The sequence below is a fragment of the Pseudomonas sp. W5-01 genome (genome assembly GCF_046540435.1).
Classification (GTDB): Bacteria; Pseudomonadota; Gammaproteobacteria; order Pseudomonadales; family Pseudomonadaceae; genus Aquipseudomonas; species Aquipseudomonas graminis_B.
Map to the genome: position 1 here is coordinate 286,126 of NZ_JAXCIP010000006.1, position 104,299 is coordinate 390,424.

The 104,299-nt window shown below is 59.0% G+C and carries 90 protein-coding genes, 1 tRNA gene, 1 rRNA gene and 3 pseudogenes (1 of these 95 cut by a window edge); 62 read left to right on the top strand and 33 right to left on the bottom strand.

What is annotated here, in order from left to right; translation table 11 throughout:
* The 3 genes from SLW75_RS20540 to SLW75_RS20550 all read left to right on the top strand — a co-directional run.
* Positions 1-417, top strand: the 3' portion of a protein-coding gene (locus tag SLW75_RS20540; RefSeq protein ID WP_410935309.1) for a DUF2868 domain-containing protein. It extends 963 nt beyond the left edge of the window; the window shows 417 of its 1,380 coding nt (coding positions 964-1,380); its start codon lies off the left edge, out of view; its stop codon occupies positions 415-417.
* On the top strand, positions 410-1,795 hold the full coding sequence (locus tag SLW75_RS20545) for a GTPase/DUF3482 domain-containing protein (RefSeq protein WP_065991061.1): 1,386 nt from the start codon (positions 410-412) through the stop codon (positions 1,793-1,795). The genes SLW75_RS20540 and SLW75_RS20545 overlap by 8 nt, the downstream gene beginning before the upstream one ends.
* A gap of 121 nt (positions 1,796-1,916) precedes the next feature.
* A complete protein-coding gene (locus SLW75_RS20550) occupies positions 1,917-2,372 on the top strand; it encodes a YkgJ family cysteine cluster protein (protein ID WP_065991059.1) in 456 nt (151 codons plus the stop codon).
* A 207-nt stretch (positions 2,373-2,579) separates the two neighbouring features.
* Here SLW75_RS20550 and typA read toward each other — a convergent pair whose 3' ends face one another.
* Positions 2,580-4,400, bottom strand: a complete 1,821-nt coding sequence (gene typA, locus SLW75_RS20555) for a translational GTPase TypA (protein ID WP_065991054.1) — start codon at positions 4,398-4,400, stop codon at positions 2,580-2,582.
* Between the two features lie 140 nt (positions 4,401-4,540).
* On the bottom strand, positions 4,541-5,995 hold the full coding sequence (gene thiI / locus SLW75_RS20560; protein WP_410935310.1) for a tRNA uracil 4-sulfurtransferase ThiI: 1,455 nt from the start codon (positions 5,993-5,995) through the stop codon (positions 4,541-4,543).
* 332 nt (positions 5,996-6,327) lie between these two features.
* Between thiI and glnA the strand changes: the two genes are divergently transcribed.
* The 8 genes from glnA to SLW75_RS20600 all read left to right on the top strand — a co-directional run bounded on the left by glnA (position 6,328) and on the right by SLW75_RS20600 (position 14,876).
* On the top strand, positions 6,328-7,734 hold the full coding sequence (glnA, locus tag SLW75_RS20565) for a glutamate--ammonia ligase (protein ID WP_037018763.1): 1,407 nt from the start codon (positions 6,328-6,330) through the stop codon (positions 7,732-7,734).
* A 167-nt stretch (positions 7,735-7,901) separates the two neighbouring features.
* Positions 7,902-8,351: a cupin domain-containing protein gene (locus SLW75_RS20570; RefSeq protein ID WP_065991050.1), complete on the top strand. Its 450-nt coding sequence runs from the start codon at positions 7,902-7,904 to the stop codon at positions 8,349-8,351.
* 28 nt (positions 8,352-8,379) lie between these two features.
* Positions 8,380-8,946 carry a chorismate mutase gene (locus SLW75_RS20575; RefSeq protein ID WP_167355816.1) on the top strand — a complete coding sequence of 189 codons (567 nt, stop codon included), beginning with the start codon at positions 8,380-8,382 and terminating at the stop codon, positions 8,944-8,946.
* A gap of 127 nt (positions 8,947-9,073) precedes the next feature.
* Positions 9,074-9,598 (top strand): DUF4124 domain-containing protein, encoded by a 525-nt coding sequence (locus SLW75_RS20580; protein WP_410935311.1) that lies wholly within the window; start codon positions 9,074-9,076, stop codon positions 9,596-9,598.
* Positions 9,582-10,226, top strand: coding sequence for a DUF4124 domain-containing protein (locus SLW75_RS20585; RefSeq protein ID WP_410935312.1), 645 nt, complete (start codon positions 9,582-9,584; stop codon positions 10,224-10,226). The genes SLW75_RS20580 and SLW75_RS20585 overlap by 17 nt, the downstream gene beginning before the upstream one ends.
* A gap of 303 nt (positions 10,227-10,529) precedes the next feature.
* Complete coding sequence (gene glnL / locus SLW75_RS20590; protein WP_065991042.1) at positions 10,530-11,615, top strand: nitrogen regulation protein NR(II); 1,086 nt, start codon at positions 10,530-10,532, stop codon at positions 11,613-11,615.
* Positions 11,612-13,048 carry a nitrogen regulation protein NR(I) gene (gene ntrC, locus SLW75_RS20595; protein WP_065991040.1) on the top strand — a complete coding sequence of 479 codons (1,437 nt, stop codon included), beginning with the start codon at positions 11,612-11,614 and terminating at the stop codon, positions 13,046-13,048. Before glnL ends, ntrC begins: the two co-directional genes overlap by 4 nt.
* A gap of 88 nt (positions 13,049-13,136) precedes the next feature.
* Positions 13,137-14,876 carry an amidase gene (locus tag SLW75_RS20600; RefSeq protein WP_410935313.1) on the top strand — a complete coding sequence of 580 codons (1,740 nt, stop codon included), beginning with the start codon at positions 13,137-13,139 and terminating at the stop codon, positions 14,874-14,876.
* A 162-nt stretch (positions 14,877-15,038) separates the two neighbouring features.
* Here the strand turns inward: SLW75_RS20600 and mgrA are convergent, their stop codons facing one another.
* Positions 15,039-16,076: an L-glyceraldehyde 3-phosphate reductase gene (gene mgrA / locus SLW75_RS20605; RefSeq protein WP_065991034.1), complete on the bottom strand. Its 1,038-nt coding sequence runs from the start codon at positions 16,074-16,076 to the stop codon at positions 15,039-15,041.
* Positions 16,077-16,228: 152 nt separating this feature from the next.
* Here mgrA and SLW75_RS20610 point away from each other — a divergent pair.
* A pseudogene (locus SLW75_RS20610) lies at positions 16,229-16,372 on the top strand (SDR family oxidoreductase); the annotation flags it as partial.
* Between the two features lie 110 nt (positions 16,373-16,482).
* Here the strand turns inward: SLW75_RS20610 and betT are convergent.
* A complete protein-coding gene (gene betT / locus SLW75_RS20615; RefSeq protein ID WP_065991032.1) occupies positions 16,483-18,477 on the bottom strand; it encodes a choline transporter BetT in 1,995 nt (664 codons plus the stop codon).
* Positions 18,478-18,846: 369 nt separating this feature from the next.
* Positions 18,847-19,791, bottom strand: coding sequence for a serine O-acetyltransferase EpsC (gene epsC, locus SLW75_RS20620; RefSeq protein ID WP_410935361.1), 945 nt, complete (start codon positions 19,789-19,791; stop codon positions 18,847-18,849).
* A gap of 215 nt (positions 19,792-20,006) precedes the next feature.
* On the opposite strand from epsC, the gene SLW75_RS20625 reads away from it, so the two are divergent.
* The 13 genes from SLW75_RS20625 to SLW75_RS20685 all read left to right on the top strand — a co-directional run bounded on the left by SLW75_RS20625 (position 20,007) and on the right by SLW75_RS20685 (position 33,846).
* Positions 20,007-21,008: a D-cysteine desulfhydrase gene (locus SLW75_RS20625; RefSeq protein WP_410935314.1), complete on the top strand. Its 1,002-nt coding sequence runs from the start codon at positions 20,007-20,009 to the stop codon at positions 21,006-21,008.
* A 230-nt stretch (positions 21,009-21,238) separates the two neighbouring features.
* The gene (gene tcyJ, locus SLW75_RS20630) at positions 21,239-22,036 is read left to right on the top strand and encodes a cystine ABC transporter substrate-binding protein (protein ID WP_065991028.1); all 798 of its coding nucleotides are present in this window, start codon (positions 21,239-21,241) and stop codon (positions 22,034-22,036) included.
* A complete protein-coding gene (tcyL, locus tag SLW75_RS20635) occupies positions 22,033-22,701 on the top strand; it encodes a cystine ABC transporter permease (protein WP_410935315.1) in 669 nt (222 codons plus the stop codon). The genes tcyJ and tcyL overlap by 4 nt, the downstream gene beginning before the upstream one ends.
* 3 nt (positions 22,702-22,704) lie before the next feature.
* Entirely contained in the window at positions 22,705-23,448 is a 744-nt protein-coding gene (tcyN, locus tag SLW75_RS20640) for an L-cystine ABC transporter ATP-binding protein TcyN (protein WP_065991020.1), read from the top strand.
* 571 nt (positions 23,449-24,019) lie between these two features.
* Positions 24,020-24,754 carry a hypothetical protein gene (locus SLW75_RS20645; protein WP_410935316.1) on the top strand — a complete coding sequence of 245 codons (735 nt, stop codon included), beginning with the start codon at positions 24,020-24,022 and terminating at the stop codon, positions 24,752-24,754.
* 506 nt (positions 24,755-25,260) lie between these two features.
* Entirely contained in the window at positions 25,261-26,502 is a 1,242-nt protein-coding gene (locus SLW75_RS20650; RefSeq protein WP_410935317.1) for an SfnB family sulfur acquisition oxidoreductase, read from the top strand.
* Positions 26,503-26,539: 37 nt separating this feature from the next.
* Positions 26,540-27,745 carry an SfnB family sulfur acquisition oxidoreductase gene (locus SLW75_RS20655; protein ID WP_192135618.1) on the top strand — a complete coding sequence of 402 codons (1,206 nt, stop codon included), beginning with the start codon at positions 26,540-26,542 and terminating at the stop codon, positions 27,743-27,745.
* Positions 27,745-29,109 (top strand): LLM class flavin-dependent oxidoreductase, encoded by a 1,365-nt coding sequence (locus tag SLW75_RS20660; protein ID WP_410935318.1) that lies wholly within the window; start codon positions 27,745-27,747, stop codon positions 29,107-29,109. Before SLW75_RS20655 ends, SLW75_RS20660 begins: the two co-directional genes overlap by 1 nt.
* A 90-nt stretch (positions 29,110-29,199) precedes the next feature.
* The gene (locus SLW75_RS20665; protein WP_192135586.1) at positions 29,200-29,994 is read left to right on the top strand and encodes a MetQ/NlpA family ABC transporter substrate-binding protein; all 795 of its coding nucleotides are present in this window, start codon (positions 29,200-29,202) and stop codon (positions 29,992-29,994) included.
* 2 nt (positions 29,995-29,996) lie between these two features.
* Positions 29,997-31,127 carry a methionine ABC transporter ATP-binding protein gene (locus SLW75_RS20670; protein ID WP_410935319.1) on the top strand — a complete coding sequence of 377 codons (1,131 nt, stop codon included), beginning with the start codon at positions 29,997-29,999 and terminating at the stop codon, positions 31,125-31,127.
* Positions 31,117-31,761 carry a methionine ABC transporter permease gene (locus SLW75_RS20675; RefSeq protein WP_192135597.1) on the top strand — a complete coding sequence of 215 codons (645 nt, stop codon included), beginning with the start codon at positions 31,117-31,119 and terminating at the stop codon, positions 31,759-31,761. Before SLW75_RS20670 ends, SLW75_RS20675 begins: the two co-directional genes overlap by 11 nt.
* A gap of 845 nt (positions 31,762-32,606) precedes the next feature.
* On the top strand, positions 32,607-33,233 hold the full coding sequence (locus SLW75_RS20680; RefSeq protein ID WP_410935320.1) for a class I SAM-dependent methyltransferase: 627 nt from the start codon (positions 32,607-32,609) through the stop codon (positions 33,231-33,233).
* A 166-nt stretch (positions 33,234-33,399) separates the two neighbouring features.
* Positions 33,400-33,846, top strand: a complete 447-nt coding sequence (locus tag SLW75_RS20685; RefSeq protein WP_065991007.1) for a hypothetical protein — start codon at positions 33,400-33,402, stop codon at positions 33,844-33,846.
* Between the two features lie 142 nt (positions 33,847-33,988).
* Here SLW75_RS20685 and SLW75_RS20690 read toward each other — a convergent pair whose 3' ends face one another.
* From SLW75_RS20690 to SLW75_RS20740, 11 genes and pseudogenes are all read right to left on the bottom strand, one after another.
* The gene (locus SLW75_RS20690) at positions 33,989-37,129 is read right to left on the bottom strand and encodes an efflux RND transporter permease subunit (RefSeq protein WP_065991004.1); all 3,141 of its coding nucleotides are present in this window, start codon (positions 37,127-37,129) and stop codon (positions 33,989-33,991) included.
* Positions 37,126-38,196, bottom strand: a complete 1,071-nt coding sequence (locus SLW75_RS20695; RefSeq protein WP_192135884.1) for an efflux RND transporter periplasmic adaptor subunit — start codon at positions 38,194-38,196, stop codon at positions 37,126-37,128. Before SLW75_RS20695 ends, SLW75_RS20690 begins: the two co-directional genes overlap by 4 nt.
* Positions 38,193-39,332 carry an efflux RND transporter periplasmic adaptor subunit gene (locus tag SLW75_RS20700; RefSeq protein ID WP_296310561.1) on the bottom strand — a complete coding sequence of 380 codons (1,140 nt, stop codon included), beginning with the start codon at positions 39,330-39,332 and terminating at the stop codon, positions 38,193-38,195. Before SLW75_RS20700 ends, SLW75_RS20695 begins: the two co-directional genes overlap by 4 nt.
* A gap of 714 nt (positions 39,333-40,046) precedes the next feature.
* Positions 40,047-41,081 (bottom strand): ABC transporter substrate-binding protein, encoded by a 1,035-nt coding sequence (locus SLW75_RS20705; RefSeq protein ID WP_410935321.1) that lies wholly within the window; start codon positions 41,079-41,081, stop codon positions 40,047-40,049.
* 87 nt (positions 41,082-41,168) lie between these two features.
* Positions 41,169-42,035 carry an ABC transporter permease gene (locus tag SLW75_RS20710; protein WP_122536747.1) on the bottom strand — a complete coding sequence of 289 codons (867 nt, stop codon included), beginning with the start codon at positions 42,033-42,035 and terminating at the stop codon, positions 41,169-41,171.
* Between the two features lie 39 nt (positions 42,036-42,074).
* Entirely contained in the window at positions 42,075-42,956 is an 882-nt protein-coding gene (locus tag SLW75_RS20715; RefSeq protein ID WP_407073235.1) for an ABC transporter ATP-binding protein, read from the bottom strand.
* Between the two features lie 14 nt (positions 42,957-42,970).
* Complete coding sequence (locus SLW75_RS20720; RefSeq protein ID WP_296310323.1) at positions 42,971-43,864, bottom strand: TauD/TfdA dioxygenase family protein; 894 nt, start codon at positions 43,862-43,864, stop codon at positions 42,971-42,973.
* 306 nt (positions 43,865-44,170) lie between these two features.
* On the bottom strand, positions 44,171-44,959 hold the full coding sequence (locus SLW75_RS20725; RefSeq protein WP_065990991.1) for a MetQ/NlpA family ABC transporter substrate-binding protein: 789 nt from the start codon (positions 44,957-44,959) through the stop codon (positions 44,171-44,173).
* Between the two features lie 217 nt (positions 44,960-45,176).
* Positions 45,177-45,992, bottom strand: a pseudogene (locus SLW75_RS20730) (sigma 54-interacting transcriptional regulator); the annotation flags it as partial.
* A gap of 132 nt (positions 45,993-46,124) precedes the next feature.
* The gene (locus tag SLW75_RS20735; protein ID WP_192135872.1) at positions 46,125-46,706 is read right to left on the bottom strand and encodes an alpha/beta hydrolase; all 582 of its coding nucleotides are present in this window, start codon (positions 46,704-46,706) and stop codon (positions 46,125-46,127) included.
* Positions 46,707-46,999: 293 nt separating this feature from the next.
* Positions 47,000-48,070 carry a fatty acid desaturase gene (locus SLW75_RS20740; RefSeq protein ID WP_410935322.1) on the bottom strand — a complete coding sequence of 357 codons (1,071 nt, stop codon included), beginning with the start codon at positions 48,068-48,070 and terminating at the stop codon, positions 47,000-47,002.
* Positions 48,071-48,180: 110 nt separating this feature from the next.
* Here SLW75_RS20740 and SLW75_RS20745 point away from each other — a divergent pair, with 110 nt between their 5' ends.
* A complete protein-coding gene (locus SLW75_RS20745) occupies positions 48,181-49,188 on the top strand; it encodes an AraC family transcriptional regulator (protein ID WP_410935323.1) in 1,008 nt (335 codons plus the stop codon).
* Between the two features lie 12 nt (positions 49,189-49,200).
* Here the strand turns inward: SLW75_RS20745 and SLW75_RS20750 are convergent, their stop codons facing one another.
* Positions 49,201-49,911: a Crp/Fnr family transcriptional regulator gene (locus SLW75_RS20750; RefSeq protein WP_410935324.1), complete on the bottom strand. Its 711-nt coding sequence runs from the start codon at positions 49,909-49,911 to the stop codon at positions 49,201-49,203.
* Positions 49,912-50,017: 106 nt separating this feature from the next.
* Between SLW75_RS20750 and SLW75_RS20755 the strand changes: the two genes are divergently transcribed.
* The gene (locus tag SLW75_RS20755; protein WP_410935325.1) at positions 50,018-50,554 is read left to right on the top strand and encodes a DUF962 domain-containing protein; all 537 of its coding nucleotides are present in this window, start codon (positions 50,018-50,020) and stop codon (positions 50,552-50,554) included.
* A 236-nt stretch (positions 50,555-50,790) separates the two neighbouring features.
* Here SLW75_RS20755 and SLW75_RS20760 read toward each other — a convergent pair whose 3' ends face one another.
* From SLW75_RS20760 to dibA, 6 genes are all read right to left on the bottom strand, one after another.
* Positions 50,791-51,780 (bottom strand): sulfate/molybdate ABC transporter ATP-binding protein, encoded by a 990-nt coding sequence (locus SLW75_RS20760; protein ID WP_065990983.1) that lies wholly within the window; start codon positions 51,778-51,780, stop codon positions 50,791-50,793.
* 3 nt (positions 51,781-51,783) lie between these two features.
* A complete protein-coding gene (cysW, locus tag SLW75_RS20765) occupies positions 51,784-52,656 on the bottom strand; it encodes a sulfate ABC transporter permease subunit CysW (RefSeq protein WP_065990981.1) in 873 nt (290 codons plus the stop codon).
* A 12-nt stretch (positions 52,657-52,668) separates the two neighbouring features.
* Positions 52,669-53,490, bottom strand: a complete 822-nt coding sequence (gene cysT / locus SLW75_RS20770; RefSeq protein WP_065990979.1) for a sulfate ABC transporter permease subunit CysT — start codon at positions 53,488-53,490, stop codon at positions 52,669-52,671.
* A 68-nt stretch (positions 53,491-53,558) separates the two neighbouring features.
* Positions 53,559-54,569 (bottom strand): sulfate ABC transporter substrate-binding protein, encoded by a 1,011-nt coding sequence (locus SLW75_RS20775; protein ID WP_410935326.1) that lies wholly within the window; start codon positions 54,567-54,569, stop codon positions 53,559-53,561.
* 81 nt (positions 54,570-54,650) lie between these two features.
* Positions 54,651-54,833, bottom strand: coding sequence for a sulfur starvation response protein OscA (gene oscA / locus SLW75_RS20780; RefSeq protein WP_065990977.1), 183 nt, complete (start codon positions 54,831-54,833; stop codon positions 54,651-54,653).
* Positions 54,834-55,034: 201 nt separating this feature from the next.
* Positions 55,035-56,957, bottom strand: a complete 1,923-nt coding sequence (dibA, locus tag SLW75_RS20785; RefSeq protein WP_410935327.1) for a phosphodiesterase DibA — start codon at positions 56,955-56,957, stop codon at positions 55,035-55,037.
* A gap of 177 nt (positions 56,958-57,134) precedes the next feature.
* Between dibA and desA the strand changes: the two genes are divergently transcribed.
* Both desA and SLW75_RS20795 read left to right on the top strand, forming a co-directional pair.
* The gene (desA, locus tag SLW75_RS20790) at positions 57,135-58,319 is read left to right on the top strand and encodes a delta-9 fatty acid desaturase DesA (RefSeq protein ID WP_192135862.1); all 1,185 of its coding nucleotides are present in this window, start codon (positions 57,135-57,137) and stop codon (positions 58,317-58,319) included.
* A 139-nt stretch (positions 58,320-58,458) separates the two neighbouring features.
* The gene (locus SLW75_RS20795; RefSeq protein WP_065990974.1) at positions 58,459-59,436 is read left to right on the top strand and encodes a GGDEF domain-containing protein; all 978 of its coding nucleotides are present in this window, start codon (positions 58,459-58,461) and stop codon (positions 59,434-59,436) included.
* A gap of 27 nt (positions 59,437-59,463) precedes the next feature.
* Here the strand turns inward: SLW75_RS20795 and SLW75_RS20800 are convergent, their stop codons facing one another.
* From SLW75_RS20800 to gabD, 3 genes are all read right to left on the bottom strand, one after another.
* Positions 59,464-60,687 carry an HDOD domain-containing protein gene (locus SLW75_RS20800; protein WP_369320005.1) on the bottom strand — a complete coding sequence of 408 codons (1,224 nt, stop codon included), beginning with the start codon at positions 60,685-60,687 and terminating at the stop codon, positions 59,464-59,466.
* Positions 60,688-60,852: 165 nt separating this feature from the next.
* Entirely contained in the window at positions 60,853-62,133 is a 1,281-nt protein-coding gene (gene gabT / locus SLW75_RS20805; RefSeq protein ID WP_410935328.1) for a 4-aminobutyrate--2-oxoglutarate transaminase, read from the bottom strand.
* 194 nt (positions 62,134-62,327) lie between these two features.
* The gene (gabD, locus tag SLW75_RS20810) at positions 62,328-63,770 is read right to left on the bottom strand and encodes an NADP-dependent succinate-semialdehyde dehydrogenase (RefSeq protein WP_410935329.1); all 1,443 of its coding nucleotides are present in this window, start codon (positions 63,768-63,770) and stop codon (positions 62,328-62,330) included.
* A gap of 365 nt (positions 63,771-64,135) precedes the next feature.
* Between gabD and SLW75_RS20815 the strand changes: the two genes are divergently transcribed.
* The 13 genes from SLW75_RS20815 to SLW75_RS20875 all read left to right on the top strand — a co-directional run bounded on the left by SLW75_RS20815 (position 64,136) and on the right by SLW75_RS20875 (position 73,276).
* Positions 64,136-64,212, top strand: a tRNA-Arg gene (locus SLW75_RS20815).
* A gap of 168 nt (positions 64,213-64,380) precedes the next feature.
* Positions 64,381-65,616 carry a tyrosine-type recombinase/integrase gene (locus SLW75_RS20820; RefSeq protein ID WP_410935330.1) on the top strand — a complete coding sequence of 412 codons (1,236 nt, stop codon included), beginning with the start codon at positions 64,381-64,383 and terminating at the stop codon, positions 65,614-65,616.
* A 3-nt stretch (positions 65,617-65,619) separates the two neighbouring features.
* The gene (locus SLW75_RS20825) at positions 65,620-66,504 is read left to right on the top strand and encodes a hypothetical protein (RefSeq protein ID WP_410935331.1); all 885 of its coding nucleotides are present in this window, start codon (positions 65,620-65,622) and stop codon (positions 66,502-66,504) included.
* 98 nt (positions 66,505-66,602) lie between these two features.
* Positions 66,603-66,821 carry a helix-turn-helix domain-containing protein gene (locus SLW75_RS20830; protein ID WP_410935332.1) on the top strand — a complete coding sequence of 73 codons (219 nt, stop codon included), beginning with the start codon at positions 66,603-66,605 and terminating at the stop codon, positions 66,819-66,821.
* Positions 66,818-67,285, top strand: coding sequence for an ogr/Delta-like zinc finger family protein (locus SLW75_RS20835; protein WP_410935333.1), 468 nt, complete (start codon positions 66,818-66,820; stop codon positions 67,283-67,285). Before SLW75_RS20830 ends, SLW75_RS20835 begins: the two co-directional genes overlap by 4 nt.
* A 47-nt stretch (positions 67,286-67,332) precedes the next feature.
* Positions 67,333-67,524, top strand: coding sequence for a helix-turn-helix transcriptional regulator (locus SLW75_RS20840; protein WP_410935362.1), 192 nt, complete (start codon positions 67,333-67,335; stop codon positions 67,522-67,524).
* On the top strand, positions 67,521-67,778 hold the full coding sequence (locus SLW75_RS20845) for a helix-turn-helix transcriptional regulator (RefSeq protein WP_410935334.1): 258 nt from the start codon (positions 67,521-67,523) through the stop codon (positions 67,776-67,778). Before SLW75_RS20840 ends, SLW75_RS20845 begins: the two co-directional genes overlap by 4 nt.
* A 481-nt stretch (positions 67,779-68,259) precedes the next feature.
* Positions 68,260-68,442, top strand: a complete 183-nt coding sequence (locus tag SLW75_RS20850) for a hypothetical protein (RefSeq protein WP_410935363.1) — start codon at positions 68,260-68,262, stop codon at positions 68,440-68,442.
* A 248-nt stretch (positions 68,443-68,690) separates the two neighbouring features.
* On the top strand, positions 68,691-68,972 hold the full coding sequence (locus tag SLW75_RS20855; protein ID WP_410935335.1) for a hypothetical protein: 282 nt from the start codon (positions 68,691-68,693) through the stop codon (positions 68,970-68,972).
* Positions 68,962-69,315 carry a LasR-specific antiactivator QslA gene (locus SLW75_RS20860; protein WP_410935336.1) on the top strand — a complete coding sequence of 118 codons (354 nt, stop codon included), beginning with the start codon at positions 68,962-68,964 and terminating at the stop codon, positions 69,313-69,315. The genes SLW75_RS20855 and SLW75_RS20860 overlap by 11 nt, the downstream gene beginning before the upstream one ends.
* Positions 69,308-70,315 carry a toprim domain-containing protein gene (locus SLW75_RS20865; protein ID WP_410935337.1) on the top strand — a complete coding sequence of 336 codons (1,008 nt, stop codon included), beginning with the start codon at positions 69,308-69,310 and terminating at the stop codon, positions 70,313-70,315. Before SLW75_RS20860 ends, SLW75_RS20865 begins: the two co-directional genes overlap by 8 nt.
* Positions 70,312-72,102, top strand: coding sequence for a DUF927 domain-containing protein (locus SLW75_RS20870; protein WP_410935338.1), 1,791 nt, complete (start codon positions 70,312-70,314; stop codon positions 72,100-72,102). The genes SLW75_RS20865 and SLW75_RS20870 overlap by 4 nt, the downstream gene beginning before the upstream one ends.
* A 421-nt stretch (positions 72,103-72,523) precedes the next feature.
* Entirely contained in the window at positions 72,524-73,276 is a 753-nt protein-coding gene (locus tag SLW75_RS20875; RefSeq protein WP_410935339.1) for a hypothetical protein, read from the top strand.
* A gap of 101 nt (positions 73,277-73,377) precedes the next feature.
* Here SLW75_RS20875 and SLW75_RS20880 read toward each other — a convergent pair whose 3' ends face one another.
* The gene (locus SLW75_RS20880; RefSeq protein ID WP_410935340.1) at positions 73,378-75,072 is read right to left on the bottom strand and encodes a DUF262 domain-containing protein; all 1,695 of its coding nucleotides are present in this window, start codon (positions 75,070-75,072) and stop codon (positions 73,378-73,380) included.
* A gap of 848 nt (positions 75,073-75,920) precedes the next feature.
* On the opposite strand from SLW75_RS20880, the gene SLW75_RS20885 reads away from it, so the two are divergent.
* From SLW75_RS20885 to SLW75_RS20905, 5 genes are all read left to right on the top strand, one after another.
* A complete protein-coding gene (locus SLW75_RS20885) occupies positions 75,921-76,826 on the top strand; it encodes a sce7726 family protein (protein ID WP_410935341.1) in 906 nt (301 codons plus the stop codon).
* 1 nt (position 76,827) lies between these two features.
* The gene (locus SLW75_RS20890) at positions 76,828-77,763 is read left to right on the top strand and encodes a sce7725 family protein (protein WP_410935342.1); all 936 of its coding nucleotides are present in this window, start codon (positions 76,828-76,830) and stop codon (positions 77,761-77,763) included.
* Between the two features lie 53 nt (positions 77,764-77,816).
* Entirely contained in the window at positions 77,817-78,800 is a 984-nt protein-coding gene (locus tag SLW75_RS20895) for an RES family NAD+ phosphorylase (RefSeq protein ID WP_410935343.1), read from the top strand.
* A 383-nt stretch (positions 78,801-79,183) separates the two neighbouring features.
* Positions 79,184-79,423, top strand: coding sequence for a type II toxin-antitoxin system RelB/DinJ family antitoxin (locus SLW75_RS20900; RefSeq protein WP_410935344.1), 240 nt, complete (start codon positions 79,184-79,186; stop codon positions 79,421-79,423).
* Positions 79,413-79,700 (top strand): type II toxin-antitoxin system RelE family toxin, encoded by a 288-nt coding sequence (locus SLW75_RS20905; RefSeq protein ID WP_410935345.1) that lies wholly within the window; start codon positions 79,413-79,415, stop codon positions 79,698-79,700. Before SLW75_RS20900 ends, SLW75_RS20905 begins: the two co-directional genes overlap by 11 nt.
* A gap of 134 nt (positions 79,701-79,834) precedes the next feature.
* On the opposite strand, the gene SLW75_RS20910 is transcribed toward SLW75_RS20905, so the two are convergent.
* The 3 genes and pseudogenes from SLW75_RS20910 to SLW75_RS20920 form a co-directional block, all read right to left on the bottom strand.
* Complete coding sequence (locus tag SLW75_RS20910; protein ID WP_410935364.1) at positions 79,835-80,707, bottom strand: methyl-accepting chemotaxis protein; 873 nt, start codon at positions 80,705-80,707, stop codon at positions 79,835-79,837.
* Positions 80,690-81,739: pseudogene (locus SLW75_RS20915) on the bottom strand (methyl-accepting chemotaxis protein); the annotation flags it as partial. The gene SLW75_RS20910 and the pseudogene SLW75_RS20915, both read right to left, overlap by 18 nt.
* Positions 81,740-82,280: 541 nt before the next feature.
* Positions 82,281-82,907, bottom strand: a complete 627-nt coding sequence (locus SLW75_RS20920; protein ID WP_192135846.1) for a TetR/AcrR family transcriptional regulator — start codon at positions 82,905-82,907, stop codon at positions 82,281-82,283.
* A 115-nt stretch (positions 82,908-83,022) separates the two neighbouring features.
* Between SLW75_RS20920 and SLW75_RS20925 the strand changes: the two genes are divergently transcribed.
* The 3 genes from SLW75_RS20925 to SLW75_RS20935 all read left to right on the top strand — a co-directional run bounded on the left by SLW75_RS20925 (position 83,023) and on the right by SLW75_RS20935 (position 86,540).
* Positions 83,023-83,943 (top strand): NmrA family NAD(P)-binding protein, encoded by a 921-nt coding sequence (locus tag SLW75_RS20925; protein ID WP_410935346.1) that lies wholly within the window; start codon positions 83,023-83,025, stop codon positions 83,941-83,943.
* Positions 83,940-85,094: an epoxide hydrolase family protein gene (locus SLW75_RS20930; protein ID WP_410935347.1), complete on the top strand. Its 1,155-nt coding sequence runs from the start codon at positions 83,940-83,942 to the stop codon at positions 85,092-85,094. Before SLW75_RS20925 ends, SLW75_RS20930 begins: the two co-directional genes overlap by 4 nt.
* Before the next feature lie 315 nt (positions 85,095-85,409).
* Positions 85,410-86,540, top strand: coding sequence for a mechanosensitive ion channel family protein (locus tag SLW75_RS20935; protein ID WP_065990932.1), 1,131 nt, complete (start codon positions 85,410-85,412; stop codon positions 86,538-86,540).
* Positions 86,541-86,682: 142 nt separating this feature from the next.
* On the opposite strand, the gene SLW75_RS20940 is transcribed toward SLW75_RS20935, so the two are convergent.
* Positions 86,683-88,170: a YdgA family protein gene (locus tag SLW75_RS20940; RefSeq protein WP_369320001.1), complete on the bottom strand. Its 1,488-nt coding sequence runs from the start codon at positions 88,168-88,170 to the stop codon at positions 86,683-86,685.
* 215 nt (positions 88,171-88,385) lie between these two features.
* Between SLW75_RS20940 and SLW75_RS20945 the strand changes: the two genes are divergently transcribed.
* Positions 88,386-89,078, top strand: coding sequence for an HAD-IA family hydrolase (locus SLW75_RS20945; RefSeq protein ID WP_410930479.1), 693 nt, complete (start codon positions 88,386-88,388; stop codon positions 89,076-89,078).
* A gap of 164 nt (positions 89,079-89,242) precedes the next feature.
* Here the strand turns inward: SLW75_RS20945 and SLW75_RS20950 are convergent, their stop codons facing one another.
* Positions 89,243-90,208: a LysR family transcriptional regulator gene (locus tag SLW75_RS20950; RefSeq protein WP_410935348.1), complete on the bottom strand. Its 966-nt coding sequence runs from the start codon at positions 90,206-90,208 to the stop codon at positions 89,243-89,245.
* A 304-nt stretch (positions 90,209-90,512) separates the two neighbouring features.
* On the opposite strand from SLW75_RS20950, the gene SLW75_RS20955 reads away from it, so the two are divergent.
* The 11 genes from SLW75_RS20955 to SLW75_RS21005 all read left to right on the top strand — a co-directional run bounded on the left by SLW75_RS20955 (position 90,513) and on the right by SLW75_RS21005 (position 103,914).
* Complete coding sequence (locus tag SLW75_RS20955) at positions 90,513-91,391, top strand: amino acid ABC transporter permease (RefSeq protein WP_410935349.1); 879 nt, start codon at positions 90,513-90,515, stop codon at positions 91,389-91,391.
* Positions 91,392-91,412: 21 nt separating this feature from the next.
* Positions 91,413-92,177, top strand: coding sequence for an amino acid ABC transporter ATP-binding protein (locus SLW75_RS20960; protein WP_065990920.1), 765 nt, complete (start codon positions 91,413-91,415; stop codon positions 92,175-92,177).
* A 22-nt stretch (positions 92,178-92,199) separates the two neighbouring features.
* A complete protein-coding gene (locus tag SLW75_RS20965; RefSeq protein ID WP_192135834.1) occupies positions 92,200-93,021 on the top strand; it encodes an ABC transporter substrate-binding protein in 822 nt (273 codons plus the stop codon).
* A gap of 139 nt (positions 93,022-93,160) precedes the next feature.
* Complete coding sequence (locus SLW75_RS20970) at positions 93,161-94,345, top strand: MFS transporter (protein WP_410935350.1); 1,185 nt, start codon at positions 93,161-93,163, stop codon at positions 94,343-94,345.
* A gap of 172 nt (positions 94,346-94,517) precedes the next feature.
* Positions 94,518-95,522 carry an aldo/keto reductase gene (locus tag SLW75_RS20975; protein WP_065990914.1) on the top strand — a complete coding sequence of 335 codons (1,005 nt, stop codon included), beginning with the start codon at positions 94,518-94,520 and terminating at the stop codon, positions 95,520-95,522.
* 226 nt (positions 95,523-95,748) lie between these two features.
* Positions 95,749-96,492, top strand: a complete 744-nt coding sequence (locus SLW75_RS20980; protein WP_065990912.1) for a GntR family transcriptional regulator — start codon at positions 95,749-95,751, stop codon at positions 96,490-96,492.
* Between the two features lie 178 nt (positions 96,493-96,670).
* Positions 96,671-97,399, top strand: coding sequence for a thioesterase II family protein (locus SLW75_RS20985; protein ID WP_244160396.1), 729 nt, complete (start codon positions 96,671-96,673; stop codon positions 97,397-97,399).
* A 741-nt stretch (positions 97,400-98,140) separates the two neighbouring features.
* The gene (locus SLW75_RS20990; protein ID WP_410935351.1) at positions 98,141-98,920 is read left to right on the top strand and encodes a DUF3050 domain-containing protein; all 780 of its coding nucleotides are present in this window, start codon (positions 98,141-98,143) and stop codon (positions 98,918-98,920) included.
* A 49-nt stretch (positions 98,921-98,969) separates the two neighbouring features.
* Complete coding sequence (locus SLW75_RS20995; protein WP_410935352.1) at positions 98,970-99,914, top strand: diiron oxygenase; 945 nt, start codon at positions 98,970-98,972, stop codon at positions 99,912-99,914.
* Positions 99,911-103,363: a non-ribosomal peptide synthetase gene (locus tag SLW75_RS21000; protein WP_410935353.1), complete on the top strand. Its 3,453-nt coding sequence runs from the start codon at positions 99,911-99,913 to the stop codon at positions 103,361-103,363. Before SLW75_RS20995 ends, SLW75_RS21000 begins: the two co-directional genes overlap by 4 nt.
* Positions 103,364-103,404: 41 nt before the next feature.
* Positions 103,405-103,914, top strand: a complete 510-nt coding sequence (locus SLW75_RS21005) for an SRPBCC family protein (protein ID WP_410935354.1) — start codon at positions 103,405-103,407, stop codon at positions 103,912-103,914.
* A gap of 82 nt (positions 103,915-103,996) precedes the next feature.
* Here SLW75_RS21005 and rrf read toward each other — a convergent pair.
* Positions 103,997-104,112 (bottom strand): 5S ribosomal RNA (gene rrf / locus SLW75_RS21010).
* Positions 104,113-104,299: the final 187 nt, after the last annotated feature.

Below are 104,299 nucleotides of genomic sequence, written 5' to 3' on the forward strand. Positions count from 1 at the left end.
CTTCACACCGTGGTCACCGGTCCGTCAGCGAGCGAAAGCCAGGGCGCGCTGCTGGTCGCCATCGAGCTGGACAATCAGCAGCCGTGGCCGCCCGAGCTGCCCGACAGCGTGGTCAACGCCGGCATTCTCGACTCCCGTGAGTCAAGGCGCACACTGCTCGACCAACTGACACGCTACCCGCCTGCGCGTCTTGCCATCGCCTGCGATCCACGTCGCTCGCCGGATCGCGGCAGCCTGGCGTTGATTGCCGAGTTGGCTCGCTGCGCCACCGCGACGCGCATCTGGCTGTTGCCGGCCCCCACCGGACAGGCGCTGGACGCCGACCGACTGGAGGATTGGCACACGGCGCTGCAGCAGCTTGAACTGCACTGGACCGACAGTGCGCCGATGACCTGGCTGGAGAGCGGGCATGACTGACAAGGACGCAATTCGCCCGTTGAAACTGGCCGTGGTCGGCCACACCAACGTCGGCAAAACCTCACTGTTGCGCACGCTCACCCGCGACGTCGGCTTCGGCGAAGTCTCCCACCGCCCGAGCACCACCCGGCACGTCGAAGGCGCGCGGTTGTCGGTGGATGGCGAGGCGCTGCTGGAGCTGTACGACACGCCCGGCCTGGAAGACGCCATCGCCCTGCTTGATTACCTCGAGCGGCTGGACCGACCCGGCGAACGGCTCGACGGCCCGGCGCGGCTCGGGCGCTTTCTGGAAGGCAGCGAGGCGCGCCAGCGTTTTGAACAGGAGGCCAAAGTGCTTCGTCAGCTACTCGCCTCCGACGCCGGCCTGTACGTGATCGACGCGCGAGAGCCGGTGCTTGCCAAGTACCGCGACGAGCTTGCGGTGCTTGCCAGTTGCGGCAAGCCGTTGCTGCCCGTGCTCAATTTTGTCAGCAGTGCGCAGCAGCGCGAACCGGACTGGCGTGAAGCGCTGGCGCGTCTCGGCCTGCACGCGCTGGTGCGTTTTGACAGCGTTGCACCGCCCGAAGATGGCGAACGCCGTCTGTATGAAAGCCTGGCCCTGCTGCTGGAAACCTCCCGCGGCAGACTGGAGCGTCTCATCGCAGATCAGCAGGCCCAGCGTGAGGCTCGCAAGCAGAGCGCCGCCAGGCTGATCTCCGAGCTGTTGCTGGACTGCGCTGCCTGCCGCCGAAGTGTTGCGACGGATTCCGGTCAGGTACAGGCGGCCATCGACGATCTGCGCAAAGCCGTGCGCCAGCGCGAACAACGTTGCGTCGAGTCGCTGCTCAAGCTCTACGCGTTTCGTCGAGAAGATGCCTCGGCCAGCGATTTGCCGTTGATGGATGGCCGCTGGGGGGATGACCTGTTCAATCCCGAAACCCTGAAATTGCTGGGCGTACGCGTGGGTGGCGGTATTGCTGCGGGCGCGGCGGCAGGTGCAGGCGTGGACTTGCTGGTGGGCGGCATCACGCTGGGTGCGGCGGCACTGGTCGGCGCGATTGCAGGCGGCGCTCTGCAAACAGCGCGCAGTTACGGCGGGCGGCTGATGGACAAATTCAAGGGGCAGCGCGAACTGACGGTCGACGATGCCGTGCTGCGACTGTTGGCGCTGCGCCAACGGCAATTGCTGCAAGCGCTGGAAGTGCGCGGCCACGCCGCCATGGAGAGCATCAAACTGACCGCGCCTCTGGACAAGACCTGGCGCGAAGGCAAGCTGCCGGAGGCGCTGCACAAGGCGCGAGCGCATCCGCAATGGTCGTCGCTGAATCCTGGCGCAAAGCTGAACCAGAGCGAGCGGCAGGAGCAAGTGGAGGCCTTGGCAAAGACCGTGCTGGTCTGAAATGGGCGGCCGCAATGCTCTACCGGTCAGCAGCCGACAGTCGCCCCGACGATTTTGCGATAGGGGAATTGCGCGCGGACCGGTATGATCGCGCGCCCGATACACCCGGAAGCACACGCGCATGAAACCCACCTTGATCGCCGCTGCAGAACTCGACCGCATCGAGACCTGGCAGAAATATTCCAGCTACATGTGCGGAGGCTGTGTTTCCAGTTGCTGCACGCTCCCTGTGGAAGTGAAGATCAAGGACCTGATCCGCATCGGCATCGTCGACGAGTTCGAACAGGGCGATAACCCGAAGAACATCGCCAAACGCTTGCAGAAGGACGGGATCGTCGAGCGCTTCAATCAGAAGTCCGGGATCTTCACCCTCCAGCGCATGAGCAACAACGATTGCCTGTACCTGGATCGCAAGAGCCGGCTGTGCACCATCTATGACAAACGCCCCGACACTTGCCGCAACCACCCGAAGATCGGCCCGCGCCCGGGTTATTGCGCCTATAAACCGAAAGAAGTCGTGCGCGAAGCTACCGGTACGTTGAATTCGAACTCCGGCCGGGTGCCGTTGAAGTTCTAAGCCTTCTATAGTGCTCGCGTACGCCTTCCCGGCTGAAGCCGGTCCTACCAAAGGCGCGCAGACCTTAGTGGGACCGGCTTTAGCCGGGAAGAGGCCGGATTGAGCGGCATCGCCCTCACAGCATCGACACCGGCCAAACCAAAACGCAGACAAACAAAAACGCCCCCGGCCTTTCGACCGGGGGCGTTTTCGTTCAGCCGGGGCTAGTTACGCCTTGGCTTTCTTGGCAGCACGGGTACGCTCGCCTTCGTCGAGGATCTTCTTGCGAAGACGGATCGACTTAGGGGTGACTTCGCACAGCTCGTCGTCCTGGATGAATTCCAGAGCCTGTTCCAGGGTGAAGCGAACAGGTGGAACCAGAGCGATGGTTTCGTCTTTGCCCGAAGCACGCATGTTGTCGAGCTTCTTGCCTTTGGTTGGGTTCACGCCCATGTCGTTATCGCGGCTGTTCAAGCCAACGATCTGACCGTTGTAGATCTCCTGACCGTGCTCGACGAACAGCTTGCCGCGCGCCTGCAGGGTTTCCAGGGAATAGGTCAGTGCCTTGCCGGTCTCAACCGATACCAGAACGCCGTTCTGACGACCGGACATGTCGCCGGACTTCATGGTGTCGTAGCGGTCAAAGATCGAGGTCAGGATGCCAGCACCGTTGGTCAGGGTCAGGAACTGGTTACGGAAACCAATCAGGCCACGAGCAGGGATGTTGTATTCCAGACGCACACGGCCTTTGCCATCCGGCACCATGTTGGTCAGGTCGCCCTTACGCAGACCCATCTCTTCCATGACCTTGCCCTGGGATTCTTCCGGGGTATCAATGGTCACGTTTTCAAACGGTTCCTGCTTCACGCCGTCTACCTGACGGATGATCACTTCAGGACGACCGACACCCATTTCGAAGCCTTCGCGACGCATGGTTTCGATCAGTACCGACAAGTGCAGCTCACCACGGCCGGAGACCTTGAACTTGTCAGCCGAGTCGCCTTCTTCAACGCGCAGAGCAACGTTGTACAGCAGCTCCTTGTCCAGACGCTCCTTGATGTTACGGGACGTCACGAACTTGCCTTCTTTACCGCAGAACGGCGAGTCGTTGACCTGGAAGGTCATCGAAACGGTGGGTTCGTCAACGGTCAGCGGCTTCATCGCTTCCACTGTGTCCGGGTGGCACAGAGTGTCGGAGATGAACAGCGATTCCATACCGCTGATGCAAACGATGTCGCCAGCAGCAGCTTCTTCGACGTCGATGCGGTGCAGACCGTGGTGACCCATGAGCTTCAGGATACGGCCGTTGCGGCGCTTGCCGTCAGCACCGATCGCAACAACCGGAGTGTTTGGCTTGACGCGGCCACGAGCGATACGGCCAACACCGATGACGCCCAGGAAGCTGTTGTAGTCCAGTGCCGAGATCTGCATCTGGAACGGGCCGTCACGGTCAACCTTTGGCGCAGGGACGTTGTCGACGATCGACTGGTACAGCGGGGTCATGTCTTCAGCCATGTCGGTGTGATCCAGACCGGCAATACCGTTCAGGGCCGAGGCGTAGACGACTTTGAAGTCCAACTGTTCTTCGGTAGCACCGAGGTTGTCGAACAGGTCGAAGATCTGGTCCAGAACCCAGTCCGGACGCGCGCCTGGACGGTCAACCTTGTTGATGCAGACGATTGGACGCAGGCCGGCTTCGAAAGCCTTCTTGGTCACGAAACGCGTTTGCGGCATAGGGCCGTCCTGGGCGTCGACCAGCAGCAGAACGGAGTCAACCATCGACATCACGCGCTCTACTTCACCGCCGAAGTCGGCGTGGCCCGGGGTGTCAACGATGTTGATGTGGTAGCCATTCCAGTTGATCGCGGTGTTCTTCGCGAGAATGGTAATACCGCGTTCTTTTTCCTGGTCGTTGGAGTCCATCACGCGTTCGTCGTTGAGCTCGTTGCGCTCAAGGGTGCCGGACTGGCGCAGGAGCTTGTCAACGAGGGTAGTTTTACCGTGGTCAACGTGAGCAATGATGGCGATGTTGCGTAGATTTTCGATCACTTGTGTATCTCGATCAGAGGATTCGGTCAGCTGTCTGATTGTAGGCAGCTATGAACGGTGGAGCCGGCGAAAGCCGTTACGGCTGACGACTGGTGTCGGGGGGCCGGTGACGCAAGCCACAGGCAAACAGCCCCGGGCACTTAGCTCGGTCGATAAACGCGCACATTGGCATGCCCCTCACTGAGCAGATGATGAGCATGCAGGCGACTCATGACGCCTTTGTCGCAATAGAGCAGGTACTGGCGCGTATCATCCAGTTCCTTGAAACGGCTGTTCAATGCAAAGAACGGCAGCGTTTGTACTTCAACGCCAGTCAGCGCCAGCGGGCGGTCTTCAGCGTCATCCGGGTGACGGATGTCGATGACCACTTGCCCGGCCAGCGCCTGACCGACTTCTTCAATCTGAACGTCCTGGCCCAATTCCTCGATCACGCGATCGATCGGTACCAGACGAGCGTTTTCAAGCGCACGCTCGAGCACGGCCATGTCGAACGATTTTTCTTCGTGCTCGACCCGGTTGCGCTTGGCAGCGGTCTTCGGGTTCACCGAAATCACCCCGCAGTATTCGGGCATGTGCCGGGCAAAATCGCCGGTGCCGATCTGATCGGCCAGGTCAATGATGTCCTGCTTGTGACTGGCGATCAGCGGCCGCAAGACCAGCTTCTCCGTCACGCAATCAATGACCGACAGGTTGGGCAGCGTCTGGCTGGACACCTGGGAAATCGCCTCGCCGGTGACCAGCGCGTCGATTTCCAGCCGGTCGGCAATGTTCGTCGCGGCGCGCAACATCATACGCTTCAATACTACGCCCATATGACTGTTATCGACTTTTCCGAGAATTTCTCCCAGAACTTCCTCGAACGGTACGCTGACAAACAGCACGCGCTGGGAGCTGCCGTACTTCTTCCAGATGAAGTGCGCGACTTCCATCACGCCCAGCTCGTGGGCACGTCCGCCCAGGTTGAAGAAGCAGAAATGGCTCATCAGGCCACGACGCATGATCTGGTACGCGGCCACGGTGGAGTCAAAACCACCGGACATCAGGATCAGGGTCTGCTCAAGCGAACCCAGCGGATAACCGCCCATGCCGTTGTGCTGGCTGTGAATCACGAACAGGCGCTGGTCGCGGATTTCGATTCTGACTTCGACTTCCGGGGCCTTCAGCGAGATGCCGGCGGCGTTGCATTCACGGCGCAGCTTGCTGCCGACGTACTTCTCGACGTCCATGGAGCTGAAGTCGTGATGACCCGCTCGCTTGCAGCGCACCCCGAATATCTTGCCGGGGATCGCATCGCCGAAGTGCAGCTCGCACTTCTCATAGATGTCTTCCATGTCGCCCAGCGGATACTGGTCAACCTGCAGAAAGTGCGTGATGCCGGGCATGCAGCTCAGCCGCTCGGTCATCTCGCGCAGCACTTTGGCATCCTCGACCCTGGTTTCGACCTCAAGGTTGTCCCACACGCCATCCACCACCAACGCCGGGTCCAGATCGCGGAGCACCGTACGGATGTTCTTGGCCAGCTGTTTGATGAAGCGCTTGCGCACAGGCCGGCTTTTGATAGTGATTTCTGGGAAGACTTTGACGATTAATTTCATGAAAACAGCGCGCTAGGTCCCGGTCGAAAAAGGGGGGCGCGGATTATAGCGGAAATTGCTCAAGGTTTAACCAGTTATCGTACAGTCAATCGTCCACGCACCAAAACGGCCCTGTATACAATTACTTGGCACCACAACGGTGCGCCTGTTTTCGAATATGCGACGTTTAACACGCTAAAAGACAGGTATTCCCGAGGAAATCCCAACACAGGGCACTGGCATGCAAATTGCTCCCTTGTGAGGCAGGTTGCCTTGGTCGAGTATCGCGCCCGGCATCACCCAAATTGAAGGGCCCACTACTACTCAGGCCCTAATCCACCCCGGAGGACAACATGTCGAAGTCGGTTCAACTCATCAAAGATCATGACGTTAAGTGGATTGATCTGCGCTTCACGGACACCAAAGGCACTCAGCACCACGTGACCATGCCGGCCCGCGATGCGCTGGAAGACGACTTCTTCGAAGTCGGCAAAATGTTCGACGGTTCCTCCATCTCGGGCTGGAAAGGCATCGAAGCCTCCGACATGATCCTGCTGCCGGACGACGAAACCGCCGTCCTGGATCCGTTCACCGAAGAGCCTACCCTGATCCTGGTTTGCGACATCATCGAACCGTCGACCATGCAAGGTTACGATCGCGACCCACGCGCCATCGCTCACCGCGCGGAGGAATACCTGAAGTCGACCGGCATCGGTGACACTGTATTTGCCGGCCCTGAGCCAGAATTCTTCATCTTCGACGAAGTGAAATTCAAGTCCGATATCTCCGGCTCCATGTTCAAGATCTACTCCGAACAAGGTTCGTGGATGTCCGACGCTGACATCGAAGGCGGCAACAAGGGCCACCGTCCAGGTATCAAAGGCGGCTACTTCCCGGTTCCACCGTTCGACCACGACCACGAAATCCGCACCGCAATGTGCAACGCTCTGGAAGAAATGGGCCAGGTCGTCGAAGTTCACCACCACGAAGTGGCAACCGCTGGCCAGAACGAAATCGGCGTGAAATTCAACACGCTGGTTAAAAAGGCTGACGAAGTTCAGACCTTGAAATACGTCGTGCATAACGTTGCCGACGCTTACGGCCGCACCGCTACCTTCATGCCCAAGCCTCTGTACGGCGATAACGGTTCCGGTATGCACGTTCACATGTCCATCTCCAAAGATGGCAAGAACACCTTCGCAGGCGAAGGTTATGCCGGCCTGTCCGACACCGCTCTGTACTTCATCGGCGGCATCATCAAACACGGCAAGGCCCTGAACGGATTCACCAACCCGGCAACCAACTCGTACAAGCGTCTGGTTCCAGGCTTCGAAGCGCCGGTCATGCTGGCCTACTCGGCTCGTAACCGTTCGGCTTCGATCCGTATTCCTTACGTCAATAGCCCTAAAGGCCGTCGTATCGAAGCACGTTTCCCGGACCCGGCAGCCAACCCGTACCTGGCATTCGCTGCCCTGTTGATGGCAGGCCTGGACGGCATCCAGAACAAGATCCACCCTGGCGATGCTGCTGACAAAAACCTGTATGACCTGCCGCCTGAAGAGGCGAAAGAGATCCCACAGGTTTGCGGCAGCCTGAAAGAAGCCCTGGAAGAGCTGGATAAAGGCCGTGCGTTCCTGACCAAAGGCGGCGTATTCAGCGACGACTTCATCGACGCTTACATCGCTCTGAAATCCGAAGAAGAAATCAAAGTACGCACCTTCGTACACCCACTGGAATATGAGCTTTACTACAGCTGCTGATCCAGTCGCGCAGGCGTAAGCCGCGTGAACAAGAGGCCTCCTTCGGGAGGCCTTTTTTGTTACTGAGCGCGTATTGTTCAGTCGCTATAAATATGTACCGCAGATGGGAACGATGCTTCCGGCAACCTTGTGCTTTCTGCTCTTCAACAAGCACAAGGATTTCTTTCATGCTCAACATCACCCCCGCCTGCCTGCTGCTGGCGATGATCGCCCTTGGCGGATGCGCCACCGCGCAAACGTCCAGCTCCGCTCCAGTCTCAACGGTCGAGTCCACCGTTCTGCTCAAAAGCTCAACTTCCTGGGACGGAACACCCTATGACGCCTACCCTGTCGGCAACCCTGAGCTGACGGTCCTCAACATCAAGATCCCCGCCAACACCGCCCTCAAATGGCACGAGCACCCGATGCCCAATGCGGCCTATGTCGTGTCCGGCAATCTCACGGTAGAAACCCGCGAAGGCGGCAAGTCGATTCAGCTGAAACCAGGCGATGTGCTGCCTGAAATGGTCGCCAGGCAGCACCGAGGCCTGACGGGAGACACCGCCGTGGAGCTCGTCGTTTTTTACGCCGGAACACCGGGAATGCCACTTTCTTCCAGCCAAAATGTTAAACAGTGATCGCTTGGTCATACGTGAGGACATGACAATGCTCAAACAGCTCCAACTCGCCGCCCTGGCCTGCGGCCTGGTGTCGACCGGCGTTCACGCGGCGCCTGCTCAGCAGCCTCCTGGGCAACTTCAGCCGCTTATTGCGGCCATGGAGCAAAGGCTGGAAATCGCCAATGACGTGGCGCGCAGCAAATGGCACAGCGGCAAGCCGGTACAGGACAGTGAGCGCGAGCGCCAGGTGATCCAGAGCGCCGAATCACGGGCGGGTGAATTCAAACTGGCGGCCGACGACGTGCGCGAGTTCATGACCGCCCAGATGGAAGCCAACAAGATGGTGCAATACGCGCGCATCGAGCAGTGGCGTGAAACCGGCCACTCTCCGGAGAAGCCCGAATCCAGTCTCACCGATGGCATCCGGGGTCGGCTGGATACGCTGCTGCCGGTGTTGATGCAAAGTTACTCGGCGTTTCAGCCTTATCGCAGCGATGCCAAGTGCCCGGGTTGGGTGCAGTCGGAAATCCAGCGGCAGGCAAGTGATCCGGTCATCGTGACCGCGTTGCAACGGGCGGCAGGCGACCTTTGCCGGATCAAGGCAAGCCAGTAAGCAGGCACGCAGATCCGCTTCTCAACTGACACCGTCGATCAGTATTCCTCTATGCTGATCCTGTGCCGCGCCATGCATTGAGCGCGGCACCATTGTTGGTTGTCCTGATCGCTGCACTGGAGTGTTCATGCGTCAATGTCTCGCCCTTCTGCTGCTGGTGTTTGCACTGCCCGCTGCCGCGCAGATCTACAAATACACCGATGCCTCCGGTAACACGGCGTACAGCAACCAGCCGCCGAACGGCACCAAAGCCGAAACTGTCGAGCTGCCGCCGCTCAACAGCGTCGAGACCGTCGTGCCTGCCGCGCCGCCGCCACTGCCCGCGGCGCAGAACCAGAACCAGCAAACCGCTGCCACCTATCAGGTGCTCGCGCTGAAAGACCTGCCCCAGGACGAAGCGCTTCGTGCCAACAACGGCTCGTTCACCGTTGGCGTGGCCATTGAGCCTCGTCTGCAGCCCGGGCATTTGCTGCAGTTGATAGTGGACGGCGCGCCCTACGGCCAGCCCACCAATATTCCGCGACTGCAGGTGATGGAGCTTGAACGGGGCGAACACAGCTTCTCGGTTCAGGTCCTGGACAATCAGCGTTCCATCCAGCAAAGCGAGACGGTCAACCTGACAGTGCAGCGAGTTCATGTCGGTAAACCTTAAACACTTTTGCCGGTTGGCCATTGCCCTCTGCCTGCTGTTCGGCGTAACTCAGTCCGCCCTCGCCCAGGTGTATACCTACGTCGATGCAGACGGGAATCGGGTCTTCACCGATCAACCTCACCGCAATGCGAAGAAGGTCGACATTGCGCCGACCAACCGGGTCGATCAGCCTGCGAAGGCGCCCAGTCGGCCATCCAAACCGAAGCCAGCGGCGGGTCCCATCTTTCATTATCAGTTGCTGCGCATTCTGGCGCCGGAACCTGACAGCACGATTCGCGACATTGAGGGCAACCTGAATGTCACCGTCAGCAATGAGCCAGAGCTACAGCCAGACCACCTGTACCGGTTACTGCTCGACAGCAAACCCTATGGCGAGCCGACGCGCAGCCCGGTGTTTCCGCTGACCAACATCGACCGCGGCACTCACCAGCTGTCCGTGGAGATCGTCGATCAATACGGCCGAGTGCTGGAGCGAACCCCCAATCAGCCCTTTCACCTGATACGCATCTCTCTGGCGCAGAAGCGGCTCGCACAGCCTTGCAAAACGGATGATTACGGCGTGCGCCCCGAATGCCCCCTCAAGGACAAGCCAGAAGAAGAATCGAGCTTCTTTCCATTTTTCCGCTAAACCATGCCTGACTGGCTATGCTCTATTATGGTGCGCAACCTGAACAAGGTTTCGTTCTAAAAGCCCATTTTGGTTCAGCATTCAGGAATTCATGCACTGTCGCCGGGCCTGCCGTGCAAAAAACGCTCGCAATTCCTCAATCCGCGCTTCTTTTCGGAGCCTTGGTTTGGTTTTTGCATTTTGTAATGAATGCGCGAGCACATCACACGTTTCAGCGGTTTCCATACGCTGGCAAAGACCAATCAGCGCCTGCACTCACGGCCCAGACCGTGTGCATAGAGCCAAAAGAGGTCACCGGGATTCATGACTATCAGCGATGCGTTGCATCGGTTGTTACTCGACAACCTGACCACTGCCACGATTCTGCTCAACTCGGACCTGCGCCTCGAGTACATGAATCCTGCCGCTGAAATGCTGCTGGCCATCAGCGGTCAGCGCAGCCACGGACAATTCATCAGCGAGCTGTTCACCGAATCCGCCGAAGCGCTGAGCTCCCTTCGTCAGGCAGTCGAACAGGCCCATCCGTTTACCAAGCGTGAGGCCATGCTCACCGCACTGACCGGCCAGACGCTGACGGTTGATTACGCCGTCACGCCGATCCTTTCCCAGGCCGAGACGATGCTGCTGCTGGAAGTCCATCCCCGTGATCGCTTGCTGCGCATCACCAAGGAGGAGGCTCAGCTGTCCAAGCAGGAAACCACCAAGATGCTGGTGCGTGGCCTGGCCCATGAGATCAAGAACCCTCTTGGCGGGATTCGCGGTGCCGCGCAGTTGCTGGCACGTGAGCTGCCGGAGGAGAGCCTCAAGGACTACACCAACGTCATCATCGAAGAGGCTGACCGTCTGCGTAATCTGGTCGACCGTATGCTGGGCTCGAACAAGCTGCCGATGCTGGCGATGACCAACGTGCATGAAGTGCTCGAGCGCGTGTGCAGCCTGGTCGAAGCCGAAAGCCAGGGATGCATCACCCTCGTGCGCGACTACGACCCGAGCATTCCCGATGTGCTGATCGACCGCGAGCAGATGATTCAGGCGGTGCTCAATATCGTGCGCAATGCCATGCAGGCGATCAGCAGCCAGAACGAGCTGCGTCTGGGGCGCATCAGCCTGCGCACGCGCGCCATGCGTCAGTTCACCATCGGCCACGTGCGCCATCGTCTGGTCAGCAAGATCGAAATCATCGACAACGGCCCCGGCATTCCGCCGGAGCTGCAAGAAACCATTTTTTATCCCATGGTCAGCGGCCGCCCGGATGGCACCGGGCTGGGCCTTGCCATTACCCAGAACATCATCAGTCAGCACCAGGGGCTGATCGAGTGTGATAGCCATCCTGGCCATACAACATTCTCGATCTTCCTGCCGCTGGAACAAGGAGCAGCGTCGACATGAGCCGTAGTGAAACTGTCTGGATCGTCGATGACGACCGTTCCATCCGCTGGGTACTGGAGAAAGCCCTGCAGCAAGAGGGCATGACCACACAAAGTTTCGACAGCGCCGATGGTGTGATGAGCCGCCTGGCCCGCCAGCAACCGGACGTGATCATTTCCGATATCCGCATGCCCGGCGCCAGCGGCCTGGACCTGCTGGCGCGCATTCGCGAACAGCATCCGCGCCTGCCGGTCATCATCATGACCGCGCATTCGGACCTCGACAGTGCCGTGGCGTCCTATCAGGGCGGTGCCTTCGAGTACCTGCCCAAGCCGTTCGACGTTGACGAAGCCGTTTCTCTGGTCAAACGCGCCAATCAGCACGCTCAAGAGCAGCAAGGCCTGGCCGTTCCGCCAACCTTGACGCGCACGCCGGAAATCATCGGCGAAGCGCCGGCGATGCAAGAGGTGTTTCGCGCCATCGGCCGCTTGAGCCACTCCAATATCACCGTGTTGATCAACGGCGAATCCGGGACCGGTAAAGAACTGGTTGCCCACGCCCTGCACCGGCACAGCCCACGGTCGGCGTCGCCGTTCATTGCGCTGAACATGGCCGCAATTCCGAAAGACTTGATGGAATCCGAACTGTTCGGCCACGAAAAAGGCGCGTTCACCGGCGCGGCGAACCTGCGCCGCGGGCGTTTCGAGCAGGCCGACGGCGGCACCCTGTTTCTCGATGAAATCGGCGACATGCCGGCCGATACCCAGACCCGACTGCTGCGCGTGCTGGCAGACGGCGAGTTCTACCGGGTGGGCGGTCACGTGCCGGTCAAAGTCGACGTGCGCATCATTGCGGCGACCCACCAGAATCTGGAAACCCTGGTCCAGGCCGGCAAGTTCCGCGAAGACTTGTTTCACCGCCTGAACGTGATCCGCATTCACATCCCGCGCATGTCCGACCGCCGCGAAGACATTCCGACGCTGGCCCGCCACTTCCTCAGCCGCGCTGCGCAGGAACTGGCCGTTGAGCCCAAGCTATTGAAGGCGGAAACGGAGGAATACCTCAAGCACCTGCCGTGGCCGGGCAACGTCCGTCAGCTGGAAAACACCTGCCGCTGGATCACGGTGATGGCTTCAGGCCGCGAAGTGCACGTCAGCGATCTGCCGCCTGAACTGCTGAGCCTGCCGCAGGACGCTGCCCCGGTGACCAACTGGGAACAAGCGCTGCGTCAATGGGCGGATCAAGCGCTGGCGCGCGGCCAATCCAGCCTGCTGGACAGCGCCGTGCCGACGTTCGAACGCATCATGATCGAGACCGCGCTCAAGCATACCGCTGGCCGTCGTCGCGACGCTGCCGTGCTGCTGGGCTGGGGCCGCAACACCTTGACCCGCAAGATCAAGGAATTGGGCATGAAGATCGATGGCGGGGACGATGACGAGGGTGATGAGGCCTGAGTGAGCTGTCATTTATGACAGTTTACGCCGTAAGGCAACAGTGATTAGCTCCTGAAGTCTCGACCACTGAGACAGGGAGCTCAATCACGTGAACCGATTCTGGCAATACGCCTTTCAATGGGGCATCGGTCAACGATTTCAGCGCCGGCAAATCAAAAGTCAGGCGCGCCTGGTCGACTATTCGCTCGTCGAAATGGCCACATTGCTGCGTACTGGCGAACTGACGTCCCGGCAAATCACCCTTGCCTATCTTGAGCGCATTGATCAGCTCAATGGCCCGTTTGAGACCTACAACGACAATGGCGGCTATAACGCGTTTGTGCGGGTTGATCGCGAGCAGGCGCTCGCCCAATCACAAGACGCCGATGCATGGATCAACAATCCGGATGATCCGCGTGGCATCGCGCCGATGCTTTGCGGAATACCCGTTGGCGTCAAGGATTCCATAGGCATCGTCGGCCTTGAGAGCAAGAATGGCGCACCAGAATTCAGTACCAATTTCGCACTTCGCAATGCCACCGCCGTCGCTCGATTGCGCGCTGCGGGGGCTGTCGTGCTGGGTCATACCATTTGCTCACGCTTTTCAGGCAGCACCGTCGGTGATTTTGGGTGTAACGCTTGGGATGTGGACAAAGTGCCCGGTGGATCAAGCTCCGGATCCGCTATTGCCCCGATCGCTCGGCTGTGTGTCGCTACGCTTGGTGAGGAGACCGGCGGTTCCATGATCATTCCGGCCGCTGCCAACGGTGCCAGCGCCATCAAGCCGTCACTGGGCTACGTATCGACCGGCGGCTTAATGCCGTTGCGCATAGGTTGGGATGTAGTCGGTCCGATGGCACGTTCAGTACAGGACGCCGCTCATCTTCTTGCCGCGATACAAGGCCCTGACCCCCTTGGCGATCCGCAAACGCTGTACACGCCGCTGCCGTTCCCACAGATGCCGACCACACCACGTCCGGGGGATACCCCACTGACGGGACTGACGATCGGCGTGCCGCAGACTGACTGGATGTCAGCCTCAGACGCTCCTCCGGGACAAACCTACGACCCGGACTATGGACTGGCTTTTGAGCGCTTCAAACAGCAGTTGCAGCAGCTCGGTGCAAGAGTGATCGAATTTGAGGGAGTAAACATGGCCGATGAGGTGAACCGTCTTTATTACGCAGGACCCATCCTGTGGACGACTGAAAACCCCGACATATTTGTAACACCCGCAATGGCGACTACTTACTGCCAGCAATACGAAGCAAGTTACTGGCAAGCCGTCCAAGACTTTGCCGCAGGTCGACCCGATGACGACAAGGAAACACTACTGCGCTACTACGGCACGGCATTCACCCACCCGGTCATAGAACAGATGCCGTGCTCAGTGCGAATAGAAGCGGAGCAGCGACGTCGCGCGCAAATGGCTTTATGGCAAGACGCTCTGGATGAAGCAGGCGTGGATTTCATGGTGGTCATGCCATTGGGCGCGAATGTGGGGTTTCGAATGGGACTGGGCGAGCCCTCCGGATTGCAAAATCAACGGCTCTATTACGATCTGCCCAATGCGCTGGGATGGCCAATGGTGACATTTCCCGTCGGCCATGGGACTACTGGCATCACCAGACAGTTGCCGGTAAACGCCGCGTTCTGGGGACCACGCTTCAGCGATGCATGCCTGGTTCAGGCGGCCTTGGACTATCAGGAGCATCATCCCGAATACCATCAACAGGCACCCGATGACCCTCAGCTTCGAGCGCCTGCCCCGCGTGCACAGCCCTGCTGGCCAATCACCCGCGAAAACTCGACAGATCCGCTGGTCAGAGAAGGCAGTCTGAGACGATGAACAGCGATCCGGCCGATCAACTGCCCTTTCTCGTCATCGCCTGGCGCCCGGACAACGCTCCGGCACAGTTGGCACCGGATCCAGGCAAGCTTTACCTGACCGTGGGCTGGCGGGCACCTCTGGGGGCGGTGAACTATGCCCACCCCCAGCGAAGGGAGCCCTTTACTCCGCCGACGAAGGCTTTTCCCACAAGTTAATCCCGCCTTCGACTGCGAAGCGGTCGATCTCAGCCAGTTCTTCCTGACTGAACTCAAGGTTGTCGAGGGCGCCGACGTTCTCGATGATCTGCTCCGGACGGCTAGCACCGATCAGTGCGGAGGTGACGCGTGGATCGCGCAGCGTCCAGGCCAGTGCCATCTGCGCCAGGCTCTGGCCGCGACGCTTGGCGATCTCGTTCAGCGCACGGACGTGCTCGATGTTCTGCTCCGACAAATGCGCCGCCTGCAACGAGCCGCCACCGGGACGGTTGACCCGCGCGTCTTTTGGAATGCCGTTCAGGTACTTGTCCGAGAGCAACCCCTGGGCCAGTGCGGTGAACGCTATAACGCCCGAGCCGAGTTCCTCGGTGGTGTCCAGCAGGTCTTTTTCGACCCAGCGATTGAGCAGGTTATAGGCCGGCTGATGAATCAGCAGCGGCACTTTCCACTCTTTCAGCAGGCCGGCGATTTCCCGGGTTTTGGCGCCTGAATACGACGAAATCCCGATATACAGCGCTTTGCCCTGCTGCACAGCAGTGGCCAGTGCGCTGGCGGTTTCTTCCAGCGGGGTGTCCGGGTCGAAGCGGTGGGAATAGAAAATATCGACGTAGTCCAGACCCATGCGCTGCAGGCTCTGGTCGAGGCTGGCGAGCACGTACTTGCGCGATCCGCCGCCCTGACCGTAAGGCCCCGGCCACATGTCCCAGCCGGCTTTGCTGGAGATGATCAACTCGTCCCGGTACTGCTTGAAGTCTTCTTTGAGCAGGCGGCCGAAATTGATCTCGGCACTGCCGTAGGGCGGGCCATAGTTGTTGGCGAGGTCGAAGTGGTTGATACCCAGATCGAAGGCCGTGCGCAGCATCGCGCGCTGGGTGTCCATCGGCGTGCTGTCGCCGAAGTTATGCCACAGCCCCATGGAGAGCGCTGGCAACACCAGGCCACTACGGCCTACGCGACGATAGGGAATGCGTTCATAACGGTTTTCGGCAGCGATGTAAGTCATCCAGTCCTCTCTTTCTTGTATGGAAGTCAGGTCACATAACCAAACCCGTGAGATTACTCGGATTTGCGTGCGACGAGGGGGTTCAAGCGAGTGGACGAATGCCACCCCTTCAGCGCAGACAGGCGGCGATGCGCATTCAATTGTTCGCTTAGCAGATCCAGCACTTCGCCAACATGCCGCCGCTGCAACGGCTGGGACAGCCGGAAGATATCGCCAGCGTCGTGTCCTTCCTTGCCGGCCCGGATTCAGACTGGGTGAATGGTCAAGTGCTGCGGGCGAAAGATGGCCTGGCGTAAAACCAGGCGGTAGAAGCGCGCGTGCCCGCGAAGATTTCGTGACAGCCCCCGGTTAGAGGGACTGGCACGACGCCGTCGCGGGCACGCGTGTTTCTACAAACGAAACAGCCTCAACGCACCAGGTGCAGGAACTGCATGTGGCGCTCGTACTGATCGAGGATGTCGTTAATCACCTGTTCCTTGGTGTAGCCCACCAGGTCGTAGTCCTGACTGCCTTCGCTCAGGTGCACTTCGGCACGGTAGTAACGGCGGTTGTTGAGCTGCTTGGAGCCCATGCCGCCGCGCGCAAAGGACGGCGTGAAGTAGCCACGCATGGTCACCTGGTACACGAACGGACGCTCTTCACCGTGGCCGATCTCCAGGCCCACGGTGTCGTTGGCCGGATCCGGCTGAGTCACGACGGTCAGACCCTTCTCGACGAACACTGCCGTCACTTCTTCAATCGCCGGGCGCACGGTCTGATCGAGGAAGCGGTAAACCTCGTCCCGGGACGGGAACGCCACCGCCTGGGTCAGACGCTGACGCCATCCGCCGCGCCGCGCCCCAGAGACCGGTGCCAGCGAATACAGCTGGGCGATCTTGCGCTGGGATTCCATATAGAACGCCTTGTGCAGCCCCCACATCATCAGCAGCAGAATCAGCGAGAACGGCAACGAGGTCAGCACCACCGCTGACTTCAGCGCATCGATGCTGCCCGAGAACAGCAACCCGCTGGTGATCAGCGCGGTCATCACGCCCCAGAACACGCGCAGCCATTTCGGGCCGTCTTCGTCCGGGCTGCCGCCTTTGGCGGACAGTGTCGACAGCACCACGGTGCCGGAGTCGGCCGAGGTCACGAAGAACACGAAGCTGATGAACACCGTCACGGCAATGACCGTCCGGCTCCACGGGTACGTCTGCAACATCAGGTACAGGGTCATCGACGGATCGTCGATAGCCGATTGGCCCAAGGCCGCCATGCCGTGGTTCAGCACCAGGTCGATGGCGCTGTTACCGAAGATCGACATCCAGGCCAGGGTGAAACCCAGCGGAATCAGCAGCACGCCACAGACGAATTCACGAATGGTGCGGCCACGGGAGATACGCGCAATGAACAGACCCACGAACGGCGACCAGGCAATCCACCACGCCCAATAAAACACGGTCCAGCCGCCCAGCCAGTCACTCGGGCCGTCGTACGCATACACGTCGAAGCTCTTGACCGGCAGTGCGCCGAGGTAATCACCGATGTTCTGCACCAGGGTATTGAGCAGGTGTTGCGTGGGCCCGGCAAACAACACGAACAGCAGCAGCGCGCAGGCCAGCAGCATGTTGATGTCGGACATGACGCGCACGCCTTTGTCCACGCCTGCAATGGCCACGAGGATTGCCGCGCCCATCATCAGGGTGATCAAACCCACCTGAATCCATTGGGTGTGCGGCACGTTGAACAGGTAGTCCAGCCCGGAGTTCAGGTGCAGGACGCCAAAGCCCATGTCGGCGCCGAGGCCGAAGATGGTGGCGATGATGCCGAAGCCGTCGACCGCATAGCCGATCGGGCCATTGATGCGCTTGCCGATCAGCGGATACAGCGCTGAACGCAATGCCAGCGGCAGGTTATGGCGATACGCGAAGTAAGCCAGTGCCATGCCGACGAACGCGAACACGCCCCAACCGTGCAAGCCCCAGTGCAGAAACAGCAGCTGCATAGCTTGACGTGCCGATTGGGTGGTCCCGCCTTCCCCCTGTGGCGGCGCCAGCATGTGGGTCAGCGGTTCGGACACACAGAAGAAGAACAGCGTGATGCTGATCCCTGCGGCGAACAGCATGCCGGCCCAAGACAGGTAGCTGAACTCGGGTTCGTCGTGGTCCGCGCCAAGCTTGATCTTGCCGTAGCCTGAGATCGCGGTAACAACCACGAACAGCAGATACAGGGTCATGGCCAGCATGTAGTACCAGCCAACGGTATTGGCGGCCCAGTTCTGCGCGGCAAGCAACCAGGCACCCGAGGCTTCCGGGAAACCGATCACGACCAGTCCGAAGATCAGGATGAAGCTGGCGGCAAAGTAGAAAACAGGGCCGTTCATGCGAACAGCCGAGCTGTTCGGAGCGCTCGAATTATTCATATGAATACCGCCGCGCGGGCGAGGGGATTGATCATGCAACGTGTATGCGGCAAAGGTAGGCCTCCTGAGATCAGCGGGCAGCGAACCACCGGTTTAACTTGATTGAACGTTCAATTAAAACACGAAAACACGGCTGGAGACTAATGCACAGTGGCGTGACGCTCTCTCAGGCGAGGGTAGGACGGACGACGAAAGCCTTTCGTTCCGTGGGTTCGGGAGGGTTTTTAAAGCGCTGAAGAAATTGCGGAGTGACACCCGCCGTCTTCCCGGCTAAAGCCGGTCCTACACGATGTGCGCGGTTGATCAGTAGGACCGGCTTCAGCCGGGAAAAGGCCAGCGTGCGCACCCGGAAATTTGCGATATGACGGGCTACTTCGGACAGCCATCCTCGTGCTGCAGGCTCGCCTGATTGACGTTGCTGCCTGCCGGGACGCCGCGCGTCAGCCAGACGTTGCCGCCGATGGTCGAGCCCTTGCCGATGGTGATGCGCCCCAGAATCGTGGCACCGGCATAAATCACCACATCATCTTCGACGATCGGGTGGCGCGCTTGGCCCTTCAGCAACTGACCATCCTCATCGGAAGGGAAGCGTTTGGCGCCCAGCGTGACCGCCTGATAGATGCGCACGCGCTCACCGATGATGGCAGTCTCGCCAATCACCACGCCTGTCCCGTGATCGATGAAGAAGCTTGGGCCGATCTGCGCGCCGGGATGAATATCGATGCCGGTCGCGGAATGGGCCAGTTCGGCGCTGATGCGTGCCAGCAGGGGCAAACCGTTGTGATACAGGTGATGGGCCAGACGATGGTGGATCACCGCCAGAATGCCCGGGTAGCACAGCAACACCTCATCCACACTCCGCGCGGCGGGGTCACCGTGATACGCCGCCAGCACGTCGGTGTCGAGGATGCGGCGAATGGTCGGCAGCGCGCTGGCGAAATCCTGAATCAGCCGTTCCGCATGCACGTCCGCGCAGCTGGCATCCTGGCCTTTCTGGCGGGCGGCGTAGCGCAGTTCAAGGCGCGCCTGGTCGAGCAACGAATTCAACGCCACGTCGAGGGTGTAGCCGACGTAGAAGTCCTCGCTCTCTTCGCGCAGGTCCACCGGCCCCAGCCGCATCGGAAACAGCGCGCCGCACAAGGCATCGAGAATGTCGCGCATGGCCTCCCGCGAAGGCAGCTCGCGGCCGCCCTTCTCGCCGCTGATTCGGCCGTTGCTGGTACGCCAGTCATCACGCGCGGCGCGCAATTCGCCCACAATCCGCTGCAATTGCCAGTGGCCGGTCACGCCCTCGGCGCAGGATTCCGGGGACAGGTCGGGAATAGTGCTCACGCAGATTTCTCCTCAATTCAACGGCGAGTCAGGCTGTAACGGCCGAAGTGGAATCACTCTACGACATCCCTTCGCGGCAAAAAAATAACTATTTTCGCGAGGCTTCTGCGCAGAGGACGGCGGAACCCGGGCGGTTGCCCTGCGGGAAACGTCTGCCTATAGTCCTGCGACTCAATTGCAGACCTGTCGACGCCACCATGATCAAACAACAGCTCGCCCGTTTTAACCGTCTGGAATTGCTCGGCGGCCCGACGCCCTTTGAAAAGCTGGAACGCCTTTCGACCTGGGCCGGCCGCGACATTTACGTGAAACGCGACGACATCACCCCGTTGGCCATGGGCGGCAACAAGCTGCGCAAGCTGGAATACCTCGCGGCCGACGCCTTGGCTCAAGGGTGCGACACGCTGATCACTGCGGGCGCCATTCAGTCCAATCATGTTCGCCAAACCGCCGCCCTCGCCGCCCGTCTTGACCTGGGTTGTGTCGCCCTGCTGGAAAACCCGATCGCGACTGACGACAGCAATTACCTGGGCAACGGCAATCGCCTGTTGCTGGATTTGTTCGATACCAAAGTCGAATTGGTCGAAAACCTCGACAGTGCAGATGAGCAGTTGCAGGCACTTGCGAGCCGACTGCGTCTCAGCGGCAAGAAGCCGTACCTGGTGCCGATCGGCGGTTCGAACGCCCTCGGCGCGCTGGGTTATGTGCAGGCCGGTTTTGAACTGGCCGAGCAGATCAAGCAAAGCGGCCTGTCATTCGCAGCCGTCGTCCTCGCGTCGGGCAGTGCCGGTACCCACAGCGGCCTGGCACTTGCGCTGGCTGAAGAACTGCCCGAGCTCCCGGTGATTGGCGTGACCGTGTCGCGCCCGGAAGAAACCCAGGCGCCCAAGGTTCAGCGTCTGGCCGAGCAAACCGTCGAACTGCTGGGCGAATCACTGCCCGCCGCGTTCAAGGTGCAGCTGTGGGACGAATACTTCGGCCCACGGTACGGCGAGCCGAATGCCGGGACGTTGGCGGCGATCCGGCTGGTGGCCAGTCATGAAGGGCTGCTGCTGGACCCGGTCTATACCGGCAAAGCCATGGCCGGACTGCTCGACGGCATTGGCCGGCAGCGTTTCGAAGACGGGCCGATCGTGTTCCTGCACACCGGCGGGGCGCCTGCCTTGTTTGCGTACCAGGGCGTCTTTTCGGCGGCATAGAGCCACCTTCACACTCCTGCTCGCAGGGTTGCACGGGCTTAATATTCCAAAAACTGATAAGCAGTCCGATTTTTATTATTTTTCAGGTCTTGGTTCGGGTCTTATGATCGCCGCCAGCCGGCGCGCAGAGCCTCGCAGGCGACTGAAAAAGCTGGATAAACGCGTGATCCCAACGTAGCTTCGTCGGGTCTGATACTTGCCTGACATTCCAATTAAAACAGGGGACTTTCATGAACATGTCTGCAATCCGCCGCACCTTTCTGTTGTCGGCCTTCAGCCTGGTGCTGGGCACCGGTCTGGTCAGCCAGGCTATGGCTGGCGAACAACTGGCAACGATCAAAAAGAATGGAACCCTCAATGTCGGCCTGGAAGGCACTTATCCCCCGTTCAGCTTCGTGGGTGAAGACGGCAAACTGACCGGTTTTGAAGTCGAGTTCTCTGAAGCACTCGCCAAGGAACTGGGCGTCAAGGTCAAGCTGCAAGCCACGCCGTGGGCTGGCATTCTGGCCGCGCTGGAATCCAAGCGTCTGGATGTGGTGATCAACCAGGTGACCATCTCCGACGAGCGCAAGAAAAAGTACGACTTCTCCGAACCGTACACCGTATCGGGCATTCAAGCGTTGGTGCAGACCAAAGACGTCGGCGTGATCAAGACGGCTGCTGACCTGAAAGGCAAAAAAGTCGGTGTCGGTCTGGGCACCAACTACGAAGAATGGCTCAAAGCCAACGTGCCTGATGCCATCGTCAAAACCTACGACGATGATCCGACCAAATACCAGGACCTGCGTGTCGGCCGTATCGACGCCATCCTCGTCGATCGCCTCGCTGCACTGGAACTGGTCGCCAAGACCAAGGACAAACTGGCGGTCTCCGGCGAAGCGTTCTCCCGTCAGGAGTCCGGTGTCGCACTGCGCAAGGGCGAGCCTGAATTGCTGGACGCGATCAACAAGGCCATCGACAAGCTGCGCGCCGACGGCACCCTCGCCAAGCTGTCGGACAAGTACTTCAAGGCTGACGTGACCAAATGATTCCAGAGAGCCTTCAGCTCGCGCTGGACTCCGCGCCCTTTTTGCTCAAGGGCGCGTATTACACGGTGGGCTTGAGCCTGGGGTCGATGTTTTTCGGATTGGTGCTGGGCTTCGGCCTGGCACTGATGCGTTTGTCGAAGATCTGGGTCATCAGTGCCGTTGCCAGGGTTTACGTGTCGTTTTTCCGTGGGACGCCGCTTCTCGTCCAGCTGTTCATGATCTATTACGGCTTGCCGGACCTGGGGATTGAACTGGATGCGATCACCGCAGCGCTGATCGGTCTTTCGCTGAACATGGCCGCATATGCCTGCGAAATCCTTCGGGCAGCGATCAGTTCGGTGGACCGAGGGCAATGGGAAGCCGCTGCGAGCATCGGCATGACGCGCGCCCAGACGATGCGCCGCGCCATCTTGCCGCAAGCTGCACGCACCGCGTTGCCGCCACTGGGCAACAGCTTTATTTCGCTGGTCAAGGACACGGCGATGGCCGCCACCATTCAGGTGCCGGAAGTGTTCCGCCAGGCGCAGCTGATCTCTTCGCGGACGCTGGAAATTTTCACCATGTATTTCACCGTTGCGCTGATCTACTGGGTGCTGTGCAGCATCCTGGCGCATTTCCAAAATCGCCTGGAAGCACGGGCCAACCGCCACGACGTGGAGTCCTGAGGCATGATCACGGTTGAAAAACTGACCAAGCAATTCAAGGGCAACGAAGTGCTCAAGGGCATCGACCTGAAGGTCGAGCCTGGTGAGGTGGTGGCGATCATCGGCCCAAGCGGGTCGGGCAAAACCACTTTGTTGCGCTGCCTGAACCTGCTGGAAGTGCCCACGAGCGGCAGCATTGTCGTGGGCGACATCAAAGTCGATTTGAGCCGTCCGCTGAGCCAGCAACAGGGACTGATCCGGCAACTGCGCCAGCATGTCGGGTTCGTCTTCCAGAACTTCAACCTGTTCCCCCATCGCACCGCGCTGGAAAACGTCATCGAAGGCCCGACCGTGGTCAAGAAGATGCCGCGCGAGCAGGCCATCGAGCTGGGCCGCGCGCTGCTGGCGAAAGTCGGCCTCGCGGGGAAAGAGGACGCTTATCCGCGTCGGCTGTCTGGCGGCCAACAACAGCGGGTGGCGATTGCCCGTGCGCTGGCCATGGAGCCTGAAGTCATTCTGTTCGATGAACCGACGTCTGCGCTCGATCCCGAGCTGGTGGGCGAGGTGCTGAATACGATTCACGCCCTGGCGCTGGAGAAACGCACGATGGTGATCGTGACCCACGAAATGAGCTTCGCGCGGGACGTCGCCAACCGGGTGATTTTCATCGACAAGGGCGTCATCGTTGAACAGGGTGAGGCGAAAGCGCTGTTTGCCAATCCCAAAGAAGAACGCACAAGGCAGTTTCTTGAGCGCAGCAGGAACTAGTCCGACACGATATGTGTTCAAAACGGCGCCAACAGGCGCCGTTTTCTTTGTCGTTCATATTTAGAAAAGCGTTGATCCACTAAAAGTCTTACTGTTTCGACGCCGGCTAACCGCCGCACATCTATCTATTTTTTCTATATGTACAGCCCTCACTCTCTCCGCTTCCCCGCAACGTTGATTGACCATTTCTCCGCCCACAAATAACTGCCGCTGACACTTTTCATCCACTCGCTGGCTGTCAAAGGCGGCACGCCCGGCCGCTCAGGTAGGACCGGAGTCGTAACTCCCTCCGATAAGCAACGCCCGAGTGTAGGAAACTTCTGCATTTGTCTCTCACAGACTTTAAAAACTTAAATGCCGTTGACACAAACACCGCAACACAATTAGCTGAAATCGCTCCGTGTTTATTTTCTTTGCCAAACGGCAACTCACCAATTGCCACCGTTTGTAATGTTTGCCATGCCTGCGCATCCCGGCGTGTACTAGTGCCAGTCGTTTCCACGTTGCAGTTGCGATGAATTAACTACCTGACTTGCCTTGACCCAGGCACACATTCGAAGAGTATTAAAAAATGATCCATACCCCTGTAATGACTCAGTCTTTCAAGTTGATGGCCCCGTATCTCCCACAGTCTAACAAGCACGGGATTGGCGCCCTTGCGGCGGCCGATCTGCAGGTACACATTGACCCCTGGCCAGAAATGGACTGTGGTGACTTGATCGAATTGTTTTGGGGAGGTTGTTATGCCGCGTCAAAACTTTTATCGGAGTCCGACATCGGGCATACATCCGTCCTACATGTACCCGAAAGTTTTCTTCGAAGCGGAAAAGTTAAAACCTACTATCGCGTTACCAAAATTGGCAGCGAACCCATTAAGTCTCCTGGCGCCAAACTGTGGGTCAAACTGGAGACTCCCGGCGGTCAATTGGTCAGCGGCGAGGGCGATGAGAATCAGGGGCTGGCACCAGTGACCTTCGCCGAGTCGGTCATGCACGACGGTTTGACGGCGCGCCATTTCGATGAGGGCGTGCAGCTCACCCTCGACGCCTATCCCAACATGGATGCCTACGACGAGATCACCCTGCGCTGGGGCGACCTGCGTCTGGACTTGCCACCCCTCACTCAGGATGACGTCGGCCGGCCTATCGTTGTTGAAATACCGGCAGAGCTGGTGCGCGAGACCGGCGATGATCCCCATCTGGAGGTGAGCTACTGCGTGATTGACCGGGTCGGCAACAACTCGCGCTGGGCGCCGGCACGGCTGATCAAGGTATCGACCGACGTGACCGATGGGGCCGAAGTTTGATATCGACCCTGCCCAGAACGCTGTCGCGGCGCACCTTCTGCGCGCTGCGACACGTGTGCTGCCCGCCACATGCCCGCCACATGGCGTCGTGCAATGTGAACAACTCCACAGATCCGCAGAGGAGAAGAAAGCTCCCACATGATCTGCATCAGCGTCCTACAAATTCCTCCCTCGTCCATCGAAGACTGACTGCTAGCCTGCGGTGAAACCCTTCACGAGGTGTTCGCCATGCCCTGCAGACATATCGTCAAGTACATGATTCTGGCGCTGGCTTTCGGCTCATGCCTGACCTACACCCAAGCCACGGCGTTGGGGACGGCCGCCGCCATTTCGCCTTCTATGCTTATGCCTAAATGTGAGTTTATTTAATGTTTATACACGCTTAGGGTATATGCACCGGACCACCGGACCATCGTCAATTTTCCCGCCGCCATCGCGGTATTGATTCGAGGTTCGAATGGTCAAGCACAACGACCCCAGTGCTCGCGCTCGAGAAGGTCACCACCATGACTGATCTCAACGCCCTTTCTGTCCAGCACACCCTGGACGTGGCTCCTCCCCTGCTTCCTGCCAACGTATTGCGTCACGACGCCGACGCCATTGCCGCGGCCCATGAACTGGCCGCGATCGTGCGCCCCAATGCCGCTACGCGAGACCGCGAGCGGCAACTGCCCTGGTCGGAAATCGAACTGTTTACCCGCAGCGGTCTGGGCAGCATCTCGGTGCCGCGCGCGTACGGCGGGCCCCAAGTGTCATTCGTCACAGTGGCCGAGGTTTTCGCCATCCTCTCGGCAGCCGACCCTGCCGTGGGCCAGATTCCACAGAACCACTTCGGTATCCTCTACTCGCTGACAGGCAGCGCCACAGAGGCTCAGAAGGAAACCCTGTTCGCCAGCATCCTGGGCGGCGCACGCATCGGCAACGGCGGCCCCGAGCGAGGAACCAAAAACACCCTCGACGTGCGAACCCGACTGACTGCGGACGGCGATCATTTTTTGCTCAACGGCCGCAAGTTCTACTCGACGGGCGCGCTGTTCGCCCACTGGGTGGCGGTCAAGGCCATCAATGACGACGGCAAACAGGTGCTGGTGTTCGTGCCACGCGGAACGCCGGGGCTGCACATCATCGATGATTGGTCCGGCTTCGGTCAGCGCACCACCGCCAGCGGCAGCGTGCTGCTGGAAAACGTGCGCGTGAGTGGCGAGCTGGTTGTGGATAACTGGAAGCTCGGCCTGTCGCCGAACATCCAGGGCGCGGTTTCGCAGCTGATTCAGGCGGCCATCGATGCGGGCATTGCCCGGGAAGCCATCGACGAAAGCATCCGTTTTGTGCGCGAGCGTTCACGACCATGGATCGACGCCAATGTGGAGCGCGCCAGTGACGATCCCTATGTGATCGCCGACATCGGCAAGCTAAAACTCGAACTGCACGCCGCCGAGGCGCTGTTGCGCAAGGCCGGTCGCGTGCTCGATGACATTGCCGCCGCACCCATCGACGAACACTCAGCGGCGCGGGCGTCCATCGTGGTCGCCGAAGCCAAGGTGCTGACCACTCAGATCGCCCTGCTCGCCAGTGAAAAACTGTTCGAGCTGTCGGGCAGTCGCGCGACGTTGGCTGAATTCAATCTGGATCGGCACTGGCGCAACGCGCGGGTTCATACCCTCCATGACCCGGTGCGCTGGAAGGTGCACGCCGTCGGCGCCTGGCACCTGAACGGCACCCTGCCTGCCCGTCATTCCTGGATATAACCAGACCACTGGAAGCACACCTATGAGCCTTCAAACCTTGCCGCGTGACACGCAGGCGACCGCCGTGACCGCGATCATTCGTGACGACGCCGAGGCACTGCGCATCGCCCGCACGCTGGCGGAAGATTTCAAACAACAGAGCGCTACGCGTGATCGCGAACGGCGTCTGCCCCATCAGGAACTGGAAGCGTTTTCCCGCTCCGGACTGTGGGGCATCAGCGTGCCGAAGGCCTTCGGCGGCGCAGGCGTTTCCAATGTCACCCTGGCCGACGTCATTCGGATCATCTCTGCCGCCGACGCCTCCCTGGGGCAAATTCCACAGAACCACTTCTACGCGCTGGAAGTGCTGCGGGTGAATGGCAGCCCGGCGCAGCAGGCGCGGCTGTATGCAGAGGTTCTTGCCGGTCAGCGCTTCGGCAACGCGCTGGCCGAACTGGGCACCAAAACCGCCCACGACCGCACCACCCGCCTGAGCCGCGACGGCAACGGCTGGCGCATCAACGGCCGTAAGTTCTACGCCACCGGCGCTCTTTACGCCCAACGCATACCGACCTCGGTGGTCGATGACCACGGCGTGCAGCAGTTGGCATTCGTGCCGGCGAATGCGGCGGGGCTGAGCGTGATCGACGACTGGAGCGGGTTCGGGCAGCGCACCACGGGCAGCGGCTCGGTGGTGTTCGATAACGTGTACGTCGAAGCCGATGACGTGGTGCCTTTTCAGACGGCGTTTGAGCGCCCGACCACCGTCGGCCCGCTGGCGCAGATTCTCCATGCCGCCATCGACACCGGCATCGCTCGCGCGGCCTTTGAAGACGCGCTGCATTTCGTGCGCACCCGCACCCGGCCATGGATCGACTCCGGCATAGAAAAAGCCGTCGATGATCCGCTGACGCTGCACAGCTTCGGCAGGCTCGGCATTCGTCTGCACGCCGCCGAAGCCCTGCTTGAACGTTCAGGGGAATACCTTGATCGCGCACAGGCCGAGACCACGCCCGAAACGCTGGCTCAGGCATCGATTGCGGTGGCGGAAGCGCGGGCGATCAGCACCGAAATCTCACTGGATGCCGGCAGCACGTTGTTCGAACTCGCCGGTTCCCAGGCCACGCTGGCGGAGCACGGCCTTGACCGGCACTGGCGCAACGCGCGGGTTCACACGCTGCACGACCCGGTGCGCTGGAAGTATCACGCCATCGGCAATTACTACCTCAATGACGTCAACCCGCCACGCCGGGGGACGATCTGATGAGCAAGAAAAAGATCCTGCTCAACGCGTTCAACATGAACTGCATTGGCCACATCAATCACGGCTTCTGGACACACCCGCGGGACACGTCCACCCAGTACAAGACCCTGGAATACTGGACAGATCTGGCGCAGTTGCTGGAGCGCGGGCTGTTCGACGGTTTGTTCATCGCGGACATCGTCGGGGTCTACGACGTCTATCAGAAGTCGGTGGACGTGACGCTGAAGGAGTCGATCCAGTTGCCAGTGAATGATCCGTTGCTGCTGGTATCGGCCATGGCCGCGGTCACGAAAAACCTCGGCTTCGGCCTGACCGCCAACCTCACCTACGAGGCGCCGTATCTGTTCGCCCGGCGCATGTCGACGCTGGATCACCTCACCCGCGGACGCGTGGGCTGGAACATCGTCACCGGGTATCTGGACAGCGCCGCACGCGCGATGGGCCTGACCGAGCAGATCGAACACGACCGCCGCTACGACCAGGCCGATGAGTACCTGGAGGTTTTGTACAAGCTGTGGGAAGGCAGTTGGGAGGACGACGCTGTGATCGAGGACCGTCAGGCGCGCATTTATGCCCAGCCGGAAAAGGTCCACCCCGTGCGGCACAGCGGCGAGTTCTATCAGGTGGAGGGTTATCACTTGTGCGAGCCGTCGCCGCAGCGCACGCCGGTGTTGTTTCAGGCGGGCAGTTCCGAGCGCGGTTTGCAGTTTGCCGGCAGCAACGCCGAGTGCGTGTTTATCAGCGGGCAGAACAAACCCGCGACCCGCGAACAGGTCGACAAGGTCCGAGCCAGTGCCGTGGCCGCCGGGCGCAATCCCGATGACATCAAGGTGTTCATGGGCCTCAACGTGATCGTCGGCGCCACCGAAGAAGCGGCGCGGGCCAAGCATGCGGAGTACCGGTCTTACGCCAGCGCGGAGGCCGGGCTCGCCCATTTTGCCGCGTCCACCGGCATCGACTTCGCCGACTACGCGCTCGACGAGCCGATCCAGCACGTGAAAGGCAATGCCATTCAGTCAGCGACGAAGATCCTCAAGAACAACGACTGGACCCGCCAGAAGTTGCTCGATCAGCACGCCCTGGGCGGCCGTTACCTCACGCTGATTGGCTCGCCCGAGCAGGTCGCCGACGAGCTGGAATCGTGGATCGCCGAAACCGGTCTGGACGGCTTCAACCTCACCCGCATCATCACCCCGGAGAGCTACGAGGATTTCATCGATCTGGTGATCCCCGAGCTGCAACGACGGGGTTCGTACAAGACCGCGTACGAACACGGCACCTTGCGCGAGAAGTTATTTGAAGGCGACGCGCGACTGCCGGATCGCCACGCAGGGGCGAGCTACAGAGCGCGCCGCAACGTGTAGGAGCGCGCTTGGTCTGGGCCGCGTCCGGACGAAGACGGCTTCACAGACATCCAAGCATTCAAACCAGACCACTGACCCGGATTACCACCCATGACCAAAACCCTCCTCACCCTCGCGCTGTCCCTGGGCCTGTTTACCGGGATCACCCACGCCGCTGATCAACCGCTCAAAGTCGGCACCACGGCGGCGTTCGCCATCCCGCTGGAAACCGCCGTCGCCGAAGCCGAGAAACAAGGCCTGAAGGTCGAGCTGGTGGAATTCACCGACTGGATCGCGCCCAACGTCAGCCTCAACGCCGGTGACATCGACGTGAACTACTTCCAGCACATTCCATTTCTGGAAAACGCCAAGGCCGCGTCCGGCTTCGATCTGGTGCCCTACGCGCCGGGCATCATCAACAACGTCGGGCTGTATTCGAAGCAGTACAAAAGCTTCGATGAGCTGCCAACCGGTGCGACTGTGGCGATCGCCAACGACCCGATTAATAGCGGACGCGGTCTGCAACTGCTGGCCAAGGCCGGCCTGATTACCCTGAAACCGGGCGTGGGTTACAAGGCCACCGAAGACGACATCACCGCCAATCCGAAGAAGATCAAGCTGATCCAGGTCGAAGCCGTGCAACTGGTGCGCGCTTATGACGATGCCGATCTGGTGCAGGGCTACCCGGCCTACATCCGTTTGTCGAAGACCTTCGATGCTGGCTCGGCGATCCTGTTCGACGGCCTCGACCACCCGGAATACGTGATTCAGTTCGTCATCAAACCGGACCACAAGGATGATCCGCGTCTGGCCAAGTTCATCGATATCTATCAGCACTCGCCCGTCGTGCGCGCCTCGCTGGATAAGGTCAATGGCTCGCTGTATCAAGTTGGCTGGAAGAACTGACCATGACCGCATCCGCGCAACGCGCTTTGACGCTTGAAGGTGCTGAGGCTCCCCATGCCGCCGAGCAAGCCGAACCTCTTCCGCAGAAGCAACACGCCCATGTGCGTTTCATTAATCTGGGCAAGGTCTATGAAGGTCCGCAAGGGCCGGTGCCGGCGCTTCAGGGCATCGACCTGGATATCCAGCGCGGTGAGGTGTTCGGCATCATCGGCCGCAGCGGCGCAGGCAAGTCGTCGCTGATCCGCACCATCAATCGTCTGGAGAAACCCAGCAACGGCCGCGTGCTGATCGATCAGGTGGACATCGGCGACTTCAACGAAGACACGCTGGTGGCGCTGCGCCGACGCATCGGCATGATCTTTCAGCATTTCAATCTGATGTCGGCCAAGACTGTGTGGCAGAACGTCGAGCTGCCGCTCAAGGTCGCGGGCGTGCCCAAGGCACAGCGTCAGCGCAAAGTCGCCGAGCTGCTGGCGTTGGTCGGGCTGGAGGGCAAGCACAAGGCTTATCCGGCGCAGTTGTCGGGTGGGCAGAAGCAGCGCGTCGGCATTGCCCGGGCATTGGTGCATGATCCGGCGATTCTGCTGTGCGACGAGGCGACTTCGGCACTCGACCCGGAGACCACGCAATCGATTCTCGGCCTGCTGCGTGAGATCAACCGGCGCCTGGGGCTGACGATCATTTTGATCACCCACGAGATGGCGGTGATCCGGGAGATCTGTGACCGGGTGGTGGTGCTGGAAAAAGGTCAGGTTGTCGAGCAAGGCCCGGTCTGGCAGGTGTTCGGCAACCCGCAGCATGAGGTGAGCAAGACGCTGCTGGCGCCGCTGCAACAGGCGCTGCCGGAGGATGTTCAAGCGCGCTTGCAGCCGCACCCTTCCGATCATCACGCCAGCGTTGTGCTGGATCTGCAGTTCACCGGCAGCGACGGCAAGGAGCCTGATCTGTCGGCGTTGTTCAGCGCCTTTGGCGGGCGGGTGAGCCTGCTGCATGGCGGCGTCGAACGCATTCAAGGGCGTGCGCTGGGTCATCTGCTGCTGGCGGTGAGTCATTCGCCACTGTCGGCGGAAGAATTGCTCAATCGCGCCCGCAAACACGCGCAGCAGGCGGAGGTACTGGGTTATGTGGCTTGATCGTCTTTGGCAGGGCGTCATCGATACCTTCCTGATGGTCGGCGTGTCGTCGCTGATCGCGTTGATGCTGGGCATTCCACTGGCGGTGATTCTGGTGACCAGCGGCAAGGGCGGGATCTTTGAAGCGCCCACTGTGAACCGGGTGCTGGGGGCATTCGTGAATATCTTCCGTTCGGTGCCGTTCCTGATTCTGATGGTCGCGCTGATCCCGTTCACGCGGCTGATCGTCGGCACGACCTACGGCGTGTGGGCGGCGGTGGTGCCGCTGACCATTGCGTCGACGCCGTTCTTCGCGCGCATTGCGGAAGTCAGCTTGCGCGAGGTGGACCACGGTCTGGTCGAAGCCGCACAAGCGATGGGTTGTCGCCGCTGGCACATCGTCTGGCACGTGCTGCTGCCCGAAGCGCTGCCCGGCATCGTTGGGGGATTCACCATCACCCTCGTGACGATGATCAACTCATCGGCCATGGCCGGTGCCATCGGCGCGGGTGGCCTGGGCGACATCGCGTATCGCTACGGTTATCAGCGGTTTGACACCCAAGTGATGCTCACCGTGATCGTGTTGCTGGTGATATTGGTGGCGGTGATCCAGTTGGGCGGGGATCGATTGGCGTTGCGGCTGAACAAGCGCTGATCGAAGGGTGCTTTCCCTGCAGGACGGGCTTTAGCCGGGAAAGCGTCGGGTGCGACACTGCAAAATTAATGGCGCTGACACGGGCCCTTTCCCGGCTGAAGCCGGTCCCACTAACAGCATGCGTTCATTCAGTGGGACTGGCTTTCGCCGATCCCACTATTGGCACGGGTTCATTCAGTAGGACCGGCTTTAGCCGGGAATGCGTCGGGTGCGACACTGCAAAATTAATGGCGCTGACACGGGCCTTTTCCCGACTGAAGCCGGTCCCACTAACAGCATGCGTTCATTCAGTAGGACCGGCTTTAGCCGGGAATGCGTCGGGCGTCACACTGCAAAATGGATAGCGCTGCCACCGGCCTCTTCCCGGCTGAAGCCGGTCCTACTATTGGCACGGGTTCATTCAGTAGGACCGGCTTTAGCCGGGAATGCGTCGGGCGTCACACTGCAAAATGGATGGCGCTGCCACGGGCCTCTTCCCGGCTAAAGCCGGTCCTACTATTGGCATGGGTTCATTCAGTAGGACCGGCTTTAGCCGGGAAAGCGTCAGGCGTCACACTGCAAAATGGATGGCGCTGCCACCGGCCTCTTCCCGGCTGAAGCCGGTCCCACTTACAGCGTTCATTCAGTAGGACTGGATTTGGCCGGTCCTACTATTGGCATGGGTTCATTCAGTAGGACCGGCTTTAGCCGGGAATGCGTCGGGTGCGACACTGCAAAATTAATGGCGCTGACACGGGCCCTTTCCCGGATGAAGCCGGTCCTACTGACGGCGTACAGTCCCGCCAGGAGATTGCAATTCGCGAGCGGGGTATATTGGCGGCCTTATTTGCCCAGACACCCGCCCCATGAAACTCGACTCAGAAGACCTCGCCCAGATCACCGCCACTACCCTCGGCAATTACAACGAGGTCGCCGAGGGCTTTCGCGAAGGGACCCGCGACCATGATGTGAGCCAGAACATCGACGCGCTGCTGCGCAATATCACTGGCCCGGCGCCGTTTCAGATTCTCGATTTTGGCTGCGGGCCAGGCCGTGACCTGCAAACCTTCACCGCCATGGGCCACATCGCCACCGGCCTGGACGGCTCCGAACGTTTCGCCGACATGGCCCGTGTCGACAGCGGCTGCGACGTGCTCCATCAGAACTTCCTTGAGCTGAATCTCCCGAGTGAACGCTTCGACGGCATCTTCGCCAACGCTTCGCTGTTCCACGTCCCTCGTCAGGAGTTGCCTCGGGTGCTGCGCGAATTGCACGCCGCGTTGAAGCCCGGCGGCGTGCTGTTCAGCTCCAATCCCCGGGGCGACAATCAGGAAGGCTGGAAAGGCGAGCGCTATGGCGCGTTTCATGACCTGGCGTCATGGACCGGACTGCTGACCGAAGCCGGATTCACCGAGGTCGAGCACTACTATCGACCTGCTGGATTACCCAGGGATCAGCAACCCTGGCTGGCGAGTGTCTGGCGCAGAATCTGACGACTCGCCATCGTCCAGGTTTTCGAAGGGGTGACTGGACTGTCACTTCTGACAGTAGCCCGCCCCGTTCCTCAAGCACACACTGAGCTCGCGCCACTGGCGTCCGCCGCGGTCAGGGTGCTGGATGAGCACAGGCCGCCAATCACAGATCAGCAAGGGAATGACGATGGACAATCTTTTGATAAATGGCGACTTCAGCACCGGTGAACTGGCGCCTTGGACCGGTACGTCCGGCGAGGGGACATGGACTATCAAAAAAGACCCCGCGGGTCACTACATCCAGTTAACAAAGGCAGCCGGCCTGTCCCAGTCCATTACGGGGGAAAGCTATAAACCCACAGCTCTGACATTCGAAGTGCGGGCCGGCGAAATCGTAAAACCTGGCGACTTGGTGGTGTTTAGTTATGGGGTGTTGGTGGATGTGGCTGGAGGTGCGGAATCGTTCGGAGATATTTCCGGAGCCACTGAAGAGTGGAAGCCCGTCGTACTCAAGATTGACCGCAAAGCAACGCCCGGGACAAAGGTGACCGTACAGGTCCATACCGCCTCTGATCCGCAGACGTTGAAAGCGCAGGCCGGACAGGTGCACTTCAGAAATTTCCGACTGATCTGATAGCACGCGTCCTGGCATAGACCGTCAATAAAAGGCTGACGTCTTGCGGTGTGCCGCATGATGCCATCCCGGCTAAAGCCAGCCCCACTGGGTGCGTGCATCGCTCCAGTGGGACTGGCTGGCTTGCCCTTAACCAAACCTGTCAATGCGCGGGAGAGGAGGCGCCGTCGTCCGCACCGTCTTCACGGCGGTGTTGCTCTTCCTGCTGGCGTTCCTGATGCTTGCGCCGCTCCTCGTCACTCGGCTCCTTGATCTTGTACCAGGCCACGTACAGCGCTGGCAGGAACAGCAACGTCAACAGAGTCGCGATGATGATCCCGCCGATCATCGCGTAGGCCATCGGCCCCCAGAACACTTCGCGGGCGATGGGAATCATGCCCAGGCTTGCCGCCGCAGCGGTCAGGAGGATCGGACGACGACGGTGTTCAGTCGCCTCCGCCACTGCGTCCCATGGCAGATAGCCGGCCACTTCATACTCATGAATCTGCGTCACCAGAATGACCGAGTTACGGATGATGATGCCGATCAGCGCCAGAATCCCGAGGATTGCCACAAACCCCATCGGCGTCCCGGTCGGCACCAGCGCGAGCACAACGCCGATCAATCCCAACGGCGCAACGCTGGCGACGATGAACATCTTCTGCACGCTGTGCAGCTGAATCATCAGGAACGTGGCCATCAGGAAGATCATCAACGGCACGACCTTGGCGATCGGCCCCTGCGCCTTGCCGCTCTCCTCCACCGTGCCGCCCGTGGCGACCTTGTAGCCCACCGGCAAACCGGCGGCGAATTTGTCGATCTCGGGCTTGAGTTCCTTGACCAGGTCAGTCGGCTGCATGTCGTCGCTCACGGCGGCCTTGAGCGTGATCGTCGGTTTGCGATCGCGACGCCACACCAGCGGCTGTTCCAGTTCGTAGCGCACATTGGCGAAGGCCAGCAGCGGAATCGACGTGCCTTGGGGCGTGACGATCTGCAGGTTCTGCAGGGTTTCCGGTGACCCTCGCTCGGCATCCACCGCGCGACCAACGACGTTGATCAGGTAGATGTCATCGCGCACCTGGGTCACCGCCGAGCCGGTTACGACGCTGTTCATCAACTGCGCAACGTCCTCGGACGACAAGCCCAGCTGCCGCGCCTTGTCCTGGTTGATGTCGATGCGCAGGACTTTGCCGGGCTCGTTCCAGTCGTAGATCATCTCGCCGATGTGCTGGTTTTTGTCCAACAGCGTGGCGAGTTCGATGGCGTGCTGACGCACTTCATCAATGTTCTCGCCGCTGACCCGGTACTGAATCGGACGACCCACCGGCGGCCCCATTTCCAGCGCCTGCACATAAGTGCCGATGCCGACGAAGTCATCACGCAAGCGTTTTTGCAAGCGCTCGGTCAACGCGCCGCGCTCTTCCAGCCCTTTGCTGACGATCACCAACTGCGCGTAGTACGGGTTCTCCAGCTGCTGATCCAGCGGCAGGTAGAAACGCACCGCGCCTTCGCCAATGTAAGTGCTCCAGCTGACGATGTCCGGATCGTCCTTGAGGGTCGCCTCGAGCTTGTCCACTGCGCGGCGGGTCTCGTTGATCGACGCGTTCTGCGGCAGGTTGAGGTCGACCAGAATCTCCGGGCGGTCCGATGACGGGAAGAACTGGTTCTGCACGAAGCGCATGCAGAACAGCGACGTGGCAAACAGCAAAATCGTGATGATGATGGTCAACCAGCGGTGACGCATGGCCCAGAACATCGAGCCGTTGAACGCCCGTGCGATGCGACCGGGCTTGGCGTTCTCATCGTGCTTCTTTACGTTTTCGCTGAGGATGTGCACGCCGATCACCGGCGCGAACAGCACGGCAACGACCCACGACACCAGCATGGCGACGGCAATCACTGCGAACAGCGTAAAGGTGTATTCACCTGCCGAGCTGGCGTTCAGGCCGATCGGCACGAAGCCCGCGACCGTCACCAGCGTACCGGTGAGCATCGGGAACGCCGTCGACGTGTAAGCATAGGTCGCGGCCTGGGCTTTGGTCTCACCTTTTTCAAGGCGTGACACCATCATCTCCACGGTAATCATCGCGTCATCGACCAACAGGCCGAGGGCAATGATCAACGCGCCCAACGAAATACGCTGCATGGTGATGCCGCTGTATTCCATGAACACGAAGACCATCGCCAGCACCAGCGGGATCGAGCAGGCAACCACAAGCCCCGCACGCATGCCGAGGCTAATGAAGCTCACGATCAGTACGATCACCACGGCCTCGAACAGCGCGCTGGTGAAACCACCGACGGCTTTCTCCACCACTTGCGCCTGATCGGACACCACGTGCACGCCCACGCCAATCGGCAGGTCGGCGGTTGCGGCGCTCATGCGTTCGTGCAACTGCTTGCCGAACTCCTGAACGTTGCCGCCCTTCTTCATGGCGATGGCCAGGCCGATGGCGGTCTTGCCGTCGAAGCGGAACAGCGGCTTGGGCGGATCCACATAGCCGCGGGTAATTTCGGCGATGTCGCTCAAGCGATAGAAGCGATCGTTGAGGCGCAGGTTGACGTTTTCCAGGTCTTTTTCCGACGCGAACTGGCCGGAGGTGCGCACTGATATGCGCTCAGGACCCGCCTCGATGACCCCGGCAGGCGTCACGGTGTTTTGCGATTGCAGGCTTTGCACGACCTGACGTTGATCCAGCCCCAGGGCGGCCAGCTTGCGGGTGGAGAAGTTCAGGTAGAGCACTTCGTCCTGCTCGCCGATCATCTCGACTTTGCCCAGACCCGGCACGTCGCGAATCTGGACGCGCACTTGCTCCACGTAGTCGCGCAGCTGGCGCAGGGTCAGGCCGTCGGAGGTAAAGGCGTAAATCGAACCGTAGACGTCGCCGAATTCATCGTTGAACGCCGGGCCTTGAATCCCCTGGGGAAATTGCCCGCGAATATCGTCGATCTTCTTGCGCACCTGGTACCAGATGTCAGGAATGGCCTCCGCGCTGGTGGTGTCGCGCAGGTAAACCATAACAGTGGACTCGCCCGGCCGGGTGTAGCTCTTCACGTAGTCGAGGGAGTCGAGTTCTTCGAGCTTTTTCTCGATGCGGTCGGTCACCTGCTCAAGGGTTTCATCCACGGTCGCGCCCGGCCAGCGGGTTTGTATGACCATGGTCTTGATGGTGAACGAAGGGTCTTCTTCGCGTCCCAGGTTCATGTAGGAAAACACGCCCATCAGCAGGCCGACGAACATCAGGTACCAGACAAAAGACTGATGCTTGATCGCCCAATCGGAGAGGTTGAACGTCCCTTTCATCGTGGGCTTTCCTTATCGACTTTGATTTTCTGCCCCGGCTTGAGGCTGTTGACGCCGGCGGTCACAATGCGATCGCCATCGTTGACGCCACCGGCCAGTACCACGGAATCATCACTGCGGCTGACGACCGTGACGACGCGTGGGGAAACCGTTTGATTCTGCGTGTCGATGACCCAGATCTGCGTTTTGCCATCCACTTCCTGCACGGAGGTGGCGGGCAGCTCGATGCGCGGTTTGATCGCCGAGCTCAGGGTCACGCTGATCGCTGTGCCCAAGCGGAAGGCCGACGGCGTTTCTGCCAGGGTCAAACGTGCGCGACGGGTGCGCGTGGTGCTTTCGGCCTGGGGTTCGAGTTCTCGCACGGTCGCGGTGGTGTTGATCTCTGGCTCCAACTGGCTGGCGACTGTGAAGACGACGTCGCTGGGCAGTTGATCACTCAATTGCGCCGGCAGGTCAATGACTGCCTCCTTGATGTCCGGGCGCGCCAGTGTCACCACCTGCTCACCTGCGCTGACCACCTGGCCGGCCTCGACTTTCCATTCGGTGACGACGGCATCGTGATCGGCGCGCAGCTCGCTGTAGCTCAACTGGTCCTTGGCCTGTTGCGTCGCGGCCTTGGCCTGGTCGTAGGAAGACTGGGTGGTTTTCAGGTCGGTGACGGCGACATCCAGCGCAGCCTGGGCGCCGACGCCGCGATCAAACAGCTCGTGCTGCCGACGGGCGTTGGCCTGGGCGTTGATTAACTGGGCTTCGACCCGGGCCAGATCGCCCTGGGTCGAGCGCACCTGGTTCTGTTGGTCCGTCGGGTCGAGCACCGCGAGCATGTCGCCCTTCTTGACCTGTGCGCCGACATCGACACTGCGCTGGGCGATGCGGCCCGAGACGCGAAAACCCAAGGTACTTTCATAGCGCGCGGCAATGTTGCCGGCGAAGCGACCGAGGCTTTCTTGCGCCTGGGGCTTCACTTCGATGAACAGCACCGGCCGAACCGGCTCCGGCGGCGGCTCTTCCTTGCTGCAGGCGCTTAACAGCAGACCGGTCAATATGATTCCCGACAGGCGCTTCATGGCTTGTCTCCTGTCGGTTGTTTGGAGGGATCGGGGTACACGTCGGCGAGTTCGACCTGCATGTCGGGGTGCAATAACTGGTTGCCGGCAACGACCACTTTTTCACCGTTCTTCAAACCGTCGACGATGATCACTTTGCCCGTCAGGTAGCGCCCGACCGTGACGCCGCGCAGGCTCACCTTGTTGTCACCATCGACCACCCAAACGGCAGGCTGGCCGAGCTGATCGCCCAGGCCCTTGGTGAGGGCCGACCACGGCAGTTCGACGCTGGTCCTGGCCGGCACGCTCAGGGCGGCACTGACCACCGAACCCAAGTCCATGCCCGGCGGCAGCGAGCTGAGTGCGATCTTCACTTGCAGCGTGCCCGTCTGCGCTGACACGGCTGGCGTGACTTCACGGACTTTACCGACGGCCTTGACCTTGGGGTTGTCCAGCAACGTGACTTCAACCGGCTGGTCGGTGGGCGGGTTAACGAACAGCGATTCGTAAACGTTGAACACGGCATCGCGCTCACCGTCACGGGCCAGACTGAAGATCGGTGCCGTCGGTTGCACGACCTGGCCGACTTCCGCCTGCCGCGCGGTGATGATCCCCGGCGCGTCGGCGATCAAGGCGGTGTAACTCAGTTGCTCGCGGGCGTTGGCCAGTTGCGCCTGGGCGGCTTTGAGCGCGCTCTGACTGCCGCGCAATTGCGCCTGGGCCGAATCGTATTCACTGCGACTGGTGTAGCCCTTGGGCAGCAGTTTTTCCTGACGCACGAAGGCGGCGGAGGTCTGTTTCACGCGCGCCTGCTCGGCGGCAACGGCAGCGATGGCGGAGTCGACGTTGGTTTGCAGGTCTTTAGGGTCGAGTTTGGCCAGCACTTGCTTGGCCGACACCCGATCGCCGACATCGACCGAACGCTGAATGATCTTGCCGCCCACCCGGAACGAAAGCTGCGTCTGCACCCGCGCCTGCACGTCCCCGGTCAGTGCCACGTCCGCAGCGAAATCGACCGTCTTGACCTCCTGCGCCTGCACGCGTGCGCGCACGGGCTCCTGGGGCTTTTCCTTGCCACAGCCGGCGAGAACGGCCAGGCACAGACCGATGGAAATAACGGTCAGACGACCACGAAAAAGAGGGGGTTGGGCGGGCATGCAAGCTCCTTGTGCCAAGCCATTACGACACCGCGCCGCCGAACGCCGTTGCGATGTGGTCATGCGACTGTGAGCGTAGATCAGGGTTCCTTGGGGTAAGGACCTCTGCCGGGCTCTAGGTCGCACGCCAATTTACGCTAGAGCGCGCCTGTTCGCGATGGGGGCGGATCTATGACATCGATGTTGGCAGACACACCGCCTTCGCGAGCAAGCTCGCTCTCATGAACATGACAACGCCGCAGCTCTGCCTGCGGACACTGCTTAAAGGGGACTGATTTATTTACAACTCCACCGTAAATTAATCTGTCCCCGCGCTAGCAGTCTGCCGCAGGCATTTTGAGTTACTGAGTCTTGCCAACGCTTCGCGTCACATCCCCCCAAGCCCAAGGCGCCCCGGCAAGAGCAGATGCCGGCTTTTGGATTACCGCACTCGGGGACAGATTAATTTACGGAGAAGCGCTGTAAATAAATCAGTCCCCGTTTAACCCACCGCCTTCGCGAGCAAGCCCACTCCCACAGGGGTTGTGTTTGACGCGAAACAGCGCCTCGTCTGGACGACGGGATATCTCACAAGTTCGCTGCGTCCCAAACATCTGGCTCGCACGCAAATCCCCTGTAGGAGCAATCGGAGGTTACGACGGTCGCGAAGGCGGTGTAACTGGCACACCGCCTCCCTATCTGACGTGCCTAAACAGCCCGATCAAACATCAAGGATCAACTCCCCGCGCCACCGTGGGCTTCTTCGAAGAAGAAATCCTTCCAGCTGTCGGCCTTGTTTTTCAGCACACCCAGCTCGTGCAGTTTTTCGGCGTAGATGAACGTGCGCTGGGGCACGACGGTGAAGTCGATTTCCGGGTCAGAGACGATCTTCTCCACCAGCGGCAACGGCAGTTTCGATTTCTCGACGTCGATGTAGGTCTTCGCCGCCGCAGGCTTGTCCGCCTTGATGATTTTCTCGGCCTCGGCCAGCGCGTCATAGAACGCTTTGTAGGTCTTCGGGTTTTCGTCGTGGAATTTCTGGGTGGTGTAGAGCACGTTGAACGTCGCCTGGCCGCCCAGCACATCGTACGAACTCAGCACCTTATGCACCTTGGGGTTTTCCAGCTCCTGATACTGAAAGGGCGGGCTGGAAAAGTGCGCGCTGATCTCCGACCCGCCGGCGATCAGCGCCGAGGTTGCATCCGGGTGCGGCAGGCTGACCGAGATGTTGTCGAATTTCTTGAAATTGTCGTTCCCGAACAGCTTCGCGGTTTCGATCTGCAAGGTGCGCGACTGGAAACCCACGCCCGCCGCCGGCACCGCGATGCGGTCCTTGTCGGTGAAGTCGTTGAGGGTCTTTACGTTCGGATTGTTACTGAGCAGGTAATTGGGCATCGAGCCCAACGAAGCAATCGCCTTGACGTTCTGCCTGCCCTTGGTCCGGTCCCAGATGGTCAGCATCGGCGGCACGCCCGCCGACACCACGTCCAGCGCGCCAGCCAAGAGGGCTTCATTCATCGCGGTGGCGCCGGAAATGCTGTTCCAGTCGACCTTGATATCCAGGCCCTGCTCCTTGCCGTGCTTCTCGATCAGCTTCTGCTGCTGAACGACGTCCAGAATCAGGTAACCGATGCCGAACTGCTGAGCAATGCTGATCTTGCCTTCAGCGTGGGCGCCGCTGCTCAACAATGCGCCAGCCAGCCCCAATGCGGCGGCGAGCGCGGTCAGTGTCGGGCGCTTGGAGGGTGCAGCTGTCTTCGAAAAATCCATATATTTCTCACGATGAAGGCGAAAGGGGGTGACAGCCTCATTGCCTATCAAGCGGCCACAAGGCGGAGCGTTCGTTGATAAAGCAGATCAGCGCTGCATGCCCCACCGCTTCACGGTCAGGCGCTCGACGTTGCTGAACAGCAGGTTTTCCACCAGCAGACCGATGATGATTACCGCCGCCAGACCCGCGAATACCTTGTCGGTGTACAGCTCGTTGCGATTCTGGAAGATGTACCAGCCCAGACCGCCCTTGCCTGAAGACGCACCGAACACCAGTTCAGCGGCGATGAGGGTTCGCCAGGCAAACGCCCAGCCGATCTTCAGACCGGCGAGAATCGACGGCAGCGCCGCGGGGATCAGGATGTACCAGACGAACCGCAGCCCCTTGAGCCCGTAATTGCGCCCGGCCATGCGCTGGGTTTCAGAGACCCCGAGAAATCCCGCGTAGGTATTCAACGCCAGTGCCCAGAGCACGGAGTGCACCAGCACGAAGATCAGGCTGTTTTCACCCAGGCCGAACCACAGCAGCGACAACGGCAGCAGCGCGATGGCCGGCAACGGGTTGAACATCGCCGTCAGCGTGCCCAACAGGTCGCGGCCCAGTTGAGTCGACACCGCCAGGGTAGTCAGGCCGAACGCCAGGACGATGCCAATCAGGTAGCCCTTGACCAGGACCGTCAGGGAAATCCAGACCTTGGTCAGCAATTCGCCGCTGGCAATGCCGTCAATAAACGCCGAAGCGGTTTGCAGAAAGCTCGGCAGCAGCAAGTCGTTGCCTTGAATGCGCGCGGCGATTTCCCAGATGATCGCGAGGGCGACGAGGATGACGGCCTTGCGCACCCAGCTCACCTGCCAGATGCGTTGCGCGAGGGGAATGTCGCGGGCCAGGTCTTCCTGGGTGAAAGGCTCCAGCACGACTTCGTATTCTTCCCGCAGAGGGGGTGAAAGGCTCATGGGTGCAATCTCTTGATGGGGTAGCGCGACGAACCGCGATCAGTAGGCAATCCGAACATCCTGAAACCGCAGATCCGGCTCGACTGCAGGCGCTTCGCCCTCGTCGAACAACAGCCGGTGAATGCGCTGAGCAGACGCCTGGAACTCAACCCCGCCAAGGCTTTTCAAGTTGTACTGATGGCTGTTGATCTCGGCGCGCACGCGGCCCGGATGGGGCGACAGCAGCAGAATCCGGTTGCCCACCACCAGTGCTTCCTCGATGGAGTGGGTCACGAACAGCAGCGTGAAGCGCACCTCTTCCCACAACTCCAGCAGCTCCTCCTGCATCTTGCGACGGGTCAATGCGTCGAGCGCGGCGAAGGGCTCGTCCATCAGCAGGATCTTGGGCTGCATCGCCAGCGCCCGGGCAATCGCCACGCGCGCCTTCATGCCGCCGGACAACGTGTGCGGATAGGCATCGGCGAAGGCGCTCAGGCCGACCTTCTCCAGGTAATACCGCGCACGTTCCTCGGCTTCACGACGCTTGAGGGTGCGCGAGGCCAGCAGCGGAAACATGACGTTCTGGATCACCGTCTTCCACGGCGGCAACTGGTCGAATTCCTGAAACACCACAATGCGGTCCGGCCCCGGCTCCCTGACCTGCTGGCCAGCCAGACGAATCTGTCCTTCGCTGGGCTGAATGAATCCGGCCACGGCTTTAAGGAGCGTGGACTTGCCGCAGCCCGACGGGCCGAGCAACACGAAGCGGTCGGCCGGATCGATTTCAAAACTGACCTGATGGGTGGCCCGCACTACGCGTTCCGGCGTGCGGTACTCAAGGCTGACGCCCTGTACTTGCAGCAGCGCTTCAGCGGTGGGCTGATTGGCCTGGTGCGCGTTCAAGCGATCGCTAGCCGTGTGGCTTTGCAGAACAGCATTCATGGAGCTCTCCTGGATCAGAACGGCGCATCGCCCTGAATGGTGGTGCGGTGCAAGCGACGGCGCAGGTGATCGGGCGTGCCGCCGGCCAGATGAATCAGCGAGCGGTTGTCCCAGAACACCATGTCGTTCTCCTGCCACTTGTGGCGGTAAACGCCTTCCGGGCGAACGCTGTGGGCGTACAGCTCTGTGAGAATCGCCTGACTCTCGTCTTCCGGCAGGCCGACGATGTGGGTGGTGAAGCCTTCGCTGACAAACAGCGCCTTGCGCCCGTTTTCCGGGTGGGTGCGCACGATCGGATGGCTGACCACCGCGACCTGGGCCAACTGTTCAGCGCTGAGGGTCGGCCGCCAGTTATCGGCGTTATGCCCATGGCTGTAACGCGAGGTGTAGCTGTGCGCGGCGCTACGACCTTCGACGGCCTTGCGCAGGTGCTCCGGCAGCGTGTCCCACGCCAGGTGCATGTCGGCGAACAGGGTGTCGCCGCCTTCGCTCGGCAGTTCCTGAGCGTAGAGCATCGAGCCCAGGCTCGGCAGTTCTTTGTAGGACAGGTCCGAGTGCCAGTATTTACCGGCATCGCCCAGTCCCACCGGCTGACCGTTCTCGACGATATTGGAGACGATCAGAATCTCGGGGTGATTGGCGAGCAGGAACTGCTTGAGCACATGAATCTGCAGGACGCCAAATCGGCGGCTGAAATCGATCTGCTGCTGCGGGGTGATGTGCTGATCGCGAAAGACGACAACGTGATAATCGAGATGCGCTTGATGCACGCGGGCAAAATCGGCGTCGTTGAGCGGACGGGACAGATCCAGACCGACGATTTCCGCGCCCACCTTTTCGGCGAATGGACGCACATCGAACGGCTGACCGGGCGCTTGCGCGGACGAAGCGTGGGAGGCTGCTGGCATGAGAACTCCGACTCCAAAAGGCGTGGCTGAGGAGGGAGGACTTTAAAGCTATAAGAACGGAAGTTTAAATATCGTTAGAGCATATGCATAGCGCCGAACAACCTATCGAAGGACGTCGGTACTCATTGTCCTCACCGCAGCCGCAGGCCCGGAAACGTTGACGAATTTCTACGTTAAAATGCAAAAACGCGCTTGCCCGTCGCCACTCCCTGCAGCCGATGACAGTGCGTCAGCGGAGCGGGAGCAGCGGCGGGCAAGCGCGTTTTTTATCGTTGAGCGCGCGGCAGTTGCTCGCTCAGGCCTTGATCAGAACGCCGGCAGTACCGCGCCGTCGTACTTCTTGTTGATGAAGTCTTTGACTTGCTGGCTGGTCAACGCCTTGGACAGCTTCTCGATCGCGTCGGTGTGAGCGTTGTCGGTACGGGTCACCAGGTAGTTCACGTACGGCGAGTCGGCACCTTCCAGAATCAGCGCATCCTTTTTAGGGCTGAGCTTGGCTTCCAGCGCGTAGTTGGTGTTGATCAGATCCAGGTCAACCTGATCCAGCGCGCGCGGCAGCAGCGCCGATTCCAGCTCGCGGAATTTCAGGTGCTTCGGGTTGGTGGCGATGTCTTTCGGCGTCGCCAGAGCGTCTTTCGGGTCTTTCAGGGTGATCAGGCCGTTCTTCTGCAACAGCAGCAGGGCGCGACCGGCGTTGCTGCCTTCGTTAGGGATGGCAACGGTTGCGCCATCAGGCAGCTCGGCGATCGACTTCCACTTCTTCGAGTAGCCGCCGAACGGTTCGACGTGTACGCCGACACCAGTCACCAAGGTAGCGCCCTTGCCTTTGTTGAAGCCGTCCAGGTAAGGCTTGGTCTGGAAGTAGTTGGCGTCCAGACGCTTCTCGTTCAGTTGCACGTTCGGCTGCACGTAGTCGGTGAAGACCTTGATTTGCAAGTCCACGCCTTCTTTGGCCAGTTCAGGCTTGATCAGCTCGAGGATCTCGGCGTGCGGAACAGCGGTGGCGCCCACAACGAGCTTCTCGGCAGCGTGTGCAGCGCTGATGCCCAGGGAGAGAGCGGCCGCCAGTGCGGTGAACAGAAACGTCTTCTTCATGCGATGTCCTTAATAGAAATCGGGTCGCCTCGTGGGCGACTGTGCCTTCGATCTGCCGCGGGATCGACCCTTGGCAGGGTGGCGGCTGATGCGGACAGTACCGAGATTTTTTATTCCGAGACAATACTTTTTAGTCGGATGGTTATGCTTTTTCGTTCTCAGGGGGCGTTTTCCCACCGGCCCATCAAATACATAAGCCCGAGTGCCCTCAGCGAACAGGCAGATTCAGGTGTTCCGGCAGGATTTCCGCACCGCTGCTGACCAGCAGCGCGTAGTGAATGACGTTCTCCAGCTCCCGCGTATTGCCCGGCCAGTAATGGGCTTCAAGCACGCGCTGCGCGTCCTCGCCGATCAACGGCATCTCGAAGCCGAAGCGCTGGCTGTAAATCCCCAGGAAGTACTCGGCCAGTGGCAGGATGTTGCCCGGCTGCTCGCGCAACGCCGGCAGATCGAGGCGCCCTTCGTTCAAGTAGCGATAAAGCCGCTCATGGAATTTGCCGGCGGCGACTGACAGGCGCAGATCGATGCTGGTCGCTGCGACCAGCCTGACGTCGACCTGGCTGGGCTGCGTGGCGCCGACGCGGGTGACTTCGTGGTTTTCCAGCGCCGCCAGCAACTTGATCTGGATCGCCATTGGCAGGTCGGCGATCTCATCAAGATAAAGGGTGCCGCCGGTTGCCGAGCCGAACCAGCCGGCACGACTGCTGGCAGAACCGCTGTGGGCGCCAGCGGCGTAACCGAACAGCTCGGCGTCGGCGTAAGTCGAGCTGATGGCGCCGCAGTTGACCGACACGAACAACCCGGCCCGGTCGCTGCCACGGTGAATATGACGCGCGAGCAATTCCTTGCCTGTGCCGGATTCGCCGCGGATCAGAACCGGCAGGTCCAGTGGTGCCAGCAGCTCCATCTCTTCGCGCAGCTGCCGTGATCGAGGATCGACGAACACCAAGGCCTTGGCGCGGATGCTCAGCGGGCTTTTTTCAGCATCAGGGAAGGTCAACAGCGGGTGGATCGAAATGTCGGAAAGGCTCATGGCAGGCTCCCGCCCCGGCCATTCATGGACCCGGGCGTTGAAAAAAAAGCCGCAGCACCTGTCGGTTCACTGCGGCGAAAATGATGCTGAGAACAGTGGGCTCGTGCGCAACGACGGTGACGTGTGCTGATGTCATGCGCGGCGGCGGGTAAGTTGCTCGATACGCCCTTGCAGCCGGTACAGGTAAGCGAAACCCTGCTCCCAACGCTGATGGCCCGACTTCACGTTGATATGGCCAGCGCCGCTGAGGATGCCAATTTCGGCGCCCCAATTGCGGGCCATTTCCATTGCGCGCAACGCACTGACGGCTGAATCGTTGTCCGAGCTGACCACTTGGGTCGGGAACGGCAGCAGGTGCTCGGGAATCGGCGCGAAATTGCGGATCGCCGGCGGGCAATTGGGGCGTTCGACGTCAGCGGGGGCCACCAGCAAGGCCCCTCGCACCTGACACAAACTCGTCAAAGGCGCCAGCTGCGCCCAATGGGCGACGGTGACGCAACCCAGGCTGTGGGCGATGAGAATCACCGGTGTGCTGTCAGAGGCGATAGCGCGCTGCAGTTCACCCACCCAATCTTCTCGACGCGGTTTAAGCCAGTCGGCCTGCTCCACGCGCACGCTGTTGGGCAGGCTGTTCTGCCAGTGAGTTTGCCAATGGTCGTCGGCAGATCCTTGCCAGCCTGGCACGATCAAGTAACGGATCGATTCGTTATGCATGGCCTTCGCCTCCTGCATGGTGCGTTCATGGGGGCGAGTATAGGGATCGGACATATATTCGAAAAAGAATAAGAAGCTATTTATTAATAGCTCGAAAATATATGCCGCTGCATCAGAAGAAGGCGCCAAAAAAGAGGGCCACCCCCTGCCTTAAAGGGGTGACCCTGAGAATCACGCTGTCTGCCCCCAGCTCGCCGGGGATGAGCAGAGATTAAGGGGCGGTTGTTACAGAAATTTTTATCCGGAGAAATTTCCTACAAGCCGGCGAGACTGGCGCAATGGTCCGTCAGGTATCAACCGCGCGCAGGCTTGAGCACCGAGTCATTTTCAGTCATCCGCTCAAACCGGTTGGCCCGCCCGAAGGTGCCGAAGTCATTGAAGCGCACGCCCATCTCAGCCATCACCTTGTGCGCAACGGATGCCGTCATCTGGCGGATGTAGAAAGGCTCCTTCACCACAAAATGATGGATGCCATGGGTGCTGCCGAAGTTGAAGCAGAACGCCTGCAGCGGCCACATCCACCACGGGTTGAGCACTTGGGTCTGCTGCATGACATTGCCCATCTCGACGTCGCCGTAGTAATGCATGTTCGAACTGACGAAATGCAGACAGAAGGTCCTCAGCACGTTCGGGCCCACCAACACCACAACAGCGATGTCGATGACGTGCATGACCGCCAGCGTGTCCGCCGACCATTCAATCGGGCTGCCCATCAGACCGGCAATGGCATTGGCGGCATGGAAGCCCAGAAACACGTACCACGTGCCCCAATTCGCCAGCGCCAGAGGCGCATAGACACGCAGGGTGCGCTTGAGAATGCTGAACTTATGCGCCCAGGTTTTCGCGCGCAGCATGCGGATCAGCGACGACATTACGTTATCGCCCACCATCAGCAACCGCGCCAGGCCCCATGGCTCGCCGTTGGTGATGGCGCGCTCCTCCATATCGGCCTCGGTGCCGGAGACCTTGTGATGGTTGAGGTGCAGATGCCGACGAATCCATGGGTTGATTGTGCTCGGCCGCGCCAGCCAGACCAGTGCCAGCATCAGGTTATGGGGCACGCGCTGTTTGCGGAAATACATGCTGTGGATCAGGTCGTGTTCAAGCTCGTGGGTCAGCGAGGCGAAGAACGCATTCAGCAGCAGACACGACCACCAGGCCAGATAACCCCCGAGATAGAGCGCCGCGCTGCCGATCATGCCGGCCAGTGCGAAGAACAGGATGCCGGCGCCAATGGCGTCCTGATGCCGTAGCAGCGGATAGCGCTCACGCAACGCGGCGCCGTGGGCGGAAACCACGGCACGAATATGCGCTGATCGTTGTTGTGCATTCAGTCCGGCAGCACTTGCAGAAGTGTCGTGCATGATTCCATTCTCCGGTTTCAGGATGAGAAAACGTGGCACCACTGTGCCGCTTGGGGAGGGAAGCTGCCTGACCGTGAACGCCAATCTGTAGACCGGAGGCGCCAACCTGTATGTCTGAGCCGAGCATTCTCGCCAGCTGGACCCGCGCCCTGCGCAAGCAACTCGATGCTCTCGGCCTCGATAGCCTCGCGCTGAGTCAGGCTGCAGGCCTGGATCCGCAGCTGATGGATGATCCCAACGCGCGATACCCGGTGACAGTGACCACCCGTTTCTGGGAGCTGGCGGTGCAGGCCAGTGGCGATCCGGCGCTGGGCTTGCGGGTGTCTCGTTTCGTCAGCCCGACGACCTTTCACGCACTGGGTTACGCGCTGGTCGCCAGCGGCTCGTTGCGTGAGGTGTTCGAACGCATCGTGCGTTATCACCCGGTGGTGAGCGACCCGCTGGTGATGAGCTTTGAACGTGTGGATGAGCGTTACGAATTTCGTTTCCGCGTGCCCGACGGCAGCCAGGTGCCGGCCAATGAGGCCATGGACGCCTTCGCCGCAATCTATGTGCGCACCTGTCGCAACCGCCTGGGCCGTCATTACGCGCCGCTGGCCGTGCACCTGATGCGTCCGCAACCGGAAGACCCTCAGCCGTGGCATGACGTCTTCCGTGCGCCGCTGTTTTTCGGCGCGGCGGAAAATCTGCTGAGTTTTGCCAGCGAGGATTTCGACAGGCACCTGGACGATGGAAATCCGGAGCTGGCCGTGCACAACGAGGCGGTGCTCAACCGCACCCTCGAGCAAATCAGTGCACTGACGTGGGAGCGCAAGGTGCGTGGCGCCATCGAGACCCACTTGCCGGAGGGCGAGCCGTCCGCCGAACACATCGCCCACACCCTGCACCTGAGCCTGCGCAGCCTTCAACGCCATCTGGCCGACGAGGGTTGCCGCTACGACTTGCTGCTCAATCAATGCCGGCAGAATCTGGCCCTGCAGCACATGCGCGACCCCGGTTGCTCGCTCAGTGAAGTCGCCTATCTGCTCGGTTTCGCCGACACCAGCAGTTTCAGCCGCGCGTTTAAGCGCTGGACCGGCATCACGCCAAGCCAGTATCGCGAAGGAATGCTGCGCTGACGGGTGACGCCCTCAGCCGCATGCGCCGGTCAGGCGATGAAGGGCCGCCTCACGCAGCCATTCAATGTCCAGCACGCCGATAAGATCGTGATCGCGCCGGACGAGCTGCCGTTCGGCGAGCTGCCCCAACACCCGCTCGACCACCTCACCGCTCAACCCGAGGCAGCGACTCGAGGCCATGTCGGCAAGGGGCACGCTGCGCACGGAGCGGTCCATCTCGCCATAGGCTTCGGCCAGCATCAGCAGCCGAAACGCCACGCGCTCTTCAGTCGGCATCAGGGTGATGTCTTCGATGGCGGGCACGGCGAGGCCGAGCTTGCGTCCCAGCAAATCGCGGAAGTGCCGCCAAAAGGCCGGGTGCTCAGCCAGCAGTTGCTTGAGTGGCGCGTGGGGCATGTGCAGAAGAATGACCGCATCCTGGGCGAACACATCGTGGGTTGCGGGGAGGTCGTCGAACAACGAGGCCTCGCCGAACCAGAAGGGCCGATAGCCTTCTGCCGGGGGCATGTCCCCTTGCTGTGGTTTGAGGGGATTGATGCGCAACGAGCCCGTGAGCAACGCGTACAGACCGGGCGCCGGGTCGCCGCGCTGGAAGATCGATTTGCCGGGCGTCACCCGGCGCTGCCGCATGCTGCTCAGCAAGCTATCCTGCAACAGCGCAGGCAGATCGCGGAACCATCGGTCGTTGATAAACCATGAGCGCCATTGGGTTCCATTCGTCATGTGAATCTCCTTTTGATAGCCGGCGTTTTGTTGCAGGCTGAGCCGTGCAGCGGGCTCAGCCTTAAAAAATCAGCGGCATGATCCACGTATCCACAGAGGAATAACAATGAAAAACCTCGTCGATCACCTCAGCCAGTACGCGGCCTACCACCGCGACACCCGCAATATCCTCACCCACTTCGTCGGCATTCCCCTGATCGTGATCGCGGTGGCCGTGCTGCTGTCACGCCCCGGCTGGACCAGTTGGTCCCTCGGCGGGATTTGGGTGTCGCCCGCTTTGCTGGTGAGTCTGGCGGCCACATTTTTCTACCTGCGGCTGGACGCCTTCTTCGGCGTGCTGATGGGTGTTCTGCTTACGCTGTGCCTGTGGCTCGGCGCCCATCTGGCGCAACAGACCACCATGGTCTGGCTCAGCGCAGGCGTCGGCTTGTTCGTGCTCGGTTGGGTGATTCAGTTTGTGGGCCATTATTACGAAGGCCGCAAGCCGGCGTTTGTCGACGACCTCACAGGCCTGATCATCGGCCCGCTGTTTGTCGTCGCCGAAGCGGCTTTTTTGCTGGGAATGAGAAAGAAGTTGCAGCACGCCATCGAAGCGCGAGTGGGCAAGACCCATCGGCGGGATTTGAAAAAGGCTGCGGTTTAAAGCTCAGACCCACCGCCTTCGCGACCGTAGTAACCTCCGATTGCTCCTACAAGGGATCTGCGTCCGGCCCGGATTGTGAGTACCCACACGAACCTGTAGGAGCGTGGCTTGTCCCGCGATCGGCGACGCAGTCGTCGCAAACTGGATAATGCGGTGCATCAGGCAGAACGCATTATCAGGATTGCTGCCGGTCCCCGGCAGATCGCGGGACAAGCCACGCTCCTACAGGGGTACGCTTAGAGGTTGTCGACTTTCTGCCAGACCTTCGGCTTGAAGAACAACGTCTCGCCCCTCGCCAGTCCGGTCAGGCTGTCATGGTCTTTCACCACTTCGGCTTCGATCAGCTCGGGTTGCCCTTCGACCTTCAGCGTCACCCGCGTCGTGGCGCCCAACGGACGGATGTCCCGAACCTCCGCCGCGTGGTGCCCTTCCACTTCATGCCGTGACAACGACACCTCGTGCGGGCGGAACAGCACGTGATTGTCATCGCCCAGGTGCAGGCGGTTCGAGTCACCCAGAAAGTGGTAGACGAAGTCGCTGGCCGGGTTCTCGTAGACGTCGCCGGGGGAGCCGATCTGTTCGATCACACCCTTGTTCATCACCACAATGCGGTCCGCGACTTCCATCGCCTCTTCCTGGTCGTGGGTCACGAATACCGAAGTCAGGTTGATGTCTTCGTGCAGCCGCGCCAGCCAGCGACGCAGTTCCTTGCGCACCTTGGCATCCAGCGCGCCGAACGGCTCGTCCAGCAGCAAGACCTTCGGCTCCACCGCCAGGGCACGCGCCAGGGCAATCCGCTGACGCTGACCGCCCGACAGTTGCTCCGGATAGCGATCCGACAGCCAGTCCAGCTGCACCATGTTTAGCAGCTCATGCACTTTGACCGCGATCTGGCTCTCGTTCGGGCGCTGGTTTTTGGGCTTCATGCGCAGGCCGAAGGCGACGTTGTCGAACACCGTCATGTGGCGAAACAGCGCGTAATGCTGGAACACAAAACCCACGTTGCGATCACGCACGTCGTGGCCGGAGACATCTTCGCCATGGAACACGATGCTGCCTTTATCCGGCGTTTCCAGCCCTGCAATGATGCGCAGCAGCGTGGTCTTGCCACAGCCGGACGGGCCCAACAGCGCGACGAGCTCGCCACTCTGGATATCCAGACTGATGCCGTCGAGGGCCTTGAAGGCGTTGAAATTCTTGCTGACGTTACGGACTTCGATCGACATGAATTATTCCTCCGCCGCGTTTTTGCGCAGACGGCTAATGCGCGCTTCGCTCCACTGCTTGAGCAGCAGGATGAACAGCGCAAGGATCAATAACAGGCTCGCCACGGCAAATGCAGCCACGTGGTTGTACTCGTTGTAGAGAATCTCGACATGCAGCGGCAGGGTGTTGGTCACGCCGCGAATGTGGCCCGAGACCACAGACACCGCACCGAACTCGCCCATGGCCCGCGCGGTACACAGCACCACGCCGTAGATCAGGCCCCATTTGATGTTGGGGACGGTCACGTGCCAGAACATCTGCCAGCCATTGGCACCGAGCAGGCGCGCGGCCTCTTCTTCCTGCGTGCCCTGCTCCTGCATCAGCGGAATCAGCTCGCGGGCCACGAACGGCACGGTGACGAAGATGGTCGCCAGTACGATGCCCGGCAGGGCGAAGACGATCTGGATGTCGTGCTCCTGCAGCCAGGGACCGAACACGCCACGGGCGCCGAACATCAGCACGTAGATCAGACCGGCGATGACCGGCGAGACCGAGAACGGCAGGTCGATCAGGGTGACCAGAATCGCCTTGCCGCGGAACGAGTATTTACTCACGCACCAGGCCGCGGCGACGCCGAAGACCACGTTGAGCGGCACCGAAATCAGCACTGCGAACACGGTGAGCTTGAGGGCCGACAGCGCATCGGGCTCGAGGATGGCCGCGAAGAATCCGCCGAGGCCGTTGCTCAAACCCTGGCCGATCACCACCACCAATGGCAGCAACAGGAAGAACGCAAAGACCAGCCAGCCAAGGCCGATCAGAATGCGCCGCGACACCGCGCTGCCACGACGGGCAGCGTTGGCGGAGGACGCAGCAATGAGCGATGAATCAGACATAGGTGCGCCTCCTCAGTTAGGGGTTTCGATGCGTCGCTGCAACAGATTGATCAGCAGCAACAGCACGAACGACACCAGCAGCATCATCACGCCGATCGCCGTGGCGCCGGTGTAGTCGTACTGGTCGAGCTTGACCATGATCAGCAACGGCAGGATTTCGGTCTTCATCGGCATGTTGCCGGCGATGAAAATCACCGAGCCGTACTCACCCACGCCCCGGGCGAAGGCCAGCGCAAAGCCGGTCAGCCAGGCAGGCAACAAGGCCGGCACGAGGATGTGACGGAAGACTTGCAGGGGTTTGGCGCCAAGGCACGCCGCCGCTTCTTCGACTTCCCGGGGGATGTCCGCCAGCACCGGCTGAACCGTGCGCACCACGAAGGGCAAGGTGACAAAGGTCAATGCCAGGGTGATGCCGAAGGGGCTGTAGGCGATCTTGATGCCCATGTCGGCGGCGAACTGGCCGATGAAACCGGTGGGTGTGTACAGCGCGGTCAGCGCGATACCGGCAACGGCGGTGGGCAATGCGAACGGCAGATCAATCATCGCATCGATGATCTTGCGACCGGGGAAGGTGTAACGCACCAGCACCCAGGCCAGCAGCGTGCCGATGACGCCGTTGATGATCGCCGCGAAAAACGCGGTGCCGAAACTCAGCCTGAGCGCTGCGAGCACGCGAGGCGCGGTGACGATGTTCCAGAACTGAGCGGCGCTCAGCTGGGACGCGTGGATGAACATGACCGCAAGCGGTATCAGCACAATCAGGCTGAGGTACACCAATGTGTAACCCAGCGTCAGCCCGAAGCCGGGTATGACGGGGGATATGCGTCGCGACATAAAAGTCCTTGGTTTACACACGTTACCCGGAACAAGTCCGGGTCCTTTTATTCCGTGGAGCGCTGCGGTTACTGCGGAATGTAGATCTGATCGAACACACCGCCGTCATCGAAGAACTTGGGCTGGGCCGACTTCCAGCCGCCGAAATTTTTGTCGATGGTCAGCAGATTCAGTTTAGGAAACTGCTTCTCGTACTTGGCGGCCACTTCAGCGTCACGGGGACGATAGAAGTTTTTCGCCGCGATTTCCTGGCCTTCCTTGCTGTACAGGTGCTTGAGGTATTCGGTGGCGATTTCGGTGGTGCCGTGCTTCTCGGCGTTCTTCTCGACAACGGCCACGGGAGGCTCGGCCAGAATCGACAGCGAAGGTACGACGATGTCGAACTTGTCGGCGCCGCCGCCTTCTTTCAGCGCCAGGAACGCTTCGTTTTCCCACGCCAGCAACACATCACCCTGACCGTTGTTGACGAAAGTGATGGTCGAACCGCGCGCACCGGTGTCCAGCACAGGCACATGCTTGAACAGCTTGCCAATGTATTCCTTGGCCTTGGCTTCATCGCCGCCATTGGATTTGAGACCGTAGCCGTAAGCCGCCAGGAAATTCCAGCGAGCGCCGCCCGAGGTTTTCGGGTTTGGCGTGATGACCGACACGCCGTCCTTGATCAGGTCGGCCCAGTCATGGATGCCTTTCGGGTTGCCCTTGCGCACCAGAAACACAATGGTCGAGGTGTACGGGGTGCTGGCGTCAGGCAGTTTGGTCTGCCAATCCGCAGGGAGGGTCTTGCCCAGCTTGGCGATTTCGTCGATGTCGCCGGCGAGCGCCAGGGTCACCACGTCGGCAGGCGAGCCGTCGATCACCGAGCGGCCCTGCTTGCCCGAGCCACCATGGGACTGGTTGATCTTCACGGTGTCGCCCGGGTGGGATTTTTTCCAGTAGCTGATGAATTCGGCGTTGTAGTCCCGGTACAGCTCGCGCGTAGGGTCATACGACACGTTCAGCAGGGTGAAATCCTTGGCGACAGCAGAACCGGCAAACACCGCACTGGCGAGCGCGGCCAGCGCATAACGACGAATGGACATGAATCAAGCTCCTGGACGAATTTTCTTTTGTTGGCTTTTCGAGTTGCAGGTCGTGCAGTGTTCGTTATGCGGGAGCGTGGCTCAGCCCTGCTTGTTGCTCGGGTTCTGCAGACGGAATTTCTCTTTGCGCTCGATCTGCACCACCTGCGCGTTGTGCACCGTGATTTCAACCGCGCCAAAACGCAGGTCGCGCAGCGCGCTTTGAATTTCACGCAAAATGCTTGCTTCGTCCTGGCCGTCAACGCTACGTAGAGATGCGCTCATGTTCGTGCTCCTTGAAAGATTTGCCGCAGCGTGGGGGCGACCGCTGCTTGTGGCGTGAGCGCGATATTAGAGACGCAGAGATATTCTTAAAAAGACTATTTAAGAATGCATATATAACCAAAAGGCATTTACGGAGGGTGTGGTCAGCTAGCCGCTTCAAAAGCGGCGATGGGACCTGTAAGCGGTGGCCATGCTGCCGTCTTAAGCAGAGACAAAAACCGGCGCATGGTGCCAGTCGATCTGTTCCGCCGGCATGGGCCGCGCGAACCAATAGCCTTGGCCCAGTTCGCAGTTGTGCTTCAGCAGGAAACCGGCCTGACTGGCCTGCTCGATGCCTTCTGCCAACACGCGCATACCCATCGCCCGTGCCAGGGCGATGATGGCGTTGACGATCGCGATGTCGTCATCGTCATCCGGCAAACCGGCGACAAAGCCCTGATCGATTTTCAGTTTCTGCACCGGCATGCGCTTGAGCCGCAGCAGTGACGAATAGCCCGTGCCGAAATCATCAATGGACAGTTTCAGGCCCAGATCCCGTAGCCGGTGCATCTGCTCGATGGCTTGATCGGGGTCGTCCATGATCGCGCTTTCGGTGACCTCCAACTCGAGAAACTGCGGCGCCAGTCCGGTTTCGTTCAGCACTTTGGCCACCCGCCGATCAAGATCACCACGGCCGAACAAACGGCTGGACACGTTCACCGCGACGAACGAGACATTCACGCCCTCCGCCAGCCACTGGTTCATCTGCCGGCAGGCTTCGGTCAGCACCCAGTTATCGATGTCGGCAATCAGCCCGCTTTGCTCGGCGATGGGGATGAATTCACCCGGCGAGACCATGCCCCGTGCCGGGTGCTCCCAGCGCACCAGCGCTTCGACACCTTCGATGCCGCGGCTGTGAAGGTTGTGAATCGGCTGGTAAAACACCCGCAGCTCGTTTTCCTCGACAGCCTGTCGCAGCTCCGCCGCCAACTCGACGCGACGCTGGGCGTGGGCGGTCAGTTCGGCGGTGTACATCGCGTAGCTTTCACGGCCCTGATGCTTGGCCTGTGACAGCGCGGCATCGGCGTTACGCAGCAACTGCTCGGCGGTCAGCGCATCGTGGGGGAAGATGCTGATGCCGACGCTGGCGGTGAGAAACAGCGATTGCCCGCTGACCAGAAAAGGCTCCCGCAGCCCTTGCAGAATGCTCTGCGCCAGTTCGGCGGACTGAACGACCTGCTGGGCGTTTTCGAGCAGAATCGCGAATTCGTCGCCGCCCAGCCGCGCCAGCGTGACGCCCTTCTCCAGATGGGTTTCGAGGCGCTCGGCGGCAGCTTTCAACACCTCGTCCCCGGCGTTGTGGCCGAGGCTTTCGTTGATGTGCTTGAAGTGATCGAGATCGACGAGCAGAAGTGCCAGGGTGCGCTTATTGCGGCGGGCGTGGGTATGCGCCTGCTCGGCACGGTCGGTGAACAGCAGGCGATTGGGCAGACCGGTCAGCGGATCGTAATGGGCCAGATGCGCCAGCTCGCGCTCGGAATGCTTGATCGAAGAAATGTCGGAAAACACCGCGACGAACTGAGTAATTGCACCATGCTCGTCCCGGATCGGACGGATGCTTTGCCACTGCGGGTAGATTTCGCCGCTTTTGCGCCGGTTCCAGATTTCGCCACTCCACTGCCCTGCGCTGTGAATAGTCTTGAACATGCGTTCGTAGAACTCAGGGCCATGGCGCCCTGATTTGAATTTGCTCGGCCGCAGACCCAGCACTTCATCCTGCTGATACCCGGTGATCTCGCTGAAGGCGCGGTTCACGTGCACGATCACACCCGTGGCATCGGTGACCAACACGCCTTCCAGCGTGGTGTCGAACACCGCCGCTGCCAGTCGCAGACGCTGCATGTCTTCATCCCGGCGCGCCAGTTCGGTGACGCCCATGAATCGGAGCAACCGCGAGCGGGCGAGATAGATCAGCACCGCGCTGAGGGCCAACCAGATATAACCGCCGGCCTGCTGCGCCCGGCCCAGTTGGGTCGGGTCGTCGATCAGCCGCGGCAGCACATGGTCCATGACCGCCGACCACCCAATCGATACAACCCCGTACAACGTTGCGGTGCGTAGCGCATCCCGGGTAGTGCTCGACATAGATAGAAACAACCTTGCGAAAGACCGAAATTATAGAACAAGAAACATCTTGCGACGCTTATCTCAAAGAGCGGGTGGTTTTATCTGTGAGCTAAGTGATAATGCGCGCTTCTGTCTCAGGGTCTGCTCAGGCGGATCCGTATATTGCACGCGTTACAACCGAGGGCAACTCAGCCTATGTGGAACAACGGTCTGCTCGACCTTTCCGTCTGGCAATTGGTCGCAGTCACCCTGGCGATGACACACGTCACCATCGTCGGCGTCACGGTCTATCTCCATCGCTATTCAGCGCATCGCTCCCTGGAACTCAACGCAGGGCTCAAGCACTTTTTCCGTTTCTGGCTGTGGCTCACCACGGCGCAGAATACCCGCGAGTGGACGGCTATCCACCGCAAGCACCATGCCAAATGCGAAACCGTCGATGACCCGCACAGCCCGGTCATCAAGGGTCTGTCGACCGTGCTGCGCAAAGGCGCCGAGCTGTACCGCGCCGAAGCGGAGAACCCGGAAACACTGCGCATCTACGGCAAAAACTGCCCCGAGGACTGGATCGAGCGCAACCTGTATTCGCGCTATCCCCTGCTGGGCATCGCCATCATGGGCGTGATCGATCTGGCGCTGTTCGGCGTCATCGGCATCACCGTCTGGGCGATTCAGATGATGTGGATTCCGGTGTGGGCGGCGGGCGTGGTCAATGGCCTCGGCCATGCGGTCGGCTATCGCAACTTCGAATGCCGCGACGCCGCCACCAACCTGGTGCCCTGGGGCATTTTGATCGGCGGCGAAGAGCTGCATAACAACCACCACACCTACCCCAATTCGGCCAAGCTTTCGGTCAAGCGCTGGGAGTTCGACATGGGCTGGGCGTGGATCAAGGTGTTCAGCTGGTTGCGCCTGGCGAAGGTGCAGCGGGTCGCGCCGATCGCGCACCGCGTTGAAGGCAAGGGCCATCTGGACATGGACACGGCAATGGCCATCCTCAACAACCGTTTCCAGATCATGGCTCAGTACCGCAAGCTGGTGATCAAGCCTTTGGTGGCGCAGGAACTGGCGAAAGCCGACGCCTCCGTACGTCACCAGTTCCGCCGCGCCAAACGCCTGCTTTCCCGCGAGCCGAGCCTGCTTGAAGACAAGCATCAAGCGCGCATCCAGACCATGCTGGAGCACAGTCACGCACTGAAAGTGATTTACGAAAAGCGCCTGGCGCTGCAGCAGATCTGGGCGAAGACCAGCAGCAATGGTCACGACATGCTGGCGGCCATCAAGGACTGGGTGCACGAGGCGGAAGCCAGCGGTATTCAGTCGTTGCGTGAGTTCGCCGATCAGCTGAAAACCTACTCGCTGCGGCCTCAACACGCTTGATGCCGTTGATCGGTGACCATTCGTCCGAGTGGCACCGATCGGAACTTAGTGCCATTAGTCCTATCTCATTAGCACCTTCGCACTATGCTGTGTGACATGTTGTGGCATGCGCCGCACCTTATTCTGAGATGCAGTGCTCATGGACAACCAGACTCCCCACGTTGAGACCCCCGCCGCAGCAGAAACCCTTCTGGCGCTGATGCATGCCCAGGCGGAAGTGGCGCGCCTCAGCGAGCGCGAGCAGCTGTTCAGCTCTCTGCTGGTCAGCGTCAACGCCGTGTTGTGGGCGTTCGACTGGCAGACGCAACGCATGATCTATGTCAGCCCTGCCTACGAGCGCATTTTCGGCCGATCCGCCGGTTTGTTGCTGGCGGACTACAGCGAGTGGCGCGACAGCATTTACCCCGACGATCTCGACTACGCCGAGCGCAGCCTGAGCGAAGTGCTCGAGAAAGGCTCCATCGAAGACCGCGAGTACCGCATTATCCGCGCCGACGGCCAGGTCCGCTGGCTCAGTGACAAATGCTTTGTCAGTCATCAGGCCGAGCACAGCCAGCGCCTGATCGTGGTGGGCATCGCCGAAGACATCACCGAGAAGAAGCACCTCGAAGACGAGCTGCAGCGTCTGGCCACCACTGACGTGCTTACCCAGAGCAGCAACCGCCGGCACTTCTTCGAGTGCGCTCAACGGGAATTCGAGCAGGCGCGTCTGCAGGGCACGCCAATGGCGTTCCTGTTGCTGGACGTGGATGATTTCAAGCTGGTCAACGACACCTACGGCCACCAGGAAGGCGATCTGGTGCTGCAACGCATTGCCGAATGCGGGCGCAAGACGCTGCGTCGGGGTGATCTGTTCGGTCGAATTGGCGGGGAAGAGTTCGCCGCCGTGTTCCCGGGCTGTGCGCCGGAAATGGCCCAGCAGATTGCCGAGCGGTTGCAGCGTGAGATTCAGCGCCTGAGCTTTCAGTGCAATGACAAAACCTTCGGCATCACCGCCAGCCAGGGGCTGACCAACCTCGGCGATCAAGACCAGAGCCTCGAAGCGCTCTATGCACGCTCAGACGCTGCGATGTACCAGGCCAAGCGCCAGGGCAAAAATCAGATCGTGCTGGTGTAACCCTGCTTTTCTGCATCAACCTCCCGGTCACGCCACCGTCTTGCTGCGCACCCCTTCCAGATCTGACCTGCTGACCTTCAACAGCCTCGCCGATTTGCTTTTCGCCAGCGCCTCGAGCGGGTCTTCGAGCCCAAGCAGGCCCATTTGCCCCGCCACATTCATCGCCAGGATTTCGCGGGTAAAAACCCCGGTGTTGTACTGATACACCGCCGCAATCAACTCACGCAGCTCCAGCGGTAGCCGCCAGCGCGTCCGTAATGCGGAGCCAAACGAGGCCGAATACTGCGCCAACGCGCGCCGAATGGTGGCCTCATCCAGCGAGCCTCCAGCGATCAGCCAGTCCTGCAAACAGCGCAACACCGTCAGTTCGCCCAGGCCCCTGAGCAAACCGGCGCAGTAGCAGCGCTCGTGATCGAGATCCAGCTTGCGCGCCAGCGTCCGCGCACAGTCGGCGGTGCGTTGCGAGACCTCCCAGATTTCGGTGGCGTGCAGCAACAACGTTGCATCCGTCAGCACCGCGCCGCGCTTGAGGGCCAGACCTTGCACCAGATTGACGCTCTGGGTGGCGCCCAGCACGGCGAGCGCCTGCCCCAGGGTCTGCACCGGTTTGCCCTGATGGTGGGAAGCGCTGTTGGCGGCGGCAATCAACATCGCGGTGACATGGGGGTCGAGGGTCAGCGCCTGTTCCAGCAACGTCAGATCCACACCCGACGCCCCGCGACTGCTCGCCACCGCCGCCCTCACGTCAACGAACAGCGGCCCGCCATCGGCCACTTCACGGCGCTTCTCCAGAAACGCATCCAGCCCGACACCCGGCGCCAACGCGGGCACCGCACAGGCAACCTGCGCGCCGTCCTGCAACAGCAGCGTTTCCAGCCGTTGGCGCAGGCCTTCCATGTTCAGGGGTTTGGTGAGGTAGGCGGTGGGCGCCAGTTGCACGGCCTCGCGGACACTGACGCTGTCGCTGCGACTGCTCAGCAGAATGAAACGAACCGGCGGCTGACGACGCAATTGCCGCAGCCCGCGCAGCAGGCTCAGGCCATCGACGCCCGGCAACTCGCGGGAAGCGATCACCAAGTCGGGGATATACCCGCTCATCCGCTCAATGGCTTCCCGGCCGTTCGAACAGATGTCCAGCTGCGCGTCGCAACGCACGTCGAGAACCAATTCGTTGAGCATCTCCCGGGCCCAGGGGTCCGATTCAGCGATCAACACGCGGGGAACGGCTAGCGCCTCTACTACGGTCATCATGACTCTCCGGCATCAGTCTCTTCACCATAGTCAAAGACTGCGCAGGGAGACAGACTGAGACGGAATTTTCCGGCGTCCATAAACGAAAAAACCTGCCGAAGCAGGTTTTTCCTGGTGAAGCGGTCAGGTTTTTATCAAACGTGGCTGCGGCTCACCGACGTGGATTCAGGCGATTTCAGCGAAGCATTCTTCGATGATCTTCAGGCCTTTGTCCAACTGCTCGTCCGGCGAGGTCAGCGGGACCAGCACGCGCAGGACGTTGCCATAGGTGCCGCAGGACAGCAGGATCAGGCCCTTGTCACGGGCTTTGGCGATCACTTGTGCGACGGCAGCAGCGTTCGGCTTGTGGGTGTCGCCGTTCTCGAAGCACTCGACGGCGATCATGGCGCCCAGCGCGCGGACTTCACCGATGACCGGATACTTGGCCTGGATGGCACGCAGGCCAGTGACCAGACGCTCGCCAACGGCCTTGCAACGATCAAGCAAATGCTCTTCTTCGAACACTTCCATGACCGCCAACGCCGCAGCGCACGCGATCGGGCTACCGGCGTACGTGCCGCCCAGACCGCCTGGCGCGATGGCGTCCATGTATTCGGCCTTGCCGCACACGCCGGCCAGCGGGAAACCACCGGCGATGGATTTGGCGAAGGTGGTCAGGTCGGCGCTTACGCCCATCTGCTCCATGGCGAAGAAAGTGCCGGTACGGCCAGCGCCGGTCTGCACTTCGTCAGCGATCAGCAGAATGCCGTGCTTGTCGCACAGTTCACGCAGACGCGCCATGAACGCCTTCGGCGCCACGTAGAACCCCCCCTCGCCCTGCACCGGCTCGATGATGATCGCGGCGATGTCTTTCGGCTCGGCGTCATTCTTGAAGATGCGCTCGATGCTGGCGATGGAATCGTCAACGCTGACACCGTGCAGCTCGTTCGGGTAAATGGCGCGGAAGATACCGCCCGGCATCAGGCCCATGCCGGCCGAGTACGGCACGACTTTACCGGTCAGACCCAGGGTCATCATGGTGCGGCCGTGGTACGCGCCGGTGAAGGCGATGACGCCTGCACGGCCTGTCGCGGCGCGGGCGATCTTGACGGCGTTTTCAACCGCTTCGGAACCAGTGGTCACCAACAGGGTTTTCTTGGCGAAGTCGCCCGGCACCTTGGCGTTGACCTTCTCGCACAGCTCGACGTAAGGCTCGTAAGCCAGCACCTGGAAGCAGGTGTGGGTCAGCTTGGTCAGTTGCTCTTGCACGGCGGCAACGATCTTCGGGTGCAGGTGACCGGTGTTCAGTACCGCGATGCCGCCGGCGAAGTCGATGAACTCATTGCCTTCAACGTCGGTGACGGTGGCGTTCTGCGCGGATTCAGCGAAGATCGGGTGAATTTGACCAACGCCGCGAGGGACAGCTGCTTCGCGGCGTTTCATCAGGGATGCGTTAGTTTTGCTCATGATTTCCTCATTCGCCGCTCATCGGGCGGCGCGGTTCAAGGATCAAGCAGCGGGGGTCAACAGCGACAGCATACGATGATCGACTGTCGCGGCCTCCCGGCCACCCATAGGTTGGTGCCACTGAAACCTGCGAAACGGCGCTCTCGCGTCCCGCAGGTTGTCGAACAGTTACTTCACTCTGCCACTCAGCGGGTTCAGATGCTGAGGCAGAGGTATTTGATTTCCAGATAATCTTCGATGCCGTACTTGGAGCCTTCGCGACCAAGACCGGACGCCTTGATGCCGCCGAATGGCGCGACTTCGTTGGAGATCAGGCCGGTGTTGATGCCCACCATGCCGTACTCCAGGGCTTCAGCCACACGGAACACGCGGCTCAGGTTCTGCGCATAGAAATACGACGCCAGCCCGAACTCGGTGTCGTTGGCCATGGCGATCACTTCGGCTTCGTCTTTGAAGCGGAACAGCGGGGCCAGCGGACCGAAGGTTTCTTCCTTGGCCACGGCTGCGTTTTTCGGCACGTTGACCAGGATAGTCGGTTCGAAGAAGTTGCCTTCCAGGCTGTTGCCGCCGCTCAGCACTTTCGCGCCTTTGCTCAAGGCATCAGCGATGTGTTCCTTGACCTTGGCCACGGCTTTTTCATCGATCAGAGGACCGGTGGTGGTGCCGTCGGCCAGGCCATCACCCACTTTCAGCTTGGCAACGGCAACCTGCAGCTTCTCGGCAAAGGCGTCGTAGACCGCGTCCTGCACGTAGATGCGGTTGGCGCACACGCAGGTCTGACCGTTGTTGCGGTACTTGGAGATGATCGCGCCCTCAACGGCCTTATCCAGGTCAGCGTCGTCGAACACGATGAACGGCGCGTTGCCGCCCAGTTCCAGCGACACCTTCTTGATGTCGTGGGCACATTCAGCCATCAACTGGCGGCCGATTTCGGTCGAGCCGGTGAACGACAGCTTGCGCACGATCGGGTTGCTGGTCAGCTCGCTGCCAATATCGCCGGCGCTGCCAGTCACCACACTGAACACGCCCGCCGGGATGCCCGCGCGCTCGGCCAGTTCAGCCAGTGCCAGTGCGGAGTAAGGGGTTTGCGAAGCGGGCTTGAGCACCATGGTGCAGCCTGCCGCCAGCGCCGGGCCGGCCTTGCGGGTGATCATCGCGGCCGGGAAGTTCCACGGCGTGATCGCTGCAGTAACGCCGATCGGCTGCTTGAGGACGATCAGGCGCTTGTCCGGCTGATGGCCCGGAATCACGTTGCCGTAGATGCGCTTGGCTTCTTCGGAAAACCACTCGATAAAGGAAGCGGCGTAGGTGATTTCGCCTTTGGCCTCGGCCAGCGGCTTGCCCTGCTCCAGGGTCATCAGGCGACCCAGGTCGTCCTGGTTTTCAATCATCAGCTCGAACCAGCGACGCAGCTTGGCGCCACGCTCTTTGGCGGTCAGCGCACGCCAGGCCGGCAGCGCCTTGTCAGCGGCTTCGATGGCGCGGCGGGTTTCAGCGGCGCCCATCTTCGGCACGGTGCCGAGAATCTCGTTGGTCGACGGGTTGTTGACCTTGATGGTCTGGCCACTGTCGGCATCAGCCCAGGCGCCATTGATGTACGCCTGCTGGCGGAACAACTTCGAGTCTTTAAGCTGCATTGCGGCCTCCTGAACAGCACCGCGCGCGGCGGAGCGAATGGTTGTGTGCGGGCGCCTCGACCGAGGCCGCCGCCGGATAAGACTGTCGCCGGCCCTGATTGGAGAATAGAAGAAAGGCCGGGCGGGGCGTTTGAAATCTCAAACGAATCCTAGGGACAACAGGGGTAAAGGACAATAGTGCGTTCGAAAAAAAGAACGGGTGGGGCTGGGGTGGGGATGGATTTGGATCAGCGTAGCTGGGAGGGTGCGTATGTGGTTGTCATGCGGGGGTGGCTTTTCGGGTTGGCCTGGTCTCACTAAATTGTTAACGGCGGGTCATCGGCATGGACGCGTGCAGGCCAGATGAGTATTATGGCGCCCGCGTTGCACCTGTAGCTCAGCTGGATAGAGTACTGCCCTCCGAAGGCAGGGGTCATGGGTTCGAATCCCGTCAGGTGCACCAATATTATGTTTCTAGTTGTCTACCGATGTCTACGAAACGCCCTATGAAGCCCGCCCTGTGCGGGCTTTGTTGTTTCTGGTTGTCTCTGCATGTCTCCCCTTATACCTTAGCGCCCTGTATCCCAGGGTGTACCCCTGGGAAATCTTAGAACCGAGGGGATACAGGCCTGTGAAACGGTCAGAAATCAAGCGCAGGCCACTCAGTGACACTGCGATCGCGAGCATCGAACCCGAGACCAGCGAATATCGAGAGCTCGACGGCAACGGGCTCTACCTGAGAGTCAAACCGGACGGTCAAAAATCTTGGCAACTCCGGTACAAGAACCAAGCGGGTAAATGGAGCTGGCTCGGCCTCGGGGGCTATCCGAATGTGAGTGGCGCCCTAGCGCGCAGAAAAGCGTTAGATCTGCGAAAGGAGATCGCTCAAGGCGAAGACCCGCTCGCAAACAAAAAGGCGCGTCAGGCAGCCGAGCTCGAGGCGGCGACCAACACTTTTGAATGCCTTGCCCGGGAGTGGATCACCATTCGCACGCCGGGTTGGGCAGCCAGCACAACGAAGCGCAACGTAGGTGCTTTAGAGCTTCATGTTTTTCCGGTTTTCGGTAAGCGCGTTCACACCGAGATTACCCCCAAGCAATGGATGGATTTCTTCCAGACGCTGGAACGTAAGGGCATTTTCGAACAGATAAGCCGGGTTCGTCGTTCCTGCAAAGAAATCTACGACTTGGCGAGAGTTACGGGCCGGGCAATTCATAACCCGGTTGAGGGCTTGAGCAGATTTTTGCAGAGCAGATCGGCAGAAAACTACCCCCACGTCACTGCAAAAGAACTTCCAGATCTGTTGAGAGCAATCAGTGCATACCCGCATGCTTCGGACCTGCGCCTTGGCCTTCGCTTGCTCACATTGACCGGCGTGCGGCCCAGTGAGCTGCGCGAGGCGCCCTGGGCGGAGTTCGACCTGGACAATGCGTTATGGAGCATCCCGGCGGCTCGCATGAAAAAGAAACGCGAGCATTTGGTTCCGCTATCTCGCCAGGCGCTTGATGCGCTGCGTGAGCTGTTTGGTCTGAACGGTAGTTATCCGCTGCTCTTTCCTGGCCGCAGTGACCGGAAGAAGCCACGCAGCAACATGGCTTTCAACATGGCGCTGCGCCGCATGGGGTATGACGGCCGCCAGACCGGGCATGGATTCCGGCATGTTGCATCGACTGTGCTCCGCGAGAACAACTTCCCACGAGAGCATGTAGAGGCCCAGCTCGCCCATGTCGAAGGAGGCGTCGCCGGCGTTTACAACAAAGCAATCTATCTGGAGCAGCGCAAGCAGATGATGCAGTGGTATGCCGACCACCTCGACAAGCTCGAGCGGGGCAATGTCGTTTCTGTCGACTTCCAGGCACAGGGATAAGCCATGGGCATTTATGCTTTCAAGGAGTGGCTGAACTTTGAAGAGGCAGCCGCCTGGCTTTCTGAAGCCACACGCAGCAGCTACAGCGAACACTCGGTCTTTCGGCTCGCATTAAAAGGGCGCGTGCCAGTTCATTATTGGCCTACCGATGACGCGCAGATCGCGTTGTACCGAGTAGCGCAGGATCTGCCCTATGTGAATCCCGTGATTGAGGCGTTTGTACGACTCGATTTGAGTGGGTGCGAGCCTATCTCTCTGGTTGACGGACCAATTCCAATTCGAAACTTTGGAATCTTCTACTCCTCAGCTCAGAACAAAAAAGCTTCCGGAATGGTTGGTCTGAGCGCATATCCTCAAGAGGAATCTGGAGCATATGGCTGCTACCGTCTCGGCGATGATGATCTGCCCAGAAGCATTATCGACGGCGGGTTTGAGGTACTGATTCATCTCTCGGACCTGCAGCAGATCCACGCAGATCTCCCTATGCCTGGAGCGCGGCCGCCCCATGAGTTAAGCATCGGTTATCTCACGACCAATGGCGTTATAGACCCTATTCCTTTGGCCCGTAGTTCCGTGAAGTGGAGCGACTATCCCGATTCGGACCTACCGCTGCCACAGTCACCCGACGAACCGGAAGGTAAAACCGAACCCCTTCTACGGGCATTGGGACTTGCGGCCCACCTGATAGCGGATTTAGGTAAGCAACTGGACGCCCATGAGCAGATCGAGAGCGGTAAAAGGCGCTATGTGAAAGGGGGCTCCCCTAATGTGTCTCGCATCTCACAAGCACTGGCGGTGATGGCTGGGGAGCTTCGTTTGGAGGGACATAATTTCAAAGGTGCAGGTTTTTCAAAGCTGCTTACCAAGGCGCTCCGGGAGCTCGAATAAGCTGCAAATCCAATTTTGGAAATTGGAAGTTTCACCCGTACATTTACGCACTTGGCAACCTTCACCCCGTAGTCACAGATAGACCTACGGAGAAGAAGATGCATCGACATCGCTCACTAGCGCACAGCGCCGAGCTCCTGACGCCCGAACATGCAGCGCACGTTTTGGGCGTTTCTACTCGAACACTGGCCGCCTGGCGCAGTAAAGGACGCAGCACACTCCCCTATGTGAAAGTTGGCCGCCTTGTCCGCTATCGTGATCACGATATTGCGACCTGGCTGCAGTCCAACCTCTGCTGCAGTGAAGGAGTGGCATGATGGTTTTCGCACCACGCGACAACGGCCTAGCCACCTGTAGCCGCAGCGCTCACAACCTTGTTGAATTTCAGTCTTGGGCGAGATCAGTGATGCTTGGGCAATCCAGATTCGGAAGCCTGACGCTCATGACAGCCAGCACTAAACCCAAATCCCCCCTGCAGGTAAAACGCCCGTGCCCTGATTGCGGCACACCGCTGTTGAAGCGCAGCTCTAACAGTGAGCACTTGCTGCTCTCTAAAACATTCCTCGTCTGCAAGAACGCGGTGTGCGGCGCCACCTTTGCTGGGATTGATGAGATCACTCATCGCCTGAGCCCGCCAAGTCAGCCTAACGCTGAAATTCGACTGCCCTATGCGCCCAGCGCCATTCGCCGCGGGGTGCTGGTAGTCCTTGGCCTACCAACCGAACGCGAGGAACCCGTTCGAGCCGCCCAGGCCAACGGCAGCCAGGAGAATCGGTCATGAGTCAGCTTGGAGCTCGTCGAGATGATGCCCCAATTGCACTGGTTCGCATGTCCGAACTTCAGCAGCTAACCGGCTTAGCGCGTCCAACCGTTTACAAGATGCTCAAACGCGACCCGTCCTTCCCCAGGCCCGTAAAGCTCAGCGATAGCGAAGCGCGGAACGCCCCTGTGGCCTTCGTATTGAGTGAGGTACAAGCTTGGATTCAGGGCCGGATCCGCGCGCGGGAGCTCCGCGCATGAACCGGTTTACACCGAAACCATTCCTAACCGTACAGCGCCTTGAACTTGGTAACCGCCTGCTTCGTCGGCGCGAAGTTGAGCAAAAGACGGGCAAGAGCCGCGCAGCTATCTATGCGGACATTCGTGCCGGCACCTTCCCCCACCCGATGCCGATCGGCGCCAATAGTGTGGCTTGGCTGGAAGCGGAAGTTGACCAATGGATCGCTGAGCGATTAGCCGAGCGTAATCAGACAAGAGCAAACCGTTCGAACTAAACGTTTGCCGAATCAATTCAAATCAAGAATCACGCTGCTTGGCTCCGCGCCGGGCGGACAGGAGTTTTGCATGCTTCAGAAAAGACAAAGCCCCGGAAAGCGCGCCAACGCTACCAGGGCCAATTACCTCTCTACACACACCCCAAAGCATAGCATGCGAACTCCATTCGCGAGCCAATTGGCGCGCCGGTCGAGCTTGCATCATCGAGGGATGCTGCCTTATAGTTCGGCAGTCGCTGCAAATTCAGCGACCGGGTTTGACGGCCCGTTCAACTCTAGGCGCATAAGCGCCCACCATATGACCGCAGGCGCTTTTTTTGTGCCTGCTGTTCCGTGTTATGGCGGCTGTGCGCGGGAGACCTTCGGGTCTGCCGGGTGCCTAGAGTCCCGGTCCGTCAACCTGCGCACGGCTGCCACCCTAATTCGTTTGACGGCGAACCGTGGCAGCTCCTCAACTCTAGGAGCTATACCCATGACGTTTCTGCACGCCCGCAATCCGTCCGCACCTTCCATTCGCGTTGCCGCACACAAGGCTATGGCCTTCGCGGCGCTTCACGCAAACTCATCCCTAGCAACTCGTCTCTCCCGTTATAACCATCACATGGAGCTCTCACGCATCGCGGCATCAGAGGCTGCACCTTCCAAGGAGGTGCGTCATGTCTAACCTACCCAAGGCTCTCGCGAAATTTATCAGCGCGGTAAGTAACAGCAAGCCAGGGATGCCCCTACCTGAAAGTTCCTTACGAGACACCCTAAACGCCCTCGACAGCCTGAACAGCAGTGGCTCTACCCAAGCGGACCTAGTCGCAGCGATTTACGACGCAGAGCGCGCTGGACAATTGCACGTGGACGGCGTGCCTATCGCAGTGTTGCGCTCCCTTTTAGCCGCCGCCGTCACGACAGGGGTGCGCAATGGTTAACCTCTCGCCACTTACCACCAACCCGTCTGAAACGCCTGTTTTACTCGTCGACACAAGCGCTCCATACCGCGACCTGCAAGAGTGCGCCGAGCAACGCCTGAGCGTTGCCAAAGGGCTCGTATCAAGCCTCGCCTCAATCAAGATGACGACCGCACACGCCGAAGAATTAAGCAAATTCGCCGACGCCGCTTATCTGCTGTTAGAGGACGCGAGTGACCTGTTCAAAGCCGCTCACCACGCGGCTAAACGAGAGGGCGCTGGTCATGTCGCCTGAGCTTCGTTGCGCCATCCTACCCGCCGCCGATGGTCAGCCATCCATCACGACCCGTCATCCGGTGGCTTATCAAGAGGCCGTCACTGCAGCTGCTACAGAGGCAGAGCAGTGGCTTGCAGAGCCGCTTTCACACTCCTTGGTGGATCTTCTGAATAACTGGATGGAGCGGATGCCTGGCAGTGTTCGTACTCCTTTCCGGGAAGCATTTTTGCTGCGCCTGGAGCAACGTCTCCGAGCATCCTCCACAGCCGGCCAGGTTCAGATCGACGCCGCAGGTGAGGAAACCATATCGGTTGTTTCGGCGGAATCTCAACAATCTGTTGAGGACCTGAATGATGAGTAAGCCCAGCACGTTAGATCTCATTCGGCAGGTCGCCTCTCATGCCCTCGGCTCAGCTGAAATCCTATTACTTGAGTGGCTGCCAGAAGGTACGCGCAGCGGCAAGGAATGGGTCGCACGCAACACCACAAGAGGGGATCGCCACGCCGGCTCTTTTGGTGTCTCGATTGACAGTGGTCGGTGGAATGATTTCGCAGACAACGCTGCCCATGGCGGTGACCTGGTGTCGCTGCTTGCTTATTTACGCGGGTGCCGTCAGGTGGAGGCAGCTCAAGAAATAGATCAACGACTTTCCCTAGGTCTATTCAGCTCAACGAACATGGACACACAACGGCTTACAAAACGCATTAAGGCGAGCGAGGAAGCCCGTCGGGTAGCCAGTCAAATTGAAAGGGAGCGTCTGCAGAAAAAACACTCAGACGTCGCCCTCCAAGCGGCTGAGCTATGGCGAATGGCTAAGCCCGCCGACCGGCAACACAACTACCTACAGGCTAAGGGTGTTCAGCCGTTGAATCTGCGTCAGTTGAGCCAAGGGCGACTACTCGTGCCACTTTGCTGCGAGGGCCGCTTGGTCAATCTGCAAATCATCAACGCCCATGGTGTAAAGCGCTTCCTTGCGGGAGGTCGAGTTCAGTCCTGCTACTCACCTTTGGGCAAAATCAGTGATGGCTGCCGGCTGTACATCTGCGAAGGCTGGGCGACTGGGGCCACTTTGCATATTCACACTGACAGCCCAGTCGTTTGCGCGATGAACGCAGGCAATCTCAAAGCAGTCGCCATGGCGATGCGTGAACGCTACGGGCAAAGCGTCGAGCTCGTCATTGCTGGTGATGACGATCGTCAAACACTGGGAAACCCCGGGCGTATCGCTGCCAACCGAGCAGCTAATGCTGCCGGCGCAATGGTGCTATTTCCCGAGTGGCCTGCAGACGCTCACAAAGACCTTTCCGACTTCAACGATTTGCACTTATGGCGCAGCCAACACAAGAAGATTCAGTCATGAGTGACCGTCATGAGGGCAAGACCGAACTGAGTCTGGTCGGCCAACCTACAGCACCCGCACCAGACAAGCTTGAGCGGCCCCGCTTCGCGGTATACGCGCACGCCTCTTACATCGAGGGTAAACAATACAAAGCTGGGACCTGGTATCACGGCATCAAGCAAAGCGGCCCGGACGAAAAGGCAATCGAGGTTGATCACTGGATCTGCGCACCGCTGTATGTGGAAGCAGAGACGGTGAACACTGACGACGGCAGCATAGGCCGTCTATTGAGCTTCCACTACCGTGGCCGACGCATCGAATGGGTCATGCCAATGGAAGCGCTTGCGGGCAAAGCTGACGACGTAATGAAAGCGTTGATGCGCCAAGGGTTAACCATCGAATACCACCATCGGCGCCACGTGGCGCCGTATCTGGCGAGCCACCATGCACCCGCGCTGATCATCGCTACCACCACTAAGCCAGGCTGGCATGAGTCTGGGGCGTTTGTTCTGCCATCCCGAGTCATTGGCGGCGACAACGTGCGATATCAGAGCTCCGGTCGATCAGCGAACCTTTTCACCTGCAAAGGCACGCTTGAAACTTGGCAATCCGAAATCGCACCACTGTGCCTCGGCAACCCGGTACTAATCCTATCGGTATGCTGCGCCTTGGCTGGCCCATTACTAGTCAAGGTTGGTGTCAACGGTGGGGGCATTCATCTGGTCGGTGACTCGTCCAGCGGCAAATCGTTGGCGCAGCTTCTAGCAGCGTCCGTGTGGGGCGATCCTGGCGCTTTTGCTGCCTCTTGGGATGTGTCCAAAGGCGGGGTTGAGATCGAGGCGGCATCGCGCAATGACACCGTCTTGATTCTGGATGAAATCAAGCGCGCCGACCCAAAGCGTGTTCAGGAAATGGCCTATGCCATCGCTAACGGCATGGGCAAAAGCACCATGACTCGCGAACGCGAAGGTCGCGCCAAATTGACTTGGCGCGTGCTCGCCCTTTCTAGTGGCGAACGTTCATTGTCCGAACATGCCGCCATCGGCGGCAACGGTGCGCATGCCGGCGCCGAGCTCCGCATGGTCGATGTGAATGCAGGAACGCGAAGCCATCGCGCCTTCGACAATGTGCACGGAAAAACCGGGCAAGAATTTCACCGTGTTCTCAGTGATGCCGTTACGCAACATTACGGCCATCTCGGCCCCGCATTCGTGGAGGCTTTGATTGAGAAGCCAACGGACCTGTACACCGCCTTTGCCAAAGTGCGTACTGCATTCGAAACAGAAAGCTCACAGGCCGGCCGGGTGGCTGATCGGTTCGCCATCATGGCGTTAGCGGGGGAATTAGCCATTGAACATAATCTGGTCAGCTGGCCTGCAGGCTCGGCCACCAGCGCATGTCGACAATTGTTCAACGAATGGCTAACACGTATGGGGGATGGCAACGCCGAAGATCGCCAGATCTTGCGAGGCATTGCGAACTTCATCGCTTCGCATGGCGATAGTCGTTTTTCAGATGTGCATGCCCAACACGCGAACATCACTGTCCGGGACCGAGCTGGATACTACGAGGTGGAGTTCGATAAGCGACTGTACCTGTTCAACGCTCCTGCCCTACTAGAGGCAGCCTCCGGCTTCGGCAGGGAGAGGATCGTGCGCGCTCTGGTCGGCGTAGAGGCACTGGTCAAGTTTGACCAAGAAGCCAGCGGCAAGCGATGGATGAAAAAGCAGCGCACGCCAGGCGGTGGGAGTTCCCGTTTCTATGTAATTGACCCCGACCTGCTGGAAAGTGAAGGGGAAAGTCAATGAACTTGGTCGCACACCGCTATCTGCCGAGCGCATTTCTCAGCGGGAACACGGGAACGGCGGGAACGACCCAGCAATGCCGTGGCTTACAGCGTTCCCTAATAAGACTAGAGAGTGGGAACAAGGGAACACAACTCTGCTTAATAAAGACCCTTCCTGCTTACCTTGTTCCCAGTGAAAAAACGCGGGGAACAACTAATACCTCTAAGAGGCCCGGTTTCTGGGGCTTGATCCCGCATTCCCGTGTTCCCGGGAATTTTGAATTCAGTCATGTGAACAAGGGGGGGATGAGCCTTTTCCATTGACAGACCTAAAACAAATTGATCTACGCGACTAACTGATAGAGATGACACAGGTTCTCCCTGTGCGTTCACGGCTGCAATCTAGCCGGCACTCGCCGGCCTTTCTTCGACGGAGACACCGCATGACTGAGACAAAAACCAATTCCGAAATCTTTTCGGATTCGATGGCGGTTGCCCTCGCAACTTTTGAAACCGAGCGAGCGGCCTATCAGGCGACACAAAACCGGTTCTTAGAGATATCGGCAGAAACCAATCGCTTGGTATCGGTGGCTGAAGCTTTGGAGGCCGAAGCTGAAGCAAGCAATTCACAATGGAAACAGTTGGCAACGCAACAGCACGCAGACCAGCGCAAGATCAACTCTGAGATTGAGCGAAGTATCCAAGCTAAACAGCAGGCTCAGGTGATCCGCATGACAGCGGAGGCAAGGGGGGAGCTCGTCAAAGAGGCTATAGTCGCAATGGCGGAGGCGCGGTTCGAGCTCACGTCCAGAGCTACAAGCATCAATTCCTCAGATCTTGAAGGACGGTTGGAGACACTTATGGGCGACGAGTTGTTTTTATCTATTGCACGCTCGGCCTATAGCATATGCGAGGCCCAATGCATGGCGGCTACAAGAGCAGTCGAGCAACCTACAGCGCCCGTTAATATGCAAGATGTGACCTACGACGCTTGGCGCAAGTTTTCTGTCCGGCTCTTACGCCTGCTCAAGCAGACACCAAGGGCACCAGCCGAAGCTGTCGCCAATTTGCCATCTGCCGTACCCGGCGAAATCATCGCCACCAGCCTAGTCGGCCTTAACCGATTGCGAGCAACCGGGGGCTCAATGCCTCTATCCGATGGCTACCGGCGGGAATTCCAGCTTAGGCAGGTATGATTTCAAAGAGAGCTCAGTCCCCTTAAGCCGCTTGCTAGCGGCTTATTTCTATCTTATGAGATGAAACTCGACGCGCCAGGGCGTCAAAACTGGCAGCGACGTTAAAATCTCCAAACCTCTTCATATGCAGCTTTGGCTATCAATTCTGTCCGAGCAAGAGCTTGCTTTGGAGTCCACGTTGTAATGCCAACCAACTCCGTCGGTATTACATAATTGTTTTCTTTGAGACGGGCAAGTTTGTCCTCAATCTTATGCGTCTTAAGTTTTTCGTTAAATTTCTGATCTAGAAATATTAGATTGCCGATTTGTCCAACATTCCAGTCGTTCCACCCGTTTGCAGTCACTGACTGAGGATGTAGATGCTCTATGGTTAGGTCGTCCATGTCGCATGGATACTTATAATTGTAGAATTCAGACACAGCTCTAAGTATGTACCTAACAAAATTCTTTTGTTTAGAGTTCGCGTTCGTATACGAAATATCTTTAAAGGCCACTGTGAATTCGTCAATGGATGGACGTTTCGCCCGGAGCTTACTTATGAATTCGTTAATTTCATCTCCAGCCTCTTGAGAGGTTTCGGCCTCGAAAAGCTTCCGAGCGAAAGCAGAATACATTGCGGAGATCCCGCCGGAAGAGCGTGATGACGTGACCGCTGTAAAAACAAAGTGAAACTTTTCTATTGCACTAATCGCATCACGATATTTACCGAACTTTATCTTGCCGTCCCTGTACGCTCTAGTTAGAGAAAGCACCGCCGGAGTAGGCTGTGAGACTTTAAATAATTGAAGTGCAGCTAATGACCGAGATGCCTGCACTTCATTTTTTGTCCACTCGTAGGAAGGCTCATGTATCGACCGATAGAGTTTCGCATCTGACACCAGGGAATCGAGATAATCCTTCGAAACATCTTTTACAATTTTCTTCTTTATTACAGGAAAAAGTTTTTTCAAAGGAACTGCTTCGTAGCGAGATGCCCAATAGTGGTATATGAACATATCCGTGGACAAATCAGCTGCAGAATTATGGATGGTCTCCATAATATTGCCCCACTTTATCTTCGCAGCATCAACAGTGCCTTTAGCTTTCAGGTTTTTAGCGAAGTGATTTTTGACTAGGTCACTAACCGAAAGGTCTTTGCCACGGGTATTGAGAGTTTCAAATATGAGGTAGGCATCATCTTCATTGTCGAGCACAACGAAAATCAAGTTTAAATTCAGAATGGTATCCCGAATACCTGTAAGCTTCTCGAACTTATTTTTCGCTTTGGCCTCTTCGGGAATGGTTGCATCTTTATCCACTGCACTAATTGAATCGCCAACCAACCTCTTAAAAAGCAAATGCGCTCGGCGCAAATTGAGCTCTTCAGCAAGCAGCTTCTCGTTGATTTCTGGCTCGCCGAATTTTTGGATATGTTCTTGAAAGTAGGGAAAAGAAGTTTCAGTCTTGAGTACAAACTCATTTTTGTTATCTCGGTCTTTCCTTTCAATTAGTTGATGTAGCCCCTCCGCCGAATCAACGTGCCCTAACTCATGAAACGCATCTCTCAAAACGCATAGAAGTATAGTAGTGGTCGTCAATCGCTGCTGACCGTCTACCACTCCAAACGACTGCTTACTTCTTTTATAAACTACCATTGACCCGATGAAATAATCTTCTCCCTTGTTCGCTACGAGATCATTCCAAAAGTCATTAATGTTTTCATCATCCCATGAATAGGGACGTTGAAATCGGGGAATATGGAAATAGCTGCCATCCAGCAAACTTTCAATATCCGTATCTTTTGATTCGATCTTCATTGATTCACCAAGTTAGGAGGCAGCGGCCATAGGAAATTAATCTGCTGAGAATACCAGCTGCCCAGTTAGATTGAAAAGCGTGAGAAAGTTTTTTGTATAGCTGTGGCAGTATTCGGTGCGGGCTGTGAGCTCGAAGCCCAATTAGCAGGGGAACACGCCTGCATACGCCACTGCAGGGTTCTTAAGCCTACTGCACCAGACCGTAAACACCCCTCTAGTTTTTGCTATAGCGTGACCGATACGCCGGAGCTAGCACGCGATCACTGTGAGCGGCCATCAAAGCCAGTTCCATGCTGGTACCCCGCATGCGCATCCCTTTGGCATTTGAGACGAAAATATTGATCGCCCACGTTTGGCACCCCAGCTCCTTTCATCTGAGCGCTGTTCGTCTCTGCCAACCACGGAATCCGGAAGCTCGTCAGGGCCAATCCGCATCCCGCTGTGCAGCACCCGGAACGCCTTCATCCGGACCGCCCTCCACCTGGCGCGCGCTGTTGTCCCCCCACCACACCTGGGGTCTAAACAGGTCACTATTTCTGCGCCCCTGCACCTCGATGTATGCCGCCATTTTGCTGGCTGTCGTAGGTCTTTTATGAAGCTCAAAAAACCTGCAAATCCCTACATAGCTGGGAGGGTTTGGACAGCAAGGGCTGAGGAAGTGACCTCGTGAAAATTACCGGGCACGCATTTGCGGTCCGGGGAAGGCTTGACAGGCCTCAGCAAAGCTTGAATTCGACAAACTGCGGGACGAGGACAGGGTGATATGTCAGAATCCTCGCAATCGCCACGCCTAACGATCAAGGCCACAGAGAAGCACCTAAATCCCAGCGGGAAAGAGATTTAACCTCATGAGTTTGGACACCAAAGTTCTCGACGGAAATCAGCAGTCAGCGGTCGCGAGACTTTTCTCTGCCGCCGTCATTCGAGAGCTTGCTCAGAAGGGCAAGTCGCCGTTGTTTTCCCGGCTTGTCAGAGATTCATTGGTAATTAATGAAGCAAGCCACACAGCTCCTGTAAGCTCAATTTTCGAGAGCGCATTCACTCTTCTGAGAAAAAAAAATTACAGACATGAGTATGCGTATAAAGCTGCAATCACAAAAAAACTTCTTCTAGGAAGGCACTCGCTCAACACTGCTTCCTTGATCACTGAATTCCGCGTTGAAAACTGCAAAGCGGATATCGCCATATTCAATGGAACATCTACCGCATACGAGATAAAGTCGGAACGAGACAAACTAGGCCGACTGCGAAGCCAACTCGACTCTTACAAGAAATTTTTCGCCAAGGTTTACGTAATTACTGGAGAAAACCATACTGACGAAGTTCTTGCAACCACATCAACTGACGTCGGCGTGCTTCTTCTGAACAAAAGGTTTGGGATTTCTACCGTTAGGGAAGCACCGGAAAATCCACAAAGAGTTTCTCCAGTAGTAATATTTGACTCTATACAAATCCGTGAGTCCCTAGAAATTCTTCAATCCTTTGGGATTACGCCTCCAAAGGTCGCCAACACTGAAATCAGATCGGCAGTCCGTGAGATTTTTCAAACCTTGGATCCTGCAGCCACCCACAGCGTTATGGTCCGAGTCCTCCGCAAGTCACGGAACTCTCTAACGTTGTCACAGACCCTATCACGGCTACCAGAATCATTACAGGCTGCAATTCTCTCTACAACTTTAAATCTGAAAGAACAAACAACATTGCTGGACGCTTTGAACACATCAATCAGGGAGGCCCTTAATTGGGCAAGATAATATGTATTACCCATATTTCCGTGGCAAACAGTTTGATCTGCTGACAATCAAAGAATCCGCAGACGTCTTAGCCAAAGCCAATATTGTCTCAATAATTGAGCCCGTTAGAGAGTCACTAAGCGGCCTCAAAAGAACAATCGAAGCTCTATCTGCATCGGGTGCTGAGGCTGTCCTGATCGTTAATCCGTCATATGGAGACCATACGGAAAGCTCGGACGCGATCCAAAAATTTGTGACTGAAGAAATCAAGGCTCATCAGAACGTTTGCGTTGGTGTTCTGCTCACAAATAATATCGATACGTCCGAAGCACTTCAAATTTGCAGCACTTACCCGTCGCACTCTCTATATTTTATTCACTTCGGGTTTACTGAGCCTAAGGCGTTAGCGGAAGCTACACTTACCTGGGAGCGTGAGATCTGTCATGTTTTCGCAGAAGAATACTGCGGCAAGCTTTACCAGAAACATTTTAGCGATAGGACGCGCGTGTTGCTACGCAACGGATTCAAGCGTCAAGCGAATAGGAAATACCCTGATATAGAGCCTTTCTCAGATCTTCACGCCACCTATAGAGATGAGGGTGTAGACGGCTTTGGAGACTTCTTAATCGTAGGCGACGAGTACACAGAGGGCGGAGGCCCTGCCTATGCGGTCGCGATACACCTAACATTCATTGATCCTGAAATGGATAATGCAATGTATATCTATCACTTTAAATCAGACAGACAGGATACCCCAACTGATCCAGCTGGAAAATTTTACGAGGCACTAACTAAGTTAATCGCCAAAATAGAAGAGCCCGATTCCAAGATCCTGCGAACTTCGGCAATCGAAGAATTCGCCGACCTATATAAACGAAAGCACTTCCCTGGCCTTGGATACATAAAAAAGCTCTCTATGAAGCATCACATCGAAGTTCTGGCTGACTATCTCGAGTAACAATCATGAGAAAATGCTGCCCGAATTGTTTTGGCGATAGCCATTTGAGCTCGGTGATTCCTGAAATAGGCGAATCGGAAGGGGACTGTTCATTCTGCAATTCCAAGAATGTGCCCCTGGTCGAACCTATTCAGCTGAGAGAATATTTTGAGCTGCTCACCGGCATATACACTCAGGCCAATGAAGGAGCCACACTCGGGGAATGGTTCAAAAGCGACTGGGGCATGTTCTGCTGCCTTGACCTGGCGAATACGAAGGATCTGCTGGCAGAGGTATTTCAAGACGGCAATGTCCCTAGGATGACATTTGCACCGTCTAGCAAATGTTTCTCGCAGAACTTGGACAACTGGGAGAATCTTCGCAAAGAATTAATGGAAGAAAACAGATTCTTCCCAAAAGAAACTATTAGCCTCGAACGAATCTCATACCTAGTCTCACAGCTTTTTTACAAAGGTAAACTTCCGGAGCAATGGTATAGGGCGAGAATTCAAGAGTCCGAAGAGCCATACCCATTGGATAAAATGGGCCCCCCACCCAAAGACAGAGCTACGCACGGCCGCGCAAACCCAGTGGGAATACCCTACCTATATGTAGCATCAGATGTCTTAACCTCCGTATCCGAAGTTCGCCCTCATACTGGTGAATTTGTCACTGTAGCGGAGTTCCAAATTGCACATGATCTAAAGCTAGCGGACCTAAGAGACCCGCGCAGTCTGATCACGCCGTTCATATGCGCTGACGCGGAGGAAATTGCGGCGCTCCGAGGCGATATCGAATTTCTCGTGCGACTAGGCGAGGAGTTGACCCGACCTGTCCTACCAAGGTCTGCGGCTGTGGACTACATACCGAGCCAATATTTGTGCGAGCTTATAAAAAAGGATGGATTCGACGGAGTTATTTACAAAAGCTCGGTGGGTGACCAGATTAATTTGGCGTTGTTCTATCCTACGAAGGCTAAGGGTATTCGGCTGATGCCACATAGGGTTCAGCACGTTTCTGTGGAAGCGACGCCTTGGCATGCCACCCACGAGGTGTGAAGTGAGCGGTTAGGTTTGAACGGTGGCGGGTATATTTCACACCTCACCTCCGGGCTTGAACGACCGCGCCGTGTATCCCGATATGTATCCCTAAACGCGACGCCCCAACCCCAAGCCAATGGAATCAGATACCTAACGTGGTGGTTCGAATCCCGTCAGGGCATCATTATTGATTCCAGTTCGCGCAATGCGTTCTGGAAATCCGCTACAGACGAAGAAGCCCGCCTTTGAGCGGGCTTTTTTGTACCTGAGCGTTCGTAAAGGTGTCCGGCTCAATTCCACGCTAGATCCATCCTCAAAGGTACGCGCTATCCGTCGCATCGCCTTGCCAAGGATGGACGATGCGTCTAACGTAACGACAAATGTCTTTACGGGCTCAACTTATGGCTTCCATCAATGTTCGCGTCGACGACGAACTCAAGGCTCGCGCCTACCGAGAGCTGGAGCGTCTAGGCGTTACTCCGTCCGACCTTATGCGCCAGGCCCTGCAGTACGTGGCCGAGCGTGGTCAACTCCCGTTCCGTCCGGTCCTCCTCACTCAAGAAGACGAAACGTTGATCTCCGTGGCGCGCGAGCGCCTTGCAGCGCCGCAGCGCGTCAAGGTTTCGCTGGATGAGTTATAGGCTGGAGTTTGATGCTCGTGCGCTGAAGGAATGGCGCAAGCTCGGCGATACAGTCAGGGAGCAATTGAAGAAAAAACTCGCAGCTGTATTGCTGAATCCCTGCGTCGAAGCCAATCGACTTCATTCGTTACCTAATTGCTACAAGATCAAACTCCGTAGCAGCGGGTACCGGCTGGTGTATCAGGTGATCGAGCTTGAAATCGTAGTCTTGGTAGTCGCCGTCGCTAAACGAGAAGGCGAAGCGGCTTATCAAAAAGCCTCCGTACGCACCAGGTAAACGCTCGCTGTGCAGTGCGTTCAAGTGACGCGCTCATAGGCAGAGGATCGGGCTGCCTGCTCCGACAGCCCGATGTTCTACAAGCGTTCAGGCGTCTGATCCTCCAGTGACTGGATGATCACCTTCCCAGCCGCTTACACCACAAACTTGCTAACCAACCCCTGCAGATGCACACCCAAACGCGCGAGCTCAACGCTGGAGGCGGCTGTCTGTTCACTGGCAGAAGCAGTCTGTTCAGAGATGTCCCTCACACTGAGAACACTGCGATTAATCTCTTCAGCCACGGCACTTTGCTCTTCGGCAGAGGCGGCGATTTGCTGGTTCATCGACTCGATGGTTGAAATGGAGCGACTGATGTTTCCAATCGAAGCGCCCGCATCCCGCGCCAATTCCACGCTGTTGTCAGTCAGAAGGCGGCTGTTTTCCAGCGTGGTCGCAACCTGTGCGGTTCGGCTGTGCAGACCACCAATCAATGTCGCAATTTCTTCGGTCGACGCTTGTGTGCGCTGCGCCAGGCTTCTCACCTCATCCGCAACCACCGCAAAACCTCGGCCGGCTTCGCCAGCACGCGCGGCTTCGATGGCGGCATTGAGTGCCAGCAAGTTGGTTTGCTCGGCAACGGCCTTGATCACATCGAGCACGCCGCCGATCTTGTTGCTCTCTTGCTTGAGCTCATCCATCGCGGCTTTCGAATAGCCGACTTCTGTGGCGAGTTTTTCAATCTGGAGCACTGCCTTGGCGACAACCGCATCACCATCGCGGGCTTCTTTGGAGGCGCTGACCGCCGCATCCGACGCCTGCTCTGCGTTCCTCGCCACTTCCTGAACCGTGGCGGCCATTTGATTCATGGCTGTTGCGACTTGGTCGGTTTCGGTTCGCTGACTATTGACCCCTGCGCTGGTCTGCTCGGTGACTGCGGACAACTGTTCGGCAGCGCTCGCAATCTGAGTGACGCTATCACGCAGGCCACCAATCAACTGTCGCAGGTTGGTGGTCATTCTGTGCATGCTGGCTTGCAGCAGGCCCAGCTCGTCTCGCCTTTGCGTTACTTCGCTGTAGGTCAGATCGCCGTTGGCGACTCGATCAGCCAACTGCAGTGCTTCGCGAAGCGGACCCACGATGAGGCGGGTGATGACCCATGCAGCCAGTGCGCTGATGATGAGCGCAATGCTGAGCCATATGATCAACATCTTATTGGCTTGGCCCACATCCTCAATACGCAGCGAAACCTGGTTCTGCGCCAACTGATCGGCGGAAGCCAGCAGGACTTCGATGTTTTTGGTAATACCTGCCTGGCCCTGGTTAATGGCGGCCTGTGCTTCCGAAAACTGGGCAATGGCAGCCTGGTATTTATTCAGTGAAGCCTGAAAGCCTTTGATGGCATCGGGTTGAAATCCAGCGGCTTGCAGGGATTGGGCGTTGCTTACGGCCGCAGCGATTGAAGCGTTCGCCAGCTGCTGCGCGTCAGGCTTTAGCGTGAAGGTGTACCCACGCACATCAAAGCGCATTTTCTGAAAAAGCGTCAGCGCTTGTCCGATGGCATCTCGCTGTGCGGCCGTGCCCTCGGGCGAATTGGAGAGCGTGTCCAAGCGTAGCAGCACCTCCAATGCCTCATCGGCGGCGCTGCCAGACACGGCTCGGCTCGCTTCGCGCGTATGGGTCGCATTGATGATGTCGTTGTAAAAGCCCTTGTAGACCGTCATCGCGGCGGTCGCGGTTTTTACATGGGGAATATTGAGCTCGGAGTCGAGTATTTCGCGCAAATACGCCAAATGACTGTCGAGGTTGTCATAGGCTTTTAGCCAGGTGGCAGCGTTGGCGTCGTCAGAATTCTGGCCGTAGACCAGCCGGGCGATGCGCATGTCCCGCGTCAGCGTTGTGAGTTTCGCGATGTCAGACACGCGCTCACTTCGCTCGCTGAGTGAGGAGATGCCTGTCCACCCCGTGAGGGCGATAAGGACAGTGAATATGATCACCAGGGTGAAGCCGAGTACGAGCTTCGACCTGACGGTCATGTTGATTAATATGTTCTTTAGCATGGCGCCCTCTGAAGTTTTAGGTATTCACATAGGAGAGGGCCACTCCATGCCATTCCTACAGCCTTAAACTTCGGCCTGCCGCAAAAAAACTTTAGGAAAAAATCGTCCTTTCATACACTATCGGCGCAATAGGTTACTTGCTTCGCGGTATCTATTCCGGACGAAAAGTTCAAATTATTTTGCTTGTTTTTTCGTTGTCCGATGGAAGGTCGCCTGAGTCAGAGGCTGGAGATCAATTGCGGTTTAGAGGTCACGGCTGCTGCTTACTACGACCCCGCCCCCCAAGGATTAGGCCATTCAAGGCTGAATAGTTGGCCATAGCGCTATCGATGGATGGGAACAGTTTCAGCCCACTACTAAAGACAGTTGTTCTTTTTATTCAGCGCGGATAATGCCACCCCGCTGGCAACTTTGCACTTCGATATTGGGTGCCGTCATAGTGAAAGATTCAGTGCTTGCGCTGATTACCGCTAATTGACCGTCACTTAAAATTCTTTACCGTTCAGAACCATTGTTTGGTGAACCGATAGAAACCAAACACTCATTCCAGCAGACCGACGGCTTGAACCAACTTCAGCCCCCACTCCACTCGTTCGGGAATGGCTTGAACCAGCTGCTCCCGGTCTCCACCCAGCAGCGCTCTGAGCTGATGGGGCGCGAACACCAAGTCGATGAATTGAAGGGCCAGCGCATCAGGATCCGAGGGTTGGTCCGGGCCCGCCATGATGGCGGAACGCACTCTGGTGAATCCACCTTCCCACCCGATTCGATTCACTTCGGCCGCCAGCAGCGGGGCCCGACTGGAAGTGGCTATCACCAGGCGCATCATGGCCAGGGTATCGGGTTGCAGCGCATGCTCGAGGATGCCATGACCCACATGCCTCAGGCGGCCTTGGAGCGGGAGCGCGGGAATCGCCTCGGCGGGCACCAGCAAAGTCGCTACGTGGCGCCGCACCACGGCTTCGAACAACGCCTCTTTATTGGCATAGCGCGCATAGAGAGTGGCTTTGCTGGCGCCTGCCGCCCGGGCGATGTCTTCGCATGAAGTGCCCTCGACGCCTTTGGCCAGAAAGCGCTGCAGCGCAGCATCCAGCAATCGACGCTCGGCCTCGCCCGCCTGGCTTTGCCTGGGCCTGCCGCCTTTGGATTTGGTCGTGATCAACGTCATGGCCGGCAACTTACCGACCTCTTGTTTGCGCGTCAACTAAACGGTAACGTTCAGTTAATTCGGCGCAGGCAGCCGGCGCTCTTTACCCCCTTCACACCGACCAGGAAGGCTCTTTGTGGATCACACTACTGCTTCACCGATTGTGGTTGCTGGCGCATCAGGAGACTTGGGCCAACGCCTGGTCCTGGCGCTGGTTGAGCGCGGCGCCCATGTCATCGCACTGGTTCGACCAGGCACTGAACAAACCCGGTTGACTGGTCTACCCAGCAGCGGCGTCACCGTAACGCCCGTTTCCCTGGATGACGCTCGGGGCCTGCGCGGTGCCATTGCCGGCGCGGGTTGCGTGGTGTCCACGCTCAACGGCCTGGAGGAGGTGATCATCAAGCAGCAAGGCAGGCTGTTGGAGGCCGCTGCCGCTGCTGGGGTGCCCAGGTTCATTCCCTCGGATTATTCGCTCGACTACACCCATACCCGCCCCGGGGACAACCGCAACCTGGACCTTCGCCGGCGCTTCGCCACCCAGCTCGATTCAGCCAACATCGCCGTTACCTCAATCCTCAACGGTGGGTTTCTGGAACTGCTCGAAGGCGACGCGCCTATCGTGCTTCCCGGCCGCCGAGTGCTGCATTTCGGCGATGTGCAACAGCTACTGGACTTCACTGCCAAGGACGACGTAGCCGCCTTTACCGCCGATGCCGCGCTTGATCACAACACGCCACGTTTCCTGCGCATTGCCGGCAACAGTGTGTCGCCTGCGCAGATTGCCAACATCCTGACCGAGCTGACCGGGCAGCATTACCGCACCCTGCGCCCCGGGAATATCGGCACGCTGTCCGCCCTTATCTCCGGGGTGCGCGCGCTTACGCCTGCCAGTGAAAAGCCCTTCCCCGCCTGGCAAGGCATGCAATACCTGCGAGACATGATGAGTGGGCGCGGCAAGCTGCTCAATCTGGACAACGATCGCTATGGCCAACGTGAATGGGCATCCGTCCGTGACACGTTGGCCCGTACCCATGTGCAAGGGACCAACCCATGACCCACCCTGTCGAGTCCTTTCCCCTTCATATCCCCCAGACACAACTCGACGATCTGGCCCAGCGCCTGGCGCAAACCCGCTGGCCTGACCCAGAAACCGTCTCCGACAACAGCCAGGGGCCCAGGCTTGAGCGTATTCGCGCGCTGGTCGAGCGCTGGCGCAACGGCTATGACTGGCGCGCCACCGAAACCCAACTCAACCAGTGGAACAGCAGCCGGACCGAGATCGACGGCCTTGGCATTCACTTTCTGCACATACGCTCGCCTCACCCTGACGCCCTGCCCTTGCTGATGACCCACGGCTGGCCAGGCTCCGTTCTGGAGTTCAGGGCGATGATTGGGCCTCTCACCGACCCGACCGCCCATGGCGGCGAGGCCAGCGACGCGTTTCATCTGGTGATCCCGGCGCTTCCGGGTTTTGGTTTCAGTGATAAGCCACGTTCGCCGGGTTGGGGCGTGGGTAAAACCGCTGCGGCCTGGGCACAATTGATGGACCGCTTGGGATATGGCCAGCGCTGGGCGGCCCAGGGTGGGGATTGGGGCGCGGCCGTCACCACCGCCCTTGGGCACATGCGTCCGGCTGGCTTGGTCGGCATTCACCTGAACATGGTGATGTACCAACCCACTGAAGAGGAGATCGCGCAGGCCACCCCTGAAGAGCAGCGCATGTTGGCCGATGCGCAACGCTATGAGCGGGAGCTGTCCGGTTACATGAAGGTACACAGCACCCGGCCGCAGTCGATAGGCTTCGCCCTGTCGGATTCGCCCGTTGGCTTGGCGGCGTGGGTTTACGCGCTGTTTCAGGACGCTTCCGACAGCGGCGGAGAGCCCGAGCGGGTCATCGAGCTCGACGCGCTGATCGACGACATCATGCTGTACTGGCTGCCTGATGCGGGACCCAGCTCGGTCCGTTTCTACTGGGAAGGGATGCGCGAAATGCAACAGCAAGGCCCTCCACGCGCCCTACCCATCCGGGCGGGCGTGAGCATGTTCCCGGGCGAGTTGCTTCGCCTGTCACGGCGCTGGGCCCAGGCGCGATTCGACGACTTGCGGTTCTTCGCTGAGGCCGAGCACGGCGGCCACTTTGCTGCGATGGAAAACCCGGCAACCCTCACCGCGCATGTGCGTGAAACCTTCCGTCTGCTGCGTTGAGAGCTTCGCTTTTGGGATTGAGCGGCGGTCGCGGACTGCCGGCATCTGGATGCAACGTGTGTAATAGACGAGCATTCGCCATGGCGTTGCGCGCAAGCAATGCCGGCCGCTGCAGCATGAGTCAGAGATTCAGGCGTCGCCCGACATTGGCCTGATCTGGTCAGCGCATTCGACATGTAGTAAACGTGTCGGATGCTCTGGCTCGCTGATTGCAGCCCGTCACGATTTCTACGGCGGCGGGTGGATCGGGGAACATTGAGCGCTGAGGGAGCTCACACCTCTTGCCTTTGAACCGTCCTGTTGGTGACTCCCTCTATGGAACACGTACTCCCGGAAGCCTGGCTGAACGCACTGCCGTTGCCCTGGCTCAACACCTTGGTGGCCGCCGCCTTCGCGATTTGCATCGCACTGTTGGGACGCTGGATCGCATTGGTGTTGCTCCGTCGCGTCGCCAAGTCCTTCGTCTTCGCCCAGCAGCTCATTCACCGCGCCGAGCCGCCGACCTTGTGGCTGATCCCGCTGCTGGCCCTGCAAACCGTGTGGACGTCTGCGCCTGATGATCTGATGTTGATCAAGGGTGTTCGGCATCTCAACGGCATGCTGGTGGTGGCCGGGTTCACCTGGCTGGCGTTGAGTTGCGTGAAAGCCATTGGCGAAGCGGTGGCGATCCGCAACCCGCTGGACATCGAAGACAACCTGCAAGCCCGCCGGATTCAGACGCAAGTGCGGGTGCTGGTGCGCTGCCTGAATGTGCTGGTGTTGTTGTTCGGTACCGGGCTGATTCTGATGAGCTTCCCGCCGGTGCGTCAGATCGGCACCAGTCTGCTGGCGTCGGCAGGCCTTGCGGGATTGGCCGCCGGTTTCGCCGCCAAGCCGGTGCTGGGTAACTTGATCGCGGGTTTGCAAATCGCGATATCCCAGCCGATTCGCCTGGATGACGTGGTGATCGTTGAGGGCGAGTGGGGTCGCATTGAAGAGATCAGCGGTACGTACGTAGTGCTGAAGATCTGGGATGAGCGGCGGATGGTGATTCCGTTGCAGTACTTCATCGAGAAGCCCTTCCAGAACTGGACGCGCAGCACGTCGAGCCTGATTGGCTCGGTGTTTCTGTGGGTGGATTACGCGTTGCCACTGGAGGAGCTGCGCGAAGAAGCGGAGCGCATCTGCAAGGAAATTCCGCACCTCTGGGATGGCCGCGTCTGCGTATTGCAGGTCACGGACACCACCGACAAAGCGATGCAGTTGCGGGTGTTGTTGAGTTCGGCGGATTCATCGCGCAGTTGGGATGCGCGATGCCACATGCGCGAGCGGCTGATCAGTTTCGTTGCCCGGCAATATCCGCAGTGCCTGCCTCAGCTGCGTGCGGAGATGTCTTCGCGCACCGTTCAGCCGGAACGCGAAGGCCACGAAGCGCCCACGGAAATCGCGCGCCAGCCGCCAGTCTGAACACCTTATGGGAGCGAGCTTGCCCGCGAAGGCGGTGTTGCTACCCCCAGAGGTTCTGGGGATACGCCGGCCTCTTCGTGAGCAAGCTCACTCCCACAAAAAACAGACGCCGTAGCCCTCAGATGGAAGCCACGCTGCCCACTCACTGCCCGCCGCTGAACATCACAAACTTGCCCATCATCATTGCGGCAAACTGTTGCGCCGGCATCTTCACGCCGTTGAAGTCCACCACGTCGTTGGCGTAGTGCAGGCTGGACACGATGTTGTCGCCATCGACCTTGCCCATTTGCAACATGACCGCCATGCCGCCTACCGAATCCGCTGCGCCCTGCGCCTGCTGCGCGATGGCGGCGGGGTCGGTCAGACCGGCAGACTTGGCGCGCAGTGCGGCCAAATCCTTGATCATCGGCTTGGAGAGCACCAGCTTGGCGTCCAGCTGGGTCAGCAGCTGCTTGAGCAATTCTGCGCCGGGCTGATCGAGTGCCGATGGATTGGCCAAGTCCATCGACAGGCTGAACTGGCTCTCGCCGCTGGCTGTTTTCAGTGAAAGCTTTTCCAGCTCGATGTGCGGCTTGGCACTCAGCAACTTGCTGACTTCAGCCTGCACCAAGGCCTGATCAGCCGGGCTCAAATGTGGCGTGTAGGCTTCACCCACCGCCGCGGCGGCCTGGGCTTGAGGCTGCACTTTCTCCTGATAGATCTTCATCAGTGCCTGGGTTGAGGCGATGTCGAAATTGCCGAACTTCCAGAGCATCTGCATGGCGCCAACGTCATTGCCATTGAAGCTGACGTTGCCGATGTCGTAGGTCACCTGCGCATTCAGGTTGCCTTCCACTTCCTGCAACAGGCTGGTGTTGACGAAGTCCTTGAACTGAATGGCCGGCTGGCCCGCCGCCTGGAACGTGGCCGAGGCAATTTTCGCGTCGGTGTGGCCCAGGTAGAAACCCGATTTGCCTTTTGTGCCACCGGTGTTGAAGGTGAAATCCTTGAGAGTCAGATGCACCGGGCCTTCTTCGGAGGTGGCGGTGACGTCGACGCTGCCCAGCACACCGTTGGCCTCAAGCTTCTGGCCATCGCCCGAGCCGGAGGCATTCACGGTGAAACCGGAAAACTTGAACGCGCCGGTCTGATCGGTGAATTCAAACGGCAGCAAGTCCACCCGGCCCAATGCGGCGCGGTCGTAGCCCATGCTGAAGTGGCCGGTCAGAGGCGGCTGGCCGTTGGTCATGGCAAACCATTTCTCGGAGAAAGCGTTCTTCTCAATCTGCACGTTGCTGGCGGCCATTACCGGCAGCAGTTGCAGCGATTTCACGCGGCTCCACGGCAATGGCCCGTGCTCGATGTTGTCGACAAACAGCAGCTCGACCGGCTTGCCCTCATTGAATTGGGGGTCCTGGATATTCAGCTTGTAGTGCGCGGTGCTGGTGAAGAAGTGACGGTCAAGGGAAAGGAGCTCAACACTCGCCTTGCCTTCATGCCCGACGAACGCGGCTTGAAGCTGCTGATTGCCTTGCTGGATGGCGTCGTTGAGCGCGCCCTCCAGCCGTTTTCCGGTGTACCAGGCGCCAGCGGTAACGAGGACGCCCGCAACCACAATGACGCCTACGGCGATGTTGACTGATTTTTTCATGTGTCGACTCGAAGATGTCCGTTCTTGAAGAGAGGTCTTGCCTTCCTTGACCCCGGAGGGTTTCGGCGCCACACAGAGCGGCCGTGCAGCACCTTGCGCTGCCGAGAGCCCGGCGAGATTAGCACTTGGCGAGGACGTTTTGCAGCCGTTGCGCCTAGCCACGACGTTCGCCGAGGCGTTAGGCTGGACGCCAATTTGCTAAGGGAATCGATGAGATGAGCGACGTGCAAAAGCCCAAGGGTCCGGTCAAGGCGGTGATTTTCGACATGGACGGCCTGCTGCTGGACACCGAAGGCATCTACACCGAAGTGACCGACACCATCGCCAAGTGGCACGGCAGGACGTTCGACTGGGCGGTGAAACAGCACTCCATTGGCCGCGGCTCCCAGGATTTCGCCGAGTACGTGATCAGCGCGCTTGAGCTGCCGATGTCTCCCGAGGAGTTCCTGACCGTTCGCCAGCCGATGCTGGACGAGCGCTTCCCGCACGCCGTGCCGATGCGTGGCGCCGAGGCACTGGTGCGTCACCTCGCCGAGCACAACATCCCCATCGCGGTGGGCACCAGTTCTTCCCTTCACTACTTCCACGTGAAAACGAGCAATCACCGCGCCTGGTTTGAGCTGTTTAAAGACGTGGTGACGGCAGATCACGCCGAGGTCACCGCGGCCAAGCCTGCGCCGGATATCTTCCTGGCTGCGGCGCGCCACCTGGGCGTGGACCCGAAGGATTGTCTGGTGTTTGAAGACTCGCCTTTCGGCGTCACCGCTGCCAAGACCGCAGGGATGTATGCCGTGGCGGTGCCTGACTCGCACATGCCGGTCGAGCAATATGCGCACGCTGATCTGGTATTGGGCTCGCTGACGGAGTTTCCGCTGGAAGATTGGGGTTTGCCGGGCTTTGCCCGCTGATCACGCTGTAGGCGCAGGACCGCGCTTGCTCGCGATGAGGCCGGCACATCCGCTAGGTCGCAGGCGTTCGAAAGGGCGCCTTCGCGAGCAAGCTCACTCCCACAGGGACGGTGTTTGCTGCGCGCCACCGGGCTTACGTTCGCGGCAATTGCGTGACATTTACGCTACACCCCAACCCTTAAATCCACCCCCAACGCCCGAGCGAACGCCTTGACCAGCGGGCTCCGGGGGGCGTTGTGCCTCAGGATGAGGTTGACGGGCGTTTGTAGAAAGATCAGGTCGGGGCGCAAGGCGCGGAGTTGGCCGTCGCGGATCAGATTGCGCGCATAGTGTTCGGGGAGAAAGCCGATGAAGCGCCCGGTCAGGATCATCATGGCGACGGCTTCGACTTGGGAGGCGGAGGCGCACTGGCTGTCGGAATTGACGAAGCTCGCCTTGTCGCGATGGATCGCATAGCGGTGATTCACGATGTCGAATGCGCGCAGGCTGTCGATGCTCATGGCACTGTCGTCCGCCTCGAACAGCGGATGCCCCACTGCGCAATACGCGTGGGAGGTCTCTTCGTACAACTGGAAATAATCAAACTCTTCGCGCCGCTGATACACCGGCACGATACCAAGACTCACCCGTCCTTCGACCATGGCACGCTCGACTTCATCCAGTTGAGACGCTTGCAGGCGCAGTCTGACTTTGGGCGCTTCATCGCGCATTAGTCTAAGTGCGGCAATGAGCGGCGAACTTTTATCGGTCAGGGTGTTATCAATTACGCCGATACTCAAATCGCCAATCAACTCATTCTGCGCAGAACTAATCCGGTCGCGAAAACTGTCCACAGACGCGAACAATTCGATCGCCGCCTGATAGACCAGCTTACCCTCTTCAGTGAGATGAAACCCTTCCCGGCCTCGTGTACAGAGGCGCATGCCGATGCGGATTTCGAGGTCCGAAATCTGCTTGCTGATGGCTGCGAGGCCCACATTCAGCTCATTCTGGGCGGCGCTGAAGCCACCCGCCTCGACCACGGCCTGAAACACCCGCAACAGCTTGAAGTCCATTCCGCTGAGAGTAAGAGGCGGGCGTATTCCCGGTTTAGGCGGCACGTTTCCAGAATTGGAAAGTGGAGTTTCCATAATGCTTATTGACCTCGCCTATTGGATTCAACAGGCTCTGACTCACAACAAAAACGTGCCCGGTTGATAATAATGAACACAGAAAAACCCGATTGGCAACCGCGCACGCGGTACTCTGCAACATAGGCAGAAAGCGGATCCAACATTAAATAACCTGACACTTTGATCAGGACTTTCAATTAGTAACTGCCCTCTATCCAGGACGATTCCATGCTGCAGCGGCGGGCCTACGTCGGGGCGGGGAGGCTGGGTAGGGTTGCCCAGATCAGGCAGGCTCGGTCTGCACACAGCTTCGGAGAGACACATGAATCAGAATCAGGCGGAGCAGCTGCAAGCCGAGCGCAGGAAGACCGAAAACGCGTTCGACATCACCCAGTACGAACACGTCCCACGCCGCTATTACGGGCGCATTTTCTTCGCGACCCTCATCATCGTTGCCTTCGCCGGCCTGGCCCGTGCGTTTGCCAACGGGCAGATCGAGTGGGGTTATATCGGCCAGTTCCTCACGTCCGAGGCCATTCTTTGGGGTCTGCTGAACACGATCATCATGTCGATTCTGGCGATGGTCCTCGGGGTGGTGATCGGCGTGATCACGGCCATTATGCGCATGTCGGCGAACCCGATTTTGCGTTACGTCGCGATCACCTACACCTGGCTGTTTCGTGGCACGCCGCTGATTTTGCAGCTGCTGCTGTGGTTTAACCTGGCGCTCATCTTCCCGGTCATCGGCATTCCCGGTGTGTTCGAGATCGATACGGTCAGCCTGATGACACCTTTCGTTGCCGCGCTACTGGGCCTGAGCATCAATCAGGGCGCGTACACCGCCGAGGTCGTGCGCGCAGGCTTGCTGTCTGTAGACACCGGCCAGTACGAGGCCGCCAAATCCATCGGCATGCCGCGCCTGCAGGCGCTGCGTCGGGTGATCCTACCCCAGGCGATGCGCGTGATCATCCCGCCGGTTGGCAACGAATTCATCAGCATGGTGAAGATGACCAGCCTTGCCAGCGTCATCCAGTATTCCGAATTGCTGCACAACGCGCAGAACATCTACTACGCCAACGCCCGGGTCATGGAGCTGCTGATCGTCGCGGGGATCTGGTACCTGGCGGTGGTGACTGTCCTGTCGTTCGGTCAAAGCCGGCTGGAGCTGCGCTTCGCCCGCGGCGCCGGCAAGCGTTCGTAAGTCAGGCCCAGGAGAATCAGCATGAGAAACATCGTCAAAGCCGTCGGCCTGAACAAATACTACGACCAGTTCCACGCCTTAAAAGACGTCAGCATTGAAGTCGAACAAGGCGAAGTCCTGTGCATCATCGGGCCCTCGGGCTCGGGCAAGAGCACCCTGCTGCGGTGCGTCAATCAGCTCGAAAAAATCGACAAGGGCGGTTTGTGGGTCGATGGCGAACTGGTGGGCTACCGCATCGTCGGCAATAAACTGCACGAACTGACGGACGCTCAGATCGCCCGTCAGCGTTTGAGCACCGGCATGGTGTTTCAGCGCTTCAATCTCTTCCCGCACATGACCGCGTTGCAGAACGTGATCGAAGGCCCGATCCAGGTGCTCAAGCGCTCGCCCAAAGAAGCCAATGAAGAAGCCACCGAGCTACTGGCCCGCGTCGGTCTGGCGGACAAGCGCCATTCCTATCCCGTGGAGCTCTCCGGCGGCCAGCAACAGCGTGTCGCGATCGCGCGCGCATTGGCGATGCGGCCCAAGCTGATGCTGTTCGACGAACCCACTTCCGCCCTCGATCCGGAGTTGGTGGGCGAAGTGTTGTCGGTCATGCGTGACCTGGCGCACAGCGGCATGACCATGATCGTCGTGACACACGAACTCGGTTTTGCCCGCGAAGTTTCCAACCGGATGGTGTTCATGGACGGCGGCCAGATTGTGGAGGCCGGCACCCCGGAAGACATTCTAATAAGCCCACAAAATCCAAGAACCCAAAGCTTCATTTCTGCCGTTCGCACTTAAACCAGAACAAACGAGAACGACCATGAAAAAGATCCTCATCCCCAGTTTGCTCGCCGGCCTGATGGCGTCCGCGTCAGTGTTCGCCGCGCTGCCCGCCAGCCTCAAGGAAAAGGGCGAAATCACCGCCGCCATCGTGCCGAATTACCCGCCGATGGACTTCAAAGACACCAGCACCAACACGCTGACCGGCCTGGACGTGGATCTCGGCAACGCCCTGGCCGAGCGCCTTGGCGTCAAGATCAAATGGCAGGAGACCGCCTTCGAGCAAATGGTCAGCGGCCTGGTCACCAGGCGCTTCGATATCATTCTGTCGGGCATGACCGACACGGCCGAGCGGCAGAAGTCGGTGACGTTCATCGACTATTTCGCCAGCGGGCCGCAGCTGTACACGCTGACCAAAAACGCCGATCTGAATGAGCCCGCCGATTTGTGCGGGAAAAAAGTCGGCACCAGCCGCCGCACCACCTGGCCTGCGGAAATCGCGGGGTGGAGCAAGGAAAACTGCGAAGCGAAAGGCAAGCCGGCGATCATCGTCAGTGGCTCCGAAGGCTCGGCCGATGCACGCGCGCAACTGCGTCAGGGCCGGCTCGACGCGGCGATGCAAGGCAGCGAAACAATTCCATACCTGATGTCCCAGGAGAAGGACACGTACAAGCCGCTCGGTCTGGCGATCTCGAAACAGTTCACCGGCCTGGGCGTCAGCAAGTCCAATCCTGAACTGGCGGCGGCCATCGCTGAAGCGATGCAGGCCATGGTCGACGACGGCACCTATGGCAAGATTTTGAAAAAATGGGAGCTGGAACAGGGCGCGGTGACCAAGGTCGGGATGAATCAGGGTAAGTAACAGGCGATCAAGCCAGCCCCGTCAGGGATGAGTCGTCGTCTAGAATGCGCCGCTGTCGGGCAGCGTTTGTGGGAGCACCACCCCGGTCGCTCCCACAATGGGTCTGCTCCGAGGCTTGGACAAGGACGGAAAAACAACAGTGACCACCTACTCCCTCGTCATCCGCCGCTTGATGGTCTGCTCGTTGACCATCGTCATGAGCCGGGCGATGACCAGCCCGCTGCTGACGCTGTTCCTGAGCACAAGGCTGGGGCTCAATCAGCAAGACGTCGGGTTGCTGATGGGCATCGCGGTGTTCATCGCCACGCTGCTGGGCCTGTACGGTGGCTACATCATCGACCGGCTGGAAAAGCGCAAGTTGCTGATCCTGGCGATGCTGTCCAGTGCCGTCGGCTTCGCCCTGCTGACCTTCGCCCACAACGTCTATCTGACGACCCTCACGCTGGTGATCACTGAGACGGCCTCGGCGCTGTTCCTGATCGGCTCCAAAGCAATCATCAGCGAAAACCTGCCCATCGGGCAGCGTGCGAGGGTTTTCTCGCTGCGCTATACCCTCACCAACATTGGCTACGCCACCGGCCCGATGCTCGGCGTGGTCATTGCCGGGCACCTGCCACTGGCACCGTTTTTCATCGCCAGTGCGATCGCGTTCTGCAGTCTTTTCCTGATGCTGGGCATACCGCGCACAGTCGCGGATACCGAGCACCCACCGCGCAGCTTTCTCGACACCCTGGTCACGCTGAAAAACGACCGCACGCTGATTCTGTTCACGGGCGGCAGCTTGCTCAGCACCATCGTGCATGGCCGGTATACGTTGTACCTGTCGCAGTTTCTGCTGGTCACGCACACGGCGGAACAGGCGCTGAAAATCCTGTCAGCCGTATTGGCGTGCAACGCGTTAACGGTCATTTTGATGCAGTACCAGATCGGCCGCTTTCTCAAACGCGAGCAGTTGCCGTACTGGATTTGCCTTGGCACCGCATTGTTTGCGATCGGCCTTGTCGGCTTCAGCTTTGCCGAAACAACCCTGGCCTGGTGCGCCGCAATGTTCGTTTTTACGTTGGGCGAGATGATCATCTATCCCGCCGAATACCTGTTCGTCGACACCATCGCACCGGATCACCTTCGCGGCAGTTACTTGGGTGCGCAGAATCTGGCGGCCTTCGGCGGAGCGTTAAGCCCGGTGATCTGCGGCTACTTATTGATCAACAGCCCCGCGCCGACCATGTTTTATGTCTTGGCGTGCCTGACCGCCATGGGCGGCACACTGTGCTTCCTGGCCGGGCGCCACGCGAAGCTCACTCACGCTGACCTCTCCCTCTGACGCCGTGCTCGGCCACCCGCGGCTCGTCAATTTGTCACTTTTCAAAACCCGCCCAAACAGGTGAGTATGTCCGGCCTAGAGCTGTCGGTCTGATCGGTCTTTACGAGACCCCTTGCAAGCCTGTCCCAGACTGTCCTGATTTCCACTTCCCTGACGAAAAGGATATCGAGCAATGAAATACCGCACCCTTGGCCAATCCGGCCTCCAGGTTTCAACGCTGACACTGGGCTCCATGATGTTCGGCGTGCAGACCGGCACCGAAGAATCCCTGCGCATCATCGACAAGGCCTGGGATGAAGGCGTCAACTTCATCGACACGGCCAACGTCTACAACGCCGGCCGGTCTGAAGAAATCGTCGGCGAGGCCATCGCCAGACGTCGCAGCGAGTGGGTTCTCGCCACCAAAGTCGGCAGCAGCTCGGGCAATACTGCACCGAACGCCAGCGGCCTGAATCGCAAGCACATCTTCAATGAAATCGAATCCAGCCTGCGTCGTCTCGACACCGATTACATCGATATCCATTACCTGCACAAGGAAGACCACAACACGCCACTCGAAGTGACCGTGTCGGCCATTGGCGATCTGATTCGCCAGGGCAAGATCCGGTACTGGGGCGTGTCGAACTTCCGCGGCTGGCGTATCGCGGAGGTGGTGAATGTGGCTCAGCGTCTGGGCGTCGACACACCGGTAATCAGCCAGCCGCTGTACAACATCGTCAACCGTCAGGCCGAGCTGGAGCAGATCACTGCGGCGAAGTTCTATGGTTTGGGCGTCGTGCCCTACAGCCCGCTGGCACGCGGCGTGTTGAGTGGCAAGTACGCGCCTGATGTAACGCCAGACAGCAGCACCCGCGCCGGCCGTCAGGACAAGCGCATCCTGGAAACCGAATGGCGCACCGAGTCCTTGCACATCGCCCAGAAACTGCAGGCGTACACCCAGGCCAAAGGCGTGGGGCTGGTGGAATTCGCCATTGCCTGGGTGCTGAACAACCAAGCTGTGACCTCTGCCATTGTCGGGCCACGCACCGAGGACCAATGGGACAGCTACACCAAAGCGCTCAGCGTGAACATCACGGCCGAAGACGAAGCGTTTATCGACTCCCTCGTCACACCCGGGCATGCGTCCACGCCGGGTTTCAATGACGTGCAGCATTTCGTGACGGGCCGCTATATCTGACGCCGTTCGGCCGTGAAGCCAGCCTCGCGTGCCGCAAAGACTTGCGTCACCGAGGCCGGGCAGCCCGTTCCCAATCCCCGATTGATGGCAATACCTCTACGCTCAATCCCTTGTAGAATGCCGCGCCGAGACAGCCCGCTAAACTTGTAGCAAAGTTTGACAAGGCCAGCAGCGGTCTCTAGTGTTTCATTGGATCCAATAACTGTTCAGCTGAAGAAGATCAAGCATGCGCAGGACTGAGAAAGAGCAATTTCTGCGGGAAACCCTGGGTGATGAGCAGCCGCCTGCGCATCTGGCGCGTGCCGTCATCGAAGAAAAACTGCGCAGCGCCATTCTTGAAGGACGCCTCCCGGCAGGCATCGCCCTGCGCCAGCAAGAGCTGGCGACACTTTTCGGTGTCAGCCGCATGCCCGTGCGCGAGGCGCTGCGTCAGCTGGAAGCTCAATCGTTGCTGCGCGTCGAGACCCACAAAGGTGCGGTCGTTGCCCCGTTGATCAATGAGGATGCTACGGACGCCTATGCGTTACGCATCCTGCTGGAGTCCGAGGCCCTGCGCCAGTCGATCCCGCTGCTGACCGATGAAGACATCAGCATGGCGCGTGGGTACATCGAACAGTTGGAGGTCGAAACCGACTACAGCATCATGGGCACGCTCAACCGCCAGTTCCACATGGCGCTGTATTCCAAGGCGCACAACACACGCCTGCTCAAACTGGTCGAGGACGGCTTGAACGAGGAAGAGCGCTTCTTGCGTTTCAATCTCAAGCAAATGAACCTGGGCAAGGTGTCCCAGCGCGACCACTACGAATTGCTGGAAAAGGCCGGCGCCGGTGATGTGGACGCCACCGTCGAGGCGCTGACTCACCACTTGAATCGTGGTGTTGAAGCCATCAATGCCTATTTGAGCGCCCGTAAGGCGGAAGAGGCAAAACCTGCGGCGGCCTCACGAAAACGTGCCGTCACCCAGTGACATTCGCTGTTTTTTCAACCTTGACCTTGCTCGCCACTGGCTAATCGGCCGATAAGCACAAGGGATCAACGAACGCCGTTCATGACGGCGTATGCGCCGAAGGACCCGGCTCCACGGTTATGACGCCTCTATCAAGGCTCGGGGAAGCTGAGTGCAAGCCGAAAAGAACAAATGGCTGATGGTTGTCAATTCTGGACAACCCGTCAGAACACGCCTGATTTGCTTTCCTCACGTAGGTGGCGATCCGGAGCATTTTCGTGACTGGTCCGAAGGACTTGGCGATCACATCGAACTGGTAACGCTGCGCCTGCCCGGCCACGGCAGCCGGCTCAAGGAAACGCCCTACGATCAGTGGGCGCCCTTGCTGCAAGACACCTTCCTCGCGTTGCAGCCCTATCTGAGCGAACCCCACGCATTTTATGGCCACAGCTTTGGCGGTCGTGTCGCTTATGAAATGGCCAGGCTGGCGCAGCATCATTACCCGAATCTGACGCGTCACCTGTTCATCTCCGGCTGCCGCAGCCCTGACAGCCGACAACCCTGGCCGTTTTTGCACACGCTGCCGCAGGACGATTTCATTCAAGCGCTGATCAGGCTGGGCGTGCTCCCGAACACGTTCGCCCAGGATAAGAAACGCCTGAAGCTGCTGGAGGCTGTCGTGCGCAGCGACGTAAAGCTGTCTGAAATCTGGTCGCACCGCGCAGACGAGGGCCTGGACATTCCGTTGACCGGTCTGTACGGCAGCGATGATCCGGTCGCCACAGCCGCCAGCATGATGAAGTGGCGGGAGTTCACACGTCGCGAGTTCGAACTGATCGAAGTGCGCGGCACTCATGACTTCCTCAGCTCGCAACGAGACCGCCTGCTGCACATCATCAACACGCACCTTGGCTTGCTGGGCGGCTGAACGGAAACCGCCGCCCACTCCTTCTGCATCGACTCCTTACCCCCTCCCCCTGAAGCCTCCTACGACTAAAAGCCGGCCCTCCCACGCTCGGGCCGCGGCTTATGCACCTATCGTGAAACTTGGTCGTCGTTGACGCGGTGTACCGGTGTGTTCAGGCAAACTCGAACGACGAATCGGTCTGCAGCCGATTCAGGGAAAGCAGTTCTCATGGAGCGGCAAAAGGAGCATTGCCCTGGGCGGAGACATTGAAGTGAAACCCTGAATGTCGCCCAAACCAAAAATTCTCAAAAACTGTATTAACCCGATTAAGCGCAACGCTGAACGAGGTATTCGTTCATTCATTTCAATTCTGGCCTTAATGGGCCGGAAGGGTTGCGCTCGCCCCAATAAAACTTCACTCAGAAGTTTTATTACCGTCTCTCACGCCCGATTTATATAGGCTGTTAATTATATTAAAAAGTATTTGCGGAACCCTTTGAAACTGTTCTAACGTTTTCTGGCCGCCAACGTTTAAGGGCTATTCGCCCACACACGTAGGGCAGCGAGGGCATAGGCCAAGTGCGCATGCCCGATTCCAGCCTGCACGATTGTTGATCACACACGAAATAAGGTTTGCGGCCTTTTATTGCCCGAGATTAACGGGAGTGATGTTATCCGTTGTTTGCACGGCAACTTAAGACGACCACCCGCTGTGGCAATTAAAAGAAATGCTGACACACTTAATCTACCAAGGACGTGAAAATGGACAGTCTCAAACAGCAACTTATTGCAAAAAAATCAGCACTTAGCGCGCACCCTGTTTTTTCCGAAATTAATTCACTGCACGTCCTGCAGCGCTTCATGGAGGTGCATGTGTTCGCGGTCTGGGACTTCATGTCACTCACCAAACGGCTGCAACAGGAGCTGACGTGCACCCGGCTGCCCTGGCTGCCACCGCGAGACCCGAAGGCAGCGCGGCTCATCAATGAAATCGTGTTGGGTGAGGAGTCCGACGACCGGCCGGGACGCCACGATCATTACAGCCACTTCGAACTGTATCTGGATGCCATGCGAGAAGTCGGCGCCAGTACGGCCCGCATCGAGCATTTCGTCGAACTGTTGCACGAAGGCATTCACTACAACACCGCGCTCGACAGCGTCGGCGCAGGCCGAGCGGCCACGCACTTCGTCCGCGACACGCTCGACATTGCTTTGGATGCACCGGCGCATTGCGTAGCGGCCGCGTTTCTGCATGGGCGCGAGAGTGTTATCCCGCAGATGTTTCAGCGAATTCTCGACGACTGGGGCATCACGGCCGACAAGGCACCGACCTTTCGCTACTACCTGGAACGCCACATCGAGGTGGACTCCGAAGACCACGGCCCGGCTGCGGAATCATTGCTGGCCAGGCTAGTCGCCGGCAATGAACAGCACCAGCGCGAGGTGTATGCCGCTGCCATTGCCGCCGTTGATAGCCGCATGGCGCTTTGGGACGCCCTGCAACACACCCTGCGTGAGACGGCGCGGGAAGTCAGCGCGTGAGCCCCTCCCGCCTCCGCAACCCAGAAGCCCTCCACACAAGGACGCCATCATGAAAGCCGAAGACTACATGTCATTCGTCGATGCCTGGGAAGGCCGCGCGACGATTCGGACACGCCCGCGCCGCATCGTCGAAAACGACGAAAAACTGATCTACCCGCTCAGCCGCCAGCCATTGGCGCTCAGCGAGACGTTCACCCGTGAATGCGCCCATCTGCGCGATCTGGCGCTGGTGCAGAGCCTGTACAAGTTCATCAACGACGTGGTGATTTTCGAGACTGAAATCGTCGACAAGACCGCGCGAAGCATCGCCAAAGACAACTTCGCAATCCGCTTTCCCTTCGCTTGCCGCTACGACGCCATGACCGTGGTTGTCGATGAGGATTACCACGCACTGGTGGCGATGGACTTCATGCAGCAAACCATCGCACTCACTGGCATCCAGCCAATCCCGTTGCCACAGGAAATCGAACTCAGCAGGGCCATCCCCGCTGCTCTGGCATTGGCGCCAGGCCACTTGCGCAGCGCAGTCGAGCTCATCTGCGTGGCGATTGCCGAGAACACCGTGACCAACGACGTGGCCGCGTTCGCCAAAGACGACACGGTGAAGCAATCCGTCAAAGGCCTCATGGCGGACCACCTGCTCGATGAAGGACGGCACTCCGGTTTCTGGTCGCGCCTCGTCAGGATCTACTGGCACACAGCGCCCGAACAGGACAAGCAGCTTATCGCGCAGATCCTGCCTGTGTTCATTGCTCAGTATTTGACCAATGACATCCAGAAGTCCTTCGACTTCGTGCTGATCGACAGCCTGCCGGTCGCAGAGCCGATCAAGCAGGCGCTGAGGGAAGAAACGCAGGCGATGTGCTTTCCGATCAATCGCCACCATCCGTTGGTAGGCAACATCATGCGTTTCTTTACCTCCAGCTCGATGCTCGATTCCCCCTGCGTCCAGCATGCCCTTGCCGACTATCTACCGGTCGGAGGCTCGCAATGAAGCGCCTGGAGATCGTGCTCATCGGTCATAGCCGGACGATGAGTGAGCTGAGTTCAGAACTGAATGCCCACGGGCATCTGATTCACCACCTGCGCGACGAGGCAACGCTGAAGCTGAGCGCACCGCAGAACGCGTCGATCCTCATCGAGGACGGCACGCTGGACCTGCCCGGCGCAGAATTGGGCGTGTTCGAGACAGCCGTTCATCTCGGCCTCCGGGTAGGACTGACACCGGTGAGCGAGCGGGCGCTGCCTGAGCTGGAAATAGTGTGCTGGCTCGGGACGGCTACGGCTCAGCGCTTGATCGCGCGCCATACCGTGGCTGCCACGCTTTCCGGCAACGGACGCGTCTTGCGGGACGCGGCGGTCGCAACGCTGGTGGACAACGTTGCCATGCTGATCAGCCGGTTCTCGCGCGATACCGAGTACTTTGCACGCGCCGAGCGCGTCGACCCGCCGCACAGTGGACGCCAAGAAAGCCTGCTGCAACTGGACCGGTTGGCCTTCGAGCACTGTTTCAACTTTACCGCGGCGCCGGAATTGCTGCGCGTTGCCGAGCAGACGCTGATCGCACGACTGGACCGGAGCTTCAGCCAATTCGCCGGACGCATTGCGCTGAGTATCGACGGCGAGCGCATCAGCTATGACCAACTGCGGGCACACAGCGTCGCGATCCAGTCGCAGATACAGGCCATGCGGCCGCACGCATCAGCTGAACCGGTGGTGATTGGCATTTGTATGCCGAAGTCTGCGGCGCTGTTCGCCGGGATCCTCGCCATTCTGGGCAACGGGGCGGTGTATCTACCATTGGACCCCAGCCAGCCTCTGCAGCGTCAGCAGTACATCCTCGAAAACGCACATGCCGTATTGCTGCTGCACAATGGCAGCCACCCGCTGGCGGGCGTTGTTGTGCCGGGGCTGGATATCAGCTGCATCGAGATCGTGCCGACGGCGCAGTCGCTGATGCGCTATTGCCCTGAGACCGACGCGCCATGCATGGCGCTGTACACCTCGGGTACGACCGGACACCCGAAAGGCGTAATGCTCAGCCAACGCAACCTGAGCCACTTCACGGCCTGGTACGCACACTATTTCGAGCTCTCCGAGCACAGCCGGGTACTGCAGTTCTCGACACTGAGTTTCGATTCCTCGGTCATCGACATCTTCCCGACGCTGCTCGGCGGCGCTGAACTGATCGTGGCGAGCGATGATCAGCGTCGTGATCCGCTGCAACTGTTCGAACTGCTGGATCAGAATCTCAGCCACGCGTTTCTGCCGCCTGCCTTGTTGAGCATCCTGCCGATTGACCGACCGCTGAAGCTCAAGCACTTGTGCACCGGCGGTGATGTCTGCGAGCCCTACGTGATTGAACGCCTGGCAGCGCAATGTCACTTCCATAACCTGTACGGCCCCACCGAGGCCACCGTGCTGATCACTGCCGGCCAGTTTCAACTCGGCGGCAGCAACCGCAACCTGGGTCGCCCGATTGCTAACAGCCAGGTCCTGATTCTCGACGAGGACATGCAGCCTGTCGCGGACCAGACGCCCGGCGAGTTCTACATCGTCGGTCCGGGCGTGTGCCTGGGTTACATCAACAACCCTGAGCTCACCGATGACCGCTATGTGCATGTCACTCTGGGTGATGGCCAAAGTATTCGGGCTTACCGAACCGGGGACATCGGCAAATGGACGAGCGAAGGCATCGAGCTGTCCGGGCGACGTGACAACCAAGTGAAGATCCGGGGATTCAGGGTCGAGCCTGAGGAGATCGAGCACTGCCTGCGCGACAGCCAGCTGTACCGCCAAGTCGCGGTAGTGATTGACGACCAGCGACGCATCCTGGCTTTTCTCGCGCAACCGCACGGCGCAGAACCGGACGCCGCTCGGCGTTTGCTCAAGGACCATGTCGCCGCTATGTTGCCCGACTATATGCGGCCGACCGCCTACACGGAGTTGGCGAGCATGCCGTTTGCCAGCAACGGGAAGGTTGATCGCAAGGCACTGTTGCAGTTGCCCGTGAACATGCTTGAGCAAGCGCCGCGTCGTTTACCCGATAGCGAAAGCGAGAGGCTGCTCCTGACCTTGTGGGCGGACCTGCTGGAACTTCCGCCCGGCGAAATCTCGACCGACGAGAGCTTCTTCAATTTGGGTGGCCACTCGATTCTGTTGTCGCAGATGCTGCTGGGTATCCGCGAACGGTTCGGCCGCAGCATCCCTATCAATCGCTTCATCGAGGCGCCAACGCTGACCAATCTGGCGTCACTGCTCGACAGCGACAGCACCACATCATGGACCGTCAGCCCGCAAGCGTTCCTGGATGGTTCGGCGCCCTTCGAGCTGCCCGTACTACCGGTGGAGCGCATGGGCGACGTGCACAAAGTCATCGTCACCGGCGCCAACGGATTTCTCGGTGTTCATATCGTCGAAGCGCTGTTGGCGTGGGGCGCAACCGAGGTTGCTTGTCTGGTGCGTGAAAACGCAGGGATGACCGCGCAGGATCGCTTTATTCAGGCACTGCGCGAAAACCGTCTTGAGCATCTGGATCTGGCGCGAGTACGGGTCTATGCCGCCGACGTCACACGGCCACAGCTTGGATTGAGCAACGAGGTGTACGAGCGGCTTGATCGCGAGTTTGGCGCGCTGGTGCATAACGCCGCCAACGTCAACCACGTCCAGGATTACGAGACCCTGGCCAAAGATAACGTCGAGCCCATCTTCGAATGCCTGAAGCTGTGCGAAGGGCGCAGCAAGAAGGTGTTCAACTTCGTATCGACGCTGTCTGCCTCAAGCGCCGTCGGGGCTGACGGTCGCGTCCTCGAAGCGCCTGCTGCCGAGACACCGCCCATCTACATCAAGAACGGCTACAACCTTTCCAAGTGGGTCGCCGAGCGCATCCTGCAGCAAGCCAGGGGGCGAGGCGGGTGGGTAAACATCTACCGGCCCGGCAATATCGCGTTCAATAGCACGACGGGGGTCTGCCAGCCACACAAAAACCGCTTGATGCTGATGCTCAAGGGTTCGATGCAACTGGGCCAGGTCCCGGACTTCTCCATGACCTTCGATTTGATGCCTGTCGACTTCCTCGCCCGATTCATCGCCTTCCACGCCAGTCGTTACCAGCCATCCCATGCAGTCTTCAACCTCCATAACCCGGAGCCATTGAGCTGGAGCAATTACGTCAGCGCGTTCCGTGAAGCGGGCAGTGATTTCGAAATGGTCAGCGTCAGTGAATGGCAAATCCAGCTGAAACGTGTGAACAGCGAGAACGCTTTATTCGGCGTGCTCGGTTTTTATCTCGACGGGTTGGAGGAAGACATCGGAGACATATCAATGATCGCGTATCAGAACGCCCATGCGGGTGTTCAACGGATGGGCGAATGCTACCCCTCAAAAACCCCGGCGCTGCTTCGCAAGGGCTGCGATTACCTGAAAGAGATTGCTTTCATCTGATACACCCCAACGCAACATCCCCTTTAGTTATGGAGAACAACATGAACGCTATTCAGCCGCTCAACACCCTTGGCTCCCTGTCGCCGTCGCCCGATACGCTGATTACCAACCCTGGCGGGGAACCGGTGGTGTCTGCTATCTCGATAAACGCACCAGCGCGTGAGGTCTGGAAGGTCGTGGGCGATTTCGGTGGTTTCACTCAATTCATTCCGGAGCTTGCGAGCATCGAAGTGATTGGTAACGGTCCTGGCTCAGTCCGTTACAAGAAATTCAAGGAAGGTGGTCTGGTGGTTATCGAACAACTCAATTCGTACGACGATGACGCGATGGCTATGACATGGACAACCATCTACAACAACCTAGGCGTCAGCAAGCTCTGGGCCTCAATGACGGTTGTCCCCAAGGACAGTGTCAGCTGCGTTGCTACTTGGGCGATCATTGCCGAGCCTGTGGACAACGGCTCGACGAGCGTTGAGGGCTTCAGAGAGTTTTTGCAGGGCTTTGCTGATGGTGCGATGAAGAACGTGCCAAGAGCCGTGATGCCCTCATAGCAGAAGCCTGCGGAGCCTCAGTCCAGTGGCCTAAACGACAAAACCCCAGTCTGCGTAAGCAGACTGGGGTTTCGGAATTCAATCTTGACGATGACCTACTCTCACATGGGGAAACCCCACACTACCATCGGCGATGCACCGTTTCACTGCTGAGTTCGGGATGGGATCAGGTGGTTCCAGCACTCTATGGTCGTCAAGAAATTCTGTAGCCGACCCGTTACTGACGTAACGTTCCAGCGAAAATGTATGACCTTCACTTAAAACAAAACCCCACCTGCTTTCGCAAATGGGGTTCTGGAATTTAATCTTGACGATGACCTACTCTCACATGGGGAAACCCCACACTACCATCGGCGATGCATCGTTTCACTGCTGAGTTCGGGAT

Excerpts from the sequence above, each read along its gene's own strand:
- SLW75_RS21000 (WP_410935353.1), top strand. The coding sequence starts at position 99,911 with ATGAAGCGCCTGGAGATCGTGCTCATCGGTCATAGCCGGACGATGAGT.
- SLW75_RS20700 (WP_296310561.1), bottom strand. The coding sequence starts at position 39,332 with ATGCCCGCCCAACCCCCTCTTTTTCGTGGTCGTCTGACCGTTATTTCC.
- SLW75_RS20995 (WP_410935352.1), top strand. The coding sequence starts at position 98,970 with ATGAAAGCCGAAGACTACATGTCATTCGTCGATGCCTGGGAAGGCCGC.
- SLW75_RS20935 (WP_065990932.1), top strand. The coding sequence starts at position 85,410 with ATGGAACACGTACTCCCGGAAGCCTGGCTGAACGCACTGCCGTTGCCC.
- SLW75_RS20985 (WP_244160396.1), top strand. The coding sequence starts at position 96,671 with ATGGTTGTCAATTCTGGACAACCCGTCAGAACACGCCTGATTTGCTTT.
- SLW75_RS20800 (WP_369320005.1), bottom strand. The coding sequence starts at position 60,687 with ATGATGACCGTAGTAGAGGCGCTAGCCGTTCCCCGCGTGTTGATCGCT.
- SLW75_RS20885 (WP_410935341.1), top strand. The coding sequence starts at position 75,921 with ATGAGTTTGGACACCAAAGTTCTCGACGGAAATCAGCAGTCAGCGGTC.
- SLW75_RS20695 (WP_192135884.1), bottom strand. The coding sequence starts at position 38,196 with ATGAAGCGCCTGTCGGGAATCATATTGACCGGTCTGCTGTTAAGCGCC.
- glnL (WP_065991042.1), top strand. The coding sequence starts at position 10,530 with ATGACTATCAGCGATGCGTTGCATCGGTTGTTACTCGACAACCTGACC.
- SLW75_RS21005 (WP_410935354.1), top strand. The coding sequence starts at position 103,405 with ATGAACGCTATTCAGCCGCTCAACACCCTTGGCTCCCTGTCGCCGTCG.
- SLW75_RS20890 (WP_410935342.1), top strand. The coding sequence starts at position 76,828 with ATGTATTACCCATATTTCCGTGGCAAACAGTTTGATCTGCTGACAATC.
- desA (WP_192135862.1), top strand. The coding sequence starts at position 57,135 with ATGTGGAACAACGGTCTGCTCGACCTTTCCGTCTGGCAATTGGTCGCA.
- SLW75_RS20690 (WP_065991004.1), bottom strand. The coding sequence starts at position 37,129 with ATGAAAGGGACGTTCAACCTCTCCGATTGGGCGATCAAGCATCAGTCT.
- dibA (WP_410935327.1), bottom strand. The coding sequence starts at position 56,957 with ATGTCGAGCACTACCCGGGATGCGCTACGCACCGCAACGTTGTACGGG.
- SLW75_RS20845 (WP_410935334.1), top strand. The coding sequence starts at position 67,521 with ATGAACCGGTTTACACCGAAACCATTCCTAACCGTACAGCGCCTTGAA.
- gabT (WP_410935328.1), bottom strand. The coding sequence starts at position 62,133 with ATGAGCAAAACTAACGCATCCCTGATGAAACGCCGCGAAGCAGCTGTC.
- cysW (WP_065990981.1), bottom strand. The coding sequence starts at position 52,656 with ATGTCTGATTCATCGCTCATTGCTGCGTCCTCCGCCAACGCTGCCCGT.
- SLW75_RS20865 (WP_410935337.1), top strand. The coding sequence starts at position 69,308 with ATGAGTAAGCCCAGCACGTTAGATCTCATTCGGCAGGTCGCCTCTCAT.
- SLW75_RS20715 (WP_407073235.1), bottom strand. The coding sequence starts at position 42,956 with ATGAATGCTGTTCTGCAAAGCCACACGGCTAGCGATCGCTTGAACGCG.
- SLW75_RS20625 (WP_410935314.1), top strand. The coding sequence starts at position 20,007 with ATGATCAAACAACAGCTCGCCCGTTTTAACCGTCTGGAATTGCTCGGC.
- SLW75_RS20920 (WP_192135846.1), bottom strand. The coding sequence starts at position 82,907 with ATGACGTTGATCACGACCAAATCCAAAGGCGGCAGGCCCAGGCAAAGC.
- SLW75_RS20840 (WP_410935362.1), top strand. The coding sequence starts at position 67,333 with ATGTCCGAACTTCAGCAGCTAACCGGCTTAGCGCGTCCAACCGTTTAC.
- SLW75_RS20835 (WP_410935333.1), top strand. The coding sequence starts at position 66,818 with ATGATGGTTTTCGCACCACGCGACAACGGCCTAGCCACCTGTAGCCGC.
- SLW75_RS20980 (WP_065990912.1), top strand. The coding sequence starts at position 95,749 with ATGCGCAGGACTGAGAAAGAGCAATTTCTGCGGGAAACCCTGGGTGAT.
- mgrA (WP_065991034.1), bottom strand. The coding sequence starts at position 16,076 with ATGACTTACATCGCTGCCGAAAACCGTTATGAACGCATTCCCTATCGT.
- SLW75_RS20660 (WP_410935318.1), top strand. The coding sequence starts at position 27,745 with ATGAGCAAGAAAAAGATCCTGCTCAACGCGTTCAACATGAACTGCATT.
- SLW75_RS20775 (WP_410935326.1), bottom strand. The coding sequence starts at position 54,569 with ATGTCCATTCGTCGTTATGCGCTGGCCGCGCTCGCCAGTGCGGTGTTT.
- SLW75_RS20960 (WP_065990920.1), top strand. The coding sequence starts at position 91,413 with ATGAGAAACATCGTCAAAGCCGTCGGCCTGAACAAATACTACGACCAG.
- ntrC (WP_065991040.1), top strand. The coding sequence starts at position 11,612 with ATGAGCCGTAGTGAAACTGTCTGGATCGTCGATGACGACCGTTCCATC.
- SLW75_RS20965 (WP_192135834.1), top strand. The coding sequence starts at position 92,200 with ATGAAAAAGATCCTCATCCCCAGTTTGCTCGCCGGCCTGATGGCGTCC.
- SLW75_RS20930 (WP_410935347.1), top strand. The coding sequence starts at position 83,940 with ATGACCCACCCTGTCGAGTCCTTTCCCCTTCATATCCCCCAGACACAA.
- SLW75_RS20830 (WP_410935332.1), top strand. The coding sequence starts at position 66,603 with ATGCATCGACATCGCTCACTAGCGCACAGCGCCGAGCTCCTGACGCCC.
- SLW75_RS20950 (WP_410935348.1), bottom strand. The coding sequence starts at position 90,208 with ATGGAAACTCCACTTTCCAATTCTGGAAACGTGCCGCCTAAACCGGGA.
- SLW75_RS20745 (WP_410935323.1), top strand. The coding sequence starts at position 48,181 with ATGTCTGAGCCGAGCATTCTCGCCAGCTGGACCCGCGCCCTGCGCAAG.
- SLW75_RS20735 (WP_192135872.1), bottom strand. The coding sequence starts at position 46,706 with ATGCATAACGAATCGATCCGTTACTTGATCGTGCCAGGCTGGCAAGGA.
- SLW75_RS20685 (WP_065991007.1), top strand. The coding sequence starts at position 33,400 with ATGGACAATCTTTTGATAAATGGCGACTTCAGCACCGGTGAACTGGCG.
- SLW75_RS20975 (WP_065990914.1), top strand. The coding sequence starts at position 94,518 with ATGAAATACCGCACCCTTGGCCAATCCGGCCTCCAGGTTTCAACGCTG.
- SLW75_RS20710 (WP_122536747.1), bottom strand. The coding sequence starts at position 42,035 with ATGAGCCTTTCACCCCCTCTGCGGGAAGAATACGAAGTCGTGCTGGAG.
- SLW75_RS20650 (WP_410935317.1), top strand. The coding sequence starts at position 25,261 with ATGACTGATCTCAACGCCCTTTCTGTCCAGCACACCCTGGACGTGGCT.
- SLW75_RS20940 (WP_369320001.1), bottom strand. The coding sequence starts at position 88,170 with ATGAAAAAATCAGTCAACATCGCCGTAGGCGTCATTGTGGTTGCGGGC.
- SLW75_RS20875 (WP_410935339.1), top strand. The coding sequence starts at position 72,524 with ATGACTGAGACAAAAACCAATTCCGAAATCTTTTCGGATTCGATGGCG.
- gabD (WP_410935329.1), bottom strand. The coding sequence starts at position 63,770 with ATGCAGCTTAAAGACTCGAAGTTGTTCCGCCAGCAGGCGTACATCAAT.
- SLW75_RS20550 (WP_065991059.1), top strand. The coding sequence starts at position 1,917 with ATGAAACCCACCTTGATCGCCGCTGCAGAACTCGACCGCATCGAGACC.
- SLW75_RS20910 (WP_410935364.1), bottom strand. The coding sequence starts at position 80,707 with ATGCACAGAATGACCACCAACCTGCGACAGTTGATTGGTGGCCTGCGT.
- SLW75_RS20580 (WP_410935311.1), top strand. The coding sequence starts at position 9,074 with ATGCGTCAATGTCTCGCCCTTCTGCTGCTGGTGTTTGCACTGCCCGCT.
- SLW75_RS20725 (WP_065990991.1), bottom strand. The coding sequence starts at position 44,959 with ATGAAGAAGACGTTTCTGTTCACCGCACTGGCGGCCGCTCTCTCCCTG.
- SLW75_RS20575 (WP_167355816.1), top strand. The coding sequence starts at position 8,380 with ATGCTCAAACAGCTCCAACTCGCCGCCCTGGCCTGCGGCCTGGTGTCG.
- SLW75_RS20990 (WP_410935351.1), top strand. The coding sequence starts at position 98,141 with ATGGACAGTCTCAAACAGCAACTTATTGCAAAAAAATCAGCACTTAGC.
- SLW75_RS20905 (WP_410935345.1), top strand. The coding sequence starts at position 79,413 with ATGAGTTATAGGCTGGAGTTTGATGCTCGTGCGCTGAAGGAATGGCGC.
- thiI (WP_410935310.1), bottom strand. The coding sequence starts at position 5,995 with ATGAAATTAATCGTCAAAGTCTTCCCAGAAATCACTATCAAAAGCCGG.
- SLW75_RS20665 (WP_192135586.1), top strand. The coding sequence starts at position 29,200 with ATGACCAAAACCCTCCTCACCCTCGCGCTGTCCCTGGGCCTGTTTACC.
- SLW75_RS20755 (WP_410935325.1), top strand. The coding sequence starts at position 50,018 with ATGAAAAACCTCGTCGATCACCTCAGCCAGTACGCGGCCTACCACCGC.
- SLW75_RS20570 (WP_065991050.1), top strand. The coding sequence starts at position 7,902 with ATGCTCAACATCACCCCCGCCTGCCTGCTGCTGGCGATGATCGCCCTT.
- SLW75_RS20880 (WP_410935340.1), bottom strand. The coding sequence starts at position 75,072 with ATGAAGATCGAATCAAAAGATACGGATATTGAAAGTTTGCTGGATGGC.
- SLW75_RS20705 (WP_410935321.1), bottom strand. The coding sequence starts at position 41,081 with ATGGATTTTTCGAAGACAGCTGCACCCTCCAAGCGCCCGACACTGACC.
- betT (WP_065991032.1), bottom strand. The coding sequence starts at position 18,477 with ATGAATAATTCGAGCGCTCCGAACAGCTCGGCTGTTCGCATGAACGGC.
- SLW75_RS20855 (WP_410935335.1), top strand. The coding sequence starts at position 68,691 with ATGGTTAACCTCTCGCCACTTACCACCAACCCGTCTGAAACGCCTGTT.
- SLW75_RS20585 (WP_410935312.1), top strand. The coding sequence starts at position 9,582 with ATGTCGGTAAACCTTAAACACTTTTGCCGGTTGGCCATTGCCCTCTGC.
- SLW75_RS20860 (WP_410935336.1), top strand. The coding sequence starts at position 68,962 with ATGTCGCCTGAGCTTCGTTGCGCCATCCTACCCGCCGCCGATGGTCAG.
- SLW75_RS20945 (WP_410930479.1), top strand. The coding sequence starts at position 88,386 with ATGAGCGACGTGCAAAAGCCCAAGGGTCCGGTCAAGGCGGTGATTTTC.
- cysT (WP_065990979.1), bottom strand. The coding sequence starts at position 53,490 with ATGTCGCGACGCATATCCCCCGTCATACCCGGCTTCGGGCTGACGCTG.
- SLW75_RS20670 (WP_410935319.1), top strand. The coding sequence starts at position 29,997 with ATGACCGCATCCGCGCAACGCGCTTTGACGCTTGAAGGTGCTGAGGCT.
- SLW75_RS20955 (WP_410935349.1), top strand. The coding sequence starts at position 90,513 with ATGAATCAGAATCAGGCGGAGCAGCTGCAAGCCGAGCGCAGGAAGACC.
- SLW75_RS20740 (WP_410935322.1), bottom strand. The coding sequence starts at position 48,070 with ATGCACGACACTTCTGCAAGTGCTGCCGGACTGAATGCACAACAACGA.
- SLW75_RS20545 (WP_065991061.1), top strand. The coding sequence starts at position 410 with ATGACTGACAAGGACGCAATTCGCCCGTTGAAACTGGCCGTGGTCGGC.
- SLW75_RS20825 (WP_410935331.1), top strand. The coding sequence starts at position 65,620 with ATGGGCATTTATGCTTTCAAGGAGTGGCTGAACTTTGAAGAGGCAGCC.
- SLW75_RS20900 (WP_410935344.1), top strand. The coding sequence starts at position 79,184 with ATGGCTTCCATCAATGTTCGCGTCGACGACGAACTCAAGGCTCGCGCC.
- oscA (WP_065990977.1), bottom strand. The coding sequence starts at position 54,833 with ATGAGCGCATCTCTACGTAGCGTTGACGGCCAGGACGAAGCAAGCATT.
- SLW75_RS20760 (WP_065990983.1), bottom strand. The coding sequence starts at position 51,780 with ATGTCGATCGAAGTCCGTAACGTCAGCAAGAATTTCAACGCCTTCAAG.
- SLW75_RS20645 (WP_410935316.1), top strand. The coding sequence starts at position 24,020 with ATGATCCATACCCCTGTAATGACTCAGTCTTTCAAGTTGATGGCCCCG.
- SLW75_RS20795 (WP_065990974.1), top strand. The coding sequence starts at position 58,459 with ATGGACAACCAGACTCCCCACGTTGAGACCCCCGCCGCAGCAGAAACC.
- glnA (WP_037018763.1), top strand. The coding sequence starts at position 6,328 with ATGTCGAAGTCGGTTCAACTCATCAAAGATCATGACGTTAAGTGGATT.
- SLW75_RS20750 (WP_410935324.1), bottom strand. The coding sequence starts at position 49,911 with ATGACGAATGGAACCCAATGGCGCTCATGGTTTATCAACGACCGATGG.
- tcyL (WP_410935315.1), top strand. The coding sequence starts at position 22,033 with ATGATTCCAGAGAGCCTTCAGCTCGCGCTGGACTCCGCGCCCTTTTTG.
- SLW75_RS20675 (WP_192135597.1), top strand. The coding sequence starts at position 31,117 with ATGTGGCTTGATCGTCTTTGGCAGGGCGTCATCGATACCTTCCTGATG.
- SLW75_RS20870 (WP_410935338.1), top strand. The coding sequence starts at position 70,312 with ATGAGTGACCGTCATGAGGGCAAGACCGAACTGAGTCTGGTCGGCCAA.
- tcyN (WP_065991020.1), top strand. The coding sequence starts at position 22,705 with ATGATCACGGTTGAAAAACTGACCAAGCAATTCAAGGGCAACGAAGTG.
- SLW75_RS20680 (WP_410935320.1), top strand. The coding sequence starts at position 32,607 with ATGAAACTCGACTCAGAAGACCTCGCCCAGATCACCGCCACTACCCTC.
- tcyJ (WP_065991028.1), top strand. The coding sequence starts at position 21,239 with ATGAACATGTCTGCAATCCGCCGCACCTTTCTGTTGTCGGCCTTCAGC.
- SLW75_RS20720 (WP_296310323.1), bottom strand. The coding sequence starts at position 43,864 with ATGCCAGCAGCCTCCCACGCTTCGTCCGCGCAAGCGCCCGGTCAGCCG.